The sequence below is a fragment of the Nocardioides pacificus genome, assembly GCF_054775955.1.
Genome location: NZ_BAAHCI010000014.1, coordinates 1 through 115,343 on the forward strand (window position 1 = coordinate 1; position 115,343 = coordinate 115,343).

The window sequence follows — 115,343 nt, forward strand, 5'->3', positions numbered from 1 at the left end:
GCCGCTCTCGGGCGATTGACTCCCATCGAGTACGAGACCATCATGACCGCGCCAGCCACTCAGGCTGCGTGACCCAACCTGTCACCTGATCGTGCAGCAGTCCCTGGATCTGCTCGACGCGCAGGAAACCCTCAACCAAACCTTCCGCAGCCACCAGGAGCAGATCGACGTCGTCCGGCGCCGGGAGGAAGTCAGGCGCCGGGAGGCAGAAGGGCAACTTCTTCAGCTTCAGACGATCAACCAGCAGCAGGTATCGGCTCTGCGTGAGCAGTTGGCTGCCACCGCTCCGGGGCAAGCGGCCGATCCCGGCGAACTGGACGACCTGAGGAAGCAGTTCGAGGCCACTCGACATGAGGCCGCGGAGATGATGGCTGCACTGGAAAACTCGTGGGACACCAACCAGGCGCTGGTCGATAGCCTGGCCGAGGCCCAAGCCCTCGCATCCAGCTTCGTCGCTGAACGCGACTCAGCCCGTCACGCACTGGAGCAAAGCCAAATGCGGCTCACCGAGTTGGCCAACGAGCAGCATGAGCGCATCACTGCGCAGCGTGAGAAGACCTCAGTCAGGCGGCGGCCCGACCTCGACCGTTTCCTGGACAAGCTATTCAGTAGGTGCGATCTGGACGAGGAGTCGATCGAGGAGCTCTTCAAGTTCGGCCGCACCGACAAGGTGGTCCACGAACTGATGCGCATCGATGCCACAGATCCGCAGCTGGACCGCAGGCTCAAGATGGTCCAGGGCTACCCCGGGTGGCGTGAACTCTCGAAGATCAACACTGGAGGAAGCGCCAACGGGCCCATGGGCCGCATCTACTTCAGACCCCACGCGGGTGGTGTCGAAACCGTGGTGCATCTCAAGAAAGACAATGATGAGCAGAAACGCTTCATGGCCCGCCGCCTCTCGGGTGGCTCGTCCTAAGGCACCGGCCGGAGCGGCTCACACAGAGACGCGGATCGACGGGCCTTTCTGTCACCAGCCCTACCGGCGAGGCAAAGGACAGCGACGCTATTCACCGCGGTGGAATACCCCCAGGACGTCGATCAGCTGAGTAGTAGCGGCCACTAGCGGGTCCAGTCCGGCATCGACTACGTCGCGGCGTATCTCGAGCATCAAGCCGTTCACGTCAGGGTTCACGCCGTACTGCCCCAGAGGCACGTAGCAACCCGCGAATGGGGAGTCCAAACCGATCTCGTGGACGGGTGCGGCGAGCGCGAAGGCGTTCCGCGCAGACGTCACCAGGCTTTCGGGTGTGTGGAACGGGTCGGTGCCCAGGCACACGTGCGGGCGCGGACCGTCGCCGTGGCGTTCGTAGGGCAGTGACGTCCGCGGGTAGGAGTGCACATCGAGAATAGTGACCCGATCTGCCGCTGCAAGACGCTGGCTCACCAGCTCCGCCAGCGCGTTGGCGTACGGATGAAAGTAGGTGGCGATCAGATCTTCTCGCTGGGCGTGGGTGGGCCGGCGCAGGACCTCCAGCTGCGTCGTGCGTTCGTACACCGCCCCCATCCCCACGGCGTTCATCTCTTCTCGCTCATCGGGGAACCGCTCGGGATCGACGACCAGCCGCGAGAGCCGGTTTACGAACACCCACGGCCTCAGTTGCGACCCACCGGCAGCGCGGAACGCAATCTCGTCGGTGCGAGCATCGGTGATCGCGGTGAGCTCCGCATCAAGCTCGGCGTCGTCGAGCACGATCCCTGCCCGTTCGTACGGCGGGATCCGTCGCGACGAGTGCGGCACGTGCAGCACCACCGGAGAAGCAGCGTCGCCAGGCACGATCTCGAAGAAGTCGTTCACACCTCCCCCGCCCGACGCACGAGGTCGTCGTCGCGGCGCACCGTGCAGCCGGCCGCCTCGAGTGTGTCGCGCAGCTCCTGTTCCTGGTCAGGACCGATCTGGAGAAGGGGGCCGTTAAACACGGTGTCGACGACGGCGCCAACCTGGGGCCTTCCACCCTGGACCAAATGCCGCTGTGCCAACTCCAAGGTCAGCGCCGCCGACATCGGTGGCCAGTCTCCGTCGGCCACCACACCGAGGCCGGCGAGGTCGAAGTGAGCATCGCCGTCTTGGGTGGCTTCCAGGTCCGCCAGGTCGAACGGTGGCGTCAAGCACTCACCCTGACCGGCCAGGTCACGCGCCGGGGTCCAGGTCGTGGCCGAGCGCCATTGATCGAGTTCGGACGCCGCCGCCGCGGCGTAGGCCTCGGGCAAGAACACGAGATCACCGGAGCTGGTCTGCCCAATCACCATTGGCCCGGGCCAGTCAAAGTCACGTGATGTAGTCATGGCAACCAGGGTGACAGGCAGGTCCGACAGTCCCGTACCGCTGCGGCTTCGCGCGGCTGTCGGTCGGTAGTGATAGACACCCACCAATAGGAGCCGTAGGAGGGAAGGAGTGAGCGTGGACGTCGTTTCGGGATGCCGTGACCGCCAGCGCCAACTGCTGCAGTTTGTCGATGCCGCTGGTGCATTGCCACTTGCCCAGTTCCAGGCAGCGCTCGACGACACCGAGTGCTCCGAACGGCACCTTCTGCGTCTGGGTGATCTGGATTCCCAGTTGCTCCACGGTGGTTCAGATGGCGCCATCGGTCTGACCTCCGAGGGCCGTGACTGGCTTCTCGAAGCTGATCGTCCTTCGCGCGTCTGGGGTCACCATGTCGCTCCCCCGAGTCCTCCCCTACGCGATTGGCAGACAGAGGCGCTCGACGCCTGGAGCAGCCATGGCCGCCACGGAGTCATCGAGGCGGTCACCGGAACCGGTAAGTCCCGCGTAGGCGTCGAGGCGGCCCGCGAAGCCCTCGACGACGACTACAACGTCATCGTCATGGTTCCCACCATCGACCTCGTGGAGCAGTGGGCCAAGACGCTGCGCCAGCACGGCCTTCCCAGCGTCGGCGCGCTCGGAGATGGCCAACGCGCGAGCCTGCGCAGCCACCGCGTCATCGTCGGCACCGTCCAGTCCCTCTATCTGGAACCACCCACGCGACCCGACGGGAAGATCCTCCTGATCGCCGACGAGTGCCACCGCTACGGAGCAGGTCAATGGCGTCGGGCCCTCCACCCCTCCTACCGCCGCCGACTCGGACTGACTGCCACCTTCGAACGCAACGACGACGGACTGGGAAGTCTGCTGCGCTACTTCGGCGGGCCACCGGTGTTCCGCATCGGGTTCCCTCGCGCCATTCGAGACGGTGTGGTGGCGCACTACGACGTACAACTGCTCGGTGTACCGCTCACTTCACGCGAACGTGCCGACTACGACGAGGCCGACCGCACCGCTCGCGACTCCCGGATCCAACTGCTCGCCGCCGGCTTCCCAGCCCAGCCATTCGGGGCCTTTCTCCACGAGGTCCAGCGTGCGGCCGAGGACGATCCCGATCCCACGATCAGCGACGTGGCACGCCGCTACCTCAAGGCGTTCTCCGCGCGCGTCGACGTGATGACCAACGCCCAGGCCAAGCTCGATGTCACCGGCAAGCTAGCTGCGCGAGTCAATGCCTCCGGCGGCGCCATCCTCTTCACCCGGCGAGTCGATATGGCAGAAGAGATCTCCGCGACCCTCGTCGAGGCCGGGGTCAAGGCTGCCCCCATCCATAGCGACCTGAGCAGGGGCGAACGCAAGGACCGCTTGGCCGCCCTACGCGCGGGGCGTCTCAAGGCGGTGGTCGCTCCCACCGTGCTCGACGAGGGCATCGACGTCCCGGACATCAATCTCGCGGTCGTCATGGGCGGCTCGCGATCGCGCCGTCAAATGATCCAACGGATGGGACGGGTGCTGCGACTCAAACCCGAGGGCGGCAAGGCCACCTTCGTGGTGGTGTACGCCCTTGGCACAGCCGAGGACCTGGGAGTCAGTGACGGTACTGAGAGCTGCCTCGACCTCATCGTCGAGTGCGCCGACAGCGTCAGTCCGCTCACCCTCGACGACGACAAGATCGTCCCGTCCGACCTGGTGCACCGCCGCACCATCGAACCGTCGCCGCCGTTCCAGCTCGATGACGTTGCCCCCGCGACCCACCCCCTGCAACCTGGCGCTGTGCGCGACTACCGCACCGCCCATGGAACGGAGGAGAAAGAGGCCACCGAGTCGCTGCGTCGGCTCCTGCATGACCTGCTACTCATCGGCAGTGTGCGCCCCTCGAAGGCGACCCCAGACGATTTCCTGCTCAGCAACTCCGGCTTCGAGCTCGTGGTGAGTGCCGACGGCGTCACCGCCTATCGATCCCGACGACCCGACGCCGCAACGTGGGAAGACCTGGCGGACGGCGAGACCGAAGCCACCAGGGTCTTCGACGACAGTGTGGAGAGCGACGTTGTAGACGACGATGCCGTGTCGTCGATTGTGCCGACGCCGGACGACGAACCCGCCGGACGGACCGCTCAGGAGGTGACGCCGCACGTGTCCGAGCGCCCAGGTGCGCTTGCTGATCACAGTGGCCTTCAACTCATCGATCACCTCGAACGGCTCGCGGCGCTCCATCGAGAGGGTCTCCTCACGGCAGCGGAGTTTTCTATCGCCAAGTCGCGACTTCTGGGATGAAGGTCGGCAATGCGGTCATCGAATGGACCGAATCGTCGGGCCACGCCTGCATCGCGATCCACCGTCGGAGCATTCTCGAGTTTCGCGGGGCCGGCCCAGTAGGGATGCCGTCGGGGCAATCTGCAGCCGGGGCGGCGCGGTCGAGTACCGGAGCGCCAGCCGTACTTGGGGTCGGTTGAAGACTTCTGCAATGCGTCAGCCCACAATCAGCAGAGTCCGTATGGTGGTGTTTGGGATGTCACCCACTGAGTGGAGCCGGAATGCCGAAGGAACACGAGCCGCTGTCCAAAGTGATCGACGATAAGACGTTCGTTATCGCTGATTACCAGCGCCCATATGCTTGGACACACAAGCAGCTTGCCGACATCTGGGGTGACCTCGACCTCCTCGGGAACGGCGAGCACTACGCGGGCACTCTGGTACTGCGGGAGACCGGAATCCAGAAGACCACGTCGGCTGGCGAAGCCCTCCGCGAGTACGAGGTCGTGGACGGGCAACAGCGCCTAACCACGATCACGATTCTCCTGGCACGCCTACTCACTGCGCTCGAGTCTTTGGGCACCGTCACTAATGCCGATCTTTCCGAGGGGGTCGAGGAAGCAAAGCCGCAGATTCGGCGGCTCGTACGGATAAACCTGGGCGGGGTCACCGAGCCCCGGCTGCAACTCGGCAGCGACCTCGCAAGCTTCTGGCGCGACCATGTGGTCGGCTCGATGTCCCCGCCAAGCGATCGATTGGCTGCCGAGCAGCGCCTTCTATACGCCGTGGATTTCTTCGATGCGCGGATCGCGAGCATCGTCGACCCTACGAACACAGACCTTTCCGCTCGACGCCTACTAGACCTCCGCAAGCGGGTCACCTTCGGCCTCAAGCTTCTGGTCTACGAGGTCGGCACTGCTGCTGAGGTCGGAGTGATCTTTGAGACTCTCAACGACAGGGGTCGTGCGCTGACCCAGCTCGAGAAGATCAAGAACTACTTGTTGTATCTCGCTGCCCAGTTGACCGATGCTCGAGGTCCGAAGCTTGCCCACTTGGTTAACGATCGGTGGTCCGGCATCTTCAAGAACCTCGCCGATCTGCCGGCCGAGAGCGAAGACCGCCTGCTTCGAGCACATTGGCTTGCGACACAGAACCCGGACCGCCGCACTTGGAAAGGCGTGGATGCAGTCAAGGAGAAGTTCCCGCGCACGAAGTACGTTCCCACCTCGCAGAAGCTGGACGCTTCCGTTGCCACTACCCCAACCGACACAGATGCTGTCTGGCAGGACCTGTTCGATGACGTAAGTGACTACGTCGACAAGTTGTGGCAGTGCTCGGAGTTCCTGAAGGACCTCGAGGACCCAGACCCCAAGTACGCCGTCTGGTCGGCAGATCCGGTCCCTACAGAGCGCGCGCGTCGAAATTCCAAGGCACTCGCCCGAAGCGGTGTCGTTGCCCAGTTCCTCCCGCTTCTGTTCGCGGTCCGCCTAGCCCACCCCAAGGACGCCAGTTCGTACGCAGATGTCCTGGGCGCCTGCGAGACCTTTTCGGCCAGAGTGTTCGCCATCTGCGTCCGCCGGGCGGGAGCCGGACAAACCGCCCTCGCTCGCCTGGCCAACCGGCTCTTCCAGGGGTCCGTGTCCGTCGCAGAAGTCATCGCCGGCATCGGAAGACTGACGTGGGAGTATGCACCGGATGAGCTAGTCCGCAGCAACTTCCAGACGTCAACCAATTGGTACGTGCGGACCTCCCACAAGTTCGTGCTCTATGAGTACGAGCTCTCCCGCGGCAAATCAGCTGGCGTCCTCGACCCGTTCTCGACGTTCAGCAAGGCATTCCAAAAGACCACCGAGCACGTCTTGCCCCAGAATCCCAAGGACGACAGCCAGTGGGTCATGGACTTTCCCGACCCGACGCTCAGGGCCAAGTTGACGCACTCGCTCGGCAATCTCGTATTGACGATGGACAACTCCTCCTACGGTCGGAAGGAGTTCAGCGACAAGCGAGGAACGCCCACGCAGACGGTCCCCGCCTGCTACTTCCGCTCGGTGCTCAATAGCGAGCGAGAGATCGCCGACTGGGAATCCTGGACGCCAGTCACGATTGAAGAGCGCTTGCAAAGTCTAGAGAAGTGGGCCCTCGAGCGTTGGAAGGCCAGCGGCCCGGTAACGGCGGAGATTGCCGCTGATACCGTCGATGACGAGGAACCCGACCACACGTGATGACGCTCGCGGATGATGCGAGTCTTCGAAGTGGAGAGCCTGCTCGCCGTGACGGAAGGTATGAGGTCTCGATCTCCCGGCGGTCAACGCCGCCCTTTGACCCTTTGCTCACCGTCACACTTGACTTGCACAGGTAGTGCCTGATCCTGGATCCCGCTCCGCGTTTGTCCGCAGGATCGAAGAGAGCCAAGGCGTGCTTGACCTCGGACTAGAGGCCGGCAGCGACCAACGGAAGCACTAGTTCATGAACTCGCTCGGCTTGCCCTCCCAAAGCACGACGAGCTCATCCCGAGCGCGCGTGGCCGCGACGTAGAACAGCGACCGTTCCCGCTGCAGTACGTCCTCCCAATCGCCCTCCGCCACGTCCTTGAGCAGGTAGGACGCCGGCATCATCCCCGAGTCCGCACCGAAGATCAGGACCCGGGAGAACTCCATCCCCTTGGCCCGGTGCATCGTCATGACCTGGGGGTCCTTGGCGATCGCCGCGCTCTTGGTGACCTGGCGGACCTTGATCCCGCGGTCCTCCAGCCCCTTGGTGACCCGATCGGACGTGCGCTGGTCCCTCACAAGGATGCCGATGGACTCGGGGCTGATCTCTGCGTCGGGATCGAGCCACTGCGTTAGGACTGCGGCGGCCTCGTCCAGTTCGTCCGTGAGGGACTTCAGACCCTTCCGGGTGGGGGGCGGGCCACTACGGGCAGAGCGGTACGTCGCGTCGTCGGTGGCCTCGTCGTCGAGGTCGACGAAGTCCTCGCCGCCGAGGACGCTCATCGCGAACCGCAGCACCTGGTGGGTGGTGCGGTAGTTGAGGGAGAGCCGTCGTGACCTGCCGACGATCTTGATGCCGTAGCGACCGAGCGTGAGCCGCTGGCCGTAGATCCGCTGCTGCGCGTCCTCAGCGATGAAGAGGTCGTTCTCGCCCTCCGCCACAAGGGAGCGCAGGAACTGCCAGCGTGCTGCGGTCAGGTCCTGACCCTCGTCCACCAAGACGTGGTCGGCGAGCCGCCGATACCCCTGAGCCGCCAGGTCGTCGAGGAGCGCTGCGGCGATCCCGCAGACCTCTCCGAAGTCGACCAACCCCTCCACGGCGGCTGACACGCGGTAGGCGTTGATGACCTCCCACACGAGGGCCCGCTGAGCACGTCCGAGCGAGACCCCACGTCCCGGCCGCCGTACCTTCAGGTAGTCGTCCTTGGTCGTGATGCGGTTGGGCAGCACCACTGCGTCGTACTCAGCGATGAGGAACGACGGACTCCGCAACGCCTCGGGCAGCGCTGAGCCCACCGACTGTGCGGCATCGCGCCAAGTTGCCGTTTCGTTGGTGTTGCGTTTGCCCGCGCTGTTGCCTCCCACGCCCAGCACCGCCTCCACAGCCTGGTCCATGGCCTCCGGGCCGGCCTTGGACAGCACCGCGCTTGCTGCCACGTCCACACCTGTGACGTAGATGCCAGGCTCCCCCAACGACGCCGCCAGCTTGAGGTGCGGATCGAGCGACAGCAGGTCCCGCTTCATCGCGTCGGCCAAGTTGCGGGTGTACGTCGTGAGCACAACGCGTGCCTGCGGGTCTCGCTTGGCGAGGAACCGCGCACGGTGCAGGAGCACCACTGTCTTGCCGGTGCCAGCTCCCCCCGAGAGCCGGTAAGCGCCGCTGTAGATCGCCTCGGCGTACTTGCGCTGCTCGGGGTGCAGGAAGACCTTCCAGGCGGCGAAGTCGCCGTCCTCGATCACGGCCCGCAGCTCCTCGTCGTCCTCGAGCCATGCAAACTGCGCTCGGGCTGCCGGAGTCTTGAGAGCGGCCAGGAGCTTGTCGTCCTCGGAAGCCTCTTCATCGATCTCCGGGGCCTCGGCGATCTGCAGGCTCTCCAACACCTGCTCGATGGTGGCGCCCGCAGTGAGCTCCACCAGTGCCATGCCTTGCCATTCGACGGCATCACCGGCGAGCGTGAGCAACTCGTCCTCGTTGGTCGCGGCCAGCGCCTGCCCTGCCAGGTCGGCATCCAGGCCGAGTTCCTCGGTCAGCCGGTCAAAGGTGATTCCAGCGCTGACGGACTCGAGGAGAGACTGAGCCCCGTGCGACGCAGGCTCGTCCGAGAGAGCCGCCGGCATCGGGGCCTGAGTCGCGGCGGGAGCGGCGGCTGACCCACTCGTCGCCGCCAGCAACAGCTCGGGCAGCCCGTTGACCGGATTGGTCTTCAGCACTGCCTTCTCGGCGATGCTGATCGCCTCGTCGTGCGGCCAAACACCGGTGAAGATGTAGTGCGGCGCACCGGCAGACGACTGCACCTTAAAGAGCACGGCCCGATACATGTCGTTGACCCGGCCGGTCCGCACCTTGGTGTCGATCGCGCCTTGGATCGGCTCGATGTGAAGGCCGGACAGGGTGTCGTCCTGGAAGAGTTTCTTGATGAACGCCATGGTCTGCTTCTGGATCGACCCGTCGTGCAGCCCGTCCTTGTGGGGGGCGTAGATGACAACTGCCATCAGGCTGTTCCTCCTGCCAGTGCGGTCTCGACCGCGTCGATGTCCATGTCAACGACCTGCCAGCCCAAGTCGACCAGCAAAAGCTGTTCGTCGTCGGTGAGATCCACGCCTACCGTGACCAACCTGTCGGGCCAGCTCGGCCCCAGGGGCAAGCCGTCGATCTCGACCTCGAGATCAGGCACCGGCACCGACCTCGCCGATAGGGCGACGAGGAAGTCCCGCTCAGCGCTCGTGGCCATGTCGAGGACAGGCTGCCACGACACGTCGACCTGGTACGCCGGCGCCTCGGTCACAGCCGGGCTCGGCGGCGCCGCCGTGGCGAGCAGGCTCCGGACCGTGATGGTCGTCCCGATGCTGCGCAGGCCCACGAGGTTGCTGAACCACAACCAGGACTGCCATGCAGTCTTGTGGTCCGGGCCTACGGCCACGGGTCGGTCGTCGAGGGCGACGACGACCTCGGTGCTCTTGTTCTTGGGGCTCATCCGGGAGAGCACAACCAGCGTGTCGTCTCGCCACGCCCAGGCGGGTGCGTCACCCTGGCCTTGCGCGAGGGACGAGCCGTCGAGGAGCTCCCCGGCGATGGAGAGCAGGTCACTGCGTTGTCCTGTGCTGCCCTTGAGTTTCGCGCTGGCTGCCAGGACGTACGGCAGGGCATCGCCGATGGCCCGCATCCCTGCAGGGTCAGGCGACTGCACCCAGCTCATCAGGAGATCCATCGCGGTCCCCTCGAGCAGGTCGAAGTGAGCGGGCTTCAGGGCGAGGCCGGCGGCGCTCATGACCGGGCCAACGGAGGCAGGGTTGAACCACGCTCGAGTGACCCTCGCACCGTCCTCCAGGTCGACCCAGGACAGGCTCAACACGAAGAGACCGTCGTCGCGGAGGATGGCGCGCTTGGCTGCGTCATCGTCGAGCCGGTTGTGCAGGTCGCTGGCGTGGTAGCGCCAGCCGTCGCAGAAGATCGCCATCCGGGGCACTGAGGTGTCGTCACACGTGAGGACGAAGTCCGGCTTGCTGGCGAGCAGGTTGACCTGCGGGTCCAGGCGCCACTTGCGCCCGCCGCCGATGGTGATTTCCCACGAGGTCCCCCGGTTGCCGGGGATCTCCTTCACGTGGGCGCCAAGCGCCCCCAGCCGATGCTTGAGGACAGCGCGGAACTTCTGCTCCATCTTGGACTCCGGATCGAATCCCTGGACCGCGACCTCGGTGACCTTCCACGACCCGTCCGCGTCGGGCTCCTCGTCGGTCTGGAGACCGGCGTGCAGGATCTCGTGGAGCAGTCGTTGACCCTCGGCGCGTGAGACGTGCCGGTCCTGACCCGGGGCCGCGAACGGCAGCAGGCACTGGTGGCAGGCCATCCGCGCGGTGCCGGCGCAGCTGCAGTCGCGCAGGACCTCGTAGCCGCGCAGGAGGATCTCCCGCAGGATGGCCGGCTGCGCCAGCTCGGCGAGGTAGCCCGTGCCGCCTGGCACCAGGTCGTGCAGCAGCAGGGCGTCGGCATTGAGGTCGGGATCGTCCGTGGTCGGATCGACCACCACCTCCAGGGAGAGGTGGTCCGGAGCACCGCCGATGTGCTCGCGCAGGCCGAGCTTGACGGCCGCCGACAGCGATGGGAGCGCGAAGGTGCTTCCCAGCGCGACCATCGGTGGCAGCCGGATGAGCAGCCCTTCTGTCACGAGGCTGCGTGACAGCGCGACTCGTCGGGTGTCCTCCTCCGGTGCGTTGCGCAGCCGGCACCAGGGGCGGTGCTCGTACTTGGAGTTGCGGCCGGTGCCGGTGTCGAGCTGTCCGCACTCGGCGCAGATCCGAAAGAGCTCGGCGTTGACCTCCTGGCCACCGAGGAAGCGGGTCGAGCCGTGGCCCGCGGTACGGCCGAGGTTGAGCCACCGGATGGCCAGGTCTCTGATGTGCTTGACACCGAAGCCGTAGCCCTCGACGTACCACTGCTCGGTGATGCCGGCGGGGTCGACGTCGGCGAGGACGACCTGGTCGAAGCGCTCCTTGATGCGCTCCTCGCGTCCGTCGTCGATCACGGATTCGTCGCGCCGCATGGTGGAGGAGACGCGCGTCAGCTCGACGACATCGAATTGTTGGTCGAGGTCGGCGATGCCGGTGCTGGTGCACCTCGGGCACGCCGACGGTGCGGTCGCGTCCGTGATGTCGGCGACGAAGCCGCAGGCCGGGCACACCGTCCAGCTGCGGATCGCCTCTCCGCTGTCTCCGAGGTCGACGGTGTCGACCTTCACCTGGTGGCCCCCGGCGTAGAACGTGGCACCGGGGGCGAACTCGCGCAGCGCCAGGGCTGCGTTGCGGCTGTAGGAGAGGTCCTGGGTCTCGTAGCTGCCGGTGTCGGGGTCGAGCCAGGAGAGACCGACGTCGAGGGTGACTGTGTCGTCGAGAAGGGTGTAGTTGGGGAAGATGCCCGCCTGCTCTAGCACGGCGATCCAGTAGTCCCCCTGCAGGCGAGCGCGTTGCTTCTTCGCCAGTCGAAGTGACGCCTCGGCGTCGCGGTAGGCGTGCTTGTCGTCCTCAGCAGCGACCGGCAGCTCGGCGAGGCGCTTGAGATCGGGGATCTCCGCCTCGATGGCGGTGATCCGGTGGCCGAGGGTCTCGACCTCCTGCCGCCACTTCTGCGAGGCCAGGAGCAGCCGCTCGGCCAACGGGCTGGTCAGCTCGCCGGTCCCGCTGCGGGTGACCCACTCCCGCAGCATCGCGCGGGCGGGCTCCTTGAGGGTCGGGAAGGCGAGCAGGAAGTGCTCCAGGTGGCTGCCACCATCGAGCAGGTCCTCCTCGGCGTCGAGGGCGATCGCGTGGAGGTAGGAACCGGGCTCGACGCTGCCGATCGCGCCCGTGGCCAGCTGGGGGTGGGCGCCGTCGGCCGCGCGAGCCTGACGGTCGGCTAGCGAGGCGAGGTACTGCCGGCGAAGGATCTCGTCGGCGTCGAGGTACGTCGCGGGCGGCCGGACCTCCCCGTTGATCATGGACAGCGGGTCGCCGAGGCGGGGCAGCTGCTCCCCGCGTCCGGAGACGAAGGCGAGGTCGAGCGCGCTTCCGGTGAGGCGCCCGGCCCGGCCCACTCGCTGCAGGTACGACGCCACCGAGCGCGGCAGCGAGGCCAGCATCACCGTGGAGAGGTCACCGATGTCGATGCCCATCTCGAGGGTCGGTGTGGCAACCAGCACGTTGGGTGCGTTGGGGCGGTCCTCCCGGCCCTTGAAGCCGTTCTCGTACTCCAGCCGAAGCTCGTCGTCCAGCAGCGAGGTGTGCTCGCGTGCAATCACGCGCTGGACCTCGTGGGAGCCGAAGAAGCGGCGATAGAAGTTGTCGGGCTGTCCTGGCGAGCGCTTCAGGTGGCCCGAGCACCGGGTCACCAGACAAGGAGCGCCATCGAGCTGGTGGACGACCGTGGCGGAGCCCGGAACGTGCGCCTGACAGACCGGGCAGACCAGCAGGTGCTTGCCGTCGACGAGGTCGCGCGTGCGGATCGTCTCGACCACGACAGACGCCTGGGGGACGGCGTAGACCTCGGCGCTCGCCTTGTTGCTGGTGGCGATGAGCACGTCGTGGGCCGCGAGCCGCTTGAGGAGGAGCCGCGCCAGGGTGGCTCCCTCGGCGGGCGTCACCTGCAGGACGCGGGCCGCCCACTGGGCATACCAGCCCTGCGTCGTGGTCACCTGGTCGAGCACCGACTCGCGCACCGACGAGGCGGGACCCACCCGCGGGAACGCCGGGGCGGTCCGGCCGATGGGGAAGGCGGGCATGCCCTCGGAGCGGGGGCGTCCACGCCAGATGAAGTGCCGGCTGCCGTCCTCCTCGATGAGCTTGCGCAGCCATGGGTGCTCGACGGCGCCCCGACCACGCATTCGCTCCATGACCCCTCGCACCCAGACCAGTGCGAGCTCGTCGGTGACCTCGACGGGCAGCAGCGACTCGCCCCCTGCCTCGTCGACCGCCTGCCGTGCAGCGGCGGTCATCAGTCCGGGGGCGGCTTCGACCTCGGCGGCGACGGTGCTGGTCATCTCCAGGGTCCGGCCCAGCTGGGACTGCAATCCGAACTCGAGGACCGCGTCGAAGGCCAGCCGCTTCGCAACCCGCTTGCGCACGGTCTGCGGGACCTTCGACAGCTTTTTGGCCTCCCAGAAGGGAGCGAACTCCTTCTTCTCGGCCAGGTCGGGCGGCAGGACGCGATAGCGCAGGACCGGGTCGTCCCCGGCACGCTCGATGACCCGCTCGGCCAGCATGTCGAGGGAGGTGGCGGCATTGCCCACTGCTTCCCGCAGCACCGAGCGGACCGTCAGGCTGTGCGACCTGCTCTGCACGAAACCAGCCCGGTGCGCCGCGTCCTGGACGCTGTCGGTGAAGACCAGGGTCTTCTTCTCGGCGGCGTCGAGGTTGGTGCTGCCGAAGAGCGTCGAGAGCGCGACGGAGAGCTGGGTCGCGACGGCCGAGCCGAGGAACCGGATCCCGTCACGCTGCTGGCACGCGGGGCAGTGGTCCTTGCGGGAGGCGTCGTCAGCCTCCACCCCGACGTGGGTGAGCACGGGCAGCACCGAGCCGTCCTGAGCCGCCTCCCCCCGGGGAGCGGCCGCGAGCAGCTGCCGCTGGGCGACGTGGAACCACCGCAGGCTGTCCGCAGCCGCCGGGGCTTCCCCGGCGGCCCCGACGCCTGCCGCCTCGTCGAGCACCTGCTCGCCTTCGGCGCGCGCCAACAGGAGGGCACGGAACCGCCCCTCCCCGGTGGCGTGGTCGCGGCGGATGTCGTCGTCGCTGATGTCGAGGTCGCTGCTGTTGGCCGGTGACAGCGTGACCCCCCACCCGGCCCGTCCGCAGTGTCGGCAGTAGATCGCCGGGAACACCGCCGACGTGGCGGTGCTGCTGTCGCCCGCGTCATCCCCCGTGCCGAGTGGAGCGCTGCCATCGTCGGACCAGAAGAAGGCAGGCGACATCGCAGCCTCGCGATCGATCCTGGTCAGCTCGCGGATCCACAGGTGGACCTCGACCGAGGGCATCGACCGACCCTCCGCCTTGCGGACGTGGCTGAGTGCCCCGAGGTACGCCGAGACGCAACGCTCGCGGGTGCCGACCTCGACTCCCGGGAAGACCTTCTCGGCCACCTCGGCCAGCGGTGCGGCCTCCGCACATCCCTCGAGCAGCGCCCTGCTCAACGGGTGCGCCTGCAGCAGGTCGCCGGCAGCGCCGTCGCCGCGGAGCAGGTCGGTGAGGTCGTCCTCGAATGCCGCCGCCAGCACGGCGTCGGCCAAGAGGCCCGCGTCCGGGTCCAACCCGAGCTCGGCGAGAGCCGAGCACACTCCCTCAGCCAGGTCCGCTCCGTCGCGGGGAGTCAGCTCGCGCGCGCCGTCGGCTGCCTGGCCGACCCACTCGTCGACCCCAAGGCGGGCCTCGGTGACCACCGCGTCGAGACCGAACGGCTCTCCGAACACGGTCTCGGCGAAGCCGAGCATCGTCGCCGGGTCGCCCTTGTCGCCGAGCGTGGCGGAGGTCGCGATCGGGGTGATGCGGCCGAGCGGTCGGTCGGGCTCTCCTTCGGAGGCGGTCATGCCATGGGCCTTGAGCGCCAGTCCGAGCCGCCGCAGCAGCATGGCCACGTCGGTCCCTTGAGCACCGTCGTAGGTGTGGAACTCGTCGAGGACGAGGTATTGCAGCGACTGCGCGCTGTCCGCCCAGATCTTCGCGTCTGCCTCGCGCAGCAGCATCTGGTCGAGCATCTTGTAGTTGGTCAACAGGATGTCCGGAGCGCTGCTGCGCATGACGTAGCGGTCGGTGATCAGCCCGTCAGGGGTGACCTTGGTGCGCTGTGGTCCCGCTTGCCCGGTGTAGAGCCCGGCGGTCACGCCCACCAGCGACGGGTCGCCGGTGATGAGGTCGGCGAGCCGCTGTGCCTGGTCGTTGGCCAGCGCGTTCATCGGGTAGAGCAGCAGCGCCTTCATCCCCGTGACACCGTCACGCTTCGCGCGCAGGACGTGGTCGAGGATCGGGTGGAGGAACGCCTCGGTCTTGCCCGAGCCGGTGCCGGTGGTCACCAGTGTCGGCAATGGCCGCGGCTTCTCGGCGCTGAGGCCGAGCGAGGACAACCGCGCGTACGCCGCCGCCTGGTGCCCGTACGGCGCGAACCCGCCGCTGTCGACCGGGTGCCACCCGAGGGTGTCCCGCCAGCCGTCGGCGGCGGGTTGGAAGGGCAGCCGCAGCCGGACGTAGGGCCCCTTGAAGATCCCGTCACTCGGGTGCTCGAGGAACTCGTTGAGCGCTGCGCGCGCGGGCAGGTCGGCCAACGAGAAGGTGGTCTCGAGGTAGTCCAGCAGACCCTCACGGATGCCGGTGGCTGCGAGGCTGGGCAGCAGCTCGCTCATGTGGTCGCCCCCTGGGGTTCTGCGGATGCCAGCGTGCGGATGCTCGCCGCGAGAGTGTCGAGCGAGGCGGAGACGTCGGACCAGCCGCCGGACAGGTCGACCGGCTGGGTGTGTAGCCGCTGCCCTCCCCCCACTACCGTGATTACGCGCTCGGGTGCCTGGTCGGCACGACAGTAGATCAGCAGCCCCGCAGGCAGCTCGAGCGCCGTGGCGTAGGCGAGCAGCTGGTAGTAGTCGGGGGTCCGGCCGAGTCCGTCGTCGGTGAGCTTGTACTTCACGTCGGCCACCGCGACGGTGCGCGCGCCCCGGCGGAACACCAGGTCCGGGGCCATCGTCACCCGCGGCTTATTGCTCAGCGGCACGGGCGCCTGCTCGTCGACCTCGACCTCCGGCCAGAGCCGCTGGGTGAGCTCGGCGCCGATCCACCGCTCGTAGAGCTTGTTCATGTCGATCAGGAAGGTGACTGCCTGGTGGTGGCCGTGGGCATGGGTGAGGCCGACGCCTTCGAGGACGAGGCGGCTGAGCGCCAGGGCGGTCCCGTAGTGCTCGTTGACCGGGCTCAGCCTCACGGTGTCGAGCTCCATCAACGGCATCTGGGATGCACCGACACCGCCAAGGGTCTGGGTGAGCTCTGCGATCGTACGCCGTGTCTCGGTGTTGCCGACGACCCTCCGCAAGAGAGTCGTTGCTGCCAGCAGCACCCTGTTCTCGGGGATGTCGGCGGTGAACTCGTCGTACCGGCAGGGGGTGGGCCAGATGTCCCAGGGGCGGCTGGCGAGCTCCTGGACGTCGAGTCGCCCTCGGATCACCGGGAGCCGTTCCTCGGTGCTGCGGTAGCCGTGGACCAGGCCTCGGCGGGTGGCGGCGCTGATGGTGCGGAGCGCGAGGTCGGCCACAGCGTCAACCAGGTCGTCCTGGCGGTAGCCCACCAGAGCGGGTTGCCAGTCGGTGAGTCCCGCGGAGGCGCCGAACATCATCAGCACGTTGCGCAGGTCCTCGACCTTGGGCAGCACCCGGACGGTGAGCCCGGGAAGCGCCACCGACCCGATCCAGGACGATGCACGCAACTGGTACTCCCCCACGGTCCCCGTCGGCCTCACCTCGAGCCGCCCTGCGGGCAGAGAGGTCAGCAGGGCCAGTTGACTTTGCTCGAGCGCGACCGCCGGCGAGGTCTCGTACTCGCGCAGCACGAGGACCCGAACGGTCGACGCGTTCAGGCCGGAGTCAGACAGAGCCACCCTCGGCCCCTTCGACGACGCTCGCTTCACTCTCAGCGACGCTGGTCTCGGTGGCAGCGATGCCACTCTTCGAGCTGGGTCCGTAGGCCTCGTGGACGTGCTCCCAGGTGAACTGCGCGAGCTGGTCGGGGCGGCCGTAGAGCTGGTCCTCGATGGAGGGATAGATGTTGTAGCGCCAAATGCGCTCTAGGCGCTCCGCGGTGAGTGACGTCTTGCCCGCCGACGTCTTGACCATGAAGTGGCTGTGACCGACCTGCAGGTGCGGGCCCTTGAGCAGGATCCGCAGCTGGTCGTTGACCTTGTCGACCAAGGTCGCGACCCATGCCGGCTCACCGTGCTTGGAGAGCCACTCGTGGAGCAGGGACTTCATCGCGCCTTCGTGCGGCATGAACGGGACGAAGTGGAAGCGGCGACGCAACGCTGCGTCCACCATCGCAATGGAGCGGTCGGCGGTGTTCATGGTGCCGATGAAGAAGAGGTTCTTCGGCAGTTCGAACGGTTCGTCCGGCCGGTAGGCCGTCCGGACTGACTTGTTGCGGTATTCGAGCAGGAACAGCAGCTCGCCGAACACCCGGGGCAGGTTGGCGCGGTTGATCTCGTCGATGATCATCACGTGTGGCGTGCCCGGGGCGTCCTCGGCCTTGGCCGCCATCATCGCGAGGGGTCCCGGCCGCAGCTCGTAGCTCAGCTCGCCCTTGTCGTTGGTCCGGGGTCGGTAGCCCTCGAAGAAGTCCTCGTAGGACATCGACGGGTGGAACTGAACGATCATCCGCCGCTCAGGGTCGGGCTGGAGCGCGGCGGCGAACTTGTCGGCGAGGTACGTCTTTCCCGTGCCCGGCGGGCCGTAGAAGATCAGCTGACCCTTCTCCAGCAGGAGCTCTTCGATCTCGCGAAGGAAGGACTCTGGCAGCAGCAGTTGCTCGGCTGCTTGGGCGATCCGGTCCTCCTCCGTGTCCGTCGAGGTCTCCTCTTCGCGCAGCAGCCAGAAGGCGAACTGCCCTTGCCCCCATGGATCACTCGGCAGCAGCGGCTCGAGCGCCCGGCGCAGCGTGTCGTTGGCTGCGACGTGTTGCTGGCCGCGAGTGAGCGACGTATCCGGGAGCGGGAGATCGAGGCGTCGCAGCATGGCGATCTTTCCCACCGGTCCGGTCAACGGAAACGTGGGGAGGAAACGTCCCGGGTCGGTGATGGCGAAGAGCTTGAGCACCACGCTCTCGCCCAAGCCCTTCGTGCCGAGGTCGTCGTGGTCGAGCCCGCGGTCGATCCTGGACGCGACCTCGCCTTCGCCCCACAGGATCTCCCTCAGCTTGCCCGCGAAGGCGTCGAGCTCCAGTGAGTCCATCGCGCCCAAACTGGCGTTGAGCACCGACTGGGGTCCGGGGTTGCCGTAGCGCTTGGCGTTGACCAGCAAGCGAAAGCGGTCGAGGTCAAAGACCGAGAGGTTCTCCGCTGAGAGGTCGTCGGCGAACTGCGCACGCTCTTCCTTGTTCCACTGGTCCTTCTCGTTCGGATAGGGCCGTTCCTGCTTGAAGCGGGACAGCGCGGTCTTGAGCTCATCCGAGACAGCCGACTGCGTCGCTTCGCCTCCCGTGGAGGTCTCCTCGGCCATCGCGCGCAGCACCGGCATGAGTGCCTCCGCGTGGCGAAGAATCTCTGCGGAGAGCTCAGACCCCGGCGGCAGCTCGCCCCACTCCCACCATGTCCCGGCGAACAGCTCCCCGGTGGGACCGTCGTCCAATGGGATCAGCCGGTCCCCCGTCTTGTGGGGTTTGATGCCGAACCAGCGATATCCAGCAGACAGCGCACTCTTGGCGCGCTCGGTCTTGTCGGCCACGTCTTCGGGAGTGCCGTTGCCCCAGCCGCCGTGCACGCCAAAGGCAACCCCGGACCGCGTGGCCCACAGCCTGAAGCCGGGCGCCCACGTCTCGCCAGGCTGGCGCCAGACGGCGTAGGTGTCTGCGCGGAACGGCGCGTCCTTGTCGAACGAGGTCTTGAGCTGGAGGGCCCGCGACTCGAGCTCGCGGCCTGCAACGTCCCCGAGCGGGCCGCGAAGGCCCTGGCCGGCCAGGAGCAGCTCGCCCTTGAGCTGGGCAGCCAGCGACGCCGCGCGGGCCGTAGCTGCGTCATCCGGGTATCCATGACCCGGAGTCAAGCTCTCCATGAGCTGCGCCGCCTCGACGCACATGTCCTTCACCGCAGGGTTGAGTCCGACGAAGCGCTCCTTCTCGCTGAGGAACCACATCACTCGCTCGAGGCGGTGCGCGTCGTCGGGGTAGAACGTCCGCGCAGTCTCAACAACGGCGAGGTACCTGTCCGCGTTGCTCCAGGAGGAGACCCAACCGAGGTCATACAGGCGTTCACCGGTCCTCTTCCACATGATGGGCCAGCCCGGCGAGACGTGATCGGTGGCCCAGAAGATCGAGAGCACGTAGGGGATCCGACCTACGGCGGGCTGGCCCTTGGAGGCAAGGTCGCGAGTCACACGCTCGACGTCGGCGAACCGGCGAAGTGCTTCGTCCATGGACGACGGTGTGGTGAACGCTTCGACGAGCACGTCCACGACTGCAGGATCGTCGGGCAGGTTGTTGGCAACCTGGTTGAGCCACATCTGACCGAAGCCCCCGAACGACGCATACGGCCCGGGCCGTCTCGACCAGGCGTCGGCAGCGGTGCGGAACGCCCTGAAGTCGTGAGACTCCACGAGGTCGTCGATCAGAGCTCGCGCTTCCGCATCCCGCGCTGGTCGGAGCTCGTCAAGCTGCCGCCACTCCGCCTGAACGTCCTTGTCGTGGTCGATGGCAGCCTCGATCTGCTGCAGCTTTGCGTGCCACCGCTCGACGTCGTTGGAATGGATCATGACCCCGTCCTCTCCGCCAGCACCTTCTCGAAGTGCGTGTACGCCCCGCGCATGTCGGCCTCGCGATCGAGCGTCCTGAACGGCATCTCGTACACGTAGGTGTTGCCCGAAGCACTGGTGTGGGTCCGGTCCTCCTCGCTCAAGCCCTCAAGAGCGTCGCTGCTAAGTCCCCGAGCGCGCCACATGGAAAGAATCTCCGTAGGAACTTGTCGTCCATTTCGGTCGTAGGTATATCTGCTCGAATCGTGCCCGACGAGCACAGTGAACTGCGTTCGGTAGATCGTTGCTAGCTGATCCACGCTTACGCCTAGAGCAAGCGCTGACAGCACGTCAATCTCCAAGAGAGCCTGCCGCCTGTCCGAGGCACGACGCAATGGAACTTGCGGGCTCCACACGTGTCCGGACGCCGCGAGGTCCGTGCGCCCGGGATAGTTCATGCCGCCAGACCAGGCATCGTGAGCGAACTCAGCGTGAAAACATTCGCGCCACAAAGTAGCCCAGGCTTCAGTAAGGCAGTTCAGCCGGAGAGTTCGGTGTATGACCCACAGGCCGACAAGTGACCCCTTGTCGGCCACTTGCGGCAATCTGCGTATCAGGTTCCGATGCAGCGTCGAAGCATTCATCGCCCGAACCAAGGAGTCAGTGATTAGGTTCGACATGCTGGCCGCCATGAGGACGGTGCCAGTGGGATCTCCCGGAACCGCGGCGCTCGTAACTGCGTGAACGTGTGCCGTGCCAGGGGGAATCAGGGCCGGAAAGAGCGTTCTCTCATTCCGGCTGGCGGCCATGTTCCTCCAAGCCACTCGATAGAATTCCCTAGCGGACCTATCGCCCCAGTGCCCGTACTCAACGTCATATGTACTAGTGTCGCCAGTTGGCTTGTAGACGGTAATCGGCAGGGCGCTTGCCTCGAGTGCTTCAAGGTCAACCCAAGACCAATCCTTGTTGCTCTTTAGAGAAGGGCGCGGGAACTTGCTCATCGGATGCCCTACCCCGAGGTGAGGCCCTTGGAGAATCACCTCATCCCAACAATCCACGCCCCCCCACGACGTGTCGAATCGACCATTCTTACGATCGATACTCTCGTCCCACCCACGGGAAAACTCCGGGTTCAGTTCGCCAATCCGGGGGGCGGCGACCACCCGTTCAAGGGCCTCAGAAACCTCAGTATTAATCAAGAAGAGGACCCGCGTAGCGTGGACTGGGGTATCGGGCTCTTCCAACAATTGATGCCACGCACTGAGCATCTGTTCATCAACTCTCACGATCCTCCCCTTGTGGGGACGGGTGTCCCAACCGGAAGAATCACGCATCCCGGGCTGCGGTCCCTCACCGCTGTGCACTAGAGACCGCGAGACCGTTTCGGGGTGATACAGCGAGGCGGCCATTACATAGTCGACCTCTGCTCGCGCCCCCCCATAAACATGAACTCCATAAACAACTAGATTATGGATTTCAAAGAGCCGCAATTCATTGATGAATTGCCAGTGACGACGGAGTCTGCGATGCGCGGCCACACGCAGGGCCGTGGCCTTCTCTTCTACGAAGTGGGACTCCGGGTGAACGAGAGTAACAATGCCCAGGGGGCCACGGTGGGCCCACGATCGCTCCATGAAGCATCTGTAGAAGTCCGGCTGCAGATTGCGCAATAGCGGATACAGCGCCGGCGATCCTACAAACCCAGCGGTCGCCACTACCTCAGCGGTAGCATCAACCACTAGCCTCTTCATTCCCGGCAGCTCCATTACATGAGCGCGACGCTCTAGCTTTTCATCCTGGGTTGCCTTCTGCGCGAGTTGCCACCACGGGTCCCCCTCGGCGTACAGCGCTTCTACGTCTGTGCGCGGCCGGACCCACGGCGGGTTCCCCACCTGCAGATCGAAACCTCCGCGGTCGAACACCGACGCAAAGTCCAGTTCCCAGTGGAAGAACCCCTGCTGACCAGCAACTGACTGGCAGACGCTCAGCCACGGGTGCTTGTCCAACACTGCCTCGATCCTCGACGCGTCCGCCAGGACTCGGTCGTTGTGCTCGACGTCGCCGAGCTCGTCCCACGTCAGCGCCGACTGAAGGGTGTCGTCGCCCTTCCTGGCGACCTTCGCACTCATGGTGTCCGCACCGAGGATCATCCGGAGCGCGTCGTACCACTGCTCCAGCGTCGGGGGCGCAATCTTGTCCTCGGTGAGCGGCCAGAACCATAGGGCGCACCAGGCGTCCATGACCAGCTTGAGGCGGCGGTACGCCCTGTCCGGGTCGGCGAGGGAGGCCTCGATCTCCTCCCGAGTGACGAGTCGCCCTTGATCTCGAGACGGTTGCTGCGCAACCTCCTCAACCATCGAGTCGTCGTCATTGCCGTTCCAGAGCGGGATGTCGCGGCGGATCTGCTGCTCAGCTATGGCGAGTCGCTGACCGGCGATCTCCCACAGGCGCTCGACCCGTCGACCGAGCCCGACCAGCGCCTCGGCCTGCTTCTTGGTCGGCTTCGCCTGGGTGGAGCGGCGCCACCTCTTGAGGTCCGCTACCGCGTCAGGGACGAGCTCCTTGATGTCCTTGCCGACGTCCGCAGCGGCACCCCAGCCCTCCGCGGGCAACAGGAAGTGCGGGACGTGCCCCTCGATCGCAGGTGCTTCGTCAGGAGACTTGGTGCTGGCGACGACCGGCTTGGGCACGGCCTTGAGCCAGGACTTGTCCTCGACCTGAGCCCGCGAGTAGACCGCGTTGCGGGCGCCGATCAGCGAGTTCCCTCGTCGCAGGTGGAGGCCGAACCACGGGGCCTCGAGGCCTTCGACCATGGTGTCGAGCCACAACGAGATCTCGGCCAGCTCGACGGCGGTGGCGTTGAGGTCGACGCCGTAGACCTGGTGCAGCGCCAGGTAGGCCTTCACCCGCTGCAGCTCGCGTGGGTAGGCGTCGGGGTCGACAGTCTGGCCGAGCTCCTCCTGGCGGCGGGCGAGGTACTGCTCGGCCAGCTGCCGCACGGCCTCGATGGCGAACGCGCCGGAACCCAGCGCCGGCTCGCAGATCGTCAGCTCCAGGATCTCCGCGGCGGTCGTACGCTGGCCGTCCTGGTCGAGCAGCTCCTCCAGGGCCTGGGAGACGACGAACCGGGTGAGGACCTCGGGGGTGTAGTAGGACGCGGACTGCTGGCGCTCGCGCCCTGCGAGCCGGAACACGAAGGTGCCTTGCTGGTGCAGCACTGGGATCTGCTGGCCGTGCTCGTCCTCGACGGTGACGAAGTCCTTGTCCGCGATGTGCTTGGCTCGCTCGATCGGGACTACCCACGACCCCTTCTCGGCGTTTCCGTCCTTCGCGACCTCGTACAGATCGGTCTCGGCGAAGAAGCCGGTGTAGGACATCAGGCCCTCGTAGACCGCGCCGAGCTGGTTGATGCCCAGCTCGGCGTAGGAGATGAAGCCGCGGTCGCGGCCCTTCTGCTCCTTGCTGAGCAGCAGGTGGCGCAGCACCCGCTGGAGGGCGGCGTTGCCGAGACCGACTTCGTCGATGTGGGCAGTGGCCTCGGGCTTGAAGAGGTCGGCCCGCAAGGAGCGGAAGGTGAGCCCGTCGACGTACTCACCCTCGTCTCCGCCAGCGCGCGCCGGGTCATGTCCTTGGTCGACGAGCCGGAAGAGGGCGCCGAGCGACTCGTAGAGGTGGGTGCCGGCCTGTGAACGCTGGGTGGGCAGCTCGACCAGGACGAGCTCGCGCAACCGGTCGAGGCTGTAGCCGTTCTCGTACTCCGGCGTACCCGTCGGCAGGACGCCGAGCTCGGGGGACGCCTCGGCGTAGAGCAGGAAGAGGATCCGGTAGAGGAACCGCAGCGACTGCTTCGCGAGGGGCTGAGCTTCCTCGGCCGGGAGCGGGTCCAGGTCTTGGGCCTTACGGCGAGCGACCACCTCATTGGCAATGATCTCGATGGAGAGCCGCACGCCCTCGCGCAGGTCCTTGCTCACCCCGACCGTGTGCTTGACGGACTCCGCCAGCGTCGCGCTCCACCAGATGTCACCCTGCGCGTCCGGCGCCAAGGAGTCAGCCGACACGCAGGTCAGCACCCGGTCGACCTCGCCACCCTTCTTGTCGTCGTTGCGCTCGGCCACGAGCTGCAGGTCGACGGCGAGGTAGCGCCCCTCGGGCCACCGCTCCCGCTCGGCCACCAGGAGATGAGGGCCGGCGAGCACCAGCGCGAACGCCGGCTTGTAGTCGTCGTTGACGAAGAGCAGCGACAGCAGCCGAGCCACCGAGGTGACCGCATCCTTGTGGTTGGTCGCACCCTCGTCGTCCGCGTCGACTCCGGAAGGGAGGAAGGGCTCGGCGAGGTTGGAGGCGTCCTTGGCGAGCAGGCTCTCGATGGTCTCCGCGGGCAGGGCGTCGATGATGGCCAGGCCGGGGGTGTGCTCCAGACCGGCAGCGTGCACGAAGGTGACCGGACCCTGCACGGTGCGTGTCAGCCCGATCCCGTCGTAGCCGAGGAGCGAACGTACGTCGGCGTTGATCGCCCGCACGTCGGACGCGTGGTCGTTGGCCGTGGCGTCGAGGGTGGCGAGCCGGTTGAGCAGGCTGGTGCGGGCCGCGGTGAACCGGCTTCGGGGGTTGCCCTCCTCCTTGGTGGCATCCCAGTCCGACCTGCGGGCCAGCACCCGAGCCTTGAAGGACTCCTTGGTGGCGTCGGTGGTGAAGTAGTGCTCGCTGATCCACTCCTCCCCCACGACGATCGCGTCGCTGGACATCAGGACTCCCCTCCGGTCTTGCCGGGGTCAGGCACGACGAGCAGCAGCGGGCGGACCGTGCGCTGGTCGGGCAGCATCGTGCGCACCAAGGCGCGCTCCTCCTCGACCCGGCCCCGCCGAGTCGTGATCTCGAGTCGCTGAGCCAACCTGTCGGCGTCGCGCTGCCACTCAGTCATGCGCTCCTGCCACCGCTCCACCCGGTCCGTCACACCCGCAGCAACTGCTTCGAAGGCGCCGTCCAGCACCGTGCGAGCGGCGCTTACGGCCGGCGCCACGTAGGCGTCGAGGCCGGTGGCTCCCTTGAGGAGACCCGTGTTGGTTCCTCCCGGCTGGAGATGCATCACGTCAAAGGCCTCGCTCAGGGTGGCCACCGGCTGCGGCACGGCAAACGCGGGGTCGGAGGCGTCGGGGAACTGCACCACGACGTACGTCGACGAGACCACCTGACCACGGGCGTTGGTCAAGGTGCCTTGGAGCAGCAGGTATGCCTCGTCTCCTTGGCCGGCGACGGCGAAGACCTCATTGCGGCCCAACGACTCCAGCGCCCGGTCGGCGGCCCAGTCCAGGCTCGGGTGGAGCGGCCCCAGGTAATGGGCTTCGGGCCACAGCGACGTCGACTCGGGTCCGCGTGCGTCAACCAGGGCCTGGTTCCCACGGGCTAGGCTTGTCGCGAGCTTGATGGCCTCGGTGACCTTGCGCTCCTTGAGGTAGGACTGCGGGAGCACGTCCAGGCGCTGCCGCAGGTCCTTGCTGGGCACGAACTCCACCAACGCGTGCTGCTTGTGCTCTCGCCAGTGCACGCCGCCCACGGCGACCGATGCCCCCGGGGTCTCGAAGGCGAGCTCGAGGGCGTCGCGCAGGAAGGCCAGGTCGTCGGCGTACACGCTGTCGTCCACCGTCGTGCTGGCGACCTGCTCTTGTTGCTCGGTGGCGTCACCCAGCTCGAACAGGCGGGCCAGCATGGCGTCGACGCCGTCTCCCGCCTGCACCTGCTCGACGGTGCGCACCACGTCGTCGAGCTCCTTGCGACCGGCGAGGACCTCACGGATGGCGTCCTCTTCGGCCTTGACGTCGTAGGTGCCCATCAGGGAAGCGCTGTCACCCAGGGCTCTGTGGGCCTCATGCTCCTTGGCCACCAGTCGCTGGAGGACACGGATGTCGCCGCCGAAGCGGTCGGTCGACGGGTTGAGCAGGAGGGTGGTGATGCGTGGGCGGTGGCGCTGGCCGTAGCGGTCGATGCGGCCGTTGCGCTGCTCGATCCGGATCAGGCTCCAGGGGATGTCGTAGTGCACCAGCTCGTGGCACTGCAGGTGCAGGTTGACGCCCTCGGAGGCGACGTCGCCGGTGACCAGGACCCGGATCGGGCTGGACTCGGCCTTGAAGGACTCCACGATCTCCTGCTGCTCGACGTCGCTGATGCCGCCGTGCAGGACGCGGATCTGGTCGTCCTTGAGCTTGAAAGTCTTGGAGAGCTCCCCCTGGAGCCAGGTCAGCGTGCTGACCCGCTCGGCGAAGATCACGACCCGGGCTGGGCCGGTACGGCTTATCCCGATCTCCTTGAGGTGCTCGACGAGCCGGTCGAGCTTTGCACTGCCCTCGCTGAGGTTGCGCTCGGCGAGGCCCAGGAGCACGTCCAGGGCCTCGGCCTCCCGCGAACCTGCGTCGGAGTCCGTGTCAAGGCGCTTGAGCCGTTCCCTGACGGTCGACTCGAGGGCAGCCGGGCTGCTGAGGAACGCCTTGGCCAGCGTCCAGGGGAAGAGTTTTGCGGTCTTCGCGCCAGAGTACGGCGAGGCGCCGGCCGCGGGGTGCAGCCAAGTCTGCTCGAGCTCGCGGGCAATCTCGTCCTCGACCGGGTTGGCGTCGACCATGAGATTGTGGGGTTCCAGGCGCTCGGCCCAGTCGGCGCCCACCACACTCGCGACGTCGGGGCTGTGCCGGTGGCGTCGGATGATGACTCGTCGTACCTCGTCCTCGACCAGCTCGCCCTCCGGGGTGACGGCGCTCGGCTCGAGCATGCGGATGAGCTCGGCGAAGGATTCAGCCTTGCCGTTGTGCGGGGTCGCGCTGGCCAGGATGAGGGCGTCGCTCTTCTTGCTGAGCAGTCGGGCGAGGCGGTTGTTCTGGGTGGAGTCGTTGGTGACGTTGTGGGACTCGTCGATCACCACGGCGTCCCACTGCTGCTTCTCGAGGTGGGCGAGGTAGCGGTCGGACTTGAGGGTGTCGATCGAGACGATCGCCCGCTTGAAGTGGGCGAACGGGTTGCGGTTGGCCGGCAGCTTCTGCCGGATCCGCTGGATACCGACCGAGTCAAGCCGGACGAACGGCAAGGCGAACCGGGTCCACAGCTCGAACTGCATCTGCTCCAGGACGTGGCGAGGAGTGACCACCAGGATGCGCTCGCCCCGCCCGCGTCGTACGAGCTCGGCGAGGATCATGCCGATCTCGAGCGTCTTGCCCAGACCCACGGCGTCGGCCAGCAGGATCCTCGGGCGCAAGTTGTCGGGGTCGAGCGCCTGGCGGACCGCCTTCTCCTGGTAGGGCAGCGGGTCGAGCAGGCCCCGAGTGGCGACGGTCAGGCGGGGGTCGGTCATCGGCACGGCGGTCTTGCGCAGCGTCGCCTCGAGCCACAACCGCGACTTCTTGAACCCCGGGCTCATGTCCACCCGGACCGTGGCCTGAGCGGGGTCGAGAGGCGTGATCTTGTCGAGTGCAGTGGAGAAGGTGGCCTGTGTGCCACGCACGAGCTCGCTCAGGCCCTGGACCTCGACGAACCAGCCGTCGGTCGCTCGCTCGCTGCGGAGGACCAGCCAGGTCTCGTCCCTAATCTCCAGCACCGAGCCTGGTGCTGCGAAGTCTTGACCTGCATCCTGCGTCCCCGAGTCCACCACGGCTCGACCATAGTCGGGATGGTCGATGACGTCAGCCGAACCCGCCCGTTGCTGCCTCTGCGGGGGCACTCATTCGCCGGCCCCGAGGGCCAGCGCCACTGTTGCTGCGTCAGCCGCCACGATATGCCATCCGGCGCTGACCAAGTGCTCCACCTCAGCAGGTTCGAGGCCGGTGGAGACGGCGACCTTTGAGTGGGGCCAGCTCAGCGACAGCGGGACCCCATCTTCGGTCTCCGAGCCCACCATCGGGACCGGCAGATCGGCTGACACCAGGGCGAGCAACAACGCGCGCTCGCTCTGGTCGGCCAGTCCCCAGGCCGCCCGCCACTCGGAGGGAAGGTCATCGGAGTCCTGGGTGTGGGATGCGGCCGAGGACGTACGCTCCGCCGCCATCGAGCCGAGCAAGATCGACAGCACTTCTGTGGCGCGACCACGAGACAGCACGTCGTGGTCACGCTGGTTGCCGAAGCTCCTCAGACACCCGTAGCACGACGTTTCGGGTCCGCATTCGCAGGATTCGACACGTCGCAGCGCCGCGCGGAGGACCTTCGGCAGGTGCTGGGCGACCATGAGGACGTGCCCAGCCCCGCCGGGAACCGTGTCGAACAGAGACAAGGACCAGGCGTTCATACCCGTCGGGGACAAGGTTCCGCCGATGTCGTCGCGGGCGATCTCCAAGGACTCGCTGGCGGCCTCCACAATGGCGTACAGAACGGACTTCCACGTGTCCTTGTCGTGCGACAGGCCAGCGGAGAACGCGAGGTCGAGCAGGTCTGTTTCGTACGTATGGGCCAGATCCAACCGGTCGGCTGGACCTGTGCACGGCTTGCCGGTGACCGGGCTGGCGTGAGCCCCTGGCGGACGTTTCGGGTGTGCTGCGCACGGCACACCGCGACCACACCACTGACAGATCCAGAACCCCATCCCAGACGGGCCGTCGGCCACCGCGACCATGCGTCCCCGCGGGCCCTGACTGACGGTGATCTGCCCACCCTCCAAGGTGACCACCGACTCCGTGGCCTCAGCCGAGTGGGCGAGCACGTGCACAGCCCCGCTCCAGAACTGCTGGGGAGGACGACTGCCAGGTCGGGTCGTCTCGGGATCCGCGACGAATCCGAACTCCGGAACCGTCAGCGTGCGTTGCATCCGAGTCGACTCGGTCCCACAGCGATCGCAGATTGGATCGACTTCACCGTGGGAGCGGCGGAATGCCCCGCACCCTTCACACACCCGGTACTTGAACGACTCCGGCTCCCGACCCGGCATCCGGTACACCCCGCGAGAGGTCCACACTCGCCCGCCGGCAACGATCTGGGAACCCGGCGCGTACTCGTGGATGGCACGGGAGAGGTCTCTGCTGAGCTCCACCAACTTGCCCACGTTGTGCTCGGACTTGCCGTAGTTCGTGCGGAGCTCGACTGAATCGACTGGGAACCCGTACTTGGGCAGCACGTTGTGGTTGGACAGGTATCCCAACAATTCGCGCTTGTGCAGCGTGGCGACGACCTTGCTGTAGCGCTGCGCGAGGCCGTAGTGCCCCGCGGCTGCCGAAGCGACCTCCAACTCCTGGAGAGCCAGGACATCGTTTTCCAGTTCTTCGCGAGTCTGCTTCAGGAGATCGAGCAGTTCTGCCACCCAGCCCCCGCCTTCGATGTCGAGGCGTTGCGCGACCGAGCGCGGGACCACGCGGAGCAATGTGTCGGTAAGACCACGAGGAACCACCTTCAGGAACTGCTCGACCAAGGTGACGGGCGGGACCTGGTGCTGGTCACTGTCGAGGAGGAACTCACCCGCGGTGCGGGCAATGCGGGACGTCTCGTCGAAGTACCAGCGGAAGAAGGCGGCCAACGCGACGGAATGGACGTGGCGGCGGTCAATGCGCTCATTGGCCAGCGGGACGTAGGGCGAGCGCACTGAACCCGACATCATCACCTCGGGAGCGGCGAACCTGCTCAAGTCGTGCGAGCGGCGCTGAGCGTAGGTGACCACCAGCGCAGCAGCCCCCGCGCGACGGCCCGCACGCCCCGCCCGCTGCAGGTAGTTGGCCGTCGTCGGTGGCATGTTGCGCAGGAGCACTGCCTGCAACTCCCCCACGTCGACACCCAGCTCGAAGGTGGTCGAGCACGACAAGGCGTTGACCTGCCCGGTGACGAACTTCTGTTGAATCGCCGCAGCTTCACGACCGGTCCACTGTGCCGTGTGTTCCAGCGCAGTGAGCTTGGCGGGGCGCATCGTCCGGTACAGAGTCCGGTAGTGGTCGGTCTCGTTCTCTAACGCCGGTGGCGCGAACTCCACCAGAGTCCCTTCGCAACCCAGGGCTGGGCACACCGCCCGCACCGAGACCGGTGTCGTGCGCCGACACACCGAGCAGCGGTAGACCGGAGCTGCCTCGGTGACCCACCTCAGGCGCACAGCCTCGTGGTCCACCTGCTGCACGGTCCCCTGCTTGGGTTCGTTCGTGGTGCGCAGCCAGTTCACCTGGCTGTGGGGAGCCGTGAGGATTCGCCAGATGCCGTCAAGGACCCTCGCCGGATCCACTTGCTGATCGAGCGCCCGCAGCACTCTCCGCACGTAGTCGATGCGGCGATTCGTGCCCTTGCCCGGGAGCCAGGACAACACCTTCTTGCCGGGCTCGGGGCCTTCTCCGCGGACGAAGATCGGCCCCAGCCTGGGCGCGAAGATCTCGTCGTTGGGTGCCACCTCCTCCGGCATGGAGACCACACCCTGTTGCCGCAAGCTCCGGACCAGCTCCTGAATCAGGTCCCAGGCTTCATCTGCGGTCAGACCGAGCTGCACCAGCGGGGCGGGCGCCCCCCACGCTGGGTTCCTGATGAGCTGGATGCTCACCAGTCCCAGGCCTTCCAGCGACTGACGATCGTCGGTGCTGAGGATCTCGGCCATCAGCCACGGAGCAACGTGGCGCGTCTGCTTCTGCGCCGAGGCGTTCCATTCGAACTCTCCAGCGCTCTCGGCCACTTTGCGCAGGTGGAAGAGCACGTCCTCCACACCGGCCGGGTCATCGGCCGCTCCCGCCTTGACCAAGCTCTGACTCAGCAGCCGGCGACGGCGAACCCGAGCATAGGAGTCCTCGAGGTAGGGCGCGAAGTAGGCAGCTGCCTGCCTGCTGTCGCTGAACATCAGCAGTTTGTGGTCGGTCACCGTCAGAGGCACGTCGGGCGCGCTGAGGTTCTGGTAGAGCGAGGTGGCGATCACGGCACCGCTGGCGTCCGCACCCGACTGCAGCCCCCGGACGGTCCCTGGACCACGCGCACCGCATACCAGGCAACCCGGGATTTCCTCGCCCTGTCGCTTGAGTCGCCGGACCACTCTCACCTCGGTCGAGGAACACTGCGGCGACGGGCAGGACCCAGAGCCCGGATCTCCCAGCGCTCCGCACGTGGCACACAGGGCGAACGCTTCGCTGTCGAGCAGGACCACATCTGAGGCGACGGCCTCCTCGTCCTCGTCGACGTTGGCCTCCGAGTCGCCGAGGACCAACCACGTGGGACGTCGACTGGCCCTGGCCGGGAAGAAGAAGTCCTGAGGGCCGAGTTTCTCCACCGATCCAGCCAGGTGGACGGAACCGCACCGCGTACACGAACCCACCTCGAACATGCGCGCAGCGCAGTCCGGACAGTTCTCGTGTGGTGCCAGTTGGACGTGCGGGCCTGCCGTCCCCAAACAGGAGAACGCCCCTTCGGTGGCCCGCAGGAACAGGTGGTAGCGGGCTGACAGCGGGGTCGTTCCGTCGTGCCGGCGCAGGGCACTGCCGAGTTGGACCAGCGCGGCCAGCCCAGCCTCAGCATCGTCGCTGTCACCGAACACCCGCTGGGCCGCTGACCTGATCGGCTGCGGCCCTTCGGCCAGGACACGGCGCAGCTCGGCGAGGCTCTTCTCATTCACCAGGGCGTCAGCGGCGGTCTCGGCGCTGGCGCCATGCGCTGCAGCCTGGGCCTGAACCGCCGACTCAGGGTCGGCGCTGGCGGCCAACTGGACGCACTCGGCGGCCGACAGGGGGCCCCAGAATGGGCCGTTGGGGAGACCCACTCGACGCGCAAGAATCAGGTCCTGCCGGGAGGCGTCGTCCTCTTGCCATTCGAAGGGTTCGCCGAAGAGGTTGGTGGCAAAGGTCGTCACGGTCGAAGGGTCGGTGTCGCCGCCCACCGTCGCGGAGGTGGCGATGCACTGAATCGATCGTCCTGGCGCCACTCGATCCCGGACCCGGCGCAACAGCATGGCGACCTCGGCGCCCTGGGTGCCGTCGTAGACGTGCGCTTCATCGACGACGATGAAGCGCCAACTGTCGCCGTCGCCGAAGAGCTCGAAGTCCAAAGGTCGAAGCAACAGGTACTCGAGCATCGCGTAGTTCGTTAGCAGGAAGTGGGGAGGCGCGGCTCGGATCTCTTCACGGCTGAGGATCTCGTTGGGCAGGATCGGCTCGCCGATGTTGAGGTCCGCGAACTTCTCCCGGGCCTTGATGGGGTCCTGCTCGGTCTCTCCGGTGTAGCGACCGAAAGTGATGTCAGGATACTTCGCAAGCAGCTGCCGCAGGCGTTTCATCTGGTCGTTCGCCAAGGCATTCATCGGGTACAGGAGGAGGGCTCGTACGCCGGGCCCCAAAGTGCCTGCCTCCTTCTCGCGTACGAGGGAGTCAAGGATCGGCAAGAGGAACGACTCCGTCTTGCCGGATCCGGTCCCCGTGGCAACGACCACGTTGCGCCCCGCTCCCACCTTGCGGACGGAGCTCTCCTGGTGGGCGTACAGCGGCCGGTCGAGCGGCAGGGCGTCGCTCGCCAGGTCCGCGAACCCGGACGAGAGAACGCCCTCATCGATGAGGTCCTGGAGCGTTGCTCGGGGAGCGTACGGAGGGGTGGCCTCCAGAAAGGGCCCCTTGTCCAGGAGCGAACTCGTGACGATGGCGTGAGTGAGTGCCGCGCCCATCTTCGGATCGCGGACCGCCAGGAGCGACCTCAGGTATCGCCGGTAGGTGCTGGTGATGTCGCGGGAGGCGCCGACGGCGTCGATGGAGGTGTTCACAGGGCTTCCTCAAGGTCGGGCAGGGACGGCGGATTGATCATCAGCTCAGCGAGGATCAGGTCAGCGGCGACCAAGTCGGGGCAGGCTCGCGCGACCTGGGACCAGGCCCGCCGGTTGGCGTCGATCCAGCCTGCTGCCGCCGCGCTGCCGTGAGCGGCATGCCGTGCTGCACACGCGAAAGCCATCGACAGCTGAGGGATGGCGCGCCAGGAGGTCGGATTCGTCGGGTGGCTTCGTGCGTCCACAGCGGCAGCCGAGTTCGGGGCTCCCACGCGCGTGAACAAGACGCGCGCCTGCGCCAGGAGCTTCTCGGCGGACGGAATCACCAGGCCCAGATTGTGGTCACGCCGTGTCTTCAAGAACTCGAAGGTGGCGAGTCGACGCGATTCGGAATCGACGACTCCTTGCGGGACGAACGCGGCGACAGATTCAAGGGCCGCACGCACCTCGGGTCCAGAAGAGTCGTAGAGGTCATGGCTGTGCCCCATGGCGCTGATCTGGGGCGTGGGGTCCTCCCCCAGTGCAGCGAGCCTTAATAGAGCTCCCCCACTGACCACTGCTTCCTCAATGGCGTGGTGATGGTCCTTCGGGTCCACCGCACCGAGCAGGAGCACCGACATCACGAGACTCTGTCGTGACCAGTCCAGGTCGCAGGCCTCCACGGGGGCACCCTCGACCGATGCCGCGGCGAGGTTGGAATCAATCAACGCCTGCAGGCGCTCGCCCGCATCAAGAGCCGACGAGGTGAGCGTCATGAGAGAGCTGGACACGTCCAGCGCCAACAGGCGAGCCAGTTCGCGCTGCTTCCGCGTCCGCTCAACCACCTGGATCTGGTCAAGACGTGCCAACGTGGACCAGACCCGGCCGAGGTCCTTGGGGTCGGACGGCACCGGTCCCACGTCCGCCAGATAGGCAGACAACGCCGTTTCCTCGGAATCAGCACTGATCAGGTGCCCAGCCTCGTGAACGATGCTGGCCTCGCCGGGCGGCGCCCACGCCGGGACAGGCTCCGGCAGCCATGGGTCCTCCACCCGGACGCTCACGACGAGCGGCCCGGCCCGCACAAGGTCAGCAGGGAGCGGCGCGAGACCGTCCGAGACCGGAATTTGGACCCCCGCGCGCCAGGGAGCACGCGTGGCATAGGCGATCACGGTGAGGCCGTCCAGATTCACACAGTCGTCAAGAACGATGGCGCCATCTGCGATCCGAAGGCCACTGAACAACGTGTGGGGGCGGATGTTGGCGATCTCCAGAACACCCTCGGGGTCAAGGCACAGCCGCAGTTGCGGGTGGACCAACATCGTGTCGGTGATCTTGCGCAGATCGAAACGATGCAGACCATGTCGAGCATCAGCGCCGGGCTCCACGACCTGCAGTCGCTCCTTGCCTTCGAACACATGCAGGAGCGGGTCTGCCGATGCCCCAACAGAGAGAATCAGAACGCCGGGCTCCGCGGCCACATCCTCGGTGTACAACAGCGGCGGCTGGATCGTTGGGCCCGTCACCCCTTGAGCAGACTGGTGTGTGACGGACATGTGAGCGGGCTCCACCGAGAGGTGGAGGGCGTCCCCGCCACAGGTGACGACGACGCTGCTCTTGACCGTGTGGGAATCCAACTCCAGAGTCACCGGGTCGCACTGCATGGCGTCGTCGACGCTGATGCTGACCTGACATGGCATCAGGCCACCCCGCGTCTGAAACCGCCGCCAGGCGGGAGAAATGGTGGGGGTCAGACCCTCCACGATGACCAGATCACGGGAAGCGCCGCGCCCCCACGGTCCACGGACCTTGACCGCGTAGGCACCGAACAGCGGTCGGGCCACGTCGCTCCAGATCTCATCGGGATCGGCCAACCCAACACGACGCGCGAGGAGTTCTCCTCGGCCGTTGACGATGCTGACCTCCCACGTCACATCTGCTCCCAGCTCTGAGGGCAATTCGATGTGAGGCGGCGCCGCGAACACTGGATCCCCGGTGCGGGTTCGTACGCCTCCCACCGGAGTGGGAACGACGATCCGCGCCGAGTAGGCGCGGCGCACCGGGTGCGCCTTCGTGCTGTCGCCATGGGAGATGGAGGTGACGTGGGTCAGATCGACCTGGACGAGCGACCACCCCGCCCAACCCGGCGGCAGGGATGCCTCCGTCAGAACGTGCAGCGTGCCGGTCACCGACAGCTGGTCCAGTTGGCCGGGGAAAAGCAACCAAGCTGTCGACACCCGCCAAGGCGCGCCGGGCGACAGTTGGGTTCCTTCCTCGTCGAAGGCGAGGAGCGGGTCCCGCTCGTCAACGACGGGCAGAGTGACTGCCAAGTGGGCGTGACCCTCCAGGGCTGCGCTGACGCTCCGCACCGGAGCGCGGACCGAGACATCGGTTTGGGGGGCAGGCTCTCCCGAGCCTGGCCACAGGGCCTTCGTCGCCACTCGCTGGCGTACACCATCCATGCCGACGATCCAATTGGCCGTGCCGTCGGGTGCTTCGCTCACAGCAGGAAGCCGCAGGAGTAGCCCTCGGTTGAAGGGGTCGAGGAACAGTCGCGGGCGTCGATAAGCGCCTGCATCCAGCCCTGACGCGGAACGGCGAGCCCTGCGCGCAATCGAGCAGGCTTGCGCCATCTCGAGCGCTGCATGCCGAAACCTCTCAGGCAGAGGAACCTCGTCGAGGTTCCCACCTACCGAGGCAATGTCCAAGAGGTCGAAGACACGGTCCGCGACGTCGACAGCAAACTCCCCGCCGTACTTGAGGAAACGCGCAACGGGTTTGTCAACGTGAGGGAGTGGGTGAGTCGACGCCCATGCCACGAACGCATCAGCCGTCAATCCTGGAGACCTCCGCCGCCGTTCTTCCACGAGAGTGAAGAAGTCAGGCAAGCAGTACGTGGGGACTCCCGAGTGCAAGAGGATGCGACCCACGTACGTGCTACCCGCGTCGTCGACGTCTTCGAATCGGGGGAGTCCCACTTGGTCAAGGTTGTCGAGGAAGGCCTGTCCCCACGCCTTCTGGAACTGCTGATCCTGGGGCACCCCTGCGAGCTCCGTCAGCCTCGGCCAAAAGGTCCCGTTGCTGTAGTGCTCCGTGGCAACCAGCACTGTGGACATCACGTGAACCGCGGGCCACCGTCGCAGCCACCTCTCTGCCGTACCTTTGGGGCTGAAGACCCGATACCCCTGACCGAGCACCCCCAGCGCCTGCTCGGTGAACTCAGGATTCACGTCGCACTCCGCGATGAGTGAAACGACTGCTGCCTTCTGAGACCAGGATGCCTCTCGGTGGTTCAGAAGCTCGACCGGCCTCATGACCTCGCCGTCTGCGGACATGCTCTCCCCCTGCGTCACTCCAATATCTGTAGTTGCATCATGGAGGAGAGCACCGACAACTTTCACCGTTATCAGCGGTCAGCCGGCTAGTGGGCCACGTATTCAGGTCCTTGGGGGAGGCCAGTTTCCCGGGCGTGTGCTCATCCTCCTTGACTCAGGCGGACGCTGCATCAAGCTCGTGTCGGTTTCGCAACCGAGTCGCCGCTGATCCCCTGGTGTGCGGACCCTGCGCGTCGTTGGAGGAAAATGCGCTGACGTGCGACGGCACCGCGGAGCATCATCGGGGCCGAGACCAGACCCATCGCCGCGAACTTGAGCGCGCTCTCCGCAAACAGCAACAGCAGTCGTTCAGGTAGCCGGCCAGAGACGGAAGACGCCATCATGGACGATGAACAGCCAAGATGTCGGTGCGCACTGTTCCTCGTAGATTCCTCGACGGCCAGTTCGGCTGTAGAAATTGGCGTCTGACCTGCGGAAACATGGTGGGCGATACTGGGTTCGAACCAGTGACCTCTTCGGTGTGAACGAAGCGCGCTACCACTGCGCCAATCGCCCGTGTGGTGCGGCGGAAACACTAGCGCATCCAAGACGAGGACTCACACTCCGGGGTGTCCGACCGGGACAGGCCTCACATGCCGGGCAGGTCCGGAACGGCTCCGCTGATGTCCTGGACCCAGTCCCAGCCGTCGACCGCGAAGCCGGGCCAGTCATAGACGACGAGGTAGCCGATGACCGCGGCGGAGACGACCACGACCGTGGCAGAGACGAGCAGGACCCGGCGCCGTTGCACGGCGGGGTCCTCGTGGCGGGCCCTCTCGGCCGCGGCGTGCGCCTTGGCGCGCGCGGCGTGCATCCAGCGCTCGGCCCAGTCCCACTCGGTGGCGAGGATCCCCAGCCCGACGACGATCGCGACGATGCCCGGCCCCGGCGTCACCATCATCACGATGCCGGCGAGCACCACCAGGCCGCCGATGAACGTGACGACGACCTTGGTGACCAGTGATGTGACGCGATTGCGGTGCAGCCTGGCGTGGAGCCGCTTGTAGAAGTGCAGGTCGTGCGACTTCTGGCCGGCAGGGTGAGCCTCGCCCAGCGTCGCCTCCTGACCAGGGTCGTCGGTCTCGCGCATCGGGTCGGCGGTCATTGCGCCGTCCTCCTCCGTCACCCTGCCTCCAGCTCAGCTCCGACACCGTTGCGGCGCTCGCCCTCTGAGGGTAGCCGTCCAGAACGGCCAGGACCGCTCGAAAGGACGCGTCACGGAGTGCTCTCAGCAACGTCTCAGGGGCAAGGGGACAACTCGGGGGAACGACATGAGAGACCAATGGTCCGCGCAACGCTGCATCACGCAGGACATCACGCTGCTCTGGCACGAGGGCGATGCCCGGCCGGCAGCACTGGACGCCCAGCTCGGCTACCGCGGCGACGACCCCTTCGCGATCACTCTGCGCTTCCACGGAGCGGAGGTGGTCTGGACCTTCGGCCGTGAGCTGCTGCGCCGAGGTCTCACCACGCCGGTGGGTGAGGGCGACGTCGCGGTCTGGCCGCGGCTGGACGCCGAGGGCCGTGCGGCAGTCGTCATCCAGTTGCGCTCCCCCGACGGCGAGATCCACCTCCAGGGGCGCACGATCGACGTCTACCGCTTCGTGGCCCGCACGTTGGACCTGGTGCCCTCGGGCAGCGAGTCGGACCTGCTCGACCTCGACGATCTCGTGGCCAACCTGCTGCGCGAGGAGCCCTGACCAGACCCACTCAGGGGTCCAGGTCCACTTCCTCCCGCGCCCGCCAGACCTCCGCCACGGCCCGCGTCACCGGCCCCGGCGCGGGCAGCTCGCGCCCGTCCCAGGCGTGCACCGCCTGGACGTCACGCGTCGTGGAGACCAGGAACACCTCGCTGGCCCTGTCGATCACGTCGATCGGCTCGTCGACCTCTCGTGCGCCGTACCACTCCAGGACCAGGGCGCGGGTGACCCCGGGCAAGCAGCCGCCGGCCACCGAGGGGGTGCGCAGCTCGCCGTCGACGACGTAGAAGACGTTGGTGGCCGTGCCCTCACAGAGCTCGCCTCGCGTGTTGGCGAAGACCGCCTCCCCCGCCCCTGCCTTGCGGGCGTGGGCCAGCGCCACGACGTTCTCCGCGTACGACGTGGTCTTGAGGCCGGTGAGCGGCCCGCGCTCGTTGCGCACCCACGGCACCGTGGCCACGGCCGTGGTGGCGGGCTGGGGCGCCATCTCGTCGGCGACGACGGCGACCGTCAACCGTCCGGTGCCGGCGAGCGCGGCCAGCGGGGCGATGCCGCGCGAGACCGTGATCCGCATCCGGCCCAGCGCCCAGTCCTGACCGGCGACGACGTCGGCGACCCCGCGTCGTACGACGTCGAGGTCCAGGCCGTCGAGCCCGAGCCCGCGGGCGGACTGTGCCAGGCGGTCCAGGTGACGGGTGAGCGCGAACGGCACCCCGTCGAGCAGCTTGAGGGACTCCAGGACCCCGTCGCCGGTCGAGAAGCCCCGGTCGGTGACCGCGACGGCGGGCTCGTCGGGGTCCTCGAGAAGCCGGCCGTTGACCCATGCGCGCATGCGGCTCACTGTAGGTCCCGCCGGACGCCTCCCGTCCGCTCACGCGACACGCTCCGGTGGACCCGATTTGGCAGCGCCTCCCCCCTGTGGTTAATGTTCTCTCCGTCGCCCCGACCGGCCGAAAGCCGGGAAGAGCAGCAAGCGGACGTAGCTCAGTTGGTAGAGCGCAACCTTGCCAAGGTTGAGGTCGCGAGTTCGAGCCTCGTCGTCCGCTCGGAGAAAAAGTTTGAGCCTCCACGGTGGAGTGGCCGAGAGGCGAGGCAACGGACTGCAAATCCGTCTACACGGGTTCAAATCCCGTCTCCACCTCGACAACCTCGGCCCCTACGCGGGATCGTGGCTCGTACGGGCGATTGGCGCAGTGGTAGCGCGCTTCCTTGACACGGAAGAGGTCACTGGTTCAAACCCAGTATCGCCCACCAGAGAAAACCGCAGGTCAGCCGACCTGCGGTTCTTTTCATTTCCCCGAGAACCGCCCATACCGGCGGGGTCTCGTCGTCGACGCGTCGCCCCTCCCGTAGGGTCTCGACCACGCCTTCGGTGCAGGAACCCGGTGAGATTCCGGGGCGGTTCCGCCACTGTGACCAGGCCCGAGAGGGTCTGCAGCCAGACACTGAGCCGAGGGTGATCCCACCGTTACACGGGGCGAGAACCCCGGAGGAGGAACCCGGCCATGGCCGCGTCCACACGCATCTGCCTGCTCTCCACGTCCGACACCGACCTGCTCTCGGCCCGGGCCAGCGGCGCGGACTTCGTCCTGGCCAACCCGGCGCGCAGCGCCGAGGGCGACCTGTCCGGCTGCGTCGAGGGGGCCGACCTCGTCGTGATCCGGCTGCTCGGCTCGCCGCACGACCTGTGGCCGGGCATCGCCGCGGTGCGCGCCGCCGGCACGCCGGTGGTGGTGCTGGGAGGCGAGCAGCAGCCCAGCGCAGAGCTGATGGAGCTGTCCAGCGTCCCGATCGGCATCGCGGCCGAGGCGCACCGCTACCTCGCCGAGGGCGGTCCGGTGAACCTGGGACAGCTGCACGCGTTCCTCTCCGACACGGTGCTGCTCACCGGCGAGGGTTTCGCGCCGCCGGCGGCGATCCCGTCCTGGGGTCTCGTCGAGCGCCCCAGCACGACCGATTCCTCCAACACCAGCACAGCACTCCCCCGCATCGGCATCCTCTTCTACCGGGCCCACCAGGCCAGCGGGAACACCGCCTTCGCCCACGCGCTGGCCGACGCCGTCGACGACACCGGGCTGGCCGTCGGCGTGCCGATCTTCGCCGGCTCCCTGCGCAGTGCCCCGGACGACCTGTTCGAGACGCTCGGCACCCTCGACGCACTGGTGGTCACCGTGCTCGCCGCGGGAGGCAGCGTGCCGGCCTCGGCGAGCGCCGGCGGCGACGACGAGACCTGGGACGTCGAGCGGATCGCGGCCCTCGACATCCCGATCCTGCAAGGTCTGTGCCTGACCAGCAGCCGCGCGGAGTGGGAGGCCAACGACGACGGCGTCACCCCGCTGGACTCGGCCAACCAGATCGCGATCCCGGAGTTCGACGGCCGGATCATCACGGTGCCGTTCTCCTTCAAGGAGATCGACGCCGACGGGCTCCCCCGCTATGTCGCCGACCCCGAGCGCTGCCGCCGCGTGGCCTCGCTGGCCGCCCACCACGCCCGGCTGCGGCACGTGCCCAACAGCGACAAGAAGATCGCGCTGGTGCTCTCGGCCTACCCGACCAAGCACGCCCGGATCGGCAACGCCGTCGGCCTGGACACCCCGGTCTCCACCATCCGGCTGCTGCGCCGCCTGCGCGACGCCGGCTACGACCTGGGCGCCCCCGGCGCGGTGCCGGGTCTGGACCTCGACGACGACACCGCAGCCGGGGACACACTGATCCACGCGATGATCGCGGCCGGCGGCCAGGACGAGGAGTGGCTCACCTCCGACCAGCTCACCGACGCCCACGTCCGGATCACCCCCGAGCAGTACGCCCGCTGGACCGCCGACCTGCCGACCGCCCTGCGCACCGAGATGGGCGAGGCCTGGGGCGAGGCACCCGGGACCCTGTTCGTGAACGACGCCGGCGAGATCGTGCTGGCCACCCTCGTCGCGGGCAACGTCGTCCTGCTGATCCAGCCGCCGCGCGGCTTCGGGGAGAACCCGGTGGCGATCTACCACGACCCCGACCTGGCACCGACGCACCACTACCTGGCCGCCTACCGCTGGCTCGAGGCCGCGCCGGCCGACGGCGGCTTCGGCGCCCACGCCGTCGTGCACATCGGCAAGCACGGGTCCCTGGAGTGGCTGCCCGGCAAGAACGCCGCGCTGTCCGCGCAGTGCGGCACCGACGCGGTGCTCGGCAACCTGCCGCTGTTCTACCCGTTCCTGGTCAACGACCCCGGCGAGGGCGCGCAGGCCAAGCGCCGCGCCCACGCCACCATCGTCGACCACCTGGTGCCGCCGATGGCGCGTGCGGAGACGTACGGCGACATCGCACGCCTGGAGCAGCTGCTCGACGAGTACGGCAACATCGCCTCGATGGACCCGGCCAAGCTGCCGGCGATCCGCGGTGAGATCTGGGCGCTGATGCGGGCTGCCGAGCTGCACCGTGACCTGGGCCTCGACGAGCGCCCCGAGGACGACGACTTCGACGACTTCCTGCTGCACGTCGACGGATGGCTGTGCGAGATCAAGGACGTGCAGATCCGCGACGGGCTGCACGTCCTCGGTCAGGCGCCGGTCGGCGAGGCGCAGGTCAACCTGGTGCTGGCGATCCTGCGCGCCTCGCAGGTCTGGGGCGGCGTCGGCCACGCCGTACCCGGCCTGCGTGCCGCGCTGGGCCTGTCCGAGGGGGCGAGCACCGCCGAGGTCGATGCCTTCGAGGAGCAGGCCCGCGCCTTGGTCACGGCGCTGGCCGAGGCCGACTGGGACCCCTGCGTCGTCGACCGGCTGCACGACGACCCGGCGGTGCGGCAGTCGCTCGCATTCGCCGCCACCGAGGTGGTCCCCCGGCTGGCCGCGACGACTGACGAGCTGGACACCCTGCTGCACGCGCTCGAGGGCGGTTACGTCGCGGCGGGGCCGTCCGGCTCACCGCTGCGCGGGCTCGTCAACGTGCTGCCCACCGGGCGCAACTTCTACACCGTCGACCCGCGCGCCGTACCCTCCCGGCTGGCCTGGCAGACCGGGCAGGCGATGGCGGAGTCACTGGTCCAGCGCTACCTCGACGAGACCGGTGAGCACCCCACCTCGGTCGGCCTGTCCGTGTGGGGCACCAGCGCGATGCGCACGTCCGGCGACGACATCGCCGAGGTGCTGGCGCTGCTCGGCGTGCGCCCGGAGTGGGACGAGATGTCGCGGCGGGTCAGCGACCTCACCGTGGTCGACCTGACCGAGCTGGGCCGCCCGCGCATCGACGTGACGGTCCGGATCTCCGGCTTCTTCCGCGATGCCTTCCCGCACGTGGTGGCGATGCTCGACGACGCGGTGCAGCTGGTCGCCGGCCTCGACGAGCCCGACGACATGAACTTCGTGCGCGCCCACGCCCAGCGCGACCTCGCCGAGCACGGCGACGCCCGCCGGGCCACCACGCGGATCTTCGGGTCCAAGCCCGGCTCCTACGGCGCCGGCATCCTCCAGGTCGTCGAGTCCGGCAGCTGGCGCGACGACAGCGACCTGGCCGAGGTCTACACCGCCTGGGGTGGCTTCGCCTACGGTCGCGGCCTGGACGGCGCGCCGGCCTCCGACGACATGCGCACGGCCTACCGCCGGATCAAGGTGGCCGCGAAGAACATCGACAGCAGCGAGCACGACATCGCCGACTCCGATGACTACTTCCAGTACCACGGCGGGATGATCGCGACCGTGCGAGCGCTGACCGGCGCCGACCCGAAGGCGTACGTCGGGGACTCGACGTCGCCGGACGCCATCCGCACCCGGACCCTGCAGGAGGAGACCAACCGGGTCTTCCGCTCGCGCGTGGTCAACCCGCGCTGGATCGGGGCGATGCAGCGCCACGGCTACAAGGGCGCCTTCGAGCTCGCCGCGACCGTCGACTACCTCTTCGGCTTCGACGCCACCGCCGGGGTGGTGCACGACTGGATGTATGAGTCGCTCGCCGCCTCCTACGTGCTCGACGAGATTAACCAGGAGTTCCTGCGGAAGTCGAACCCGTGGGCGCTGCGCGGCATCGTGGAGCGGCTGCACGAGGCGGCCGAGCGCGGTCTGTGGGCAGAGCCCGATCCCGAGACCCTCGCGTCGCTGCAGAAGGTCTACCTCGAGGTCGAGGGCGACCTGGAGGATGAAGGTGGGGCGCCGTGACGCACGTGCGCGTGGTCGGCATCGGGATGGGGCCACAGCACCTCACCCGGGAGGCGTCCGCGGCGCTGGCGGGGGCCGACTATGCGCTCGCCGTGCGCAAGAGCGACGACGACGAGCTGCTCGCCGTACGCCGCCTCATCTGCGCCGAGCACGACCTGGAGCTGGTCGAGGTCGCCGACCCTGAGCGCGACCGCGACGACCCGGCCGACTACCCCGGCGCGGTCGCGGCGTGGCACGCCGCCCGGGCCGAGGCCTACGCGGGCCAGCTCGCCGCCCGGGGCGGCACCGCAGCCGTCCTGGTGTGGGGCGACCCGTCGCTCTATGACTCCACGCTGCGGCTCCTGGACCGGATCGGCGAGACGCTGGCGGACCTGACCTGGGACGTCGTGCCGGGCATCAGCGCCCCTCAGCTGCTCGCCGCGCGGCACCGGATCGTGCTGCACGGGGTCGGCGAGCCGGTGCACCTCACCACCGCTCGGCGCCTGCGGGAGAGCGTCGCGGCCGGGCAGCGCAGCGTCGTGGTGATGCTCGGCTCGCAGCGGAGCCTCGACGAGCTGGCCGGCCTCGGAGGCTGGCGGATCTGGTGGGGCGCCAACCTCGGCGCGGCCGGCGAGCGGCTGGTCGCGGGCCCGGTCGAGGAGGTGCTGCCCGCGGTGCGCGCCGCGCGGGAGGCGGCGCGGCTCGAGGCCGGCTGGGTGATGGACGCCTACCTGCTGCGCGCCCCAGAGCCGGTCGCGCCGTGAGCGGGCTGCTGGTCGCCGGCACCACCTCGGACGCCGGCAAGTCGGTGGTCACCACCGGACTGTGTCGCGCCCTCGCCCGGCGCGGGGTGTCGGTGGCGCCCTACAAGGCGCAGAACATGTCCAACAACTCGATGGTCTGCCACGACCGCGACGGGCGGACCGCCGAGATCGGGCGCGCCCAGTGGGTGCAGGCCCTGGCCGCCCGGGTGACCCCGGAGCCGGCGATGAACCCGGTGCTGCTCAAGCCCGGCTCCGACCGGCGCAGTCACGTCGTGGTGCTGGGCCGGCCAGCGGGCGAGGTGTCCGCGACCGACTTCGCGACCGGGCGGCGACACCTCGCGGCGGCCGCGCACGCGGCGTACGACGACCTGGCCGGGCGCTTCGACGTGGTCGTGGCCGAGGGGGCCGGCAGCCCCGCGGAGATCAACCTGCGCGCCAGCGACTATGTGAACCTGGGCCTGGCCCGGCACGCGGACCTGCCGGTCGTGGTCGTCGGCGACATCGATCGGGGTGGGCTGTTCGCCGCCATGTTCGGGACGCTTGCGCTCCTGGAGCCGGCCGACCAGGCGCTGGTGGCAGGGTTCGTCGTCAACAAGTTCCGCGGCGACCTCGACCTGCTGCGGCCCGGGCTGGATCAGCTGACGGCGCTGACGGGGCGGCCCGTGCACGGCGTACTCCCCTGGCATCCGGACCTGTGGCTGGACTCCGAGGACGCGCTCGATCTGGAGGGCCGTCGCGGCCGCGGTGCCGCCCGCATCCGGGTCGCCGTGGTGCGACTCCCCCGGATCAGCAACTTCACCGACGTCGACGCCCTCGGCCTCGAGCCGGACCTCGACGTCGTCTTCGCCTCCGACCCACGCGACCTCGCGGACGCCCACCTGGTGGTGCTGCCGGGGACGAGGGCCACGATCTCGGACCTCGTCTGGCTGCGCTCGCGCGGTCTCGACGTCGCCCTCGAGGCGCACGTGCGGGCCGGTCGCCCGCTCCTCGGGATCTGTGGCGGGTTCCAGATGCTCGGCGACGAGGTGCGTGACCCGGACGGCGTCGAGGGCCCGGCCGGAACGGTGGTGCGGGGGCTTGGCCTGCTGGGGATCTCCACCACGTTCGCCGCGGAGAAGGTGCTGCGACTGCCGACCGGCGCCGCCCTGGGCGCCGGGGTTTCCGGCTACGAGATCCACCATGGCCGGATCACCCGGGCCGACGGGGTCGAGGAGTTCCTCGGCGGGGCCCGGTCCGGTCAGGTCTTCGGCACCATGTGGCACGGCAGCCTGGAGGCCGACGACTTCCGGGTCGCGTTCCTTGACGAGATCGCCGGGCTGGCGCCCTCGGGGGTGAGCTTCCCGGCTGCCCGCGAGCGCCGCCTCGACCTCCTCGGCGACCTCGTCGAGGCGCACCTCGACGTCGACGCCCTGCTCGCCCTGGCGCGCGAGGGCGCCCCCACCGACCTGCCGACGCTCACCGTCGGCGGTGTCCGATGAGGGCGCCGTCGCTCCTCAGCCCGCGCCCCGGCGGGGGACGTCCGCTCAGGCGGTCGCCCGCTCGCTGATCTCCAGCCGGCCTAGCAGCCAGGTCAGCGCCACCCCGAGCGAGCCCCACAGTGCCGTCAACGTGAGCAGAGAGCCGATCCGGAACTCCCAGAGCACGTCGGCCGGGAAGTCCCCGATCTCGTTGACGCCCGGCATCGCGACGGCGGCGACCACCATCACCGCGACGTACGCCGCAGCGGCGGCGACCACGGCGCCGTACCCGCCCAGTCGCTGGGTCAGCCGCCGGGCCAGTGCGACGGCCGCGACCATCGCCACCACCGAGATGAGCGCGAAGGCGAAGTAGTAGCCGGTGCGCTCGCCGATGGTGTCCCCACTCCCGACCGCCGGCGGCGCGGCGGGGTATTTGAGGAACGGCAGCAGCGAGTAGGCGAGGAACCCCAGCGCGACGACCAGGGCGGTCGAGCCGACCAGCGAGAGCCGACCGACGCGCCCGGCGACGGCCGCCGCGATGAGCGACATCAGGCCGCCCAGCGCGACACCGACGGCGACGGTGGCGGTGGCCAGCCCCCAGGTCTTCTGGGTGGTGCGGGAGATGCCGCCCTCCTCCTCACCGTGGGAGTGGGAGTGGGCCTCCTCGCCCTCAGCGTGGGAGTGAGCGGCGGGCTCAGCCGCCGCGGACTCCTCCATACCGATGGCCGTCTCGATCGGGGGCTCGCCGACGGTGAAGGCCACCAGGAAGGCGAAGACCCCCGCAATGAGGCCCGCGAGCAAGCCGCGGACCAGGAAGTTGCGTGCAGTCACGATGTGGATCCAGTTCTGTGGGTCGTCAAGGAGCCGTGCCGGGGAGGGCACGGCTGGGAACCGCCCGGTCACGGGCGGTGCTGGCTCAGCGGCGGTGCTGCCTCAGTGGCAGGGGTAGCCCAGCAGGTGACGACCGTCGTGGACCCACTCGTGGATGGCGGTGCCGGCGGGGATCGAGACAGCGCCCTGATCGGCGCTGACGAAGAAGATCACCAGCGTGCCGACAAGGCCGAAGAACAGCGCCCAGGGGGCGAGCTCTCGCAGGTCGACGGTGGGAAGTTCGGGGGCGCCGGCAATCGGCGCCGCAGCAATCTGCGACATGTCTACTCCTCAGGGTGATGCGCCCTGGTCGTGAGGGAAAAGGACGAGTGCCTGGGTCTGACTTCACCGCCGAGGCGGTGTCACAGCAGCGCGACTGTGCCGGATTCACACCGGCTTCCATGGCATTCGCTAGGCGGAGCCTACGACGGATTCGTCGATCGCGTCGCGCGGGCTCGCCGACTGGTACGTTGCGCCTCGTCGTGGTGCGTGCGAAGCCGGTGCAGGACCGGCGCGGCCGTCGCCACTGTGAGTGCGTCAGCCGATCCGGGGGCTGGGCACCAGCCAGGATCCGACCACGACATCGCAGACAGCCTCGACTCCTGGAGTCACCCCGGATGACCACCCACGTCCTGATCGGCACGTCGCCGGCCGACGCCGCCCGGCCCGGTGAGCTGCACGCGCTGGCGGATCGGCTCGGCGCCGAGCTGGCGTTCCTCCAACTGGCCTCCCCCGGCCTCACCGACGTCCTCCGGCGGCTCGCGGAGGCGCGCACCCCTCGGGTCGTGCTCGTCGGTGTCGGCGGCGACCCGTCCGGCCCCGGCGTCTCCTGGCTGCGCCGGATCGCCGCGGACTGGTGGCGCTCCTTCGGTGACGGCGCCCCGGAGCTGGCCACGGCACCCGCCTATCTCACCGACGAGGCGGACTGGCCGGACCTGGTGGAGCGCGCCCGGCCGATCACCCACGGCGGTGCCGGGCTGACCTCCCCGGCCTGGGAAAAGGTGCCGGCGCATCGCCGCCAGGTGTTCGTCTGTCGGGGCCCGCGCTGCACCGCTGCCGGGGCCGAGGAGTCGTGGAAGGCGCTGGTCCTCGAGATGATGGGCAGTGCGATGGGAGACGACGACGTCCTCGTCACGCACACGGGGTGTCAGTTCCCCTGCAACCAGGCTCCCGTGGTCACGGTGCAGCCGGAGGACGTCTGGTACGGCGGGGTCTCCCCCGCCGGCGCGCGGGAGATCGTGCTCGGTCACCTGGTCGAGGGGGCGCCGGTTGAGCGACTGCGGCTGCGCAGGCGGGGCCGTGAGTGACCCTCAATCGGTCAGGACGACGTAGGCACCGACCACAGCGATGCCCGTCGCCACGGCAGCGATGCCGGCGCCGGCGGCTCGACTCCGCGGGGAGCGCGATGATGTGATCACGAGCGCGCAGCCGACCTGGAGGAGGGCAAGAACGACGAAGGGGGCTGCCACCAGCGCTCCCGCCAGCGCGGGCTCCGCTCCGGCGTAGAGCCCCCGCTCGCTCTCGTAGGTCCCGCGGTAGATCAGGGCGACAACAACGACTCCCACCACGGGTGCCAGCCACCCCAACAGGTGCGAGCGCTCAGCCAGAGACACGTGGTGTGCTGTCAGGAGGCTGACGTGGAGCCGGGTCGCCGGGGGCGGCCCGGAGGTCGCCTGTCAGCGATGGGGCCGGGGCTGACACCACTGGTGCGGGCGATCTCACCCGCCACCTCTGCCGCCAGCAGTCGCCGCTCGGCCCGCTGGCTGAGCCGGTGCTCGTGCAGCAGCGCCTTGGCCGTCGACACCATCATGCCGATCATCACCACGCTGAAGGGTGCGGCCAGCAGGATCGCCATCGTCTGGAGGGCACCCAGACCATCCCCGCCACCGACCGCGCCGGCGATCAGCAGGGTGGCTGCGATGAGTCCCTCGAGCACGGCCCAGAAGACGCGGCTCCACACCGGCGGCTGAGGGTCTCCACCCGAGGCGAGCATGTCGACCACGAAGGAGCCGGAGTCGGAGCTCGTGACGAAGAAGATCACCACGAGCACCATCGCGAGCACGCTCAGCAGACCGGAGGCCGGCAGACCGTCGAGGAGCTGGAAGAGGGCGCGATCGGTGGAGACGGCACCGTCCTCGCCGACCAGGCCGCCCTCACCGAACATCTCCCGATAGATCCCGGAGCCGCCCAGCACGGAGAACCAGAGGAACGTGACGAGTGTGGGGACCAGGAGAACGCCGGTGACGAACTCACGGACGGTACGACCCCGCGAGATGCGTGCGATGAAGACGCCCACGAACGGAGCCCAGCTCATCCACCATCCCCAATAGAAGGTGGTCCAGCCGCCGAGCCAGTCACTCCCGTCCTTGCCCTCGAAGCTGAAGGTGCGGAAGGAGAGCTGGAAGAAGTTGCGGGCGTAGGAGCCGAGCTGCTGCACGAAGTCGCCCAGGAGGAAGACCGTGGGACCGAGCACGAGCACGACCAGCAAGAGGAGCGCGGCCATGCCCATGTTGATGCTGGAGAGCCACTTGATGCCCTTGTCGACGCCGGTGGCCACCGAGATCACCGCGATGCCTGTGATGACGGCGATGAGGACGACCTTGAGGGTGGTGGAGGCGTCGCCGACGTAGCCGAGGTACTCCATGCCCGCACTGACCTGGCTGACGCCGAACCCCAGCGAGGTGGCGACGCCGAAGATGGTCCCGATCACGGCGATGACGTCGATGACGTCGCCCAGCGCCCCCTTGACCCGGTCGCCGAAGAGCGGCTCCAGCGCCCAGCGGATGGAGACCGGGCGGCCCTTGCGGTGTACGGCGTAGGCGACGGCCAGGCCGACCACGACGTAGATGGCCCACGCGTGCAGCCCCCAGTGCAGGAATGTCGTGTCCATCGCCTCGCGTGCGGCGCCGGCCTCGGTGGTGCTGGTGCCGGGCGGCGGAGACGCGAAGTGGTTGAGCGGCTCAGCGACGCCCCAGAACACCAGGCCGATGCCCATGCCTGCGGCGAAGAGCATGGCGAACCACGACTTGAGTCCGAACTCGGGCTCCTCGTCGTCCGCGCCCAGCACCACATCACCTGTGGGTGAGAGAGCGATCCACGCCGCGAACAGGACGAAGGAGCTGACCAGCAGCACGTAGTACCAGCCGAGGCCGCCGATCACGCTGTCGTTGGCCGTGTCCAGCGTCTCGCTCAACGTCTCGGGGGCGAGCACTGCCAGAGCCACCACGACGAGCAGGATGACGGCAGCGGGCCAGAAGACCCGGGGTGCCTTGATCAGCGAGTCGGGACGGAGCCCACTCTGCTCGGGTTGGCGCTCCCTGTTGGGGGCCGGCGACTCAGCCTTTGGCGTCGTGGTCACGGGGTGTTCTCCTCACAAGAGGTTGGGGCACGGCGGACCTAGAGGGGCCACCGTATTCGGCGCCGTCGTGCCGCCCCTCGCTGGGCCCGACCTCAGGGGGGTGTACGACGGCCCGCGGGCGGGCGTATAGAGGGTCCGGAGCATGGCGGCGTCAGGTCTGTGCGTACGCCGTCTCGATGGCCGGGGAACACCTGTGGTCCAGCACCAGATCAGCCGTCGTTCATCCGGGTCGGATGTTCTTTCTTGGTTACCGCAACCATGGAGGATCAATGTCTGGATGGGGCCGCACAGCGAGCCGAGCGACAATGAGGCACGCCTTGGTCGGCGCCACCGCCGCAGCACTTGTGCTCGGTGGACTCAGCGCAACCGCAATCCCGCAGGCGCAAGCCGCGCCACGGGACCACGAGCGACCGACGTACCTCGGCAAGACGCTCTACACCGGCGAGTTCCACTCGCACACCTCGGTCAGCGACGGCGTGAAGATGCCCGTGGACGCGTTCGAGCACGTGCACACCGAGACCCAGGCGGACTTCTTCGCCATCTCCGAGCATGACGTGATGTGGGACCTGCGCAACGGGGACGACTTCATCGACGACTGGCGTGACGCCGATTCGCAGGAGTGGCGCCAGGTCCATGAGGACGCCTTCGCGTTCAACGACTCGCAGGACGACCTCGTCGCCGTACCGTCGATCGAGAACACCTGGTACGACGGCACCGGCCACATCAACGTCTTCAACGCCGACTGGAAGGCCACCGCGCGCGCCACCGAGAAGGGCAGCGTCGACGGCTTCGCCAACAAGTTCGGCACCGGCGACATGAAGTACGACATGTACACCTTCTTCGCCCGGATCAAGCAGGACCCTGACGCCATCGCGCAGTTCAACCACCCGAGCCCGAAGGGCAAGGGCAACTTCTTCGGGTTCAACGGCCTCGACCGCGCGGTCGACGAGAGCATGGAGCTGATCGAGGTCCGCAACGCGGGACAGCTCGAGCAGTACATCAGTGCGCTCGACACCGGGTGGCACGTCTCCCCGGTCTACAACGGAGACGAGCACTCCGCCACGTGGGTGAGCAGCAACCAGGCGATCAGCGGTGTGTGGACCGATGACTACTCCCTCGATGGTCTCTACCGGGCGATGAAGGCGCGCAGCACCTACAGCACCCAGGACGTGAACGTCGAGCTCGCCTTCGGCGGCAACGACCAGCTGATGGGCTCAGTCCTCCCTGACGACACCACCGAGGTGAGTTTCGACGTACGGCTGAAGGACCCCGACGAGCGGGACTCCTTCACCAAGGTCGAGCTCGTCACCAACGACGGTGCGATCGCCCACGACTTCCCCGACGTCGAGGGCCGCGAGCTCGACCTCCAGCACCGACTCCCGGTCGACGAGGGTGACTGGTACGTCGCCCGTGCCACGCAGGACGACGGTCACGTCATCGTGTCCGCGCCGATCTGGGTCGGCGAGACCACCCGCGACGCCAACTACGCACCGACCATCACGGTCGCGGAGGGCTTCGCGACCACCGCGGCGTACGGCGACACGATCGCACTCCCGCAGGTGAGCGCCACCGACGACTCCGGTCTCGATCCCGCCGTGAGCTTCGAGGTGTACGACGCAGCCGGGCTAGTCGACGCCTCCGAGGGCGGTTTCCGCATCCGCAGCTACGACGACCACTTCGTCGTCGTGAAGGCAGAGGACGAGCAGGGGAACATCGGCTCGGAGCTGCTGCGCATCGTCGTCAGCCAGGACCAGCTCGACCCCGACGGCGTCTTCCAGCACTTCGGGAGCACCGCCGCCGTGACCGAGCAGGCCGGCGGCGCCGGCATCGCGGTCTCCACCGATCGCTCGATCGAGAAGGTCTTCGCGCAGGTGCTCCCGGCCGGTGACGAGGACTGGGCAGACGCCGCGGTGCTCACCTCCGCCAACGACAAGCCCTACGAGGTCAACACGATCGGCAACGCCGAGCCGGTCTACCAGCACTCGATCACCGGGCAGACAATGCGCAGTCACGAGTTCGACCTGACCGGGCTCGCCGACGGCGAGGGATACCAGTACCGCTTCGGCGTGGCGGTCGACGGCGCAGCCCCCTCCCCCGACACGGCCGACGCGTGGACCGACGTGCAGGGCGAGTTCGTCGCTGGCGGCGCCGGCAACGAGCCGATCTACGCTATCGGCGACCTGCAGGCGACGACCCACGACGCCGACGATCTCGGGATGCTGCGCGACGTCCTCGCCACCCTGCAGGAGAAGACACCCGGCGGCCGCACGCTGCTGCAGACCGGGGACCTGGTCGACAACGGCGGACGTGGACAGTACTGGGACGAGGTCTTCGAGCACGTCTTCGACGGCCTCGACATCCAGTACGCCCCCGTGGCGGGCAACCACGAGACGTACGGCGACCTCGACTACAACTCGCACTCCGAGGAGCGCACGGCGATCTTCGCGAACATGTTCAACGTGCCGAAGAACGGCGCGATCGGGGAGAGCAACTACTCCTTCAACCGCGGCGACGTCCACATCTCGGTGCTCAACTCCGTGCACGACATGGACAAGCAGATCAACTGGCTGGCCAAGGACATCCGAGCCAGCGACCGCAGATGGAACGTCGTCACCGGCCACTACTCCTACTACGGCGGCTCCCACGGCAACGACGGTCCGCTCGCGGCCGACCGGCCGAAGCTGACCGCGGCCTTCGAGAAGCTCGGCGTCGACCTCTACATCGGCGGCCACGACCACCTCTACAAGCGCTCCACCATCTACGACGGCCGCCTCGCCGCGACCCCGGAGGAAGAGGCGCTCGGCACCACGTTCGTCACCCTCGGCTCGGCCGGACCGAAGTTCTACGACAACGTCGTGCACTGGTGGGACGACGTCGTCTACGACGAGGACGACCAGATGGGCTCGGTGCTCGAGGTCACCGACGCGGGACTCGAGCTGTCGACCTACACGCGCGACGGTGAGGTGGTCGACAGCTACACCGTCAAGAAGGCGACCGACCACTGGCGGATCACCTCGACCGACGTGGTCGACCGCACGTTGGCGGGCATCGGGGTGATCAGCACCGAGGGCGCCCCCGAGACGGTGACCCTGCTTGCTGCCACCTACGACAGCACCGGCGTGGAGATGCGCGACATTCGCACTGTCGACGTCACGCTGGACCACCAAGGGTCCGAGCAGTACGTCACCTTCGACGAGCCGATGCCCGTGAACCCGAGCGACACCCTCAAGGTCTACGGCTGGGACGGCCTGGCCAGCGGCCGTCCGATGACGGAGCCGATCCTGGTGCGCGAGGGGATCGGCGGCGAGGGCACCGCGGCGGATCCGTATCTGATCGCCACCGGTGCGGACTTGGCCAAGGTCGCCAACGACCCGGCCGGTCACTACCGTCTGACGGCTGACCTCGACCTGACCGGCGAGACCCACTCGCAGCTCGACCGTCTGGCCTCGTTCACCGGTGTCTTCGACGGAGCCGGGCACACGATCACCGGCTTCACCACCCCGAGCGTCGAAGGTGTCGGTCTCCTCGCCGACAACTACGGCACGATCCGCAACCTCTCCGTCGTCGGCGACGTCGAGACCGAGCGCGGCACCGTCGGCCTTGTCGCCGACGTCAACCACGGCCTCATCGAGCGGGTCCGCACTGCGGGATCGATCACCGGTGCGACCCGGGTCGGCGGCATCGTCGGCGACCACTACGGCACGATCCGCGACGCCTACTCGACCGCCGAGGTCACCGCCACCGGCATGTACGCCGGGGGCGTGGTCGCGATCGCGATCGGCGGCTCGAGCAGTGAGCGGCTCTATGCCACTGGCGCGGTGAAGGCGCTGGTGCGCAACGCGGGTGGCGTCGTCAGCTACGGCTACGAGGACACGGCGATCGCCCAGTCGGTCTCGCTCAACGATGTCGTCCAGGCTCCCTCCTTCGCTCACGCCATCCTGGGACGGGTGGCCGGCAGCGAGATCGCTGCCCTGTCCCGCAACTACGCGGCCTCGACCGTCGCCGTGGCCGTCGAGAGCCTCGCCGAGCCGCCTGCCGCGGACAACTGGAAGGGTGAGGTCGTCCGCGCCGCGGACCTGCGCACGGCCTCGTGGTTCGCCGACCTGGGTTGGGACCTCGAAGGGGTGTGGGAGTGGCACGTCAAGGCCAAGCGCCCGGTGCTCCGCAACGCGCCTGAGCCGGTCGATGACTCCACCGTCGCCCCGACGCTCGAGCAGGCAGCCGACGGCTCCTACCTGATCGCCGAGCCGGCGGACCTCACCCAGGTGACGGCGTTCCCGGAGGAGGACTACCGGCTCGCCGCCGACCTCGACCTGGCCGGAGTCGACATGGCGCAACTCGGCAGCAGACGGCCCTTCAACGGCACCTTCGACGGCGCGGGTCACGAGATCCGCCACTGGACCTCGGAGCTGGGCGGTCTGTTCTCCTTCATCGGGCCTGACGGGACCGTCCAGGACCTGGCGATCGTCGACGCACGGGTCAACAAGGCGACGCCGCGAGCCGGCGCCCTGGTCGACTCGTTGGAGGGCACGGCCGAGCGGATCTGGACCTCCGGTGCGGTCCGCGCCGCCTCCTACGCCGGGGGCGTGGCCGGCAACTCCTTCGGCACGATCCGGGACGCCTACTCGACGGCGACGGTCACCACCACCACCGGCAACTACGCCGGCGGCATCGTCGGGGTCGCCGACTCCCCCAGTGTCACCGAGCGCGTCTATGCGACCGGCGTCATCACCGCCGGGGGTACGTCGGCAGGCGGCGTCACCGGGTATGCGCGCAACAGCGGCACTGAGGTCCGCAACGCGTTCGCACTGAACCCTGCGGTCACCGGCACCACGACCTCGCAGCGGGTGGTTGCCCGTGCGGCCAACGGCCAGACGCCGACGCTCGAGGCGTTGTACGCCGTCGAGTCGGTCATCGCCGGCGTGCAGTCCGTGACCACTGAGGGTCCGACGACCTTCAACGGCGCCACCGTGACGGCCGCGGACGCGGCACTCCAAGCGACCTGGACCGACCAGATCGGCTTCGACCTCACCGAGACGTGGGAGTGGAACGCCAACGGGAGCCGTCCCGTGCTGCGCAGCGCGCCCGAGGCCGTCCCCGTGCCGCCCGGTCCGACCGCGAAGCAGGACACCGACGGCGCGTGGCTCATCTCGACGGTCGAGGAGCTGCAGGCACTGGTCACGCATCCGGCGGAGCGGTTCCGACTCGCCGGTGATCTCGACCTGGCCGGCACTTCGGTGCGCGTCCCGGTCTTCAGCGGCTCGCTCGACGGGGCCGGACACAAGATCCGTGGCCTGACGTCGGGCGCCGGTGGTCTCTTCGGCACGATCGCGGCGGAGGGTGTCGTCACCGACCTGCGGCTGACGCAGGTGGGAATCACCGCGGCTGGCCGAGCGGGAGGCTTGGTCGACACGCTGCGTGGCACGGTTGAGCGGGTCGGCGTCTCGGGCACGGTGAGGGCGAAGGAGTACGCCGGCGGCATCGCTGGGCACTCCTTCGGCACCATCCGCGACACCTGGTCGACTGCCGAGGTGACCTCGACCAACGGGGCCTACGCCGGCGGCATCGTCGGAGTGGCTGACTCTCCGAGCACCACGGAGCGGGTCTACGCGACAGGTGAGATCCGCGCGTCGGCCGCCTCGGCCGGCGGTCTGGCAGGGTATGCCCGCAACGCTGGCACCGTCGTCCGCCACGGCGTTGTGCTCAGCCCGGTGGTCACCGCCACCAGCAACGCACACCGGGTGATCGCCCGCTTCCAGGGTGCTGAGCGCGCAACGCTGGCTGACCTCTGGGCGAGCGAGACGCTGGTGCCTGCCGTGCAGACCTCGAAGGTGGAAGGTCCCGACTCGCTCAACGGTGGCTCGCTCACCGCGGCGGAGCTCGCCCTTGCGGAAACCTGGAACGGGGCTGGCTTCGACCTCGAGTCCATCTGGAGCTGGGACGCCGAGCTGACCCGTCCGGTGCTACGTGCCCCGGAGGCCGCGCCGGCGGCGGTCAACCCTGCTTCCACCTCCCGGATGGGTTCGTTCGTCGTGCGAACGGCAGCCCGCACCGCACCTGCGAAGGAGTCGGCTGCCGAGGTCCCCCGGCACACGATGGTCGTCAACGGCGCCCTCACCACTCTCACGGTGGAGATGGGTGAGGATGCCGCGGGCGACCAGGCCGGTGTGCTCGTGCTGGCCTCCAGCGCTGACCCGTCAGCGCCGACAGCCGCCGACATCACCTTCCTGGGACAGCTCACGCTCGACGCCCAGGGCAGCGCGGTGCTGGAGATGGCGCTGCCGCAGGCACCCGCGTCGTACCGGCTCCTGGTCGGCACGACCGAGGGTGGGGCGCCGTACGTCGCGCCGCTCGATCCCCGGACGCCGACGGACCCCACCGATCCGACGGAGCCGACCGATCCGACCGACCCCATGGAGCCGACCGACCCCACCGACCCCACGGAGCCGACCGACCCCACCGACCCCACGGAGCCGACCGATCCCGCTTCGGCGGCGGTGAGTGCCAGCAACCTGAAGTTCCGTTGGGGCGGCACCGCCACCTTGGCTGTCCGCGTGGCCGGGGACGCGGGTGCACCGACCGGCACGGCGCGGGTGCTCGACGGCTCGAACGTCGTCGGCCTGGCCACGCTCACCGACGGCACGGCGTACGTCGTCCTGCCGGCTCTTGCTCTTCCGGTGGGTCGTCACAGCCTGCGGATCGCCTACGACGGCGACGACACCTACGCCGATGCGTCGGCTGCCGTCCAGGTCCGGGTGCAGAAGGCGAAGGCGGAGGTCCGCGTGCTGAAGGTGACGCCCAAGAAGATCAAGGTGCGGCACACCAGAGCCCTCGCCCGCGTCCGGGTGGCCGTCCCTGCCGGGGTCAGCGCGCACGGCGCCGTCTCGGTCAAGGTCGCGGGGGGCAAGAGCATCAGCGTCAAGATCAAGCGCGGTGTGGTGAAGCTGAGGCTGAAGAAGTTCAGGTCGACCGGCACCAAGAGCCTGAAGGTCGTTTTCACCGGCAACACCGAGGTGATGAGGGCGAAGCAGACCTTCCGGGTCAGGGTGCGCCGCTGAGCTGATGGTCGCGGGACGACGGTTGCGGCATGTCCGGGAGACGGAGCACTCCGGGGCATGCCGCACCGGTCGCACATCACTGCCTTCAGACCGCAGAATCGCGCTGTTTGGTCCGCATCGTGCCAAGGCAGACCTAAGGTCGTCACGTGAGAGAACTCCCCGTCCTCGATGCGACTGACCAGCGCATCCTCGGCAGCCTGCTGGAGAAGCAGACGACCGTGCCCGCCACCTATCCCCTCTCCGCGAACGCCCTGATGTCGGCGTGCAACCAGACGAGCAGCCGCGACCCCGTCACCGACCTCGACCAGCAGATCGTCGAACGGGCCGCGAAGTCGCTCAAGGAACGCGGGCTCTTGCGGATCGTGTGGTCCGACACCGGGCGCCGGACACTGAAGTACCACCAGATCCTCGACGAACACCTCGCCCTCGAGCCCGACGAGCGAGCGCTGCTCACGGTGCTGCTGCTACGCGGCGCGCAGGCGCCGGGTGAGCTGCGCACCCGCACCGAGCGGTTGCACAGGTTCGCCGACCGGGGCCAGGTCGAGGAGTGCCTGCACCGGATGGCGAGCCGCCCGCAACCCCTGGTGCGCGAGCTCGAGCGCCGGGCTGGCCAGCAGGATCCGCGCTGGATCCACCTCCTGGGCGCCGTGCCGGAGCAGAGCGCTGTTGAAACGGCCGGGACTGGGAGTGCAGACCCGTCACGCATCCGTGTCAGGCAGATCATCGCCGACCTCCGCGTGCCTGACCTCCCCGCCTCCAGGAGCTTCTACAGCGACTACCTCGGGTTGGCCGAAGAGGAGTTCAACCTGGGCTGGGTCGCCCGCCACACGTCGCCGGCATCCAGGGCGACGCTCCAGGTGATGACCAGCGATGCCACCGCGCCCGTGGACCCCGTGGTCTCGGTCATGGTCGACGACGTCGAAGCCGCCTACCGCCAAGCTCAGGAGCGTGGGTACGAGATCGTGCATCCCCTGACAACCGAGGCCTGGGGCGTGACCCGATTCTTCGTCCGCGCACCTGACGGCAACGTGCTCAACGTCGTTCAGCACCACGCAGGCTGAGGCTCTTGGTCGTACGCGGCGTCCTTGGCCGCAACCGCGCGAACCCGCAGTCGTGGGTAGGTTGATTCTGTGACCGATCGACGACCGACTGACTGGTGGCGTGAGGGTTGGCGGCACCTCGATTGGCTGAACCCACCCCCGCAGGTCGTCCGGGACCAGGACGACCTGCTGGTCACTGCGGCGGAGGGCAGCGACCTTTGGCGAACCACCTCCTACGGCTTCATCCACGACACCGGGCACGCCCTGCTCACCGACTTTCCCGATGGGAAGGCCGCTGAGGTCAGCTTCATCGCAGACTTCTCGGCCCAGTTCGATCAGGCTGGTCTGCTGATCCGTGCCGACGAGGAGCAGTGGATCAAGGCCGGCGTCGAGTTGGCCGACGGCGTCCTGCAGCTCGGAGCAGTCGTCACGCGCGGGGTCTCGGACTGGTCGGTCGCCCCCGTACCGGAGTGGTTCGGCCAGGTCGTCGTCGTGCGGGCGAGTCGCAACGGCGACGCCCTCACGATCCGGGCCCGAAGCGGCGACGAACCCTGGCGGCTCGTCCGCTTGGCACCCTTGCCACCCGGGCCGCTGCGCGTGGGACTGATGTGCTGCGCACCCATGCGCGCCAGCCTGGTCGTGCGCTTCACCGACCTGCGGCTAGACGAGGCAGACCAGTCCCTCCACCCCTGAGCAGACGGAAGCGCGTCAGGCTCGCTCAGCAGCGAAAGTGCCCGAACCACATCTGCGTGGCCTACCACTAGCGCCCCGTCGAATGGGCATTCGGCAAGGGGTGGGATGTGCACTGTCGTCCGCCCTCACCTCGGCACGACCGCGCGCGACCTTCGGCTGACGCTGCCCACGGCGCAGCGAACAACCGAGGGCGGCTTTGTCATCCAGCGCCGGGCGGAGCTGGGCGACTGAGGCACGCGTCCGGGTGCGTCCGAGCTGTTTCAGTCCCAGGACTGCGCCCCAGAAGACTCAGCGTTCCTCCCAGATCGCCTCGATCTCAGCGACGTCCTCCTGGTCCTCGGTGTCGGTCTCACCCATCAAGCTGGCGATGAGGTCCACCTCGAACCTGGGGAGGCCGTATTCGGGTACGGGGCCGCGCCAGACCACGACCCCGGCAGACCCGTCCTCGTTGAGGAAGACGGATTGATAGCCGACCGAAGACTGGTTCCAGACAGCCTTGAGCTCGTCGCCCTGCTCAGCTCGCAGAATGGTCCCGCTGTCCGCCTTCGTGCACCGCCACCGAGGCGGGCAGTCAGCGGCGCGGTCGGAGTCGAGCACGTAGTAGCCGGTGACCGTGGCGCCGTCGGCGAACTCCACGCCTGCGCCGATCGTCCCGTCGCCGTACTCGGGAGCATCGACCTCGTATGCGCTCTGCTCCTGGCTGTGGAGGTAGGCCTTGGTCAGCTTCGAGGCGATCACCTGGGGTGACAGTTCGGTCACTGCGGCGGGGCCCTCGGTGTAGCCGGACACCCGGGACTGCGCCAACTCCTTCGTGGTGCTCAGGCCGAAGCGACCATCGGTGACAATGGCAATCATCGATTCGACGCTGACCGACAGCTCGAGATTCCTGGGATCGCTGGTGACAGCGTCGCCTGCGTAGTAGGCCGAGTTGGTGCTGTGACCGTTGCGGTACGCGACGATGATGATGCCGGGGTCTTCCTCCGGCTCCTCGTCCTCCCAATACAACAACACCTTGCCGTCGGCAGTGCCGATCACCTCGCACGTCCCGCGATCGGTGAAGACACCGCAAGGGTCGGAATCTGGGTCCTGATCGTTCTCCGAGGCAGAGACCCGGAGCAAGTGGTCGTCCTCGCCGAATCGGATGCCGGCAGAGATGGACTCCTCCGTGGTGCCCTCAATGCTGTTCGGCTCGATGTCAGTGTGCTCGACGGCGATCGCGGCCAGCGCCTGGGGTGTCGCCTCCACGCGATCCCCGCCCTGCGCCTGTGGGTCGGCGCAGCCGGAGACAAGCAGGAGCGCAAGGGTCACCGTCGTTGCCAGTCTCACCATGGTGGGAACCTACCGAGCGGGACCGCCTTCGCCCGAGAGCTCAACAACCGACCCCCGCAAACGACCAGCGTTCAAAGAAGCCGATCGAACTCATCGGCGACCTACTGTTGCGAATGACCGCCAGAATCCGCCGATCCCCGTACTGGCACGCTCCGCGAGCCGATCCGTCACGAGGGCGCCCTTATCGCGGCAGATGAGCGCGTTTCCTTCTCCCAGAATTCTCGGTCCGATACCGGCGCCTCCTATCCTCTCCGAGATGCCCTCGCGCCGCTGACGGATCGTTCACCTGGAGGTGGTTTCGTGGTGAGATTGAGCGGCTGGTTGACGTGCGCGGTGATGTGCTTTCTCACGGTGGCGTGCGGTGGCTCGACGCCGTCTGACAACTCCCTCGAACGGATCCAGTCCTCCGAGACGGTCAACGACACCGATGCGGCGAAGTGCCTTGAAGCGATCCCTGACGCACTGGCTACCGCCAACCCGCCGCCTGTGCTCGCTACAGACCGAACCACCTACGAAGACGTCACGGAGGCGATGAGCGCCCACGGGCGTGAGGCCCTGACCGTGGTCCCCAAGTTGTCAGCGGATGCGGCGGTGACCCTGTGCTTGCTAGACACCCGAGCGATGCCCGCTGCTCCGTTCCGACGCTCCGTTCTGGCGGTCTCCGGCGATTCCAGTTGGTGGGCAGCCGGGCGGACCGGCTGAGGTCAACTGCCACCTGGTTGAAGTACCCATCTCGGCAGTTCCGCGCGCCATCAGCGGCATGAGCAGGTACTCCCAATACCCTCTCGACGTGGCGAATCAACGACAGGGCTTGTGGGCGCTCGTACTCCTTCTGCTCGTGGACACGCTGGTACTCGCAACCTTCCTCCCGGGGATCGCAGACGCGAGCGCTCCACTCTGGACGCGCGTCGTCTCGGTCCTCGTTGTGCTGTTCGCGCTCTTCCTCGGCGGCCTAACCCTCACCCGTCTGGTTCGACGCGCAATAGAGCAGGCCAAGATCGGAACCTGACCTCCAGTAAGCCGTCGTATCCGATTGGGCGAGAGCCGGACTCATCGACAGTTCCGCGCTATCGGCGGCAGATCCGAGTGCATTGAACCGCCTCAACTGACGGCAGCTACCAACACAGTCGCGACGACGACGCAGACGAAGAAGACGGCCCTACGTCGGATGATTCGCGCGTGCCGCGGCACGTCGCTGAGGTCCGTGGTCAGGGTCAGGCTCGGACCTGGCGAAGCGCTCGGGCTCGAAGATGCGTTAGGAGGGCCAACGCGGCGATGACGAGAGCGATGACCGGAGCCAACGCGAGCATCGCGCGAGCGTGCTCGCTCAGCGACAACGGGTGCGGGTCGCCGTTCACCGTCAGCGTGGTGTCCCAGGCGTCCTTCTCCACGCTTGCCCCCACCTCGAGGAGGTCGGCGACATCGCTATCGACGTGACGCAGCGCGCCGGCATCGACGGAGATCAGCCACACGTCATCGACGCCCGGGTGCTTCTCGGGACGCATCTCGACAGCGGTCACCGTCCCGTGGAGGTCGGTGGGGATGGTAGAACGCTCAACCAGGGTCCAGGGGGCCAGCGCCGCAAACAAGACGCCGGTGAGCGCCAGGGCGACGGCCGCCCAGGCGAAGCCCCGCTCAGGCGAACGCATAGAAGAACCCCGCAACCAGGAAGACCAAGCCGGCGACCGCGGCGACCGTCGCTGATCGGTCGTAGGGCCGGGCATCGAGCATCCCCACGCCCGCCAGGACGGCGCCCAGGCTTTGGTTGGCCAGGTCCACCGGATCGAACTCCGCGAGCCGGAACACCGTTGCCTCGGTGAACACTCCGAGCAGGACAGCTACCCACACCCCGAGGACGACCGGCCAGCGCCTCTCCGGGGCGGCCTCGACCACGACCGCTAGGAGCCAGTAGGTTCCGCCGGCGCCGGCGAGGAAGTGGCCCAGGTAGTCCGTGCGGTCCGAGAACAGCAGACCGTAGGCGACGCCCAACAGGACCACCGCCCCGACGCCGAGCGTCAGGGTGGGGCGGGGCCACGCGGAAAGCGGGTGCAACGATTCCTCCGATAGTCCGTCTGGGTCCGCCTCATCGCGGAGCGTGGGCCATCGTGCCGTAGGGACCGAGTAGGGGCGTTTTCAACGGCGATCGGTCTGCCATGTGACAGTCCAGGTGCGGGAGAGCACGCGGACAACTGCTCGAGTACGGCGCTGCTGTTGCCGTCATAGGAGCGCGGATCGCGGCTGCTTGTTCCATTGACCCAGGACCTCGGGCGTCCTCAGTACCCGGAAAAGGGGATCGAGGCCCTCGGCCCATTCCCGGATTGCTTCCACGTGTGCCGTCGTCGTCTGCCGCTGGTGGTCGGAACGACGTTCGGTGAACCCATGGCCCAGTGCCGGGCCTCCTGGCACCCCTCCCAGCCGTTTGTAGTGATAGGTGCCCGGCTGCTCGGAGTCGTAGGCGACCATGAAGGTCATCCCGTCGACCGCGAGCTCGAACTCGTCCGGGGAAAAGCACTGGCTGTCGTGGTCCACCCGCACATCCAAGCAGGCGGTCAGCGGATGACGTTGATGGTCACTGGGCTGCCGGAGCGGACCACGGTTCCGGCCGCTGGGGTGGTGTCGACGACACCGAGAGGGCAGTACCCGGTGTCCTTGCACACGGTCTCGTTGACGACGACCTCGAAGCCCGCGGAACCGAGTGCGGCCGTTGCGCGCTCCACGGCGTCCGGTCCTTCGGCCTGCTTGGGCGTCAGCGGCAGGTGCGGTACCGCGCTCTGGTAGTCGCCGAGGATGACCATCGAGTCTCGGATGGCGTCGATCTGGGACAGTTCCGCACCCTGACCGGAGACGGTGATGACGAAGTACACCTCCAGGTCCGGGATGCCGAACACCTGGCGGCAGGTGCTCGGGTCGCTCGTTTCGCACGTTGCGTCGTTGGCGACTACGGGGTAGCCGTCGAGGGTGCGGATGGTGGTCGGGGTGGAGTCGGTGAACATCATCGGGCCGGGGAGGATCTCGAGGTGCGTCGGCTTGGGATTGGAGTCGACGGCACAGCCGGAAGGGTCGGCGTAGTAGGCGACACCACGGTCAGATCCACACATGGGGCCGGTCGCCCAGGACTCGGGGATGGCGACCGCGACCTTGCCGGCACCCACGAGTTGAGTGGCAGGCGGAGGGGTGAGAGGTCTGTCGGCGGTGAGATGGCCGGTTCGTGGGTCGTCGCCAACGACGTTTGGTAGGGCGGCGACCCCGATCGTGAGCGCCAGGCAGGCCACTGCGCCCGCAGCCACCAGGCCGGAACGCCGTCGTCGGCGCAGCGCCTGGGCGCTGTCGAGGAGATCGACGGGTGCGGGGCGCACCGGGATGCTGTCGCTGAGCCGTTCGAGCACGGTCGACGTCTGGTCGTTCATGAGCTGCTCCCCTCGCGGAGGCTGGTGGGCGCGGCGTGGTTGGTGAGATCGGTCAGGTGACTGTTTGACGAGAGCTGGACGAGTGCCCGGGAAAGCCTGCTCTTGACGGTGCCGACGGGGATGCCGAGTACGTCGGCTGCCTGATGATCGGTGAGGTGCGCGAAGTACCGCAGGACGACGACTTCACGGGCGTCCTGGCTGAGGTCGCCGAGCGCGCGGTGGACCGCATCGGCTGCAGCGACCTCGTTGGTCCGGTCTTGGACAGACTGCTGCTCATCGACCATCGCGGAGGGACGTTCTCCCCACCAGCGCCGCCGGCGACTGTCTCGGCGGGCGTTGACGAGCATCCGGTACACGTAGCCGTCGCGGTTGTCGGCCTTCTGGACCTGTGCCCACTTCTGGTAGGCGCGCATCAGCGTGACCTGGACCAGGTCGTGGGCTTCCTCGACGTCGCAACCGAGACCGACGGCGGACCGGACGAGGGCGTGCCAGCGCGCGCTCGCGTAGGAAGCGAAGTCGTCGTCGTTGGTCATTGGTCTCCCGCGATGGGCGCTTCGGCAGGGTTGCCGGACACCACTGTGACGGTCCGGCAGGGCACTGCAGTTCCGTGCTCGAGCAAGAACTTCGACAACGGCTCATGTGGTGCGGGTTCGCGTTCTGGACCCGGCGAGGAAGGACGTGGGCGAGCGCCTGGAGGGACCGCGAGCCCAAAGCGCCAGACCTGGGTCTGCTGCAGGACTCGTGCTGCACGGGAAGAAGCGAGGCGCGTGGTCGACACAGATCCATGGCGGTGAGAGGCCGCTGACCTGACCCGACCGAATCTCGGCAGCTCCGCGCCATCAGCGGCAGATCCGAGTGCGTTGAACCCGCCGTCAGTCGAGGGTATTTACCAACACGGTTGCGGCGACGACGAGGCAGACCGAGAAGACGTCCCTGCGTCGGATGATTCGCTGCACGTCGCTGAGGTTCGGGGTCAGACTCGCGGCTGGCGAAGCGCTCGGGCTCGGAGGTGCGTCAGGAGGGTCAACGCGGCGATGACGAGAACGATGACCGGGGCGAACGCGAGCATTGCGCGAGCGTGCTCGCTCAGCGACAACGGGTGCGGGTCGCCGTTCACCGTCAGCGTGGTGTCCCAGGCGTCCTTCTCCACGCTGGCTCCCACCTCGAGGAGGTCGGCGACATCGCTGTCGACGTGACGCAGCCCGCCGTCATCGACCGAGATCAGCCACACGTCATCGACTCCGGGGTGCTTCTCGTGACGCATCTCGACAGCGGTCACCGTCCCGTGGAGCTCGGTGGGGATGGTGGACCGGTCAACGAGGGTCCAGGCGGCCAGCGCCGCAAACAAAACGCCGGTGAGCGCCAGGGCGACGGCCGCCCAGGCGAAACCCCGCTCAGGCGAAACCCCGCTCAGGCAAACGCATAGAAGAACCCCGCAACCAGGAAGACCAGACCGGCGACCGCGGCGACCGCCGCTGATCGGTCGTAGGGCCGGGCATCGAGCATCCCCACCCCTGCCAGGACGGCGCCCAGGCTTTGGTTGGCCAGGTCCACCGGATCGAACTCCGCGAGCCGGAACACCGTCGCCTCGGCGAACACTCCGAGCAGGACAGCTACCCACGTCCAGGTGACGACCGGCCAGCGCCTCTCCGGGGCGGCCTCGACCACGACCGCCAACAGCCAGTAGGTTCCGCCGGCGCCGGCGAGGAAGTGGCCCAGGTAGTCCGTGCGGTCCGAGAACAGCAGACCGTAGCCGACGCCTACCAGGACTACCGCCCCGACCCCGAGCGTCAGGGTGGGGCGGGGCCACGCGGCAAGCGGGTGCAACGATTCCTCCGGGAGTCCGTGCGGGTCCGCCTCATCGCGGAGCATGGGCCATCCTGCCCCAGGGGCCGAACAGGAGCGTCGGCAACGGGGATCGCTCTGCCATGTGACAGTCCCTGTGCGGGGAGCACGCGGACAACTGTGCTGCAGTACAGGGCTGCTGTTGCCGTCATGTGGGCGCGGATCGCGGCATGAACGGATGGCCTACAACTGTTCGTTCGGGCCGGTACGCGTCCTACCTCCGGCCCTGGATGGTGATGACCGGGGTGTCACAGGGCGACAAGTCGTAGGTGTCGTAGACGAGGTATCGCTGGCTTGGCGGCTGGATCCAGACGAGCTCGCGTACGTGCTGTGCGGCCGCCTCGAGCTCGCCCCACGGGATCGATACGAGCTCGTCCCACTCCTCCGGCGTCATGACGATCTCCACCACGGTCGAGCTTCCATCAGCATGTTGAGTAGTGACCACCAGGCCGTACGGAGCGCGCTCCTCCACCATCCCCAGCGAGCACAGTACGTCCACCAGTTCGGTCCACCACCGATCCGGCTCGACGCTCATGGCCTCATGATGCACGAGCTGCCTGCCGGAGTGTGGTCCGCATCTCGGCGTGACCGCGCGCTACGCGGCAGATCCGGGTGCTCCGAAAGGCGATCCGCTTGCGGGTGCGTGAGACGCCCAGTTCAGGGAAGGAGATCCCAGTACTGCCTACGGGCCGGCACGGCGTGGATGACCATCTCGTCGCCGCTCTCAAAGATCAGGACGACGGTCTCGAGTAGACGGGCCTGGGTGTCGAAGCCGAGGCGTAGTTCGCGGTGCGGCCAGTCCTCGTCACCAATCGGTTCGACCCAGAGCGGCCAGTCGGCTGCTTGAACCGCGTCGTCTGGAAGCACCCCGTGTCTGAGCGCGCTGTCGTGGACCTTCACGCCGCAGAGCCGGCCAGCGCCCTGCGGATTGCTTCGGATCTCGAGATGTGCTCTCGCTCGGCGATCGCGTCGACCGCAGCGAGCTCCTCCGCTGTGAGGCGTACTGCAACGACCTGCATCGGCTCGGCGCCACGTCCGGGCCGACCGCGTCCGCGGCGTTTCATCTCTTCGACGTCGTAGCCAGCTTCGGCCTCATCCGCCCATTGCTGGATCTGCTCTTCGCTGACCATGACCAATATCGTATTACGAAAAGCGAGTCGAGAGAAGGAGCGCAGTGACGATACTTGCGGACCGGAAAAGAAGGGCGGTCGCTGGTGGTGTCGGTGAGTTCCGCACACCACGCGCGCAAGGCCCGGACATCGGCAGTTCCGTGCGCCATCAGCGGCAGATCCGGACGTTTCCGAGGCGGTTGGCCGGGCGGCTTGGTGCCGAACTCTGAGCCGATGACGGTCCTGACTGAGCAAGTTGCTCGCCGTCAAGATTCTCTGCGGCGAGGGCCGTCGTGGAACTCCAAGCGCAAGTCCGGCACCACCTGCTCATCGGGGTCGATGGGTGGCAACGTCGCCATCGGCCACGGCACGATCGTCTGGAGCCGGTCGAGGTACTCGAAGAGCGTCTCGGACTGCTGGGCCACCTGCTCCCACGTGCCCATCTGCGTAGACCCGTTGCTCTTGTTTTTGAAGCGCGACCGATGGACGTGCCCAGCATCGAAGACCCACCATGCGGAGTGGACTGCCGCGTGCCGAATCTCAGCGACCTTCTGTTCCGCGCCCCAGTCGAGAACGGCGCGAAGCGGCTCGGCCAGCATCCCGTCTCCATCAGCGATCGCGGTCAGTCGATCCACGAGTCCAGACCATGTGGAGGGCACATCGGCGAAACCTGCACTCTCGGACTCTTCGGCGACGACGATGATCCGCTTCATCTCGGCCTCAATGTGCCCAGCCGCGACGGTGATCGCGCCCACGAGCACAAACACGTTTTGTCGGTACTGATGATCGCCGGGCGTCGCGCCGCCACTGCGCTTGACCCGGAACGTCGATAGGTCGTACCGCTCCTGCGGGTCCTCAACGATGGTGAGGAGACACTGCCAGCGCGGCATGTCCTCGACCTCCACGTTGAACACCTCGCCGCCGAGGCCGTCGCGCCACGAGGCATCCTTCTCGACGTAGGGGGAGGGTGGTCCATCGAGGTTGGGCGTGTCAGTCATGGGCGGCACCGTACGGGTCGCCACGGACATGCGGGAGGGTTGTCCCCAGTGCCGCTGCTAGTCCGCTCCCGTGGAATGCGGCCACGCCGGAGCATCCGCCCGCGGCTGCCGGACGGACAGGGCGCGCAGAGCACCGCACACGTCGTCACAAGGCGGGAAGTCCGGCACCGGGCGAGTGTATGACCAGCACCACCGGCAGACCGCCCATCGGCTGATTCGTACGTCCGACGCGGCGGAACGCCGCGCCCTGGATCAGCCGATGCCGCGCATGAACGGCGCCCAGAACCCTGACAAGACTCCGCGTGCGCCGCGACCGAACTCCATCGCGAACAACACCGCCCCAGCTGCCGCTATCCACCCCGTCCGGCAGGCGAGCTCGACGCTTCGGGGCACATCACTCGTCCGCACCACCCGCCCCTCCCCCATGGTGGGCCGGTGCTCCGCCCGGTCGCCGTACCGGTTGACCCCACCGAGCCTGATCCCGAGTGCCCCAGCGAACGCAGACTCGACGACCCCTGCGTTCGGGCTCGGATGCAGTCCGGCATCGCGTCGCCAGGATCGCCAGACGTCGCCGGCCCGGCTGGGCTCGGCGAGCAGGACGCAGAGTGCGGCATAGCGCGACCCCGGCAGGTTGAGGAGGTCGTCGAGCCGTGCGGAGGCCCAGCCGAAGCGTTCGTAGCGGTCGTTGTGGTGCCCCACCATCGCGTCGAGGGTGTTCGCGGCCCGGTGAGCGAACAGGCCGGGCACACCGGCAACGGCGCCCCAGACGAGGGACGCCGTGACGGCGTCCGAGGTGTTCTCCGCGACGGACTCGACCACCGCGCGGGCGATCTCGTCCTCGGTCAGCCCCGACGGATCACGCCCGACCAGATAGGTCAGTCGGTGCCGAGCCGCGGGCAGGTCGAACACGAGGAGCGCGTGGACGGCAAGGGCCTCGCGCTCCAGGCTGCGCCCGCCGAGCACGGTCCAGGTGGCGAGCGCGGTGGCTCCGGAGTGCAGCAACGGATGGCGTCGGGAGGCGCGTTCGACGACCACGCCGAGCAGCGCGCATCCACCGACCAGCGTGGCGCTGTGCACGACCCCACGAGATCGGGAGTCCGCATACCACCGCCGTTCCGCGCGGCTGGCCAGACCGCCGAAGACCGCCACCGGATGGCCCCGCCGCGGATCGCCCCACAGCCGATCGGCGACGAAGCCGGCCGCCAGACCAGCCGCTCGCGCACGGCTCACGCCTCGACCCGTAGCGTGTCCAGGGCCGAGAACAGCGCCGCACACGTCTCGGGTGGTCGGACCGCGATCCGCACCCACTCCTCGCCCAGTCCCGGGAACGTGTCCGCCCGTCGTACGGCGACCCCCCGCTCACGCAGCGCCGCACGGGTTCCGAGCCCGAGCCGGGCCAGCACGAACGACGCCTGTGAGTCCACGATCTCGATCCCGCGGGTGGTCAGGCCCTCCACCAGGGATTCACGCCAAGCCGTGATCCGCGCCGTACGTCGAGCAGCCTCCGCCACCGCCGCCGGCGTGGTGCAGGCGATCGCCGCCTGGAGCGCCGGCGTCGACACCGACCAGGGGATCTGGCGGGCCGCCAGCCCGCTGATGGTCCGCTCGTTGCCCAGCAGATAGCCGGCCCGGATGCCCGGGATCGACCAGTGCTTGGTGAGGCTGCGGATCACCAGCAGCCCTCGTCGGCGGTCCTGGGCCAGCGACTCCCCCTCTCCCGTCACGGTCTCCATGAACGCCTCGTCGACCACGACGACCCGCTTGGGCCGGCGTAGCCGCAGGATGTCCGCCGCCGGGTGGAGCACCCCGGTCGGGTTGGTCGGGTTGCCCAGCACCACCAGATCGGCGTCCTCCGGCACGGCGTCGGGGTCCAGCCGATAGCCGTCCTCGGCACGGCACTGCACCACGCTCACCTGGTGTCCCGCGCGTTCGAGAGCGGCGTGCGGCTCGGTGAACTGCGGATGCACGACCACGACGTGGCGCCACTGCTTCCACCGGGCGACGAGCTCGAACGCCTCGGCGGCGCCGGCGGTGACCAGCACCTCCGCGGGCCGCCGGCGGTGCAGCTGCGCGATCGCGGCGCGCGCGGCCGTCGGGTCCGGATAGGACACCGAGGCCCATACGCCGTCGGCCAGCGCGGACTCCAGCCACGCCGGCCGTGGCTCAGGATGGACGTTGACGGCGAAGTCGAGCAGCCCCGGACCCACCTCCCTGTCGCCGTGGTGGTGCAACGGCTCGGTCGGCGTCGGGTCAGGGCACGACTCCTCGACCGTCACGGGGACGGTCGCGATACCGGTGGGCACCGGGTCGGCCGCAGCTGCCGCCTCGGCGAAGCGGTGGGCCAGCTGGGGGGCTCCAGCCCAGTGCAGGTGGAGGTACGACGCGTGCAGCGTCCGCGTGGCCACCCCGATCAGCTCGCCGTCGATGTCCCACGCCGGCGGACAGCCCCGGGCCGGCTGGGTGAGGGCGGTGCGATGGAACTCGTGGCCGTGGACCGTCTCGCCCACCCGGGTGAGCAGGTTGTCGCCGGCAGCGCGAGCAACCGGGTAGCGCAGCGTCAGCCGCTCGGCCATCGCCGCGCTGGTCCCGATCACCCCCGCCATCGGGGTGTCGTCGAGTGCGTCGAGCAGGTAGAGAAGCCCGGCGCACTCGGCCACGGTCGGCAGCCCGGCGCGGACGGCGTCGCGGACCTGGCCGAGCAGGGAGAGGTTGCCGGCCAGCTCCTGGACGTGCACCTCCGGGAAGCCACCGCCCAGCAGCAGCGCTTGCGTGCCGGCGGGCAGGGCCGGGTCGACCAGCGGGTCGAAGCGAGCGATCCGGCATCCGGCGGCGACCAGCAGCTCCTCGGTCTCGGCGTAGGCGAACGTGAAGGCCCGTCCGGCAGCGACCGCCACCACCGGCGCCTCGCCCGCGACCCGTGCCACCTCGGCAGCAGGATCCCAGGGCGTCACGTCGAGGGCCGGTGCGGCGCGGGCGGCCGCCAGCAGCGCGTCGAGGTCGACGTGGCGGCCCACCTGCTCCCCGAGCCGGGCCACCAGTGCCGTGGCGCCGACCCGCTCGGCGGCGGGGACGAGTCCGAGGTGGCGCGAGGGCGTGGCCAGCGTGGCGTCGCGGGGCACCACCCCGAGCACAGGGACGGACAGGGAGCGGGTCACCTCGGCGACGTTGCGCGCCGAGCCGGCCTGGTTGAGCACCACCCCGACGACGTCGATCGTCGGATCGTAGGACGCCATCCCCGCCACCAGCGCGCCGACCGAGCGCGACATCCGGGAGATGTCGATAACCAGCACGACCGGGGTTCGGGTGAGGCGAGCGACGTGGGCGGTGGAGGCGAAGCCATCGGTGCCGAGCCGACCGTCGTGCAGCCCCATCACGCCCTCGATGACCGCCACGTCGGCGCCCCGGGCACCGTGCAGCAGCAGCGGCGCGATCCGCTCCTCCCCCACCAGGTGCGGGTCCAGGTTGCGCCCGGGCCGCCCGGTGGCCAACGAGTGATAGCCGGGATCGATGTAGTCGGGGCCGACCTTGTGCCCGGAGACCTCCAGCCCGCGGGTGCGCAGAGCGGCCATCAGGCCCGTGGCGATCGTGGTCTTGCCCTGGCCGGTCCCCGGGGCTGCGACGACCACGCGGGGCAGGCCGGCCGGAGGCGGCTGGATCACCATTCGATCCCCCGCTGCCCCTTCTGGCCGACGTCCATCGGGTGCTTGTGCTTGGTCATCTCGGTGACCAGGTCCGCGATCTCCAGCAGGGCCGGCGCGGCGCGCCGCCCGGTGATCACGACGTGCTGGCGCCCGGGGCGGCCCCGCAGGGTGGTGACCACGTCGTCGAGGTCGACCCAGCCCCAGGCGATCGGATAGGTGAACTCGTCGAGCACGTAGAGCTGATGGGTCTCCTCGGCCAGGCGTCGCTTGATCTCCTGCCAGCCCTCGGCGGCGGCGCGGGCGTGGTCCTCGGCGTCACCGCGCTTCTTGGTCCACGACCACCCGGCGCCCATCTTGTGCCACTCGACCGGGCCGCCCTCGCCGGTCTGCGTGTGCAGCTCGCCGAGGCGCTCGAGCACGGTCTGCTCGCCGATGCGCCACTTGGCGGACTTCACGAACTGGAAGACACCGACGCTCCACCCCTGGTTCCACCCGCGCAGCGCGAGTCCGAACGCGGCGGTGGACTTCCCCTTGCCGTCGCCGGTGTGGACCATCAGCAGCGGCCGGTTGCGGCGCTCGCGGGTGCTGAGGCCGTCGTCGGGCACGGTCAGCGGCTGTCCCTGCGGCATCAGCGCATCTCCTCGATCAGGTCGGTCGTGGTCAGGTCGGCAAAGGCGGGTACGGCGTTGGAGGTGGTGGCGAAGCGGGCGACCTCGCCGATCACCGTGATCGCGGGCGGAGCGAGGTCCCCGGCGACGTCGGCGATCCGAGACAGGGGCCCCGTCCGCACGGCCTGGTCGCGATGCCCCCCGCGCGCGATCACCGCGGCGGGGGTCGCGGGCGAGAGCCCGTGCGTGAGCAGCTCGTCCGCGATGGCCGACAGGTTGGCGACGCCCATCAGCACCACCAGCGTGGTGCCGGCCCGGGCCAGGGCGGCGTAGTCGAGGGCGCAGGTCGGGTGGTCGGGCGGCACGTGCCCGGAGATCACGCTGAAACCGTGCACCAGGCCGCGGTGGGTGACGGGGATCCCGGCGAGGGCCGGTACGGCGACCGCGGAGCTGACCCCGGGCAGCACCCGGGTCGGCACGCCCGCCTCCGCACAGGCAAGCACCTCCTCCATGCCGCGGCCGAAGACGAAGCCGTCGCCGCCCTTGAGCCGGACCACCCGACGCCCGGCCCGGGCATGGGCCACCAGCAGCTCGTTGATCCGCTCCTGCGAGGTCGCCCGTCCGCGGGGCAGCTTGGCGACGTCGACGATCTCGGCGTCAGGCAGCGCCCACGCCAGGGCCCCCTGCGGGGCGAGGTGGTCGACGAGCAGGACGTCGGCCTGCTCCACGGCGGCGCGGCCGGCGACGGTCATCAGGCCCACGTCGCCGGGTCCACCGGCCACCAGGGTGACGGTGCCGGGACGCAGGGGTGCCAGGGTGCCCATCAGGCGACGCGGCCGGCGACGACGTCGACCAGGCCCGCGGCGCTGACCTGCGCCATCGGCAGGTGCTCGGCGCGCAGGTGACCGGCCAGGGTGCGGGCCAGCCCGAGCCGCAGCGGACCCTGCTCACAGTCGATCACCACGCTGGGCACCCCGAGGGCGGCCACCTGGGCGGCGGCGACCTGCGAGCGCAGCACCGGGTCGGGACCGGCGGTGGCCCGGCCGTCGGTGACGACCAGCAGCAACGGCCGCTCCCGCCCGCCGCGCAATCGCTCGCGACGCAGCACCTGGGCAGCCTCGAAGAGTCCCTCGGCGAGCGGTGTCCGACCACCCGACGGCAGGTCGTCGAGCAGCGCGGCAGCGACGTCGACGGAACCGGTCGGCGGCAGCAACAGGCTCGCCCCGGAGGCGCGGAAGCCGACCATCGCGACGCGGTCCCGGCGCCGGTAGGCGTCGGTGAGCAGCGACAGCACGGCGGTCTTGACCTGCACCATCCGGCGACGTGCCGCCATCGACCCGGAGGCGTCGACGCAGAACAGCAGCAGGTTGGCCTCCTTGCCCTCGCGGACGGCGGTGCGCAGGTCTGTCGGGGCCAGCAGGATCCGGCCCCCTTGCGCGCCGCTCCCCTGGCGCGCCGAGCGCTCGGCGGCCGCCCGCAGGGTCTCCACCAGGTGCAGCGAGCCGCGCGCGGTGCCGCTGCCGACCCGGCGACCGCTGGTGCCGATGGCGCGACTGCGCCGTCCCGGCGCGCCCTGGCCGACGCCGTCGACGGTGAGCAGCCGCGGACGGTACGCCGTCTCCGCGCTGGCCGCCGTCGTCGGGCCGTCCCCGCCCGGCGCGGACGGTGTCTCCGGCATGGGGTCCGGGTCGGCAGCAGGGTCGGCCGGGTCGGCGGGCGCCGTGGAATCGGGCCGGGACTCGCCGGGATCCGTGGAGCCGGACGCCTCGGAGGACGGGTCGCCGGAGTCCGGCGCTGGAGAGTCGGTGGCGCCAGCGTCAGCACCGTCAGCGTCTGAGTCGTCGCTGGCGGGTCCGGATCCCGGGTCGGGCGTCGGGCTCGGCTCCGGCGGGTCCGGCAGCTCGTCGTCGCCGAGCACCCGGTCGAGCAGGTCCTCGTCGAGACCCGGGGCGTCGAACGGGTTGCGCCGGCGCCGGTGCGGCAGGGCCAGCAGCGCGGCGGCCCGGATGTCGGCGAGCGTGACGCGGTCGCGCTGGGCCCAGGCGGCGTGGGCGAGCGCCGTACGCGCGGTGACGATGTCCGCGCGGAGACCGTCGACCTCGAACGCCGCACACACCTCGGCGACCTTGAGCAGCGCCGCGTCGGTGAGCTCGACCTGCTCGAGGCGGTCCCGGGCGGCGGCGATCCGTGCCCGCAGGGACTCCTGACGCTCGGCATAGTCGACGGCGAACGCCTCGGGGTCCAGGTCGAAGGCCAGGCGGCGACGGACGACCTCGACGCGCAGCCGCGGATCCCGAGGGGCAGCCACCTCGACGGTGAGGCCGAAGCGATCGAGCAGCTGAGGGCGCAGCTCGCCCTCCTCGGGGTTCATCGTCCCGATCAGCACGAACCGGGCGCCGTGCTGCAGCGAGACCCCGTCGCGCTCGATCGAGACCGTGCCGGTGGCGGCGGCGTCGAGCAGGAGGTCGACGAGGTGGTCGTGGAGCAGGTTGACCTCGTCGACATAGAGCACGCCGCGGTGGGCGCGGGCCAGGAGCCCGGGCTCGAACTCGATGGCCCCGGAGGTCAGCGCCTTCTCCAGGTGCAGCGAGCCGACCAGCCGGTCCTCGGTGGTGGCGACCGGCAGCTCGACGAGGCGCACCGGGCGGGTGATCCGGGCGTCCGGCGCGAAGGGGCCGTCCGGGGACAGCGCCCGCGGCTCCGCCGGGTCGACGGAGAACCGGTCCCCGTCGTACACCTCGATCCACGGCAGCACCTCGGCCAGCCCGCGGACGGTGGTCGACTTGGCGGTGCCCTTGTCACCGCGGACCAGCACCCCGCCGATCTGCGGGCTGATCGCCGTCAGGACAAGGGCGAGGCCCATGTCGTCGAGGGTGTTCTGGGGGTGGTCGGCGCAGCCGACGACGGCAGAAAAAGGGTACTTCGTTGGCACGTGAGGCTCCCGCTCGCTTGGCCATGGATGTGGCGACGCGAGGCCGGTCTTCGGACTAGACCGAATCACTCCTGACGGAGTGCTCGGTTCACCGCAGCGGGCCTGTGCCGGAATCTCACCGGCTTCCCAGATTCTCCCCGTTGACCTTCCCCACCGCAGGGCGATGGATGGGCCGCAGAGGCACCTCACGTGTTGGCGTCACGATAACCTCCCGTTCCGTGCCCACCCCCACAGACCCCCGCGACGCCTTCCGGCTGACCGTCGTCGGCGTCGGCGCCGACGGCCGCCTTGCCGAAGAGGCCGCGGCTCTGGTCCGCGACGCCGAGGTGCTGCTCGGCGGACGCCGGCACCTGGCCGATGTCCCCGCCGTGCCAGGCCAAGAGCGCCTGGTGTGGCCCTCCCCGCTGACCGACGCGCTGCCCGCTCTGCTGGACCAGGTGGCCGGCCGACGGGTGGTGGCGCTCGCCTCGGGCGACCCGATGCTGTCGGGGATCGGCAGCACCCTGGTCCGACTGCTCGGCGCATCGGCGGTGCGCGTGCTCCCCGCGGTGTCGTCGATCGCGCTGGCCCGGGCCCGGATGGGCTGGTCGGCGGAGGAGGCCGCAGCGATCACCCTGGTCGGGCGCCACGAGGCGCGGCTGCTGCGCGAGCTCGCCCCGGGGCGCCGGCTGCTGCTCCTCACCTCCGGTCCTGCGGCCCCCGCGAGCGTCGCGCATCTCCTGGTCGAGGCTGGTTGCCCGGAGGCCGTCGTCACCCTCCTCGGCGACCTCGGCAGCGCCCGGGAGAGCCGGACCTCCCGGCCTGCATTGGAGTGGGCGACCGCGGCCGACGACGACGTGCCCGCTCTGCACGTGCTCGCCGTCCAGCTGCCCACGCCCCTGGCGACCTGGCACTCGTCGTGGGTCGCCGGGCTGCCCGACGACGCCTTCGAGCACGACGGCCAGCTCACCAAGCGTGACCTGCGCGCATCCGCGCTGTCCCGGCTGCGACCCGCCCCCGGCCAGCACCTGTGGGACGTCGGCGCAGGCGCGGGCTCCGTCGGCATCGAGTGGATGCGGGCGCACCCGACCTGTCGCAGCACCGCGGTCGAGGCCGACCCGGACCGCGCCGACCGGATCGGCAGGAACGCCGCCCGGTTGGGCGTCCCGGACCTCACCGTCGTCCGCGGCCGGGCGCCGGACGCGCTCGACGGGCTGGCGGCCCCCGACGCCGTGTTCATCGGCGGCGGTGCCATCCGCCCCGGCGTGCTGGACGCCTGCCTCGCGGCGCTGCCGATCGGCGGGCGACTGGTGGTGCACGGGGTCACCCTGGAGACCGAGCACCTGCTCGCGGACGCCTACCGTGCCCACGGCGGCGAGCTCACCCGGATCGCCGTGGAGACCAGCGCACCCGTGGGCACCTTCACCGGCTGGACGCCGGCGCGCACCGTGACGCAGTGGAGCCTGACCCGCTGAGGGGTCGTCTCAGGTACGCCGCTCCCGGGCCGCGCTGTAGAGGAACGACTCGCCACCGCCCGCGTCGTCGGCCAGCGCCCGGCCGACCATGATCACGGCCGCCTGACGCAGCCCCTCCTGCTCGACCAGGGCGGCGATGGTCCCGACGGTGCCGCGCAGGAACAGCTCCGACGGTTGGCTGGCCCGGTGGACGACGACCACCGGACAGTCCGCTCCGAGCACCGGCTCGAGCTCGCCCATCAGCTCCCGGGTGCGGGCGATGGCGAGGTGCAGCACCAGGGTCGCTCCGGTGGCGGCGAAGGCCACCAGGTCCTCCCCCGCTCCCATCGGCGTCGACCGGGCCCGGGTCCGGGTGAGGACGATCGATTGAGCGACGTGCGGCACGGTGAGCTCGCGCCCCACCAGCGCGGCGGCCGCGGCGTACGCCGGGACACCGGGGGTCACCTGCCAGGCGACCCCCGCAGCGTCGAGACGCCGGGTCTGCTCGTGCAGCGCCGAATAGACCGACGGGTCCCCCGAGGTCAGCCGGACCACCTGCCTGCCCGCCCGGGCCCCCTCGACGAGGTGGCGGGTGATGGCGTCGAGGTCGAGATCCTGGGTGTCCACGAGCTCGGCCCGCGGACCGCAGTGGGCCAGCACTCCCGCGTCCAGATAGGTGCCCGGGAAGAGCACCAGGTCGGCCGCGGCGAGCAGGCTGGCCGCCCGGAGGGTGAGCAGGTCGGCCGCGCCAGGTCCCGCTCCGACGAAGTGCACGCTCATCGCACGAACCTCGGCGTCCACACGCCGGCCGCCGACGCCCGGGTCCCGGAGGCGCCGACGATCAGCAGGCACTTCATGTCGATGCTCGCCGGGTCGAGGTCGCCGAGCGTCGTGACGGTGAGCGACTCCTCGGCCCGGCCCACGTCGCGCCCGACGACCACGACGGTGGCGGCGTCCCGGTGCTCGAGCAGCACCGAGCGCGCTGTCGCGACCTGCTCGGTGCGGCTGCGGGAGGCGGGGTTGTAGACGGCGAGCACCAGGTCGGCCTCGGCGATCGCCCGCAGCCTCCGCTCCACCACCGCCCACGGCTTGAGCCGGTCCGAGAGGCTGAGCACGGCATAGTCGGCGCCGATCGGCGCGCCCGCCCGGGCGGCGACGGCCTGGACGGCGCTGACACCCGGCAGCACCCGGACCGGTACGCCGGCGTAGGCCGGGTCCTCGGCGGCCTCGAAGACCGCGGCCGCCATCCCGAAGATCCCGGCGTCACCGCCCGAGACCACCGCGACCCGCTCTCCACGCAACGCCAGATCGAGGGCGAGCCGCGCCCGGTCTACCTCGACGGTGTTGCCGGAGGCGTGCCGCGTCAGGCCCGGGCGCTGCCGGACTCGCGCGACATAGGGGCCGTAACCGACCACGTGGTCGACCTCGGCGAGGACCGCGTCGACCTCCGGCGTCAGCCAGCGATCCGGCCCCGGGCCGAGCCCGACGACCAGCAGCTCCGCGACCGCCTCGGCGACCTTCGGGGAGGCCACGCTCACCGGGTCGCCGTCGCGGGACCGGCGGCCGTTGCGGCTGTCCCCGGTCACCACGACCAGGGAGAAGTACGGCACCCGCTCGGCGTCCACGTCGGCGACCGGGCGCCACTGCTCCTCGGGCATCGAGGCGCGCTCGACGTAGACGGCGTGCTCGAGCCGGCCCGCGGCGGCCAGCGCACGTCGTACGGCGGGGAAGGTGCGGCCGAGCTTCATGATGATCGCGCCGTCGGTGTCGGCCAGGCGGCGGGCGAGCTCGGGCTCCGGGAGGGTGCCGGGCAGCACGGTGAGCACGTCGGTCTGGCGCACCAGCGGGCTCGCGACGGCGGACGCGGCGGCCAGGAACGCCGGCACGCCCGGGACGATCTCGGTCTCGTAGCGCTCTGCGAGCCGGTCGTGCATGTACATGTAGGAGCCGTAGAAGAGCGGGTCGCCCTCGGCCAGCAGCACCACGTCGCGCCCGGCGTCCAAGTGGACCGCGAGCCGGGCCGCGGCCTCCTCGTAGAACGCCGCCATCGCGCCGGCGTAGCCGCCGGGGTGGTCGGTGACGCCGGTGGTGACGGGGTAGGTCAGCTGCTCCTCCAGCACCCCGTCCGGGATCAGCTCGGCGGCGATCCGTCGCGCGTTCGAGCGCCGCCCCGCGGCCGCGTGGTAGGCGACCACGTCAGCCTGCTGGATCAGCCGGGCGGCCTTCCGGGTGATCAGCTCGGGATCTCCCGGGCCGACCCCGACACCGGCGAATCGTCCTCGAGTCACGGTGCTCACTCCTCGTCCCGGGCCAGCGCGTTGAGCGCCGACGACGTCATCGCCGAGCCACCCCGGCGACCGCGCACGGTCACGAAGGGGACGTCGATGCCGTGCTCGGCGGCCAGGTCGATGAGGGCCTGCTTGGACTCGGCAGCGCCGATGAACCCCACCGGACACCCCACGATCGCCGCCGGGCGTGGTGCCCCGTCGATGAGCATCTCGAGCAGGTGGAACAGCGCGGTCGGCGCGTTGCCGATCGCCACCACGGCTCCGGCGAGGTGCGGCTCCCACAGCGAGACGGCCGCGGCGGTCCGGGTGGTCCCCCAGGCCGCGGCGAGGCCAGGGACCTCCGGCTCGTTGAGCGTGCACAGCACCGCGTTGTCGGCGGGCAGTCGGCTGCGGGTCACCCCCTTGACGACCATGGTGGCGTCGCACAGGATCGGCGCGCCCGCCTCCAGTGCGGCCCGCGCCGCAGGCACCAGACGAGGATCGATGACGAGGTCCTCGGTGAGGTCGACCTGGCCGCTGCCGTGGATCATCCGGACCGCCACGCGCTCGGCGGTGGCTGGGATCCGGGACAGGTCGGCCTCCCGGCGGATGGTGGCGAACGAGTCCAGATAGATCGCCGGCCCGTGGTCGACGTAGGGGTAGTGCCGCTCGGGTCGACGCAGCTCGCTCATGGGTGCTCCTCGGGTCGTCGGCTCTCGCCGGTCAAGAGGTCGGGATCGGGGATCAGGACGCCCCGCCAGGGGGTGACGACGACCTCGGAGGCGCCGGCGCAGAGCTCCTCGACGGCGCGCCGGTCGAGGCCGGTCTCGGGTACGGCGGTGTGGACGCCGCCCGGCACCGGGCCGAAGCCGAGCGGTGGAGCAGGGTCGGGGACGTGCGGGTCCGGCGGATGCGGTGTGACCAGGGGCGTGTCGAGCTCGGCGGCGTGCCAGGCGGCCTCGGGGCCCTGCCCGCGCACGTCGAGGAAGCGGACCGCGAGGTCGGCCAAGGCACGTGGGGCCTCGTGGAGATCGACGGTCGGCCCCCAGTCCGGACCGACCCGGAGCTGGGCACGGTCACCGTCGAGGGCGACGAGCCCGAGGTCGCAGGGCCGCGTCAGCAGGTCGCCGCGCCCGTCGTCGAGCACGAACAGGAACCGGCCGGGCAGTCCGGCGAGCGTGGTGCTGGCGCAGATCTCGGCGTCGAGCGCTGCGACGGTGGGGCGCAGGTCGGCGCGTCCCCCGGCCAGTCCGGTCTGGGGCGAGGCCATCACGTTGCGGGCCAGGTCGTGCGCACGGCTGGGCAGCAGGCCGGTCGTCTCCAGCTCCTCCAGGACCACACTGGGCAGCTGCTCGGTGCCGGCGTGCCTGGGCAGGGCCCGGAGCTGAAGGTTGCTGCGTCCGGTCACGTGCACGTGAGCGTCACCGTAGCGCTCCGCGACCGCGACGAGGGCACGCAGCGAGTCGCCGCGCAACCGTCCGCCCGGGAGCCTGAGGCGGACGAGGAGCCCGTCGTCAGCGGGCCAGGGGCGGAGCGCGCCAGGGCAGCGGTCTGGTCGATACCGGTTCACCGGGAGTCACCTTGTTCGGAGTCCGGGCCCGTACGCGGGACCCACCATGACCCGACGACGGGTGTCGTCAGGGCCAGCAGGTCTTCGGACTCGGATCAACCGGGTCAGGACGCCTTCCCAGGGCGGATGCCCCAGTGGCTGCCGTTGCCGGCGTGTCCTGCCCGTCCCCTCACCGCTGCGCGTCAGTCCCGGATTCGCACCGGGTTCCCTGACTCCGTGTTGCGGAGTACGACTGGCTGAGCGGAGCGTACCTGGAACTCCGGACAGCCGACGTCGCAGGGCCTAGCCTGCATCCCGAGAAACGGGGGATGCAGGGTGTTCACAGCAGGAGTGGGTGCGGCGCTGGTCGTCATGGCGACCGCAGTCGTCTTTGCCAGGCTCAGGGCGAACCGCAGGAGGGCAGCCGCGCTGCTCCGGACCCGACTGGCGGCCGACGCTGAGCCGGCACTGCTCGCGGGCCGGGCGTGGAAGGACGCCGTCGAGCGCGGCCTGTCCGACGCGGTGGAGGCCGGTCGCTGGGTCACCCGCGACACCATGCTCGACTGGCTGGGAGCCAAGCCGGCGGCGTTCCCCGCCCTGAAGGCCCTCGCCCAGGAGGCGGAGACGGGCGCGGAGACACGCTCGCTGCTGGCCCTCCTCGCCCAGGACCTGCGTCCGACGGTCGCGGCGGTGAACGCCCAGATCCGAGCCCAGGAGCTCGCTACTCGTCGTACGTTCTTCGACACTATCGAGAAGCAGCCGCTCACCGACGAGCAGGCGACCGCGGTCATCGCCTTCGACAACCGCGTCCAGGTGGTCGCGGCCGCCGGGTCGGGCAAGACGTCGGTGATGGTCGCCCGCGCGGCGTACTCGATCCTGTGCGACATCGTCCCGGCCGAGCGCATCCTGCTGTTGGCGTTCAACAAGGACGCCGCCGTCGAGCTCCAGCAGCGTGTCGACGCCAGGCTCAAGGCGGCCGGGATCGACGGCACCGGGTTGCGGGCGGCGACGTTCCACGGGTTCGGCCTGACGGTGATCGGCCGCGCGACCGGCAGGAAGCCGCGGCTCGCCCCCTGGCTCGACGCCGGTCAAGACATCGAGATGGTCTCCCGGATCGTGGACGAGCTGCGCGACAGCTCCCAGGCGTTCCGCTTCAAGTGGGACATCTATCGCCTGCTCTTCGCGAGAATGGCCACGGAGCCCGACGGCGGCGAGCCGGACAGCTATGACTTCGTCTCCCGAGAGACCGGGTTCCGCACGTTCAACGGCGAGACCGTGAAGAGCCAGGGCGAGCGGATGATCGCCGACTTCCTCTTCCTGAACGGCGTGAAGTACGAGTACGAGTCGCCCTACAGCCATGACGTGGCGGACGCCGAGCACTCGCAGTATCGGCCCGACTTCTACTACCCCGACGTCGATGTGTGGCACGAGCACTGGGCGCTGGACCGCGACGGGCGACCACCCGAGTCGTTCGAGGGCTACGCAGCGGGGATGGCGTGGAAGAAGCAGCTGCACCGTGAGCGCGGCACGACCCTGATTGAGACGACCTGGGCGGCCATCCTCGACCAGACGGGGTTCCAGCCCCTCGCCGCCGACCTCAAGGCACACGGCCTCACGCTCGATTGGAACCCCGATCGTCCCATCCCGGGCGCGGAGCCGATCAGACACGAGGATCTGGCCCGGCTCATGCGGTCGTTCATGACCCACGTGAAGTCGAACTCCCTGACCCGCGAGGACCTCGCGCGGCGGCTCGCCCACGCCCCTGCGGCGGTGCAGACCTTCCGCTCACGCGTCTTCCTGGAGCTCTACTGGACCATCCACGACGAGTGGCAGCGTCGGCTGGCCGACGACGACTCGATCGACTTCGAGGACATGCTCGTCCAGGCGGCCGAGCATCTCGAGGCGGGGGTCGTCAACCTGGGCTACGAACTCGTGCTCGTCGACGAGTTCCAGGACGCCAGCCAGGCGCGCGCACGGCTGACCAAGGCGCTGGTCGACAAGCCGGGTCGACACCTGCTCGCCGTCGGCGACGACTGGCAGTCCGTCAACCGGTTCGCCGGCGCGGACCTCTCGGTGATGACCGACTTCACCGCGTGGTTCGGCGAAGCCCTCACCTTGCGGCTGCAGACGACGTTCCGCTCACCCCAGTCGATCTGCGACACCGCCAGTCGGTTCGTAGCCAAGAACCCGCGCCAGCTCACGAAGACGGTCACGTCCGTCCAGCGCGACTACGGCCCACCGAGCACGCTGGTGCGGGTCAAGAGCCCGGACGAGGTGACCGGTGCCCTGACGAAGGTGCTCGCCCATCTCGCCGAGGAGGTGCGCTCGGGCCGGGTCGAGCCCGGCCCCTCTGGCTGCGTCGAGGTTGACGTGCTGGGCCGCTACCGCTTCGACCAGGACCTCCTCCCATCGACCCTTCCGGAGGAGTTGAGAGTCCGGTTCCGCACCGTCCACTCCTCGAAGGGTCTCGAGGCCGACTATGTCGTCCTGCCCAACGTGTCGTCCGGCACCTTCGGCTTCCCGAGCGAGGTCTTCGACGATCCCGTGCTGTCCCTCGCGATGACGGACGGCGACCCCTATCCCCACGCCGAGGAGCGGCGCCTGTTCTACGTCGCGCTGACCCGTGCCCGGCGCCACGTCACGATGATCGGCGTCCAGGGCAAGGAGTCGGCGTTCGTCGCCGAGCTCCTTCGCGACCAGCGGCTCGAGCTGTCACCGCTCAGCTCCGTGGAGCACACCGAGCCGTGCCCCACCTGCGGTCGCGGGTTCCTCGTCGTACGCAAGCGGCGCGTGGACGGTCGCAGCTTCCACGGGTGCAGTGCGTTTCCCCGATGCACGTTCACGCGCAAGCTCTGACTCCCGACTCTCACTTGTCCACGGCTCACAGAGATGTTCGGCTAGCCCGCTGATGTCGACAGCGCTGTTTGTCGTGTCGCACACGTCTGAAGTGTTAAGAATGGTGCTCGAGCGTCCAGAGAACGGCGCGGCAGACACCGACACGGCGAGGGGGCCACGCGTGCGGACCGACCCATCAGGCGCCGTTCCCGCGGACGAGCGGGCCATGGCGGAGACCAGCCAGCGCTACCGCTCGCTGTTCGAGTACAACCCCCAGGCCGTCTTCTCGCTCGACCTCGAGGGCCGCTTCACCGCCGCCAACCCCGCCTCCGAGCGGATGTCGGGGTATGCCGAGGACGAGCTGTGCGCGATGCAGTTCGCCGAGATCATCCCCGAGGACCACCTCGAGAAGGTGATGGTCGCGTTCCTCCGGGTCCTCGACCAGGAGCCGCAGGACCTCGAGACCCAGATCGTGCACCGCACCGGCCACCGCATCTCGTTGCGGCTGCACGGCCTGCCCATCGTCGTCGACGGCGACGTCGTCGGTGTCTACGGCATCGCCAGCGACGTCACCGAGCACCTGCAGCTCCAGAACGATCTCGACCTGACCTGGGCGGCCGTCGCGACCGCGATGGACGGCATCTCGATCGTCGACGCCGAGCACCGCATCGTCTACATCAACGACGCCCGGGTCCGGATGCATGGCTTCGAGCACGGCGGAGAGCTGATCGGGCAGGACTTCTCGGTCCTCAACGGCTCCGACCAGGCCCCGTGGCCGGAGTCCTTCGCCCACGACCCGCACGGTCGCTGGCAGGGCGAGGTCACCGGTCGGCGCCGCGACGGCACGACATTCCCGCTGGAGACGTCGGTCTCTCGGTTGCCCGGTGGCGAGGTCATCTCGATCGCGCGCGACATCACCTCGCGCCGCGCCGCGGAGGAGAAGCTGCGCCGCAGCGAGGAACGCCACCGCACGATCCTGGCCGAGATCGCCGAGGGCTACTTCGAGGTCGACCTCTTCGGCAACATGACCTTCCTCAACCGGTCGCTCACCACACTCTTCGGTGGTCCCGCCGACAGCCTGATCGGCACCAACCACCGCGCCTACACCCACCCCGACAGTCTCGAGAAGGTCCACCATCACTTCTCCGAGGTGCTGCGGACCGGCCAGACCGAGCCCGGCTTCGACTGGGAGTTCGTCCGTCCCGACGGCGGTCAGGGATTCGTGTCCACCTCGGTCTCCCTGGTGCGCGACGACGACGGCGAGCCGGTCGGCTTCCGCGGCATCTCCCGCGACGTCACCGAGCGGATGCTGGGGATGAAGGCCCTGCGCCGCAGCGAGGAGCGCCACCGGTTGATCACCCGCGCCACCCGCGAGGTCATCTGGGACACCGACCTGCGCGACGGCCGTACCACCTGGTGGGGCGCCACCGACGCCATGTTCGGCCTTCCCGAGGACGGCATCGAGATCGACAACGACTGGTGGGTCGACCGCATCCACCCCGACGAACGCGACCACGTCGTGAAGTCGCTGAAGGATCTCTACGTCTCCCCCGAGGACATGTGGACGGCCGAGTACCGCTTCCGTGCCCTCGACGAGCACGAGGTCAACGTCTTCGCCCGTGGCTACGTCGTCCGCGACGAGGCCGGCCGCGCGGTGCGCTGCGTCGGCTCGATGATGGACATCTCCGACCGCAAGGAGTCCGAGCGCCAGCTGCGCGAGGCGCGCCGGGCCGCGGAGGAGGCCAGCCAGGCCAAGTCGCTCTTCCTCGCCAACATGAGCCACGAGATCCGCACCCCCCTCACCAGTGTGCTGGGCGGCACCGAGCTGCTGCTGGACACCGACCTCGCCCCCATCCAGAGCCGGCTCGCCGGCGCCATCGACCGCTCCGGACGCCGGCTGCTCGCCCTCGTCAACGACATCCTCGACTTCTCCAAGATCGAGGCCGGGATGGCCGACCTCGACCGCATCGAGTACGACGTGCGCGGGGTCGTGCGCGACGCTGCCGCCCTGCTCGAGCGCACGGCCGCCGACAAGGGCCTGTCCTTCGAGATCTCCGTGTCCGACGCCGTCCCCGCCCGCGCCTGGGGCGACCCCGCTCGTCTCGCCCAGGTGCTGACCAACCTGCTCTCCAACGCCGTCAAGTTCACCGACGCCGGCCACGTCCGACTGCGGGCCGATCTCGCGCCGGCCACGCGAGCCGACACCGACGAGCCGGCGCTCCGCTTCGTCGTCGAGGACACCGGCATCGGCATCAGCGACCGGCAGCTCCCCCGGCTCTTCCAGTCGTTCAGCCAGGCCGACGGCTCGATCACCCGTAAGTACGGCGGGACCGGGCTCGGCCTCGCCATCTCCAAGCAGCTCGTCGAGCTGATGGACGGCACGATCGGCGTCCGCAGCAGGTCGGGCCTCGGAAGCACCTTCACCGTCCTCATCCCGGTGCGAGTCCCGTAGGCCACGAGGTCACCGCCTAGGCGACCGCCTCGCCTTCCTGATCCTCGACGGCGCCCACTACCTCCGTGGCAGGCTCCGCGTCGTCCGCGGGCAGCCGGATGGTGAAGCACGTCCCGCCCAACCGGGAGTCGCTCACCTCCACGTCGCCACCGTGGCGCTCCACGATGCGCCGACAGATCGCCAGGCCGAGCCCGGTGCCCTGGTAGTCGTCGCGGTGGGCGCGATGCCCCTGCTCGAAGATCAACCCGCGCTGCTCCACCGGGATCCCGATCCCGTTGTCGCACACCTGGATCGCGACGAAGCCGTCGCGCAGCTCGCCGGTCACCTCGACGCGCGGCGCCACCCCGGGCGCGACGTACTTCAGCGCGTTGGAGATCAGGTTGTCGAGCAGCTGGCGCACCAGCACCTCGTCGGCCCGCAGCGCGGGCAGATCGGCGACCACGACCTGGCCGCTCCTCCCCCGCACGGCGGCGATGTCGCGCACCAGCGCGCTGGGGTCCACCCTCGTCGAGCGCAGCGAGCGATCGATGCTGGTCGCATGCTCGAGCAGACCGCTGATCAACAGGCGCATCCGGTCGGCCGAGCCACGCAGCCGGCGCAGCAGCCGCTGCGAGGTCACCGGGTCGGCGTGGCCGCCCAGCTCGTCCTCCAGCGCCTCGGCCCAGCCGTCGATCACGGTCAGCGGGTTGAGCAGGTCGTGGGCCACCGTCCCGGCGAACGCCGTGAGCTCCTCGCGGTGCGCGCGCTCCTCGGTGACGTCGCTGAACAGCACCACGACCAGCGGGTTGCCGCAGCCGTCGACCGGCAGCAGACCGGCCGAGACCGACAGCACACGCGGCGTCGTGAGATCGATGCGCACGTCCATGCGATGGACCTCCTCCCCCCGCAGCACGCGGGCGGCGGGGCGGCAGTCGTCGGGGATCGGCGAGCCGTCCGGGAACATCAGCGGGATCGCACCGACCCCGGCGAGCGACGTACCGGCGTCGACCGCGAGCAGCTCGGCGGCCGGGTTGCTCAGCACGACCTCGCCTGCCTGATCGAGCACGACGAGGCCGTCGCTCATCGAGGCGACCACCTCCCCCAACAACCTGGCCTGGTGTGCCGCCTCGCGCTCGGAATCGGCGAGCCGATCGGCCAGCCCCACCCGCTCGTCGCGGGCCGTCGCCAGCACCAGGCCGATGATGATGAGCAGGGCCACGAACGCCTGGGCGGCCAGGGCGCTCTCGGCGGCGCTGGCACCGACCAACGGTCCGTGACCGGCGCGGGTGAGCACGGCCGCCACCAGTCCCGATCCGACGCTGTGCGCCGCCACGACCAGCGTGGGGAAGCGCACGGCTGCCCAGACGGTGGGTGCGAGCAACGCGAAGGCGAACGGCTCGTAGCCGAGCCGGAAGACCAGGCCGTAGATCGCCGCGGTCGCCACGACCAGCACGAGCGCCTCGCCCACCCGCCACGGCACCGCCACCGCCGGCAGCCCGCGTCGTCGCGCCGCCAGCCACTGGCCGACCAGCTGTCCGAGCGTCAGCACGGCGACCAGGCCGCAGAAGTGGCGACCCCACCAGTGCAGCATCCAGGTCAGCTCGGGCGCGTGGCCGTCGAGCCGCAACCCCAGCGTCCCCAGGCCGACCCCGAGCGCCGCGCCGAGCGCCGCCACCGCGAGGAAGCGGCGCAGGTCCCCGGGCGAGCCGAGCGGCTCGTCGCCGCCGCAGCCCCACAGCCGCGGGCACAGACGCCGCAGCAGCGTGACCACCACCAGCACCTGGACCGCGTTGGCCGCGACCAGCACCAGAGCCGTGTGAGGTGCTGCGCCGTTGGCGAGATTCACCCCCAGCATCGCGGCGACGAGCAGCCCGGTGTCGAGACTGCGGACGCGCGCGTCCAGCGCGAGCAGCCACAGCACGGCCACGCCGGCAGCCGGCCACACCAGCGCCTGACTCCCGTCGACGATGGCGATGCGCCCCACGAGGCTCACTGCCACGAACGCGACGGCGAACCCCAGACTGCTGACGAGGCGACGTGAGATCGCCTTCGTCATCCCTCTCCCTGTCCTCAACCCCCGCCGGACAGGCTAGACGGCGAACGGGGTTACGTCAGGGAGGTCGACACCCCCGGGCTCCTAGCGGACTGGTCCACCTCGCCGGACTCCGGGGTCCGATCAGTCCTCGTCGATCGACCGGTCCTCACCGTGGGTGCCCGGGCGCGGGGCCCACGGCCGCTCCATCGACGGGCGTACGACGATCAGCCGGTCGCCGCGGGCCAGGCGCGTCACGACGGGGTCGAAGTAGCGGTAGACCTTCTCGTCGCGCACCACCGCGATCACCTGGTCGGGCAGCGTCTGCGGGGGCTTGCCGACCTCGCTCACCAGCAGGTCGCGCTCGGCGACCTCGAGCCCCTCGCCGTACGTCAGCAGGTCCTCCATCACCGACCCCAGCTGCGGCGAGACCGACGACAGCCCCAGCAGCCGGCCGACGGCCTCCGAGGAGGTGATCACCGAGTCGGCACCGCTCTGCCGCATCAGCGGGACGTTCTCCGACTCGCGGGCCGAGACCACGATCCAGGTCTCGGGGTTGAGCTGGCGCACGGTCAGCGTGGCGAGCACGTTGGAGTCGTCGCGGTCGGTCGTGATGATGACCTGGCTGGCGTTCTCGACACCGGCGCGGCGCAGCACCTCGCGACGGGTCGCGTCTCCGGTGACGACCGCGAGCCCGTCGGCGTGCGCCTCCTGCAGCGCCGGCCCGCTGGGGTCGACGATGACGATCTCGTCGCGGTCGCGGCCGTTGCTGACCAGCGTCACGACGGCGCTGCGCCCCTTGGTGCCGTAGCCGATGACGACGACGTGGTCTCCCATGTTTCTCCTCCACCGGGCGACCCGGAACATCTCGCGGCCCTGGGAGGCGAGCACCTCCAGGGTGGTGCCGATCAGCAGCACCAGGAAGGCGATGCGGGCCGGGGTGACGACGAACGCGTTGATCATCCGGGCGGTGTCCGAGATCGGGGCGATGTCGCCGTAGCCCGTGGTGCTCAGGGTCACGGTCGTGTAGTAGATCGCGTCCAGCAGGTCGACGCTGCCGTCGCTGGAGTCGCCGTACCCGTCGCGGTCGAAGTAGACCAGCAGCACCGTGCCGACGAGGATCCCCACGGCCGCCAGCAGCCGACGTCCGAGCTCCCACCACGGCGAGCGCTCGGGATCGGGCAGCGCGACGTCGGCGTAGCCGCGTGGGCTCTGCGCCGAGCGCAGCGGGTCTGACACGTGTCGAACCTAGTCGACGACGTCGCCGTAGATGTACACCCGGCCGGTGTCGGTGTCGTCGTCCTCGTCGTCAGGCGCCTCAGGGGTCTGCACCGACACGAAACGGAAGCTGTCGCCCTCGCTGGGCGTGGTGGAGCCTGAGTCGCGACGCCAGATGCCGCACAGCCTGCCGTCGTCGGCGCCGTCCGCCTCGGCCACGGCGTCGCCGGACAGGCACAGCTCGTTGGAGGTGCGGTTGAACGACTCGACGGTCCCGGTCGTCTGCGACACGGCGTCGGGCCCGGTCACGACACCGATCAGATAGCCGGCGAGCACGCACAGAGCGCCTCCGGCCACGATCAACGGAGCAGGGAGATTCACGTTCGCCACGGCGCAGAGTCTGTCACGACACCTCACGCGTTCCCATCCGGGACCTCAGCCGCTGAGCGAGCTCGGAGCGGGCCCGGGTGGTCGTCAGCTGGGGGAAGACGGTGTCGAACGCCGCGTTGACGGCCGCCCCGATCAGCACCGCGATCGAGACGAGGTAGAGCCACAGCAGCACCGCGATCGGGGCGGCCAACGGGCCGTAGATGCTCGCGGACTCCGCCGCCGTCACCGTCAGCACCCAGCGCAGCGCGTAGGAGCCGAGGATCCACGCGACCAGCGAGAACGTCGCGCCCGGGAGGTTGAACGACCAGTTCGTCCGCACCGGCACCGACACGTGGTAGAGCGTGGCCAGGAAGCAGATGCCGAGCAGCAGCACCACGGGCCAGTAGAGCGCCTCGAGGGCGTCGAAGCGCTCGGGGATCCATCTCCCCACCAGCGTGGGGCCGGCCACCATCAGCGGCAGGCTGACGATCCCGATCGCCAGCCCGAGCACGTAGAGGCCGAAGGACAGCGCGCGGGTCTTCACGATCCCGCGCTGCCCACCCAGCCCGTGCATGATCGTGATCGTGTCGACGAACACGTTGAGCGCCCGCGAGCCCGACCACAGGGCCAGCACGAAGCCGATCGAGATCACGTCGTAGCGTCCGGGCTGCAGCACCTCCCTGATCGTCGGCGCGATGATCTCCACCACTGCCTTGTCGGTGAACGCCTGCTGGGACAGGTTGATCAGGGCGACCTCGGTCTCGGTCACCCGCTCCGCGGCGAAGCCCGAGAACACGTAGCCGATCGCCCCCGCGAGCGCGAAGATCAGCGGCGGCATCGACAGCACCGCGAAGAACGCCGCCTCGGCCGCGAGCCCGGTCACCCGGTAGCGCATGCACGAGCCGACCGTCGCCACAACGACACGCCAGAGCTGATCGCGGATCCGGCGCACCTGCTCCCCCGTGATCCGCATGCGGCCTACGGTATCCACATGCGCACCGACAGCCGGGCCGACATCCGCACGGTCACCAACCAGGTTCCTCTTCTCGCCGGTCACAACGTCGTCACCTCCGACGTCGCACTGACCGAGGCGGTGGTCCGCCACGCCTCGAGCGAGGTGGTCGACGACCTCGTCGGGCTCGGCGCCGAGGCCGGCACCGCCGAGGCGCGCGAGCACGGCATGCTCGCCAACGAGCACCACCCGCGCCTCGTCCCCTACGACCGCTACGGCAACCGGGTCGACGAGGTGGAGTTCCACCCGTCCTGGCACTGGCTGATGGAGCGCGCCGTCGGCCACGGTCTGCAGGCCGCCCCCTGGGAGTCGGACTCCCCCCACGCCCACGTGCGCCGCGCGGCCGGCTTCTTCGCCTGGTCGCAGACCGAGCCGGGCCACGGCTGCCCGATCTCGATGACGTACGCCGCGGTGCCGGCGCTGCGAGCCGACGACGCGCTCGCCAAGGAGTGGTCGCCGCTGCTCGCCGCCACGTCGTACGACCCGGGCGTGCGCACCCCGGCGGAGAAGCGCGGGGCGCTGGCCGGCATGGGGATGACCGAGAAGCAGGGCGGCTCCGACGTCCGCGCCAACGTCACGCTCGCGCGCCGTACGTCGGTGGACGGGGAGTACACGCTGCACGGGCACAAGTGGTTCACCTCCGCCCCGATGAACGACGTGTTCCTGGTGCTCGCGCAGGCCGAGGGCGGCGTCACATGCTTCGTCGTGCCCCGGGTGCTGCCCGACGGCACCCGCAACCAGCTCGACGTGGTCCGGCTCAAGGACAAGCTCGGCAACCGCTCCAACGCCTCGAGCGAGCTCGAGTTCGACGGCACCCTCGCGGTCCGCCTCGGCGACGAGGGGCGCGGTGTCCGCACGATCATCGAGATGGTCGCCGCCACCCGGCTCGACTGCGTGCTGGGCTCGGCGTCGCTGATGCGCAAGGCGCTGGCCGAGGCGTCCTGGCACGTCGCGCACCGCTCGGCGTTCGGCTCGCTGCTCGTCGACAAGCCGCTGATGCAGAACGTCGTGGCCGACCTGGCCGTGGAGTCCGAGGCGGCGACCGCGCTGGCGATCCGGCTCGCGACGGCCGTCGACAACCTCGCCGACCCGCAGGAGGCGGCGTTCCGACGGATCGCGCTGCCGCTGGCGAAGTTCTGGGTGTGCAAGCGCACCCCGGCGATGGTGGCCGAGGCGCTGGAGTGCCTGGGCGGCAACGGGTACGTCGAGGAGTCGGGGCTGCCGCTGCTGTTCCGCGAGTCGCCGCTGAACTCGGTGTGGGAGGGGTCGGGCAACGTCAACGCCCTCGACGTGCTGCGCGCGATCACCCGCGAGCCGGAGGCCCTGGACGCCTGGATCACCGAGGTCGGGCTCGCCCGCGGCGCCGACGCCCGGCTGGACCGCGCCGTCGACGACACCCTCGCGCTGCTCGGCGACGCGGCCGGGCTCGAGGTGGCCGCCCGTCGGCTGGCCGGGCAGATGGCGGCCTGTCTGCAAGGCTCGCTGCTGGTCCGCTTCGCCCCGCCCGAGGTCGCCGACGCGTTCTGCTCCTCGCGGCTCGGCACGACGTGGAACGGCACGTTCGGCACGCTCACCACCGGGGGCCTGCGCGCGATCATGGACCGGGCGATGCCGACGCTGGATGCCGGTCTGGGGTGAGAGGACACCCGCTGTTCACCTGGGTCGTCCAGACTCCCCGCTCGTGACCGTGTCCGCGCTGCTGCCTGCCCTGACGCGTTCGGACCGGGCCCCCGCGCCCCGCACGCTGCTCGACATCTTCACCGAGACCGTCGAGGCCCACCCGGACGCGCTTGCCGTCGACAGCGGCGTCGACGTGCTCACCTATGCCGAGCTCGCCGAGACCACCCGCGAGCTGGCCGGGCGCCTGCTCGAGGCCGGCGTGCGCCGCGGAGACAAGGTGGGCGTGCGGGTCAAGTCCGGCACCACCGACCTCTACGTCGCGATCCTCGGCGTGCTGACCGCCGGCGCCGCCTACGTCCCCGTCGACGCCGACGACCCCGACGAGCGGGCGCGGGTGGTCTTCGACGAGGCGCGGGCGGTCGCGGTGGTGGGCAACGACCTGGAGATCGCCCGGCGCCCGGTCGCTGGGCGGGACGCGGCCGCTCGCCGTACTCCCGCCGAGGGCGAGGGCGACGTGCTCCCCCGCCCCGAGGACGACGCGTGGGTCATCTTCACCTCCGGCTCGACGGGCACGCCGAAGGGCGTCGCGGTCTCCCACCGCAACGCGGCGGCCTTCGTGGACGCCGAGTCGCGGATGTTCCTCCAGGACGCCCCCATCGGACCCGACGACCGGGTGATGGCCGGACTGTCGGTCGCCTTCGACGCGAGCTGCGAGGAGATGTGGCTGGCGTGGACGTACGGCGCGTGCCTGGTGCCCGCGCCCCGCTCGCTGGTGCGCTCGGGCGTCGACGTGGGGCCGTGGCTGCTCGCCAACGACATCACCATCGTCTCCACCGTGCCGACGCTGGTCTCGCTGTGGCCGACGTCGTCGCTGGCGGCGATCCGGCTGCTGATCATGGGCGGCGAGGCCTGCCCCGCCGAGCTGGCCGCCCGGCTGCAGAGCCCGGGGCGCGAGGTCTGGAACACCTACGGCCCCACCGAGGCCACCGTCGTCGCCTGCGGCACGATCCTCGACGGCAGCGACCCGGTCCGGATCGGGCTGCCGCTGGACGGCTGGGACCTGGCCGTCGTCGACACCGAGGGTCGGCCGGTCGCCGAGGGCGAGAGCGGCGAGCTGATCATCGGCGGCGTCGGGCTGGCGCGCTACCTCGACCCGGCGAAGGACGCGGAGATGTACGCCCCCCTGCCGGCCCTGGGCTGGGAGCGCGCCTACCGCTCCGGCGACGTGGTGCGCAACGACCCCGAGGGACTGGTCTTCGCCGGCCGGGCCGACGACCAGATCAAGCTCGGCGGGCGCCGCATCGAGCTCGGCGAGGTCGACGGTCAGCTCTCGCGGCTGCCCGGCGTCATCGCCGCGGCCGCCGCCGTGCGGACCACGAAGTCCGGCAACAAGCTGCTCGTGGGGTATCTCGACGTCACCCACGACTACGACCCCGCCACCGCCCTGGAGCTGCTGCGCGAGCGGATGCCCGCCGCGCTGGTCCCGCGGCTCGCCGTCGTCGGCCACCTGCCGACCCGCACCTCCGGCAAGGTCGATCGCGACGCGCTGCCGTGGCCGCTGCCGGCGTCGCTGCCGTCGGGGCCCGACCGGGCCCCGGCGCCGCTGAGCGGCACGCAGGCATGGATCGCCGAGATCTGGAACGACGTGCTCGGGGCCCAGGTGACGTCGCCGAGCGACGACTTCTTCGACTTCGGGGGCGGCTCGCTGACCGCGGCCCAGGTGGTGGGGCGGCTGCGTGAGCGCTATCCCGAGGTGGCGGTCGGCGACCTCTACGCCCACCCTCGGGTCGCGACCTTGGCGGGTGCGCTGGAGGAGCTGGCCGGCACGTTCGTCGCGTCGGACCGCAAGGTGGCACCGATCCCGGTGAAGACCCAGATCGGTCAGCTGGCGCTGCTGCTCCCGCTGCGCTCGCTCGCGGCGGCCCGGTGGCTGTCGTGGCTGATGCTCGCCTCGACGGCGCTTTCCGGCGCGCTGCCCTGGCTCGCGTCGTACCCGCTGTGGGTGCTGATCCTCACCAGCTGGTTCTTCCTGGTCCCACCCGGCCGGATGACGCTGGCCGCCGGACTGATCCGGCTCGTGCTGCGCGGCGTGGAGCCGGGCCGGCACCCGCGCGGCGGCAAGGTGCACCTGCGGCTGTGGACGGCCGCGCGGATCCAGGACGAGCTCGCCGCGACGAGCCTCGCGGGGGCGGCGTGGATCCCCTACTACGCGCGGCTGCTCGGGGCGAAGGTCGGCGAGGGGGCGGACCTGCACACGCTGCCGCCGGTGACCGGGCTGCTCAGTGTCGGCAAGGGCGCGGCGATCGAGCCGGAGGTCGACCTGACCGGCTCCTGGGTCGACGGCGACGTCGTGCACGTCGGCCCTATCCGGATCGGCGCGCGGGCCCGGATCGGCGCGCGGAGCACCCTGGCCCCCGGTGCCGTGGTCGGTCGCGAGGCGGAGGTGGCGCCGGGCTCGCTGGTGATGGGCGAGGTGCCGGCCGCCGAGTACTGGTCCGGCTCCCCCGCCGAGCAGGTCGCCGCCAAGGCACGAGGCCCGTGGAGCACGCAGCCCCCGCCGCAGGGACGGCTCTGGGTGGGCGCCTACGCGCTGATGGCCTTCCTCGTCGCGGCGCTGCCCGGGGTGGGCGTGCTCGCCGGGGCTCTCGTGCTGCTGCCGTTCGTGCACGACACGGCCTCGCTCGGCGAGGCGATCCGGACGGGCGCGATGTGGCTGCCCCTGGCCGTGCTGGTCGGGTACGGCGTGCTCGGGCTGCTGGTGCTCGGGCTCGTCCGCCTGCTGGCGCTGGGGATGACCGCCGGCCACCACCCCGTGCGCTCGGGCGTGGGCGTGCGGATCTGGGGCACGTTCCGGGTGCTCGACGACGCCCGGACCTGGCTGTTCCCGCTCTACTCAGGCGCGCTGACCCCGATCTGGCTGCGGCTCCTGGGCGCCCGGATCGGCAAGGGGGTCGAGGCATCGACCGTGCTGCTGCTGCCGAAGTTCGCGACCGTCAACGACCACGCGTTCCTCGCCGACGACACGCTGCTGGGCTGCTACGAGCTCGGCGGCGGCTGGATCCGCGTCGAGCACGTCAAGATCGGCAAGCGGGCGTTCATCGGCAACTCCGGGATGGCGGCCGCCGGACGCAAGGTGCCGAAGGCGTCGCTGGTGGCCGTGCTGTCCGCGGCTCCGCGCCGCTCGGACGCGAAGGCCGGCTCCTCCTGGATGGGCAGCCCGCCGACCAGGCTTCGCCGTACCTCCGAGGCGACGGACTCGAGTCGCACCTATGACCCGCCCACGCGCCTGCACGTCTATCGCGCGCTGGTGGAGACCGGTCGGGTCATGCCGCTGGTGCTGGGCGTGGGCCTGCACGTCGGTGTCGGAGCCGTGCTGCTGGGGCTGCTCTCGTCGCCTGTCCTGGCCGTGGCGCTGGGTGGCCCGGTGCTGCTCGGCGGCGGACTCGTGGCAGCGCTGCTGACCGTGGCGGCCAAGTGGCTGCTGGTCGGGCGGCACCGCGCCGAGGAGCACCCGCTGTGGTCGGGATTCGTGTGGCGCAACGAGCTGGCCGACACGTTCACCGAGGTGCTCGGGGCGCCGTGGTGGGCGTCGGTCACCCGCGGCACGGTCGCGCTCAACGTGTGGCTGCGCCTGCTGGGCGCGCGGATCGGGAACGGCGTGTGGTGCGACACCTACTGGCTGCCGGAGACCGACCTCGTAGAGCTCCACGACGGCGCCACCGTCAACCACGGCTGTGTGGTGCAGACCCACCTCTTCCACGACCGCGTCCTCGCGATGGACAAGGTGGTGCTACACGCGGGTGCGACCCTGGGGCCGAACAGCGTTATCCTTCCCGCCGCGGCGATCGGGCGCCACGCGACAGTCGGCCCGGTCTCGCTCGTCATGCGTGGGGAGTCCGTCCCCACCCGGACCCGGTGGATCGGCAACCCGATCGGGCCGTGGGAAGAGGAGAGCTCGTGAGCGGCACCGACCCCTACGTCCCCGGGCACGGAGACGCGTCGTACGACGTGGAGCACTACGACCTCGACCTGGCCTACACGCCGGCGGGCAACCGGCTCGAGGGGCAGGCGACGCTGCGCTGCGTGGCCCCCGAGACGCTGGTCCGCCTCGAGCTGGACCTGCACGGGCTGCGCGTCGACAAGGTGCTCGTCGACGGGAAGCCGCCGACGCGCTACACCCATCGGGCCGGGCGGCTCGCCGTCGTGCTGCGGGCACCGGTCGAGCCGGGGACGCACTTCGAGGTGCGGGTGAAGTACTCCGGCAAGCCCGGCCCCGTCTCCACCCGCGAGCTCGGCGACGCCGGCTGGGAGGAGCTGACCGACGGCGTCATCGTCGCCGCGCAGCCCCACGGCGCCGCCACGTGGTTCCCCTGCAACGACCGGCCCGACGACAAGGCGACCTACCGCTTCAGCGTGGTGGCGCCGGCCGACTACTACGTCGCGATGAGCGGGGAGCTGCTCGACCAGGTGCGCCGGGGCGCGTCGACGACCTGGACCTACGAGCAGCGCTCCCCCATGGCGTCGTACCTCGCCACCTGCCAGATCGGGCAGTACACCGTGTTCGAGCAGTCCTCGTCGGTGCCGCTGCGCGTGGTGGCGCCCGCTGATGTCGCAGGTGAGGGCTTCGACGCGGCGTTCGGTCGGCAGCCGGAGATGATGGCGTTCTTCGAGGACCGCTTCGGGCCCTATCCCTTCACCGGCTACACCACCGTGATCACCGACGACGACCTCGAGATCCCCCTGGAGTCCCAGGCGCTGTCGACCTTCGGCCGCAACTTCTGCACCGACGACTGGGACTCGATCCGGCTCGTCGCCCACGAGCTCTCGCACCAGTGGTTCGGCAACGCCGTCACCCTGCGCCGCTGGCAGGACATCTGGCTCCACGAAGGCTTCGCCTGCTATGCCGAGTGGCTCTGGTCGCAGGAGTCCGGGGCGGAGTCGACCCAGGATCGCGCCGCCCACCACCACGCCAAGCTCGCCAAGGCCGATGCGGACCTCGTCCTCGCCGACCCCGGCCCGGAGCTGATGTTCGACGACCGCGTCTACAAGCGCGGCGCCCTCACCCTCCACGCCCTGCGCGCCGAGATCGGCTCCGCGCAGTTCTTCGACGTGCTTCGGTCCTGGGTCGCCGAGCACCGCGGCCAATCGGTCACCACCGACGACTTCGTCGCCCACTGCGAACAGGTGACGGGGAGGCCGCTCGTGGGGCTGTTCGATGCGTGGGTCTATGAGGTGGAGCTTCCCGAGCTGCCGGTCGTGGAGGACTAGGAGCAGCCCTCGCCGGCCTCGTTGGTCGAGCAGGTTGCGCAGCGCCGCTCGCTGGTCGAGCAGGTTGCGCAGCCCCGCTCGCTGGTCGAGCAGGTTGCGCAGCGCCGCTCGCTGGTCGAGCAGGTTGCGCAGCGCCGCTCGTTGGTCGAGCAGGTTGCGCAGCAACCGACGTCGAGACCCCCGTCGCGAAAAAGTTCTCCACAGTCAGCGCGTCGCCCCGCTTCTGAGCGGGGGCACTGTCGGCGCCCCCTGCTTGACTATTTCCATGCCCCAGACAGCCACCCCCGACACCGCCGCCGCGGTGCTGGAGGTCGCGCGCGTCCGTCGCGCGATGGCTGATCGTGCGGAGGCGGAGCAGCTGCAGGCCGCCGTCGACTGGGCCGCGATGCACTCGGTCGACTCTCTCATCGACGCAGCACTGGCCCACGACGGGTACGACGACCGTGGCCTGCCCATCGCCGGCGAGGGTGCACCTTTGGTGGCGGAGTTCGCGATCACCGAGTTCGCTCTCGCCGTCGGACTCTCCACCGACGCCGGCAATCGTTACGTCGGCCAGGCCGTCGAGCTCAGGTATCGCCTCCCCAAGGTGTGGGCGCGGGTCTGCTCCGGTGATCTGGTGGCGTGGAAGGCTCGCCGCATCGCGGACGCCACGATGAGCCTGGTGCCCGAGGGTGCGGCGTTCGTGGACCGTCACGTCGCCGCGGTGGCGCACAAGATCGGTGTCGCGGCGCTGGATCGGTTGATCGAGGAGGCCCGGGTCCGGTTCCAGCCCGAGGACGCCGAGCAGCGCCGCCGTGCCGCGGCTGACGGCCGCTGCTTCGAGGTCGACACCGACCAGGTCTCCTACGACGGCACCATGCAGATCCGAGGTGAGCTGGATATTGCCGATGCGATGGACCTCGACGCCGCTGTGGCAGCGGGTGCGGAGGCCCAGCGTGTCCTGGGCTCGGAGGATTCGCTCGGTGCGCGTCGGGCGAAGGCGGTCGCGGACCTGGCCCGCCAGCAGCTCGCGTTCGACCTCAACACCCAAGAGGACGAGCCCACCACCACTGACAGCGATGCGACACCGGGTCAGCGCGGTGGATCCGACTCACCCCCTCCTCCCGATCAACCGCGCTCATCCTCTACGACCTCCGACAGTGCGGCCCCCACGCGCGGGACAGCGCGTCGTCCGCGTCAGGTGGTGCTCTACGTCCACCTCTCCCACGACGCCCTGCGCACCCGCCACCTGGATGGCGGCCGCGTGCACCTCGCGCGGGTGGAGAACTCCCGCTCCTTCGTCTCGGTCGACCAGGTCCGCGGCTGGTGCGCCACCCCGGACGCGCAGGTCACCGTGAAGCCGGTGATCGATCTCGAGGACCACGTCCACGTCAACGCCTACGAAGTCCCCGACCGGCTCGTCGAACGAGTCGCGCTGATCAACCACACCTGCGTGTTCCCGTGGTGCACCCGACCAGCCCGCAAGCTCAAACCTGACGGGCATCGAGCGGACTGTGACCACGTTCGAGAACACTCGGCCGGTGGAGCTACGTGCTCGTGCAATATCGCGCCGTTGTGTCGGCGGCATCATCGTCACAAGACGCACTCGCCGTGGTCCTACACCGTCATCGACCCGGGCACGTTCTTGTGGACGAGTCCCCAGGGCTATCAGTACCTGCGTGACCACACCGGGACGCTCGACGTGACCCGCGACCGGGCCCGCGCCGTACCTCCGCCCGACGAATAGCTGCATCGCCCCGGACCCCGTCGTAGGCAGCATCCGGCGGGGGCTTCGGCGTGTCTACGGGTGGGGTCTCGACGTCGGTTGCTGCGCAACCTGCTCGACCAACGAACGGGATGCGCAACCTGCTCGACCAACGATCGGGATGCGCGACCTGCTCGACCAGCGAACGGGATGCGCGACCTGCTCGACCAGCGAGGGTCGTCGGGGGCGCTCCCCTGTCAGCGTCTCCGCTGCCGCAGCAGATAGCCGACCGGCACGCCTACTGCGACCACGAAGAGCGGGGTGGCGATCGTCTCCGTAGCTCCCTCGTCCCAGCCAAGGACAAAGTGGCCGGCCCAGAGCAGGACGCCGCCGACGGCCAGCACCAGCAGACATAGCGCGATGGCCACCGCGATCGCGACCGTCTGCTCGTCACGCCCCGTCTGCGTCCGCACCCGGTCAGGATGCCCGGGTCAGCTCCGCGCGGCAAGGAGTGCGAGCGCGGCGACGAAGCCGTCCGGCGCATCGACGTCAGCGATCCGGCCGGGGAAGTCGGCCAGCACCAGATCGGTCATCGGCCGCGCCAGGCCCACGCCGTACGCCTTGAGGACTGCCTCCTTGCGAGTCCAGACCCGCGCACGCTCGAGGTCTGTGTCGGCCTCCTCCCCCGGGGCCAGCACCATGGCCGCGTCCCAGTGTTCGGCGACGTCAGCGATGGACTCGACGTCGACCCCGACGGGCCCGTCGTGGCTGATCGCAGTGACGAGGTGACCGTCGGCGCGCGAGAGACTCACCTCCACGGGCCGCTCGGCCAGCCGAGCCCAGGGCCGACCGTGGTCGCCGGAGCCGCAGCGGGGACAGAGGCGGCCGGTGCGGACGACACCGGCGCCGAGCGCGCGCCGTACGTGCTCGGCCAGCGCCGCATCGCCCAGCTCTCCCCCGCCGTGCCAGGCGAGGGAGACGTCGCCCAGGTCGATCGGCTTCCCCGTCACGCCGGCGATCATCGCAGTACGACGCGAGCGCGGGTAGCGTGGACGGATGTCGTTCACCGTGGCGGCCGACGCCTACAACCGCTTCATGGGGCGCTTCTCGGAGCCCCTCGCGGCGCTCTTCGTGGGGCGTGCCGGGGTGCGCCCGGGCCAGCGTGCTCTCGATGTCGGCTGCGGACCAGGGGCGATGACGTCGGTGCTGACCGAGTGGCTGGGCGCGGCCGCGGTCACGGCCGTCGATCCCTCGGCGTCCTTCGTCGCCGCCGCGCGTCAGCGACACCGCGACGTCGCGGTCGTGTCCGCGGTGGCGGAGGAGCTCCCCTTCGCCGACGACTCGTTCGACCTCACGGCAGCCCAACTGGTCGTGCAGTTCATGAGCGACCCGGTCGCCGGCCTCCACGAGATGGCGCGGGTGACCCGACCCGGCGGCACGGTCGCCGCCTGCGTCTGGGACCACGACGGCGGCTCCGGGCCGTTGGCGCTGTTCTGGCAGGCGGTGCGCGACCTGGACCCCGCCGCACTCGGCGAGGGCGACCGTCCCGGCACCCGGGAGGGGGACCTGGTCCGTCTGTTCGCCGACGCCGGGCTCCCTGCTCCCCTCGGTGACCGGCTGACGGTGGAGATCGAGGTGGGCAGCTTCGAGGAGTGGTGGGAGCCGTTCACGCTCGGGGTCGGCCCGGCCGGCGACTACGTCGCGTCGCTGGCCCCGGACCGGCGCGACGCGCTCGCAACGCGGATGGCCGGGCTGCTGCCCGCGAAGCCCTTCACGGTCCGGGCCACCGCCTGGTACGCCGAGGCGACCGTGGGTGCGGCTCCCGGGGCCCGCGGCCGGTAGCGACTGCGCTGTACGGCATGGCGATTGGGCAGAAACGACGTGCCCCGGCGCCTTTTCGATGCCGTTGGGGACCAAACGGCAACCGCTCCGTCGCCCTCAGCGGAACTCGACGTTCCCGTCGTCCACCGGCCGGGCCAGCGTCCTGCGGTCGCGCACGTAGTTCATCGTCAGGTTCCACGGCGCGCGGTCGCCCTGCTTCGGCAGCTGGTCCATCACCCGCTGGATGTAGCCGGCCTGGAAGTCGGTGAACGGCTGCGCGCGCACCGCCGGATCCCGCCGTACGACGAACGACCGCGCGCCGACGCGGTCCATGTGCTGCAGCAGACGCACGACGTACTGCGAGACGAGGTCGGCCTTCAGGGTCCACGACGCGTTGGTGTAGCCGAAGACGAACACGAAGTTGGGCACGTCGCTGAGCAGCATCGCGCGGTAGGCCATGGTGTCGGCTAGGTCCACCTTCTCGCCGTCGACCACCAGCTCCATGCCGTGGAAGAGCGCCACCTCGATCCCGGTCGCGCTGACCACGAGGTCGGCCTCGAGCTCCTGGCCCGAGGACAGCCGGATCCCCAGCTCGGTGAACGTCTCGATCGTGTCGGTGACGATCTCCGCGTCTCCGCTGCGCAGCGCCCGGAAGAGATCGCCGTCCGGCACGACGCACAGCCGCTGGTCCCAGGGGTCGTAGCTCGGGCTGAAGTGCACGTCGACCGGGTAGTCCTCGGGCAGCTGCGACGCGGTCATCCGCCGCAGCAGTCTCCTCGCCGTGGCGGGCCGCAGCCGGCTCAGCTCGTAGGAGACCATCGCGCGCAGCACGTTCTTCCACCGACTCACCGCGTACGCCGCGCGGCCGGGCAGCACGCGCCGGAGCAACGCGCCGGTCCGGTCCCGCGACGGCAGCGAGATGATGTACGTCGGGGAGCGCTGCAGCATGGTCACGTGGGCGGCGTCGCGCGCCATCGCCGGCACCAGCGTCACCGCCGTCGCACCGCTGCCGATCACCACGACCCGCTTGCCGGTGTAGTCGAGGTCCTCGGGCCAGGCCTGCGGGTGCACCACCTGCCCGTCGTACCGCTCGACCCCGGGGAAGACCGGCGCGTGCCCCTGGTCGTAGCGGTAGTAGCCGGTACAGGCCCACACCAGTCCGGCCGTCAGCTCACGCGTCTCGCCGTCGTGCTCGACCGTGAGCGTCCACCGCGCGTCCTCGCTCGACCACTCCGCCCGGGTGACCCGGTGACCGAAGCGGATGTGCCGGTCGATGCCGCGCTCATGGGCCGCCTCGGTGACGTAGTCGCGGATCGAGTCCCCGTCTGCGAGCACCTTGCCGCCGAGCCACGGCTTGAAGTGGTAGCCGAGCGTGAGCATGTCGGAGTCCGATCGCACGCCCGGATAGCGGAACAGGTCCCACGTCCCCCCGATGCGCTCACGCGCCTCGAGGACCGCATAGCTGCGCCCGGGGAACGCGTCCACCAGGTGGGAGGCCGCGCCGATGCCGGAGAGGCCGGCTCCGATGATGACGACGTCGAGGTGCTCGCTCACCCGGGGCAGTCTGGCACGACCCCGGGCGAGCGGACTATGGCTGCGGAGTGCTCAGCCGAGCACGAGCCCCGGGTAGAGCGGGTGCTTGTCGAGCATCTCGGCCGAGGCGTCCTTGACCCTGACGGCGACCCCGTCCGCCAGCGTGTACGACGCCTTCGACGGCCCGCCCGCCTTGGTGGTGCCGGGCTGGGTGTTGCTCAGCACCTCGACGACGAGGTCCGCGACCCGGTCGAACTCCTCGGCGCCGAAGCCACGAGTGGTGAGGGCGGGCGTGCCGAAGCGGATGCCGGAGGTGTACCACGCGCCGTTGGGGTCGGCCGGGATGGAGTTGCGGTTGGTGACCACGCCGGCGTCGAGCAGCGCCGACTCGGCCTGGCGGCCGGTGAGCCCGAACGACGTCACGTCGAGGAGCACGAGGTGGTTGTCGGTGCCGCCGGTGACCAGGCGGGCGCCGCGCTTGAGGAAGCCCTCGGCGAGCGTCTGCGCGTTGTCCGCGACGTTCTGCGCATAGGTCTGGAACTCCGGGCGACGGGCCTCGGCCAGCGCCACGGCCTTGGCGGCCATCACGTGCGAGAGGGGGCCGCCGAGCACCATCGGGCAGCCGCGGTCGACCGACGCGGCGTACTCCTCCTGCGCGAGCACGAGACCGCCGCGCGGGCCGCGCAGCGACTTGTGGGTCGTGGTGGTGGTGACGTGACCGAAGGGGATCGGGTTCTCGTCGCCGGTGAAGACCTTGCCGGCGACCAGGCCGGCGAAGTGGGCCATGTCGACCATCAGCGTGGCGCCGACCTCGTCGGCGATCTCGCGCATCTTGGCGAAGTTCACCCGGCGCGGGTAGGCGGAGTAGCCGGCGACGAGGATCAGCGGCTTGAACTCCTTGGCCTTCGCCCGCAGCGCGTCGTAGTCGAGCAGCCCGGTCACCGGGTCGGTGCCGTACTGCTGCTGGTGGAACATCTTGCCGCTGATGTTGGGGCGGAAGCCGTGGGTCAGGTGGCCGCCGGCGTCCAGCGACATCCCGAGCAGGCGCTGGTTGCCGAGCTCGTGGCGCAGCTTCTCCCAGTCCGCCTCGCTCAGCTCACTGACGTTCTTGGCCTGGAGCCGCTCCAGCGCGGGGCTCTCGATGCGGTGGGCGAGGATCGACCAGAAGGCGACGAGGTTGGCGTCGATGCCCGAGTGCGGCTGCGCATAGGCGTACGGCGCGCCGAAGAGCTCGCGGGCGTGCTCGGCGGCGAGCGACTCGACGGTGTCGACGTTCTGGCAGGCGGCGTAGAAGCGGTGTCCGACGGTGCCCTCTGCGTACTTGTCGCTGAGCCAGGTGCCCATCGTCAGCAGGGTCGCCGGGGACGCGTAGTTCTCCGACGCGATCAGCTTGAGCGATCCGCGCTGGTCCTCCAGCTCCTTGCGGGTGGCCTCCGCGATCCGGGGCTCGACCGAGGCGATGACCTCGAGGGCCTGCGTGTACACACTGCTGATCTGGGCATCCGTCATGCCCCTCAGCCTAGTGACCCAGCCTGTGATTCCGCCCGCGGACGGCCTCCTCGTTCCACTCCGCGGGTCCGGCGCGGCAGTGACGTGCATCTCATCAGGCCTGCGAAGCCCCCGGGATCGGCCGCCAGTTGTCCAGAATGCGGACAGCCGTCTCACCACACGAGATTGTTGGTTGTGGTTCGGCCGTCCGCTCCCTGAGACTCGTCCCCATGATCAGCTCCGCAACGCACACGTACCTCGTGGTTCGACGCCACGTGGACTACGGGCGTACGCGCAGCTCCATGTGTTGGCCCTGCTGACCTCCGTCGCCCACCGCTGGACGACGGACGCCCGACTGTGAACCTTCAGACCCCCGGGCGCCGGTCGCAGGCCAACCCGACGACCTCACCGTCGCGGCGTCGGCCCAGCGCATCGCGCGTCTCCGCTACGCGTTAGGAACCGTCTCGTGAACGATCAGGCCCCCGCAGCACGCACGCCCCGCCCGCGCCCCAAGCGCGGCGAGGGGCAGTGGGCCCTCGGCTACCGAGAGCCGCTCAATGCCAACGAGCAGTTCAAGAAGGACGACGACGCGCTCAACGTGCGCGGTCGTATCGAGGCCATCTACTCCAAGCGGGGCTTCGCCTCGATCGACCCCAACGACCTGCGCGGCCGGATGCGCTGGTGGGGCCTCTACACCCAGCGCGCCGAGGGCTTCGACGGCGGCAAGACCGCGACGGTCGACCCGGCGGAGCTCGACGCCGAGTTCTTCATGATGCGGGTGCGCTCCGACGGCAAGATCCTCGGGCCCGAGCAGCTCCGTGCACTCGGCGAGGTCTCCACGACCTACGCCCGCGACACCGCGGACATCACCGACCGCCAGAACATCCAGTACCACTGGATCCGCATCGAGGACGTCCCGGCGATCTGGGAGCGCCTCGAGGGCGTCGGCCTCGACTCGCAGGAGGCGTGCGGCGACTCCCCGCGCCCCTTCCTCGGCTCGCCGCTCGCCGGCTTCGCCAAGGACGAGATCATCGACGGCTCCCCCGCGCTGGCCGAGATCAAGCGCCGCTTCATCGGCAACCCGGCCTTCTCGAACCTGCCGCGCAAGTTCAAGACCGCGGTCACCGGCCACCCCAGCCACGACGTGGCGCCCGAGGCCAACGACGTGTCGTTCGTCGGCACCGTCCACCCCGAGCACGGACCGGGCTTCGACCTCTGGGTCGGCGGCGGGCTGTCCACCAACCCGATGCTCGCCCAGCGTCTTGGCGTGTGGATCCCGCTCGAGGAGGTCGCCGACGCCTGGGAGGGCGTCGCGTCGATCTTCCGCGACTACGGCTACCGGCGGCTGCGCTCGCGTGCCCGCTTGAAGTTCCTCGTCGCCGACTGGGGCATCGAGAAGTTCCGCGAGGTCCTCGAGACCGAGTACCTCCACCGCGCCCTCGTCGACTGCCCCTCCCCCGCCATCCCCGAGCGCCAGGGCGACCACATCGGCGTCCACGAGCAGAAGGACGGCAAGTTCTACGTCGGGGCGGCGCCGGTCGCCGGCCGGATCAGCGGCACCACGCTCAGCGCGCTGGCCGACGTCGTCGAGCGGTACGGCGCGCTCGGCGCCCGACTCACGGCGTACCAGAAGCTCGTGGTGCTCGGCGTCGACGCCGACGACGTGCCCGGGCTCACCGCCGACCTCGAGACGATCGGGCTCACCGCGACACCGTCCAACTGGCGCCAGAACACGATGGCCTGCACCGGGCTGGAGTTCTGCAAGCTCGCGATCGTCGACACCAAGGAGCGCGCCCGCGCGCTCGTCGCCGAGCTCGAGCAGCGCTTCCCCGAGCTGGACACCCCGATCACGGTCAACGTCAACGGCTGCCCCAACGCCTGCGCCCGGACCCAGGTCGCCGACATCGGTCTCAAGGGCCAGCTGGTGATGGACGCCGACGGCCGCCAGGTCGAGGGCTTCCAGGTCCACCTCGGCGGCGCCCTCGGCCTGCACGCAACCTTCGGCCGCAAGCTGCGCGCCCACAAGGTGACCAGCGCGCAGCTCGACGACTACATCACCAACGTCGTGACGGCGTTCCTCTCCGACCGTGAGCCCGGCGAGTCCTTCGCCCGCTGGGTGACCCGGGCGGACGAGGTGCTCCTGCGCGGCGAGAAGGCCCTCGAGGTGGTGTGAGATGAGCGCGCGCGCCGTCCCGTTCTACTGCCCGTTCTGCGGCGACGAGGACCTGCGTCCCCATGAGGCGATCTCCGAGACCGGCGAGGTGTCGTCACCGCACGGCACCTGGGAGTGCCGCGCCTGCATGCGCGCCTTCTCCCTCAAGATGATCGGGCTGCTGCGTCGCGACGAGCACCGGGAGGTGCCCTCATGACCGCCGCGAGCACCATCGCCGCCCGCAACCGTCGCGGCACCCACACCGAGGGGCGCTCGCCCGAGGAGCTGCGCGAGCTCGTGTCGCACGTCGGTGCCGAGCTCGAGCTCGCCCCGGCGGAGGACATCATCGAGTGGGCCGTCGCCACGTTCGGCGATCGGTTCTGCGTGACCTCGTCGATGGGCGACGCCGTCCTGGCCCATCTCGCCTCGAAGGTGGCGCCCGGCGTCGACGTCGTCTTCCTCGACACCGGCTATCACTTCGTCGAGACCATCGGCACCCGCGACGCCGTCGAGGCCACGCTGCCGGTCAACCTCGTGACGATCCGGCCCGAGCTGAGCGTCGCGGAGCAGGACGCGACGTACGGCAAGGACCTCTTCCGCACCGACCCCGACCTGTGCTGCGCGCTGCGCAAGGTGAAGCCGCTCGCGGACTCGCTGGCCGACTACGACTCGTGGGCCACCGGCATGCGCCGTGCGGAGACGCACAACCGCGTCCTCGCCCCGGTGATCGGCTGGGACGCCAAGAAGGGCAAGGTCAAGGTCTCGCCGCTGGCACGCTGGAGCGACGAGCAGGTCGAGCGCTACATCGCCGACAACGGCGTGCTGGTCAACCCGCTCGTCTACGACGGCTACCCGTCGATCGGATGCTGGCCGTGCACGCGACGCGTGGCTCCCGGCGAGGACCCGCGCAGCGGGCGCTGGGCAGGCACCAACAAGACCGAGTGCGGAATCCACACATGAGGACCCCCGGACTGCCTCACCCCCTGGCTGACACCAATCTGGCTGACAACGTCGTCAGCCGCTTCGCCTCCACCCCCGATGGGAGACCGCTCTGATGGCCGCACCCGCCCTGGTGGCCCTGGCTCACGGGAGCCGCGACCCCCGCTCCGCAGCAACGATCAACGCGCTGATCGGCGAGGTTCGCAAGATGCGCCCCGACCTGCGGATCGAGGCCGCCTTCCTCGAGCTGTCCCGGCCGTCGTTCTCGACCGTGGTCGATCGCCTGGTGAAGGCCGGCTTCGACGAGATCGTCGTGGTCCCGCTGCTGCTCAACGACGCCTACCACGCGAAGGTCGACGTCCCCGCGGCCATCGCCGAGGCCACCGCCCGCCACGAGGGTCTGCGGATCCGGGCGAGCGACATCCTCGGCCTGGAGAAGTCCTTCCTCGAGGTCCTCGACATCCGACTGCGCGCCGCGCTCAGCGAGGCCCGGGTGCGCGAGCTCGATGCCCTCGTGCTGGCGGCCGCCGGCTCGAGCGACCCGCTGGCCAACCAGGCCGTGGCCCGGCTCGCCCGGGTCTGGGGCGCACACCACAAGCTGCCGGTGACTGCGGCCTTCGCCTCGGCCGCGCCGCCGGCCACCGGCGAGGCGGTCCGGCAGTTCCGCGCCGAGGGCCGTCGCCACATCGCTGTCGCCTCGCTGTTCCTCGCCCCGGGCTTCCTGCCCGACCGGGCGTCGGAGCTGGCCTTCGAGGCCGGAGCCGTCGCCGTCTCCGCCCCGTTGGGCGCCCACCCGGAGCTCGCCCGCACCATCCTGGCCCGCTACGCCGTGGGCGCCGTGGAGCTCGTCCCCGTCTGACCCCGCCCCGCACGCCCGGGTCGTGTGCCTGAGAACGCGCTATCGCGCGCCCCTGGGCACACGACCGGCGGCATGGGTGTACGTCGCGGAGCGGTGAAGATGCGCCGACTCGACGGTGAAGATGCGCCGACTCGGCGGTGGAATTGCGCCGACTCGGCGGGGGGGTGTGGGGGTGCCTGGGTTAGCGGACCAGGCAGTCCAGGAGGCGGGTGAGCTCGGCGGCCGGATCCTCGGTGAGGCCGCTGTGCACCGGGCCCGGCTGGAGCACCGTGCTCTTGGGCGCCTTGAGGAAGCCGAAGCGGGTGCCGATCGGGCGGGTGGCTGCCGCACCGCCTCGTGAGTCCCCGGAGCAGACGCCGTCGACGAAGTCGAGCGCCGCGCGGACGCTGCGGACGTCGAGCGCGGGGCCGAGGGCTCGCAGCCGGTCGGGGTCGACGTGCGAGGCCATGCCCAGGATCTCGGCCGCCTGGCAGTAGACGACCACGCCCACGTTGAGGAACTCCTCGCGGTCGGCGCGGGGCACCGCGCGGAGCACGACGTACTGGTAGGCCAGCTTGGTCATGAGGCTCCTCCCCCGGCGGCGTCGTCCTGAGCGGTGGGCAGCCAGTCTCGGGTGGCGAAGCGAGCCGTCAGAAACTTCACGTAGGCAGCACGCACCGCCGCAGGGGTCTCGGCCCCAGGCACCGCTTCCAGCCACTCGTCCGGAACCTCCTCGAGCACCTCGACGAAGGCCTCCTCCCCGAGCAGGGCCGAGATCTCCGCGTCCGCCTCCTTCAGCCGAGGCACGTGCGCCCCCAGGACGTGGTCGGACACGTCCCAGGGCTGTCGAGCGAAGCGCGCCGGGTCGGTGATCCCGCCCGACCACGCGTGGTGGAAGTACAGCGACGCACCGTGGTCGATCACCCACAGGTCGCCGTGCCACATCAGCAGGTTGGGGTTGCGCCAGCTCCGGTCGACGTTGGCGCAGAACGCGTCGAGCCAGAGCACCTTCGCCGCCACGCCGTCACCGGTGTGGAGATCCCCGTCGAAGCCGAAGGCACCGGGGAGGAAGTCGACACCCAGGTTGAGTCCGAGGCTGGCGTTGATGAGGTCCTGGACCTCCTCGTCGGCCTCATAGCGGGCGATGTCGGCGTCGAGCTGCAGCGCCACCAGCCGGGGGGTGCGCAGACCGATGCGCCGCGCGAGACCGGCCGCGACGACCTCGGCGACCAGCACGCGCAGCCCCTGACCGGCCCCGCGGAACTTGCACACGTAGGTGCCCAGGTCATCGGCCTCGACGATGCCCGGCAGGCTTCCGCCCTCACGCAACGGCGTGACGTAGCGGATGACCGAGACGGTCGGGATCATGCCAGCCCTTCTTCGGCCTCGAGCCGTGCTCGCTGCTCCTTGACGTCGAAGTCCGCCGCCGGCCAGTCCAGATCCATGCCCGACAGGACCTCGTGCAGGAGGGAGGCGACGGCGAGGTTGCGATACCACTTCTTGTCGCTGGGGATCACGTGCCACGGGGCCTGCTCGGTGTTGGTCCGCTCCAGGGCGATCTCGTAGGCGCGCTGGTAGTCGGGCCACAGCTGACGCTCGTCGATGTCGCCCGGGTGGAACTTCCAGTGCTTCGTGGGGTCGTCGAGACGGGCGAGCAGACGCTTGTGCTGTTCACCAGCAGAGACGTGCAGCATGCACTTCACGATGCTCACCCCGCGGTCGGTGAGGTCGGCCTCGAACTCGTTGATCGCCTCGTAGCGCCGCTCGATCTCCGCCGGGTCGGCGAGCCCTCGCACGCGGGCGATGAGGACGTCCTCGTAGTGGGAGCGGTCGAAGACGCCGATGTAGCCCGGCTCCGGCACCGCCTGGCGGATCCGGACCAGGAAGTCCTGCGCCCGCTCCTCCTCGGTCGGGGCCTTGAACGACGTGATCCGCACGCCCTGCGGGTCCACCAGGCCGATCGCCTTGCGCACGACCCCGCCCTTGCCGGAGGTGTCCATCCCCTGCAGCACCAGCAGGACCCGCCGCTGGGAGTCGGTCGTGCGCCGCGCGAAGAGCTGCTCCTGCATGTCGGCAAGACCGGGGCCCAGGTCCCTCAGCGCCTGCTTGCCCTCCGTCTTGTCACCCGCGAAACCGGGGGCCGCGTTGGTGGGCAGATCGGCGAGGGTGACCGGGCCGGGTGGGAGGCGAAGGTGTGCCGAGCGCATGTCAGAAGCCCTTTCGCACGGGGGGCAGGCACGACCACGGGAAGTCGATCCACCGGTCGGTACGGCGCCAGACGTAGTCCGGCTTCACGATCGAGCGCGACTTCTCATAGATCACGGCCATCCGGACGTCGGCGACGTGGTCGGCGCAGTAGGCGCGCACCAGCTCCAGCGTCTTCCCGGTGTCGGCCACGTCGTCGGCGATCAGCACCTTGGCCCCCGAGAGGTCCACCGCCTGCGGTGTCGGGGGCAGCATCACCGGCATCTCCAGCCTCTGGTCGACGCCGGTGTAGAACTCCACGTTGACCGCGGAGAGGTTCTTGACGTCCAGGGCGTAGCCGAGAGCCATCCCCAGCCCAAGTCCGCCCCGGGCGATCGACAGGACGAGATCCGGCTCGTAGTCGTCGTCCACCACCGTCTGCGCCAGGTCGCGCGCCGCCGCCCCGAACATCTCGTAAGTCAGGACCTCGCGCTCGTCGCTCATGCGGACATCATGGCCCACGGCCGGTGCCGGGCCTACAGGTCGGGCCCAGAGAACAGGCCTAGAGATCAGGCCTAGAGATCAGGTACGTCGAGGTCCGCGCGCAGCTCGTCGCGGATCACCGCGAAGGCCAGCCCCGCGGGATAGCCCTTCCGGGCCAGCATCCCGGCGAGACGACGGGTCGCCTTGTCCGGCTCCAGGCCGGCGACCGAGCGCAGCTTCTTGCGCACCAGCGCCCGAGCCGCGGCCTCCTCGTCGGCAGGATCGATCTCGTCGAGGGCCTCACGGGCCAGCTCGTCGTCGATGCCCTTGCGTCGCAGCTCCTGGGCGAGCGCCCGCCGGGCGAGCCCCTTGCCCGGCTGCCGGCTCTCGACCCACGCCCGGGCGAAGGTCCGGTCGTTGACCAGGCCGACCTCCTCGAAGCGGTTCAGGAGGCGCTCCGCCACGTCGGTGGGGACGTTCTTCTTGGCCAGCTTGTCGCTGAGCTCCTGGCGCGAGCGCGCCTGGCCGGTCAGCTGGTCGAGCAGGATCTTGCGCGCCACTGCCTCCTGGTCGGCCTCGGGGCCGAGGGCCACGGGGTCCGGCGGGAGTACCTCGGCCTCCGGGGCGACCGAGCGGATCCAGGCAGCTACCCCCGCCGCCACGTCACCGCGCCAGGGATCCTCCGGCTCGGTCGTCACCGAGTCGGAGTCCCTGCGTCGCGGATCGGCCTCAGAAGGCGTCGACACCAGTCGGCTCGGCCGGAGCGTCGACCTGCGGGCCGACACCCAGCTTCTCGAGGATCTTCTTCTCGAGCTCGTTGGCCAGGTCGGGGTTGTCGCGCAGGAACTTGCGGGAGTTCTCCTTGCCCTGGCCGAGCTGGTCGCCCTCGTAGGTGTACCAGGCGCCGGCCTTGCGGACGAGGCCGGCATCCACGCCCACATCGATCAGGCCGCCCTCACGACTGATGCCCTTGCCGTACATGATGTCGAACTCAGCCTGCTTGAACGGCGGGGCGACCTTGTTCTTGACGATCTTGATGCGGGTCCGGTTGCCCACCATCTCGGTGCCGTCCTTGAGCGTCTCGATGCGTCGCACGTCGAGGCGAACCGAGGCATAGAACTTCAGCGCCTTGCCACCGGTGGTGGTCTCGGGCGAGCCGAACATGACGCCGATCTTCTCGCGCAGCTGGTTGATGAAGATCATCGTGGTGCCCGAGCTGTTGAGGGCACCGGTCATCTTGCGCAGCGCCTGGCTCATCAGTCGCGCCTGCAGACCGACGTGGCTGTCGCCCATCTCGCCCTCGATCTCGGCGCGCGGGACCAGCGCGGCCACGGAGTCGACGACGATGAGGTCCAGCGCTCCGGAGCGGATCAGCATGTCGGCGATCTCGAGCGCCTGCTCACCGGAGTCGGGCTGCGAGACCAGCAGGGCGTCGGTGTCGACGCCCAGCGCCTTGGCGTACTCGGGGTCGAGGGCGTGCTCGGCGTCGATGAACGCGACGATGCCGCCGGCGGCCTGGGCGTTCGCGACCGCGTGCAGCGCCACCGTGGTCTTGCCGGAGGACTCCGGACCGTAGATCTCGACGACGCGCCCACGCGGCAGTCCACCGATGCCCAGCGCGACGTCGAGCGCGATCGCGCCGGTGGGGATCACGCCCAGCGCAGCGCGCGTCTCCTCGCCGAGACGCATGATCGAGCCCTTGCCGAACTGCTTCTCGATGCCTGCCAGTGCGGCGTCCAAGGACTTGTTGCGATCTCCTGCGGCCATGTCATTCCATCCAATCTCAGGGCTCATGAAGAGCCCACGGTGTGGTGTAGCGAGTCGTGTTCGTCTGTGGGAGGAACGCTAGACAAGACCACCGACAGTGCCGGACTTCCCCGTCACCCTGGGGACAACCATCGCCCCTGCGTCACCTGTGGAGACACCTTAGCCCGAACAGGTGTTCGACCCCCAGCTCACCCCCGCGTGTCGCTGGAAGTTTTCTATTGCGCACAATTGAATTGCCTACTACCTTGAAGAGCCGATCATCCCCACCGATCAACTCCAAGCGAAGGACGCCTCTATGGACGCCATCTACACCGCCGAAGCCCTTGCCACCGGAGAGGGCCGCAACGGCCACGGCAGCACCCCCGACGGACGCCTGTCCCTGGACCTGGCCATCCCCAAAAAGATGGGCGGCACCGGCGATGGCACCAACCCCGAGCAGCTCTTCGCCGTCGGCTACGCCGCCTGCTTCCACTCCGCGCTGCAGATGGTCGCGCGCCAGGCGAAGGCCGACGTGACCGACTCCGCGGTCGGCGCCAGCGTCAGCATCGGCGCCCTCGACGGCGGCGGCTTCGGTCTGGCCGTCACCCTCGAGGTCACGCTCCCGAGCCTGTCGAAGGACGAGGCGATGGCCCTCACCGAGCAGGCGCACCAGGTGTGCCCCTACTCCAACGCCACCCGCGGCAACATCGAGGTGACCCTCGTCGTCAACGACGACGAGTGAGCCTGCCTCAGCGCAGGCTCTCCGGCAGGCGCTGATCGCGCCACACCGCCGCCCAGACCTCCTTCGCCGGCACGCCGGCGTCGAGGGCCTGGGTGACGGTGCGATTGCCCAGCTCCGCGATGACATGGTGCTCGGCGAAGAGCGTCGCCTGCACGCCCAGCCCCTCTTCGAGCCGGGACCAGAACTCCGTGAACCTCATCGAGCCCGCCTCATCCGGTCTCGGTGCCCCGCAGCACGTAGCCCACGTCGTACACGTGATGGACGATGTCGTGCAGGTGGTAGCGCCCGAAGGTGGTCACGGTGAACGCGCTGCCGTCGCTGCGCTGGCCACGCCGCTCGAGCTGCTCGGGGGCCACCTGGGCGTAGTGTCCGGCCACCGTCCCGGCCGCCTCGATGAGGTCGATCTCGACCTGCGTCGGGTCCTGGGCGGCATAGTCGCCCTCGATCGCGGACGCGTCCTGGTCCCAGTTCGCGAAGGTCGGCGCGTCCTCGGTGAGCATCAGCTGCAGCCGCTCGTCGAAGAGTCGGTGGACGTCGCGCACGTGGCAGGCGTACTCCAGCACCGACCAGACGTCCTCGCTGGGCCGCTCACGCACGTCGGCGGCGGCGCGGAGCACCTCGCTCCAGGCGAGCGTCGTGACGCGCAGGAGCTCGGGCAGGTCAGCCACCTCGACGGCTTGCGCATCGAAGCCGCAGTCGGGGCACGGGCGGTCCAGGACCCAGGTCCAGTCCTTGGTGTCAGGGGTCAGCACGGCGCCATTGTCGCAGCCGCCGCAACGCCGGGACACCGGTGCTGGGACAATGGCCGTTATGGCCGAGTTCTCGACCCGTTCCGCGATTGAATCCGACCTCGCCGCGATCTCGGCGATCTACACGCACGCGGTGGAGCACTCGCACACCACCTTCGACCTCGAGCCACCCGACATGGACCACTGGCGGGCGCGCCTCGACGGGCAGCACCCCGGTGACCATCTGCTGGTGGCGACCGACGACACCGACACCGTGGTGGGTTACGCCTACTCCTGGTCGTTCCGTCCCCGACCGGCCTACGACCTCACCCGGGAGACGTCCATCTATCTGGATCGGTCCGTACGAGGTCTGGGCGTCGGGCGTCTGCTCTACCCCGCCCTGCTTCAGACGATGGCGGTGTCCGGCGTGCACACCGCCATCGCTGCGGTCGCGCTGCCCAACCCTGCCAGCGAGCGCCTGCACCAGTCGGTCGGCTTCGAGAAGCTGGGTGTGATGCGCGAGGTCGGTCGCAAGTTCGACCAGTGGATCGACATGGCGTGGTACCAGAAGATGCTCGTCAACCTCCCCTGAGCTCAGGAGGCCCAGCGTGATTCAGCTCAGCCCCGTGCATCTGGCCCGCGCTGCCGTGCGCTGGTCCCTGGGTCACGCTGTGCCCCGCACGGTTCTGCGTCGATCAGCCAAGCAGGGCGACCTCCATGGGCGGATGTTCGTCGCCACCCAGTCGGGCGGGCTGGCGGCGCTCGACCCGGTCCTGGACGAGCTGCGCACGCACAGCCCCTTCTACCGCGGGAGGTACGCCTCGGTGAGCGTGGACAACGCCGCAGTGCGGGCCCTGTTGTCCACCCCTGATGCGGGCTCGGGGGTCGTGCCCGCAAACGGGAGAAGCGGCCTCGCCCGGCTGCAGACGTGGGCCATGCGGGACGCGCCGCTCGGCCCCCTCACCCCGCCCTCCCTGTTGGTGACCGAGCCGCCGGATCACACCCGCTACCGCAAGCTCGTCTCGCGTGTCTTCAGCGTCCGGGCGGTCGAGAGGCTGCGCGGACGCACTGAGGAGATCGCCGCCCAGCTCCTCGACCAGATCGACCCACGCAGTCCGGCCGACCTCGTCGCGACGTACTGCAGCCTGCTGCCCGTCACCGTGATCGCGGAGATCCTCGGCGTCCCGGAGCGCGACCGCGAGAAGGTACTCAGGTTCGGCGCCGCGGCCGCGCCCAGCCTCGACCTCGGACTCTCCTGGCGAGAGTTCCGTCATGTCGAAGCGGCGCTGCGCGCGTTCGACCACTGGCTGGGGCAGCACCTCGACGACCTGCGACGACAGCCGGGCGACGACCTGCTCAGCCAGCTCGTCTCCGCTCAGGAGGACGGGGTGAGCCTCACAGACACCGAGCTGAGATCCACCGCCGGGCTGGTGCTCGCGGCCGGCTTCGAGACCACCGTCAACCTGCTCGGCAACGGCATCGCGCTGCTCGCGGCCCACCCCGAGCAGCGCAGGCTGCTCACCGAGCGCGAGGATCTGTGGCCCAACGCGGTCGACGAGGTGCTGCGAGTCGACCCGCCGGTGCTCCTCACCGGACGCGTCGCCCTGACCGACACCGAGGTCGCGGGCGTCTCGATGCGGCGCGGATCCGTGATGGTCGCGCTGCTGGCCGGCGCGAACCGTGATCCCCGCGTCTTCCCGCAGCCGGACCGGTTCGACATCACTCGGGAGAACGCCCGCGACCACGTCTCGTTCTCCGCCGGGCGCCACTACTGCCTGGGCGCAGCGCTGGCCCGCATGGAGGGCGAGGTCGGACTGCGGAGCCTGTTCGAGCGTTATCCCGATCCGCGGCTCGAGCCCGGCGCCGTACGTCGGAGCACCCGCATCCTGCGCGGCTACGAGCAGCTTCCGGTCACGCTGAGCCCCTGAGCCCCTGAGCCCCTGAGCACTGAGGCCCTGAGGGTCTCAGCCTTCGGCCTCCCTGCGCAGCAGCCAAGCCGTGAGACCCAGGCTGATGGCCAGCATCGCGAGCATGTAGAGCAGTGCCTGCCCGTCCCACGCCTCGCCCAGCCAGGGACCACGGACCAGCTCTCCGGCGTGGGTGACCGGGATGCCGTCGGCGATGCGCGCCAATGCCGGGGGCAGGACCTCCTTCGGCGGGCCGGCGCCACCGAGCATCATGAACACGAAGAACAGCAACACGCCGAGCCCTTGGGCGGCCCGCGCCGTGGGGAGCAGGAACCCGAGCAGCGCCCCGAGCCCGGCGAACGACACGGCGATCAGCAGGTAGGCCGCGACCACACCGACCCAGTCCTCAGGCAGCGCCGCGTCGTAGGCCACGACGGACAGGATCGTGAGCAGGACCGCGCCGGCGGTCGCGACAACCACCGTGACAGCCATGTGGGCACCGATCAGCGCCGTGGGCCTGATCGCCGAGGCGCGGAAGCGGCGCAGGACTCCCTGCTCCCGATAGCCGGCCAGGTGCACCGGCAGTGACAGGACGCCGGCGGTGGCCGCGACGAGCGCCACGTAGGCGGAGGTGTAGAAGTCGATGGGCGACAGCCCCTGCCACACCGTCGGATCCGCCTGGCTCCCGAAGACGCCGTTGAGGACGTAGAGCATGACAAGGGGAAGCACCAGGACGAACATCACCGTGAGCGGCTCGCGGACGAACAGCTTCAGCTCGACCCAGGTCATGGCGCCCAGGGCCCTCACGAGGCACCGCCCGGATCGGACCCGCCGGTCAGGGCCAGGTAGGCGTCCTCGAGGCTCGGCATCTGTGCCGTCAGGTCCTCCGGCTCCATCCCTCGCTCCACGAGCGCATGCGCGACCCGAGCCAGCAACGGGCCGCCACCTCGGACGAGCACCTCATCGCCACCGGTCCGACCGACGTCTCTGACACCGGCCACGGCGCAGAGGAAGGACACGTCTTCATCCGGCGGTGCGGTGAACCGTACGACGGTCTCGGGCTGTTGGGCGGCGATGAGCTCCGCCGGCGTGCCCATGGTCAGCACGCGGCCCCGCGACAGCACGGCCAGGCGGTCGCACAGCCGCTGAGCCTCGTCCATGAAGTGGGTGACCAGGATGACGGTGGTGCCCCGGTCGCGCACGGCCGACACCAGGTCCCACGCCACCCGCCGGGCCGCGGGATCCAAGCCGGTGGTCATCTCGTCGAGCACGACGAGTCGTGGGTCGGACACGAGAGCCAGAGCAACGAAGAGCCGTTGCCGTTGGCCGCCGGAGAGGTTGGCGAACGCCGTGTGGCGCCGGTCGGCGAGGCCCCACTCGTCGAGCAGCCGGCGCCACGGCGGTCCACCTGGACTGATCGCGGCGAACAGCTCGAGCGCCTCGCCGACCCTCAG

Annotated in this window: 82 protein-coding genes, 4 tRNA genes and 4 riboswitches (1 of these 90 running past the window's edge); of the genes, 30 read left to right on the plus strand and 56 right to left on the minus strand. The window is 69.5% G+C overall.

The window, feature by feature from the left end; genetic code table 11:
- Nucleotides 1-91 precede the first annotated feature (91 nt).
- The gene (locus ACYU7L_RS16540) at nucleotides 92-919 is read left to right on the plus strand and encodes a hypothetical protein (protein ID WP_460798874.1); all 828 of its coding nucleotides are present in this window, start codon (nucleotides 92-94) and stop codon (nucleotides 917-919) included.
- An 87-nt stretch (nucleotides 920-1,006) separates the two neighbouring features.
- On the opposite strand, the gene ACYU7L_RS16545 is transcribed toward ACYU7L_RS16540, so the two are convergent.
- Complete coding sequence (locus ACYU7L_RS16545; RefSeq protein ID WP_460798877.1) at nucleotides 1,007-1,798, minus strand: N-formylglutamate amidohydrolase; 792 nt, start codon at nucleotides 1,796-1,798, stop codon at nucleotides 1,007-1,009.
- On the minus strand, nucleotides 1,795-2,286 hold the full coding sequence (locus ACYU7L_RS16550; protein ID WP_460798880.1) for a hypothetical protein: 492 nt from the start codon (nucleotides 2,284-2,286) through the stop codon (nucleotides 1,795-1,797). The genes ACYU7L_RS16545 and ACYU7L_RS16550 overlap by 4 nt, the downstream gene beginning before the upstream one ends.
- Nucleotides 2,287-2,395: 109 nt before the next feature.
- Between ACYU7L_RS16550 and ACYU7L_RS16555 the strand changes: the two genes are divergently transcribed.
- Together ACYU7L_RS16555 and ACYU7L_RS16560 are read left to right on the plus strand one after the other, a co-directional pair.
- A complete protein-coding gene (locus ACYU7L_RS16555) occupies nucleotides 2,396-4,540 on the plus strand; it encodes a DEAD/DEAH box helicase family protein (protein ID WP_460798882.1) in 2,145 nt (714 codons plus the stop codon).
- Between the two features lie 260 nt (nucleotides 4,541-4,800).
- Nucleotides 4,801-6,741: a DUF262 domain-containing protein gene (locus ACYU7L_RS16560; RefSeq protein ID WP_460798885.1), complete on the plus strand. Its 1,941-nt coding sequence runs from the start codon at nucleotides 4,801-4,803 to the stop codon at nucleotides 6,739-6,741.
- Nucleotides 6,742-6,978: 237 nt separating this feature from the next.
- Here the strand turns inward: ACYU7L_RS16560 and ACYU7L_RS16565 are convergent, their stop codons facing one another.
- The 10 genes from ACYU7L_RS16565 to ACYU7L_RS16610 form a co-directional block, all read right to left on the minus strand.
- Nucleotides 6,979-9,222 (minus strand): 3'-5' exonuclease, encoded by a 2,244-nt coding sequence (locus ACYU7L_RS16565; RefSeq protein ID WP_460798888.1) that lies wholly within the window; start codon nucleotides 9,220-9,222, stop codon nucleotides 6,979-6,981.
- Nucleotides 9,222-15,587 (minus strand): DEAD/DEAH box helicase, encoded by a 6,366-nt coding sequence (locus ACYU7L_RS16570; protein WP_460798892.1) that lies wholly within the window; start codon nucleotides 15,585-15,587, stop codon nucleotides 9,222-9,224. Before ACYU7L_RS16570 ends, ACYU7L_RS16565 begins: the two co-directional genes overlap by 1 nt.
- Nucleotides 15,584-16,825 (minus strand): McrC family protein, encoded by a 1,242-nt coding sequence (locus tag ACYU7L_RS16575; protein ID WP_460798896.1) that lies wholly within the window; start codon nucleotides 16,823-16,825, stop codon nucleotides 15,584-15,586. The genes ACYU7L_RS16570 and ACYU7L_RS16575 overlap by 4 nt, the downstream gene beginning before the upstream one ends.
- Complete coding sequence (locus tag ACYU7L_RS16580; protein WP_460798899.1) at nucleotides 16,812-19,682, minus strand: McrB family protein; 2,871 nt, start codon at nucleotides 19,680-19,682, stop codon at nucleotides 16,812-16,814. The genes ACYU7L_RS16575 and ACYU7L_RS16580 overlap by 14 nt, the downstream gene beginning before the upstream one ends.
- Nucleotides 19,679-24,409 (minus strand): class I SAM-dependent DNA methyltransferase, encoded by a 4,731-nt coding sequence (locus ACYU7L_RS16585; protein ID WP_460799832.1) that lies wholly within the window; start codon nucleotides 24,407-24,409, stop codon nucleotides 19,679-19,681. The genes ACYU7L_RS16580 and ACYU7L_RS16585 overlap by 4 nt, the downstream gene beginning before the upstream one ends.
- Entirely contained in the window at nucleotides 24,406-27,240 is a 2,835-nt protein-coding gene (locus ACYU7L_RS16590) for a helicase-related protein (protein WP_460798901.1), read from the minus strand. Before ACYU7L_RS16590 ends, ACYU7L_RS16585 begins: the two co-directional genes overlap by 4 nt.
- Nucleotides 27,241-27,363: 123 nt before the next feature.
- On the minus strand, nucleotides 27,364-32,331 hold the full coding sequence (locus ACYU7L_RS16595) for a DEAD/DEAH box helicase (RefSeq protein WP_460798904.1): 4,968 nt from the start codon (nucleotides 32,329-32,331) through the stop codon (nucleotides 27,364-27,366).
- On the minus strand, nucleotides 32,328-34,640 hold the full coding sequence (locus tag ACYU7L_RS16600) for a hypothetical protein (RefSeq protein WP_460798907.1): 2,313 nt from the start codon (nucleotides 34,638-34,640) through the stop codon (nucleotides 32,328-32,330). The genes ACYU7L_RS16595 and ACYU7L_RS16600 overlap by 4 nt, the downstream gene beginning before the upstream one ends.
- A gap of 1,485 nt (nucleotides 34,641-36,125) precedes the next feature.
- Nucleotides 36,126-36,200 (minus strand) — tRNA-Val (locus ACYU7L_RS16605).
- A 73-nt stretch (nucleotides 36,201-36,273) separates the two neighbouring features.
- A complete protein-coding gene (locus ACYU7L_RS16610) occupies nucleotides 36,274-36,789 on the minus strand; it encodes a PGPGW domain-containing protein (RefSeq protein ID WP_460798910.1) in 516 nt (171 codons plus the stop codon).
- Nucleotides 36,790-36,955: 166 nt separating this feature from the next.
- Between ACYU7L_RS16610 and ACYU7L_RS16615 the strand changes: the two genes are divergently transcribed.
- Nucleotides 36,956-37,384, plus strand: a complete 429-nt coding sequence (locus ACYU7L_RS16615; RefSeq protein ID WP_460798913.1) for an SsgA family sporulation/cell division regulator — start codon at nucleotides 36,956-36,958, stop codon at nucleotides 37,382-37,384.
- A 10-nt stretch (nucleotides 37,385-37,394) separates the two neighbouring features.
- On the opposite strand, the gene ACYU7L_RS16620 is transcribed toward ACYU7L_RS16615, so the two are convergent.
- Complete coding sequence (locus ACYU7L_RS16620) at nucleotides 37,395-38,216, minus strand: aminotransferase class IV (RefSeq protein WP_460798916.1); 822 nt, start codon at nucleotides 38,214-38,216, stop codon at nucleotides 37,395-37,397.
- Between the two features lie 141 nt (nucleotides 38,217-38,357).
- Here ACYU7L_RS16620 and ACYU7L_RS16625 point away from each other — a divergent pair.
- From ACYU7L_RS16625 to ACYU7L_RS16650, 6 genes are all read left to right on the plus strand, one after another.
- A tRNA-Gly gene (locus ACYU7L_RS16625) sits at nucleotides 38,358-38,430 on the plus strand.
- A 24-nt stretch (nucleotides 38,431-38,454) separates the two neighbouring features.
- Nucleotides 38,455-38,525 (plus strand) — tRNA-Cys (locus ACYU7L_RS16630).
- A 38-nt stretch (nucleotides 38,526-38,563) separates the two neighbouring features.
- Nucleotides 38,564-38,638, plus strand: a tRNA-Val gene (locus ACYU7L_RS16635).
- Between the two features lie 99 nt (nucleotides 38,639-38,737).
- Nucleotides 38,738-38,853: riboswitch (cobalamin riboswitch) on the plus strand.
- A 36-nt stretch (nucleotides 38,854-38,889) separates the two neighbouring features.
- Nucleotides 38,890-42,522: a cobaltochelatase subunit CobN gene (gene cobN, locus ACYU7L_RS16640; protein WP_460798918.1), complete on the plus strand. Its 3,633-nt coding sequence runs from the start codon at nucleotides 38,890-38,892 to the stop codon at nucleotides 42,520-42,522.
- On the plus strand, nucleotides 42,519-43,265 hold the full coding sequence (gene cobF, locus ACYU7L_RS16645; RefSeq protein WP_460798920.1) for a precorrin-6A synthase (deacetylating): 747 nt from the start codon (nucleotides 42,519-42,521) through the stop codon (nucleotides 43,263-43,265). The genes cobN and cobF overlap by 4 nt, the downstream gene beginning before the upstream one ends.
- Complete coding sequence (locus ACYU7L_RS16650) at nucleotides 43,262-44,743, plus strand: cobyric acid synthase (RefSeq protein ID WP_460798922.1); 1,482 nt, start codon at nucleotides 43,262-43,264, stop codon at nucleotides 44,741-44,743. Before cobF ends, ACYU7L_RS16650 begins: the two co-directional genes overlap by 4 nt.
- A 45-nt stretch (nucleotides 44,744-44,788) precedes the next feature.
- Here the strand turns inward: ACYU7L_RS16650 and ACYU7L_RS16655 are convergent, their stop codons facing one another.
- Nucleotides 44,789-45,553 carry a CbtA family protein gene (locus tag ACYU7L_RS16655; protein ID WP_460798924.1) on the minus strand — a complete coding sequence of 255 codons (765 nt, stop codon included), beginning with the start codon at nucleotides 45,551-45,553 and terminating at the stop codon, nucleotides 44,789-44,791.
- A gap of 102 nt (nucleotides 45,554-45,655) precedes the next feature.
- Nucleotides 45,656-45,874, minus strand: a complete 219-nt coding sequence (locus ACYU7L_RS16660; RefSeq protein WP_460798926.1) for a CbtB domain-containing protein — start codon at nucleotides 45,872-45,874, stop codon at nucleotides 45,656-45,658.
- A gap of 184 nt (nucleotides 45,875-46,058) precedes the next feature.
- A riboswitch (cobalamin riboswitch) is annotated at nucleotides 46,059-46,186 on the plus strand.
- A gap of 23 nt (nucleotides 46,187-46,209) precedes the next feature.
- On the opposite strand from ACYU7L_RS16660, the gene ACYU7L_RS16665 reads away from it, so the two are divergent.
- Complete coding sequence (locus ACYU7L_RS16665) at nucleotides 46,210-46,899, plus strand: (2Fe-2S) ferredoxin domain-containing protein (RefSeq protein ID WP_460798928.1); 690 nt, start codon at nucleotides 46,210-46,212, stop codon at nucleotides 46,897-46,899.
- A 3-nt stretch (nucleotides 46,900-46,902) separates the two neighbouring features.
- Here ACYU7L_RS16665 and ACYU7L_RS16670 read toward each other — a convergent pair whose 3' ends face one another.
- Both ACYU7L_RS16670 and ACYU7L_RS16675 read right to left on the minus strand, forming a co-directional pair.
- Complete coding sequence (locus ACYU7L_RS16670) at nucleotides 46,903-47,205, minus strand: hypothetical protein (protein ID WP_460798930.1); 303 nt, start codon at nucleotides 47,203-47,205, stop codon at nucleotides 46,903-46,905.
- Nucleotides 47,206-47,216: 11 nt separating this feature from the next.
- Nucleotides 47,217-48,950: a BCCT family transporter gene (locus ACYU7L_RS16675; RefSeq protein WP_460798932.1), complete on the minus strand. Its 1,734-nt coding sequence runs from the start codon at nucleotides 48,948-48,950 to the stop codon at nucleotides 47,217-47,219.
- A gap of 305 nt (nucleotides 48,951-49,255) precedes the next feature.
- Between ACYU7L_RS16675 and ACYU7L_RS16680 the strand changes: the two genes are divergently transcribed.
- The 3 genes from ACYU7L_RS16680 to ACYU7L_RS16690 all read left to right on the plus strand — a co-directional run bounded on the left by ACYU7L_RS16680 (nucleotide 49,256) and on the right by ACYU7L_RS16690 (nucleotide 57,741).
- Nucleotides 49,256-56,008, plus strand: a complete 6,753-nt coding sequence (locus ACYU7L_RS16680; protein WP_460798935.1) for a CehA/McbA family metallohydrolase — start codon at nucleotides 49,256-49,258, stop codon at nucleotides 56,006-56,008.
- A gap of 146 nt (nucleotides 56,009-56,154) precedes the next feature.
- Nucleotides 56,155-57,069, plus strand: coding sequence for a DUF480 domain-containing protein (locus ACYU7L_RS16685; protein WP_460798937.1), 915 nt, complete (start codon nucleotides 56,155-56,157; stop codon nucleotides 57,067-57,069).
- A 69-nt stretch (nucleotides 57,070-57,138) separates the two neighbouring features.
- Nucleotides 57,139-57,741, plus strand: a complete 603-nt coding sequence (locus ACYU7L_RS16690; protein ID WP_460798940.1) for a DUF1349 domain-containing protein — start codon at nucleotides 57,139-57,141, stop codon at nucleotides 57,739-57,741.
- 288 nt (nucleotides 57,742-58,029) lie between these two features.
- Here ACYU7L_RS16690 and ACYU7L_RS16695 read toward each other — a convergent pair whose 3' ends face one another.
- On the minus strand, nucleotides 58,030-59,070 hold the full coding sequence (locus tag ACYU7L_RS16695) for a hypothetical protein (protein WP_460798942.1): 1,041 nt from the start codon (nucleotides 59,068-59,070) through the stop codon (nucleotides 58,030-58,032).
- A 760-nt stretch (nucleotides 59,071-59,830) separates the two neighbouring features.
- Here ACYU7L_RS16695 and ACYU7L_RS16700 point away from each other — a divergent pair.
- Nucleotides 59,831-60,079, plus strand: coding sequence for a hypothetical protein (locus tag ACYU7L_RS16700; RefSeq protein ID WP_460798943.1), 249 nt, complete (start codon nucleotides 59,831-59,833; stop codon nucleotides 60,077-60,079).
- Between the two features lie 205 nt (nucleotides 60,080-60,284).
- On the opposite strand, the gene ACYU7L_RS16705 is transcribed toward ACYU7L_RS16700, so the two are convergent.
- From ACYU7L_RS16705 to ACYU7L_RS16780, 16 genes are all read right to left on the minus strand, one after another.
- A complete protein-coding gene (locus ACYU7L_RS16705) occupies nucleotides 60,285-60,719 on the minus strand; it encodes a hypothetical protein (RefSeq protein ID WP_460798945.1) in 435 nt (144 codons plus the stop codon).
- On the minus strand, nucleotides 60,706-61,122 hold the full coding sequence (locus tag ACYU7L_RS16710; protein WP_460798947.1) for a hypothetical protein: 417 nt from the start codon (nucleotides 61,120-61,122) through the stop codon (nucleotides 60,706-60,708). Before ACYU7L_RS16710 ends, ACYU7L_RS16705 begins: the two co-directional genes overlap by 14 nt.
- A 165-nt stretch (nucleotides 61,123-61,287) precedes the next feature.
- The gene (locus tag ACYU7L_RS16715) at nucleotides 61,288-61,599 is read right to left on the minus strand and encodes a hypothetical protein (protein ID WP_460798949.1); all 312 of its coding nucleotides are present in this window, start codon (nucleotides 61,597-61,599) and stop codon (nucleotides 61,288-61,290) included.
- Nucleotides 61,600-61,619: 20 nt separating this feature from the next.
- Entirely contained in the window at nucleotides 61,620-62,477 is an 858-nt protein-coding gene (locus tag ACYU7L_RS16720; protein WP_460798951.1) for a PASTA domain-containing protein, read from the minus strand.
- Nucleotides 62,474-63,010 (minus strand): sigma-70 family RNA polymerase sigma factor, encoded by a 537-nt coding sequence (locus ACYU7L_RS16725; RefSeq protein ID WP_460798954.1) that lies wholly within the window; start codon nucleotides 63,008-63,010, stop codon nucleotides 62,474-62,476. Before ACYU7L_RS16725 ends, ACYU7L_RS16720 begins: the two co-directional genes overlap by 4 nt.
- A 440-nt stretch (nucleotides 63,011-63,450) precedes the next feature.
- Complete coding sequence (locus tag ACYU7L_RS16730) at nucleotides 63,451-63,756, minus strand: hypothetical protein (protein ID WP_460798956.1); 306 nt, start codon at nucleotides 63,754-63,756, stop codon at nucleotides 63,451-63,453.
- Nucleotides 63,757-63,887: 131 nt separating this feature from the next.
- Nucleotides 63,888-64,349 (minus strand): hypothetical protein, encoded by a 462-nt coding sequence (locus tag ACYU7L_RS16735; protein ID WP_460798958.1) that lies wholly within the window; start codon nucleotides 64,347-64,349, stop codon nucleotides 63,888-63,890.
- 187 nt (nucleotides 64,350-64,536) lie between these two features.
- Entirely contained in the window at nucleotides 64,537-64,857 is a 321-nt protein-coding gene (locus ACYU7L_RS16740) for a hypothetical protein (RefSeq protein ID WP_460798960.1), read from the minus strand.
- 122 nt (nucleotides 64,858-64,979) lie between these two features.
- Nucleotides 64,980-65,222: a hypothetical protein gene (locus ACYU7L_RS16745; RefSeq protein ID WP_460798963.1), complete on the minus strand. Its 243-nt coding sequence runs from the start codon at nucleotides 65,220-65,222 to the stop codon at nucleotides 64,980-64,982.
- The gene (locus ACYU7L_RS16750) at nucleotides 65,219-65,452 is read right to left on the minus strand and encodes a ribbon-helix-helix domain-containing protein (RefSeq protein WP_460798965.1); all 234 of its coding nucleotides are present in this window, start codon (nucleotides 65,450-65,452) and stop codon (nucleotides 65,219-65,221) included. Before ACYU7L_RS16750 ends, ACYU7L_RS16745 begins: the two co-directional genes overlap by 4 nt.
- Before the next feature lie 245 nt (nucleotides 65,453-65,697).
- Nucleotides 65,698-66,429: a hypothetical protein gene (locus tag ACYU7L_RS16755; RefSeq protein ID WP_460798968.1), complete on the minus strand. Its 732-nt coding sequence runs from the start codon at nucleotides 66,427-66,429 to the stop codon at nucleotides 65,698-65,700.
- A 252-nt stretch (nucleotides 66,430-66,681) separates the two neighbouring features.
- On the minus strand, nucleotides 66,682-67,659 hold the full coding sequence (locus ACYU7L_RS16760; RefSeq protein ID WP_460798970.1) for a cobalamin biosynthesis protein: 978 nt from the start codon (nucleotides 67,657-67,659) through the stop codon (nucleotides 66,682-66,684).
- The gene (locus ACYU7L_RS16765) at nucleotides 67,656-70,091 is read right to left on the minus strand and encodes a cobyrinate a,c-diamide synthase (RefSeq protein ID WP_460798973.1); all 2,436 of its coding nucleotides are present in this window, start codon (nucleotides 70,089-70,091) and stop codon (nucleotides 67,656-67,658) included. The genes ACYU7L_RS16760 and ACYU7L_RS16765 overlap by 4 nt, the downstream gene beginning before the upstream one ends.
- Entirely contained in the window at nucleotides 70,085-70,699 is a 615-nt protein-coding gene (gene cobO / locus ACYU7L_RS16770) for a cob(I)yrinic acid a,c-diamide adenosyltransferase (RefSeq protein WP_460798975.1), read from the minus strand. The genes ACYU7L_RS16765 and cobO overlap by 7 nt, the downstream gene beginning before the upstream one ends.
- Nucleotides 70,699-71,502, minus strand: a complete 804-nt coding sequence (gene cobA, locus ACYU7L_RS16775; RefSeq protein ID WP_460798977.1) for a uroporphyrinogen-III C-methyltransferase — start codon at nucleotides 71,500-71,502, stop codon at nucleotides 70,699-70,701. The genes cobO and cobA overlap by 1 nt, the downstream gene beginning before the upstream one ends.
- On the minus strand, nucleotides 71,502-73,610 hold the full coding sequence (locus ACYU7L_RS16780) for a VWA domain-containing protein (protein WP_460798979.1): 2,109 nt from the start codon (nucleotides 73,608-73,610) through the stop codon (nucleotides 71,502-71,504). The genes cobA and ACYU7L_RS16780 overlap by 1 nt, the downstream gene beginning before the upstream one ends.
- A 24-nt stretch (nucleotides 73,611-73,634) precedes the next feature.
- A riboswitch (cobalamin riboswitch) is annotated at nucleotides 73,635-73,774 on the minus strand.
- Nucleotides 73,775-73,828: 54 nt separating this feature from the next.
- On the opposite strand from ACYU7L_RS16780, the gene cbiE reads away from it, so the two are divergent.
- Nucleotides 73,829-75,064, plus strand: coding sequence for a precorrin-6y C5,15-methyltransferase (decarboxylating) subunit CbiE (cbiE, locus tag ACYU7L_RS16785; RefSeq protein WP_460798981.1), 1,236 nt, complete (start codon nucleotides 73,829-73,831; stop codon nucleotides 75,062-75,064).
- Nucleotides 75,065-75,073: 9 nt separating this feature from the next.
- On the opposite strand, the gene ACYU7L_RS16790 is transcribed toward cbiE, so the two are convergent.
- Genes ACYU7L_RS16790 through ACYU7L_RS16805 form a run of 4 tightly spaced genes read right to left on the minus strand, consistent with a single transcriptional unit; the run spans nucleotide 75,074 to nucleotide 78,880 of the window.
- Nucleotides 75,074-75,823, minus strand: a complete 750-nt coding sequence (locus ACYU7L_RS16790; protein WP_460798983.1) for a cobalt-precorrin-4/precorrin-4 C(11)-methyltransferase — start codon at nucleotides 75,821-75,823, stop codon at nucleotides 75,074-75,076.
- On the minus strand, nucleotides 75,820-77,340 hold the full coding sequence (locus ACYU7L_RS16795) for a precorrin-2 C(20)-methyltransferase (protein WP_460798986.1): 1,521 nt from the start codon (nucleotides 77,338-77,340) through the stop codon (nucleotides 75,820-75,822). The genes ACYU7L_RS16790 and ACYU7L_RS16795 overlap by 4 nt, the downstream gene beginning before the upstream one ends.
- Nucleotides 77,337-78,002 carry a precorrin-8X methylmutase gene (locus ACYU7L_RS16800; protein ID WP_460798988.1) on the minus strand — a complete coding sequence of 222 codons (666 nt, stop codon included), beginning with the start codon at nucleotides 78,000-78,002 and terminating at the stop codon, nucleotides 77,337-77,339. The genes ACYU7L_RS16795 and ACYU7L_RS16800 overlap by 4 nt, the downstream gene beginning before the upstream one ends.
- A complete protein-coding gene (locus ACYU7L_RS16805; RefSeq protein ID WP_460798990.1) occupies nucleotides 77,999-78,880 on the minus strand; it encodes a nitrite reductase in 882 nt (293 codons plus the stop codon). The genes ACYU7L_RS16800 and ACYU7L_RS16805 overlap by 4 nt, the downstream gene beginning before the upstream one ends.
- 58 nt (nucleotides 78,881-78,938) lie before the next feature.
- Nucleotides 78,939-79,132: riboswitch (cobalamin riboswitch) on the minus strand.
- A gap of 63 nt (nucleotides 79,133-79,195) precedes the next feature.
- On the opposite strand from ACYU7L_RS16805, the gene ACYU7L_RS16810 reads away from it, so the two are divergent.
- On the plus strand, nucleotides 79,196-81,715 hold the full coding sequence (locus ACYU7L_RS16810; protein ID WP_460798992.1) for a UvrD-helicase domain-containing protein: 2,520 nt from the start codon (nucleotides 79,196-79,198) through the stop codon (nucleotides 81,713-81,715).
- A 205-nt stretch (nucleotides 81,716-81,920) separates the two neighbouring features.
- Nucleotides 81,921-84,146: a PAS domain S-box protein gene (locus ACYU7L_RS16815; protein WP_460798993.1), complete on the plus strand. Its 2,226-nt coding sequence runs from the start codon at nucleotides 81,921-81,923 to the stop codon at nucleotides 84,144-84,146.
- Nucleotides 84,147-84,162: 16 nt separating this feature from the next.
- Here the strand turns inward: ACYU7L_RS16815 and ACYU7L_RS16820 are convergent, their stop codons facing one another.
- The 4 genes from ACYU7L_RS16820 to ACYU7L_RS16835 form a co-directional block, all read right to left on the minus strand.
- Nucleotides 84,163-86,181: an ATP-binding protein gene (locus ACYU7L_RS16820; protein WP_460798996.1), complete on the minus strand. Its 2,019-nt coding sequence runs from the start codon at nucleotides 86,179-86,181 to the stop codon at nucleotides 84,163-84,165.
- Nucleotides 86,182-86,301: 120 nt separating this feature from the next.
- Nucleotides 86,302-87,396, minus strand: coding sequence for a potassium channel family protein (locus ACYU7L_RS16825; protein ID WP_460798998.1), 1,095 nt, complete (start codon nucleotides 87,394-87,396; stop codon nucleotides 86,302-86,304).
- Between the two features lie 9 nt (nucleotides 87,397-87,405).
- Nucleotides 87,406-87,765 carry a hypothetical protein gene (locus ACYU7L_RS16830; RefSeq protein ID WP_460799000.1) on the minus strand — a complete coding sequence of 120 codons (360 nt, stop codon included), beginning with the start codon at nucleotides 87,763-87,765 and terminating at the stop codon, nucleotides 87,406-87,408.
- Between the two features lie 13 nt (nucleotides 87,766-87,778).
- Nucleotides 87,779-88,717 (minus strand): YihY/virulence factor BrkB family protein, encoded by a 939-nt coding sequence (locus tag ACYU7L_RS16835; protein ID WP_460799002.1) that lies wholly within the window; start codon nucleotides 88,715-88,717, stop codon nucleotides 87,779-87,781.
- Between the two features lie 18 nt (nucleotides 88,718-88,735).
- Between ACYU7L_RS16835 and ACYU7L_RS16840 the strand changes: the two genes are divergently transcribed.
- From ACYU7L_RS16840 to ACYU7L_RS16855, 4 genes are all read left to right on the plus strand, one after another.
- Nucleotides 88,736-90,394, plus strand: coding sequence for an acyl-CoA dehydrogenase family protein (locus ACYU7L_RS16840; RefSeq protein ID WP_460799004.1), 1,659 nt, complete (start codon nucleotides 88,736-88,738; stop codon nucleotides 90,392-90,394).
- Nucleotides 90,395-90,437: 43 nt separating this feature from the next.
- Nucleotides 90,438-94,337 (plus strand): Pls/PosA family non-ribosomal peptide synthetase, encoded by a 3,900-nt coding sequence (locus tag ACYU7L_RS16845; RefSeq protein WP_460799006.1) that lies wholly within the window; start codon nucleotides 90,438-90,440, stop codon nucleotides 94,335-94,337.
- A complete protein-coding gene (locus ACYU7L_RS16850) occupies nucleotides 94,334-95,644 on the plus strand; it encodes a M1 family metallopeptidase (protein ID WP_460799009.1) in 1,311 nt (436 codons plus the stop codon). The genes ACYU7L_RS16845 and ACYU7L_RS16850 overlap by 4 nt, the downstream gene beginning before the upstream one ends.
- A gap of 265 nt (nucleotides 95,645-95,909) precedes the next feature.
- On the plus strand, nucleotides 95,910-97,370 hold the full coding sequence (locus ACYU7L_RS16855) for an HNH endonuclease signature motif containing protein (RefSeq protein WP_460799012.1): 1,461 nt from the start codon (nucleotides 95,910-95,912) through the stop codon (nucleotides 97,368-97,370).
- A gap of 215 nt (nucleotides 97,371-97,585) precedes the next feature.
- Here the strand turns inward: ACYU7L_RS16855 and ACYU7L_RS16860 are convergent, their stop codons facing one another.
- On the minus strand, nucleotides 97,586-97,801 hold the full coding sequence (locus ACYU7L_RS16860) for a hypothetical protein (protein WP_460799014.1): 216 nt from the start codon (nucleotides 97,799-97,801) through the stop codon (nucleotides 97,586-97,588).
- Between the two features lie 18 nt (nucleotides 97,802-97,819).
- A complete protein-coding gene (locus ACYU7L_RS16865) occupies nucleotides 97,820-98,338 on the minus strand; it encodes a 4'-phosphopantetheinyl transferase family protein (RefSeq protein ID WP_460799016.1) in 519 nt (172 codons plus the stop codon).
- Nucleotides 98,339-98,384: 46 nt separating this feature from the next.
- Here ACYU7L_RS16865 and ACYU7L_RS16870 point away from each other — a divergent pair, with 46 nt between their 5' ends.
- A complete protein-coding gene (locus ACYU7L_RS16870) occupies nucleotides 98,385-99,170 on the plus strand; it encodes a class I SAM-dependent methyltransferase (RefSeq protein WP_460799019.1) in 786 nt (261 codons plus the stop codon).
- A gap of 96 nt (nucleotides 99,171-99,266) precedes the next feature.
- Here the strand turns inward: ACYU7L_RS16870 and ACYU7L_RS16875 are convergent, their stop codons facing one another.
- Together ACYU7L_RS16875 and ACYU7L_RS16880 are read right to left on the minus strand one after the other, a co-directional pair.
- Nucleotides 99,267-100,703 (minus strand): flavin-containing monooxygenase, encoded by a 1,437-nt coding sequence (locus tag ACYU7L_RS16875; protein ID WP_460799022.1) that lies wholly within the window; start codon nucleotides 100,701-100,703, stop codon nucleotides 99,267-99,269.
- Nucleotides 100,704-100,754: 51 nt separating this feature from the next.
- On the minus strand, nucleotides 100,755-102,191 hold the full coding sequence (locus ACYU7L_RS16880; protein ID WP_460799024.1) for a glycine hydroxymethyltransferase: 1,437 nt from the start codon (nucleotides 102,189-102,191) through the stop codon (nucleotides 100,755-100,757).
- A gap of 445 nt (nucleotides 102,192-102,636) precedes the next feature.
- On the opposite strand from ACYU7L_RS16880, the gene ACYU7L_RS16885 reads away from it, so the two are divergent.
- The 4 genes from ACYU7L_RS16885 to ACYU7L_RS16900 all read left to right on the plus strand — a co-directional run bounded on the left by ACYU7L_RS16885 (nucleotide 102,637) and on the right by ACYU7L_RS16900 (nucleotide 106,120).
- A complete protein-coding gene (locus ACYU7L_RS16885; RefSeq protein ID WP_460799026.1) occupies nucleotides 102,637-104,343 on the plus strand; it encodes a nitrite/sulfite reductase in 1,707 nt (568 codons plus the stop codon).
- A 1-nt stretch (nucleotide 104,344) separates the two neighbouring features.
- On the plus strand, nucleotides 104,345-104,539 hold the full coding sequence (locus ACYU7L_RS16890) for a hypothetical protein (RefSeq protein WP_460799029.1): 195 nt from the start codon (nucleotides 104,345-104,347) through the stop codon (nucleotides 104,537-104,539).
- Entirely contained in the window at nucleotides 104,536-105,282 is a 747-nt protein-coding gene (locus ACYU7L_RS16895; protein WP_460799031.1) for a phosphoadenylyl-sulfate reductase, read from the plus strand. Before ACYU7L_RS16890 ends, ACYU7L_RS16895 begins: the two co-directional genes overlap by 4 nt.
- A gap of 94 nt (nucleotides 105,283-105,376) precedes the next feature.
- Complete coding sequence (locus ACYU7L_RS16900) at nucleotides 105,377-106,120, plus strand: sirohydrochlorin chelatase (RefSeq protein WP_460799033.1); 744 nt, start codon at nucleotides 105,377-105,379, stop codon at nucleotides 106,118-106,120.
- 181 nt (nucleotides 106,121-106,301) lie between these two features.
- On the opposite strand, the gene ACYU7L_RS16905 is transcribed toward ACYU7L_RS16900, so the two are convergent.
- From ACYU7L_RS16905 to recA, 6 genes are all read right to left on the minus strand, one after another.
- Nucleotides 106,302-106,682 (minus strand): DUF3037 domain-containing protein, encoded by a 381-nt coding sequence (locus ACYU7L_RS16905; protein ID WP_460799035.1) that lies wholly within the window; start codon nucleotides 106,680-106,682, stop codon nucleotides 106,302-106,304.
- Nucleotides 106,679-107,467, minus strand: coding sequence for a HipA family kinase (locus ACYU7L_RS16910; RefSeq protein ID WP_460799037.1), 789 nt, complete (start codon nucleotides 107,465-107,467; stop codon nucleotides 106,679-106,681). The genes ACYU7L_RS16905 and ACYU7L_RS16910 overlap by 4 nt, the downstream gene beginning before the upstream one ends.
- The gene (locus ACYU7L_RS16915) at nucleotides 107,464-108,306 is read right to left on the minus strand and encodes a PPK2 family polyphosphate kinase (protein ID WP_460799040.1); all 843 of its coding nucleotides are present in this window, start codon (nucleotides 108,304-108,306) and stop codon (nucleotides 107,464-107,466) included. The genes ACYU7L_RS16910 and ACYU7L_RS16915 overlap by 4 nt, the downstream gene beginning before the upstream one ends.
- 1 nt (nucleotide 108,307) lies before the next feature.
- Nucleotides 108,308-108,787 carry a phosphoribosyltransferase gene (locus ACYU7L_RS16920; RefSeq protein ID WP_460799043.1) on the minus strand — a complete coding sequence of 160 codons (480 nt, stop codon included), beginning with the start codon at nucleotides 108,785-108,787 and terminating at the stop codon, nucleotides 108,308-108,310.
- A gap of 71 nt (nucleotides 108,788-108,858) precedes the next feature.
- Entirely contained in the window at nucleotides 108,859-109,464 is a 606-nt protein-coding gene (locus ACYU7L_RS16925) for a regulatory protein RecX (protein WP_460799045.1), read from the minus strand.
- 31 nt (nucleotides 109,465-109,495) lie between these two features.
- Nucleotides 109,496-110,533: a recombinase RecA gene (recA, locus tag ACYU7L_RS16930; protein ID WP_460799047.1), complete on the minus strand. Its 1,038-nt coding sequence runs from the start codon at nucleotides 110,531-110,533 to the stop codon at nucleotides 109,496-109,498.
- Between the two features lie 295 nt (nucleotides 110,534-110,828).
- On the opposite strand from recA, the gene ACYU7L_RS16935 reads away from it, so the two are divergent.
- Complete coding sequence (locus tag ACYU7L_RS16935; protein ID WP_460799049.1) at nucleotides 110,829-111,254, plus strand: organic hydroperoxide resistance protein; 426 nt, start codon at nucleotides 110,829-110,831, stop codon at nucleotides 111,252-111,254.
- A gap of 7 nt (nucleotides 111,255-111,261) precedes the next feature.
- On the opposite strand, the gene ACYU7L_RS16940 is transcribed toward ACYU7L_RS16935, so the two are convergent.
- Complete coding sequence (locus tag ACYU7L_RS16940; protein WP_460799051.1) at nucleotides 111,262-111,453, minus strand: DUF3046 domain-containing protein; 192 nt, start codon at nucleotides 111,451-111,453, stop codon at nucleotides 111,262-111,264.
- A 10-nt stretch (nucleotides 111,454-111,463) separates the two neighbouring features.
- A complete protein-coding gene (locus ACYU7L_RS16945; RefSeq protein WP_460799053.1) occupies nucleotides 111,464-112,006 on the minus strand; it encodes a DinB family protein in 543 nt (180 codons plus the stop codon).
- A 58-nt stretch (nucleotides 112,007-112,064) separates the two neighbouring features.
- On the opposite strand from ACYU7L_RS16945, the gene ACYU7L_RS16950 reads away from it, so the two are divergent.
- Nucleotides 112,065-112,574: a GNAT family N-acetyltransferase gene (locus tag ACYU7L_RS16950; protein WP_460799055.1), complete on the plus strand. Its 510-nt coding sequence runs from the start codon at nucleotides 112,065-112,067 to the stop codon at nucleotides 112,572-112,574.
- A gap of 16 nt (nucleotides 112,575-112,590) precedes the next feature.
- The gene (locus ACYU7L_RS16955; RefSeq protein ID WP_460799057.1) at nucleotides 112,591-113,910 is read left to right on the plus strand and encodes a cytochrome P450; all 1,320 of its coding nucleotides are present in this window, start codon (nucleotides 112,591-112,593) and stop codon (nucleotides 113,908-113,910) included.
- Between the two features lie 36 nt (nucleotides 113,911-113,946).
- On the opposite strand, the gene ACYU7L_RS16960 is transcribed toward ACYU7L_RS16955, so the two are convergent.
- Both ACYU7L_RS16960 and ACYU7L_RS16965 read right to left on the minus strand, forming a co-directional pair.
- Entirely contained in the window at nucleotides 113,947-114,678 is a 732-nt protein-coding gene (locus ACYU7L_RS16960; RefSeq protein WP_460799059.1) for an ABC transporter permease, read from the minus strand.
- A gap of 14 nt (nucleotides 114,679-114,692) precedes the next feature.
- Nucleotides 114,693-115,343, minus strand: the 3' portion of a protein-coding gene (locus ACYU7L_RS16965) for an ABC transporter ATP-binding protein (protein WP_460799062.1). The gene runs 273 nt beyond the window's last position; 651 of the gene's 924 nt are visible here — the last part of the coding sequence; the start codon falls outside the window, past its right edge — the gene reads right to left on this strand; the stop codon is at nucleotides 114,693-114,695.

What these genes read in the sequence shown, in the direction of transcription:
- ACYU7L_RS16550 (WP_460798880.1), bottom strand. Translation starts at nt 2,286, where the DNA reads ATGACTACATCACGTGACTTTGACTGGCCCGGGCCAATGGTGATTGGG.
- ACYU7L_RS16560 (WP_460798885.1), top strand. Translation starts at nt 4,801, where the DNA reads ATGCCGAAGGAACACGAGCCGCTGTCCAAAGTGATCGACGATAAGACG.
- ACYU7L_RS16565 (WP_460798888.1), bottom strand. Translation starts at nt 9,222, where the DNA reads ATGGCAGTTGTCATCTACGCCCCCCACAAGGACGGGCTGCACGACGGG.
- ACYU7L_RS16570 (WP_460798892.1), bottom strand. Translation starts at nt 15,587, where the DNA reads ATGAGCGAGCTGCTGCCCAGCCTCGCAGCCACCGGCATCCGTGAGGGT.
- ACYU7L_RS16580 (WP_460798899.1), bottom strand. Translation starts at nt 19,682, where the DNA reads ATGATCCATTCCAACGACGTCGAGCGGTGGCACGCAAAGCTGCAGCAG.
- ACYU7L_RS16610 (WP_460798910.1), bottom strand. Translation starts at nt 36,789, where the DNA reads ATGACCGCCGACCCGATGCGCGAGACCGACGACCCTGGTCAGGAGGCG.
- ACYU7L_RS16615 (WP_460798913.1), top strand. Translation starts at nt 36,956, where the DNA reads ATGAGAGACCAATGGTCCGCGCAACGCTGCATCACGCAGGACATCACG.
- ACYU7L_RS16620 (WP_460798916.1), bottom strand. Translation starts at nt 38,216, where the DNA reads ATGCGCGCATGGGTCAACGGCCGGCTTCTCGAGGACCCCGACGAGCCC.
- cobN (WP_460798918.1), top strand. Translation starts at nt 38,890, where the DNA reads ATGGCCGCGTCCACACGCATCTGCCTGCTCTCCACGTCCGACACCGAC.
- ACYU7L_RS16660 (WP_460798926.1), bottom strand. Translation starts at nt 45,874, where the DNA reads ATGTCGCAGATTGCTGCGGCGCCGATTGCCGGCGCCCCCGAACTTCCC.
- ACYU7L_RS16665 (WP_460798928.1), top strand. Translation starts at nt 46,210, where the DNA reads ATGACCACCCACGTCCTGATCGGCACGTCGCCGGCCGACGCCGCCCGG.
- ACYU7L_RS16680 (WP_460798935.1), top strand. Translation starts at nt 49,256, where the DNA reads ATGAGGCACGCCTTGGTCGGCGCCACCGCCGCAGCACTTGTGCTCGGT.
- ACYU7L_RS16695 (WP_460798942.1), bottom strand. Translation starts at nt 59,070, where the DNA reads ATGGTGAGACTGGCAACGACGGTGACCCTTGCGCTCCTGCTTGTCTCC.
- ACYU7L_RS16700 (WP_460798943.1), top strand. Translation starts at nt 59,831, where the DNA reads ATGAGCAGGTACTCCCAATACCCTCTCGACGTGGCGAATCAACGACAG.
- ACYU7L_RS16705 (WP_460798945.1), bottom strand. Translation starts at nt 60,719, where the DNA reads ATGCGTTCGCCTGAGCGGGGCTTCGCCTGGGCGGCCGTCGCCCTGGCG.
- ACYU7L_RS16720 (WP_460798951.1), bottom strand. Translation starts at nt 62,477, where the DNA reads ATGAACGACCAGACGTCGACCGTGCTCGAACGGCTCAGCGACAGCATC.
- ACYU7L_RS16725 (WP_460798954.1), bottom strand. Translation starts at nt 63,010, where the DNA reads ATGACCAACGACGACGACTTCGCTTCCTACGCGAGCGCGCGCTGGCAC.
- ACYU7L_RS16735 (WP_460798958.1), bottom strand. Translation starts at nt 64,349, where the DNA reads ATGCTCCGCGATGAGGCGGACCCGCACGGACTCCCGGAGGAATCGTTG.
- ACYU7L_RS16740 (WP_460798960.1), bottom strand. Translation starts at nt 64,857, where the DNA reads ATGAGCGTCGAGCCGGATCGGTGGTGGACCGAACTGGTGGACGTACTG.
- ACYU7L_RS16750 (WP_460798965.1), bottom strand. Translation starts at nt 65,452, where the DNA reads ATGGTCAGCGAAGAGCAGATCCAGCAATGGGCGGATGAGGCCGAAGCT.
- ACYU7L_RS16755 (WP_460798968.1), bottom strand. Translation starts at nt 66,429, where the DNA reads ATGACTGACACGCCCAACCTCGATGGACCACCCTCCCCCTACGTCGAG.
- ACYU7L_RS16765 (WP_460798973.1), bottom strand. Translation starts at nt 70,091, where the DNA reads ATGGTGATCCAGCCGCCTCCGGCCGGCCTGCCCCGCGTGGTCGTCGCA.
- cobO (WP_460798975.1), bottom strand. Translation starts at nt 70,699, where the DNA reads ATGCCGCAGGGACAGCCGCTGACCGTGCCCGACGACGGCCTCAGCACC.
- cobA (WP_460798977.1), bottom strand. Translation starts at nt 71,502, where the DNA reads ATGGGCACCCTGGCACCCCTGCGTCCCGGCACCGTCACCCTGGTGGCC.
- ACYU7L_RS16790 (WP_460798983.1), bottom strand. Translation starts at nt 75,823, where the DNA reads ATGAGCGTGCACTTCGTCGGAGCGGGACCTGGCGCGGCCGACCTGCTC.
- ACYU7L_RS16800 (WP_460798988.1), bottom strand. Translation starts at nt 78,002, where the DNA reads ATGAGCGAGCTGCGTCGACCCGAGCGGCACTACCCCTACGTCGACCAC.
- ACYU7L_RS16815 (WP_460798993.1), top strand. Translation starts at nt 81,921, where the DNA reads ATGGCGGAGACCAGCCAGCGCTACCGCTCGCTGTTCGAGTACAACCCC.
- ACYU7L_RS16820 (WP_460798996.1), bottom strand. Translation starts at nt 86,181, where the DNA reads ATGACGAAGGCGATCTCACGTCGCCTCGTCAGCAGTCTGGGGTTCGCC.
- ACYU7L_RS16835 (WP_460799002.1), bottom strand. Translation starts at nt 88,717, where the DNA reads ATGCGGATCACGGGGGAGCAGGTGCGCCGGATCCGCGATCAGCTCTGG.
- ACYU7L_RS16840 (WP_460799004.1), top strand. Translation starts at nt 88,736, where the DNA reads ATGCGCACCGACAGCCGGGCCGACATCCGCACGGTCACCAACCAGGTT.
- ACYU7L_RS16855 (WP_460799012.1), top strand. Translation starts at nt 95,910, where the DNA reads ATGCCCCAGACAGCCACCCCCGACACCGCCGCCGCGGTGCTGGAGGTC.
- ACYU7L_RS16870 (WP_460799019.1), top strand. Translation starts at nt 98,385, where the DNA reads ATGTCGTTCACCGTGGCGGCCGACGCCTACAACCGCTTCATGGGGCGC.
- ACYU7L_RS16880 (WP_460799024.1), bottom strand. Translation starts at nt 102,191, where the DNA reads ATGACGGATGCCCAGATCAGCAGTGTGTACACGCAGGCCCTCGAGGTC.
- ACYU7L_RS16890 (WP_460799029.1), top strand. Translation starts at nt 104,345, where the DNA reads ATGAGCGCGCGCGCCGTCCCGTTCTACTGCCCGTTCTGCGGCGACGAG.
- ACYU7L_RS16895 (WP_460799031.1), top strand. Translation starts at nt 104,536, where the DNA reads ATGACCGCCGCGAGCACCATCGCCGCCCGCAACCGTCGCGGCACCCAC.
- ACYU7L_RS16900 (WP_460799033.1), top strand. Translation starts at nt 105,377, where the DNA reads ATGGCCGCACCCGCCCTGGTGGCCCTGGCTCACGGGAGCCGCGACCCC.
- ACYU7L_RS16905 (WP_460799035.1), bottom strand. Translation starts at nt 106,682, where the DNA reads ATGACCAAGCTGGCCTACCAGTACGTCGTGCTCCGCGCGGTGCCCCGC.
- ACYU7L_RS16910 (WP_460799037.1), bottom strand. Translation starts at nt 107,467, where the DNA reads ATGATCCCGACCGTCTCGGTCATCCGCTACGTCACGCCGTTGCGTGAG.
- ACYU7L_RS16915 (WP_460799040.1), bottom strand. Translation starts at nt 108,306, where the DNA reads ATGCGCTCGGCACACCTTCGCCTCCCACCCGGCCCGGTCACCCTCGCC.
- ACYU7L_RS16920 (WP_460799043.1), bottom strand. Translation starts at nt 108,787, where the DNA reads ATGAGCGACGAGCGCGAGGTCCTGACTTACGAGATGTTCGGGGCGGCG.
- recA (WP_460799047.1), bottom strand. Translation starts at nt 110,533, where the DNA reads ATGGCCGCAGGAGATCGCAACAAGTCCTTGGACGCCGCACTGGCAGGC.
- ACYU7L_RS16935 (WP_460799049.1), top strand. Translation starts at nt 110,829, where the DNA reads ATGGACGCCATCTACACCGCCGAAGCCCTTGCCACCGGAGAGGGCCGC.
- ACYU7L_RS16940 (WP_460799051.1), bottom strand. Translation starts at nt 111,453, where the DNA reads ATGAGGTTCACGGAGTTCTGGTCCCGGCTCGAAGAGGGGCTGGGCGTG.
- ACYU7L_RS16950 (WP_460799055.1), top strand. Translation starts at nt 112,065, where the DNA reads ATGGCCGAGTTCTCGACCCGTTCCGCGATTGAATCCGACCTCGCCGCG.
- ACYU7L_RS16960 (WP_460799059.1), bottom strand. Translation starts at nt 114,678, where the DNA reads ATGACCTGGGTCGAGCTGAAGCTGTTCGTCCGCGAGCCGCTCACGGTG.